We start from the raw sequence: 108,521 nt of genomic DNA on the forward strand, positions 1-108,521 counted from the left end.
CCTTCCCATCCCGAACAGGACAGTGAAACGACTTTGCGCCGATGATAGTGCGGGTTCCCGTGTGAAAGTAGGTCATCGTCAGGCTCTTACAGCCCTCAAAACCCCTCAGCTCCTAGCGGACTGAGGGGTTTTGTCTTTGGGCCAGCGAAAAGCGTATTCGTGCTGCCCGAGTGCAGGTGAAAAGGGCCGCTTTCGCGGCCCTTGCGCTCATCAGCCCTTCAGTGCCGCCGCTACCGTCGTTGCGAGCGGCGTCGTGGCCCTGCCAATGAGCTGGCTGAGCTGGTGGCCGTCGTCGAACAAGGCGCCCTTGGCCGCTGCGGCATCCGAGTCGGCCAGCAGTGCGGCAAAGCCTGCGGGCAGGCCTACCTGCACCAGGGCCGCCTGGTACTCGGCCTCGGGCAGGTCTTTGTAGACAACGGCCTTGCCCGACTGGCGCGCAATTTCTGCGGCCAGGTCGGCCAGCGTGTACGCGCTGTCACCCGCCAACTCATAGACCTTGCCGGCCTGGCCTTCGGTCGCCAGCACCGCCGCTGCCGCGTCTGCATAGTCCGCGCGTGCGGCCGAGGCGATGCGGCCATGGCTCGCCGCGCCCAGCACGGCGCCATGGGCGAGGGCGGCGGGCACGCTGGCCGTGTAGTTCTCGGTGTACCAGCCGTTGCGCAGCACCACCACAGGCAGGCCGGAGGCGCGCAGCAGCGCCTCGGTCTCCACGTGCTCTGCCGCCAGGCCCAGGAGGGAGCTGTCGGCGCGCAGCACGCTGGTGTAGGCCAGCAACTGCACCTGCGCACGTTGTGCGGCGTTGATCACCGCCTTGTGCTGTGCGGTGCGCTGGCCCACTTCGCTCGATGAGATCAGCAGCAGTTTCTGCACGCCCTTGAGGGCCGCATCGAGCGTATCGGGCTGGGTGTAATCGGCCTTGCGCACCTGCACGCCCAGGGCGGCGAGGTCCTGGGCTTTTTCGGGGCTGCGCACGGCCGCGACGATCTGGGCGGCCGGCACGGTCTTGAGCAGGGACTGGATGACGAGGCGGCCGAGCTGGCCGGTGGCTCCGGTGATGGCGATCATGTGAAAAACCTTGGTTGAAAAAGAAAGAGAAGGCAGAATAGCGATGAAGCTAACTTTTCGTAAGTACGTACATAAAGGTAAGTACCCTATGCCTGATCCCACCACGCCCCCTCCCACCCCCACCGGTCTTCAGGAGGGCATTGCCGAGCGGCTGCAGCGCGGCCAGCTGTTCTCCCCCGATTGCCCTTCGCGTGCGGTGCTGCAGCATGTGACCAGCCGCTGGGGCGTGCTGGTGCTGGTGGCGCTGCTGGCCGGTACGCACCGCTTCAGCGACCTGCGCCGCAAGGTGGGCGGGGTCAGCGAAAAGATGCTGGCCCAGACCCTGCAGTGGCTGGAGAGCGATGGTTTCGTGCTGCGCATCTCCCACCCCGTGGTGCCGCCCCATGTCGAGTACAGCCTGACCCCCATGGGTACCGAGGTGGCGCGCCAGGTCGAGGGGCTGGTGGACTGGATCGAGGGCAATCTGCACCGCATCATGGACAAGCACCGTGCGGATGCCGCAGGCGGGAGCGCAACGGCCCAGCCCACCGATATGGGCGCCGGGTGGGTGTTCTCTGCGGCACTGTAGACTGGCCGCAGGGAGGTTGTAGGGAATGGGTGTATCGATTGAACCTGTCGCGCCAGCGCATTTCGAGGGGCTGTGGCGCGCGCTCGACGTGGTGGCGAGAGAGAAGCGCTATCTGGCCTTCACCGAGGCGCCGGCCTGGGAGTCCTCACGGGCTTTCTATGAGCACATCGTTGCCAATGACCTGTGCCAGGTGGTGGCGGTGCTGGACGATGAGGTCGTAGGGTGGTGCGACATCCTGCCTGGTGTAGGGCAGACGCGGGCGCATGTCGGCACGCTGGGCATTGGGCTCGTGCCCGCTGCGCGGCAGCAGGGCATTGGCGCCCGGCTGATGCGAGCCGCCATCGATGGCGCCTGGGCCCGGGGCCTGACCCGCATCGAGCTGAGCGTGCGTGCCGACAACGCCAATGCCCAAGCGCTGTACAAGCGTTTGGGATTTGAGCCGGAGGGCGTCCGCCGCCGCTCGGTGCGTGTGGATGGCCAATACCACGACAGCCTGGCCATGGCACTGCTGCGCGACGAGGGTGCCTGAGCCAGGCCTGATCCCTCAGAGGAGGAGGCATGCAAAGCGATGAAGATCAGATTCGGCAACTGGTAGCCACCTGGATGTCCGCCACCAGCGCTGGCGATGTCGAGACCGTCATGGACCTGATGGCCGACGACGTGGTTTTCCTCACGCCGGGCAGGGCGCCGATGTCCAAGGCGAATTTTCGGGCGGCGGCGGAGGCGCAGGCCGGTGCCTCCGGGCCGAAGATCGACGGCAGGAGCGAGATCCTGGAGGTGCAGGTGGCCGGTGAATGGGCCTTTGCCCGTGCGCATCTCACCGTGGCAGTCACGCCGCCTGGTGGGGCTGCACCCACGGTGCGTACGGGGCCGGTACTCAGCGTGTTCCGCAAGGAGCAGGGGCGCTGGCTGCTGGCACGGGATGCGAACATGCTGGTGGTGCAGAAGATGGACCCTGCCTGAGAGCCGGCGAGCGAGGAGATATTCGACACCATGAAAAGGCTTGCCCGCAACCGGAACCGGCACCGAAGTCGTCGCCAGTTGTTGCGCCGGGCGCTGCGCGCCTGGGGCACCGACCGTGGCTGGAAAGCCATTGCTGCGTTGCAGCTGAGCGCTTCGCCATCGCTTCTGGCACTTGTGCATTCGCTGTGTGCCAGCCCCAGTTGGTGGCGCCGGGCGCTGGGTTTGTATGTGGCGTCGCAACTACAGCGCCCCCGGCCTGCGGGCGATGCCCTGGGTCCGGTCGCCTACGCCATGGAGGCCACGCAGGCCTTGTTGCTGGCGGGCTTGCATGACCCCCACGGCGAGGTGGTTTGCGCGGCAGTCTCCGGTCTTGGTCACCGGCCGCATCCCGAAGCCTTGGCGACATTGGTGGACTTGGCGGGGCATGCCGACAGTGGAACGCGCTGGGATGTTGCCGTGGCGTTCAGCCACTACCATGGGCCGGCCGCCATTGACGCGCTGATGCGCCTGGCCGTGGATGCCGACCCCGAGGTGCGTGACTGGGCCACCTTCGGTCTGGGGACCCAGCAGACCGTCGATACGCCGCAGGTGCGCGAAGTGCTCTGGCGCAACCTCAATGATGACGACGAGGACGTTCGGGGCGAAGCGCTGGTGGGCTTGGCGGCGCGGCGCGATCTGCGGGTGATTGATCACCTGCTGGCACAGCTGGGCTCCGACTGCCGGGTGTACCAGTTGGATTCGGCAGAGCAGTTGGCAAGCCCCGCGCTGTTGCCTGCGCTCCGTGCCCTGGAGGATGGACTGCGCGACAGCGAGCGTGAGGGCTATTGGTTCGGGCGGCTGCGGTCGGCGATAGATGCCTGCTCACGAGCTTCGCCGTCGGATGCACAGGCCGACCGATAGGCTGCAGTGGTTTAGCATGCGCCCATGAAACTGCACGGATACCCGAACGAAGGCGAGCCGCAGGATACCAGTGCATCCGCTGAATTGGCAGAGGTGACTCTGGAGGCTGCGCCCAATGAGTTGCGCGCAATGGCTGCCTTCTTCCTGACTGCTGCGGACGAGATGGACCGAATGGGGGCTGCATATGACCATCTGCATTTGGCGGATGCCATGCCCCAGTTCAGAAACTCGCCGCATTTGACAGTGTTTCGATTGCTGGAGGATATCGGTAGTGCATGAGGCAGCGAAACCGATCCCGGTAAAGTACCTTCACTTGGCACCGGACGATCCCCTACCGGAGGTGCCGAACCCTCTGCCAAGCCGCGTAGTGGTGATCGTGGAAGCCGAGGGATCTGCGCAATGGCAAGCGGCTACCAGCGATTGGCTGGTAGCCTCGGGGTGCCTGTACATGATGGCCTGGGGGCTGGGATGCAGCAGCTGGGATGACTCCGTGGACTGGGCGTTGCTTGGCGCCTTTCGTTTCGAGGACATTCCACCAGAGCGCTTTGTCATGACGTCCTGGCACGAAAACGAAACGCTCGATGATGTCTTTTTCTTCTGCAAGCAATGCGCGCTTCACGATTCGGTGAACTTGGCGCAAACGGTGCTCTTGCACATTGCAAAGCAGCCTGCAGAGCAACGGATCATGGACGTTTACGCGCAGGCCTGATGCCTGCTCGACCATTGTTCGTCGGTGCGCCTGGGCTTCAGACGCTGCCCCGCAAACTGCGCCGCAGCCTGACGATGAGCACCGGTGGCAGCAGCAGGTCCACCGCCAAGATGCCGATCAGCGCAGGGGCGGGCGCGCCGTGCAGCCCCCACGCCACGGCGCGGGCCAGGCCGGCGGCGAACAGCACAGCCAGGGTTGCCACGACGATGGGCTCGTAGCGGCGCAGGTCCTGAAGGCCGATCCACAGGGCGATGCCCATGAGTGAAAAGCTCACGCCGTAGAAGCGGTTCTGGCTGTCCAGCGAGGGGTCGGCGGCCATCTGCGCCGAGATTGGCACGCCCAGCATCAGGTCGGCATGCATGCCCATAGTGAGGTGCAGGGCCGCGACGGCGATGAATGCGATGGACAGAATCCTGAGGGCCAGCTGCAGTGCGCGCATGGAGAACATCCTTGGTGGGTGGTTGGTTGATCGATGGGTGGAGTGGCGGGTGCCAGTGCTCAGCCCGCGGGCGGCAGCCCGATGCCCATGCGGCAGAACGACTGCACGGCGTGGACGAGGCGCTTGCGGTCCGACGGACCCGGGGATTCGCCGGCATCGTCGATGGCGCCATGCACGGCGCTGAACACCATGACCGCCACGAGGTGGGCGTTGTCAGCGGTCCAGGCACCGGCCTGCGCGCCCTGGGCGATCAGCCCCTCTAGATCGCGGACCACGGGGTTGGCCTGGTGCAGCCGGTCGTGAGTGGGACGCATCTGGTGGAAGACCAGATCGTGCAGGGCGCGCTCGTCCAGGTAGGTATTCACTGCCGCGTCGATCCAGCGGTCGAAGCGGGCGATCCAGTCCGAGGGCGGGTGCCCGTCCGCGGCGGTCTGCAAGCGCTCCAGAAAGCGGGCGACAAAGCGCTCTCGCAGGGCTGCGAGCACATCGTCCTTGGTCTTGAAATAAACGTAGTAGGTGCCCTTGGCGACCCCGGCGCCCTTGACGATTTCGTCCACGCTGGTCTCGGTGAAGCCCTTGCCCAGAAACAGGGCCTGCGCCGCATCCATCAGCTCCTCGCGGCGGATTTCGGCGGGCTTGGTACGGGGTTGGCCGGTGGCTGTGGAGCGCATGCTGCGGTAGAGCGGTGCCTGGGGTGGATGGCTTGTAGTTTGACTGACCGTCAGTCAATTATGGGTTGAAAATCAGATGCCCCGCTGTGGCGCCCTTGAGAGGTGGCTGCGGCGGGGCATTCCGGGCATGCTGGGGCGGCCAGGGGCCGCGCACTACCGTCACCGGTACTTCTGCTCCAGCGCATCCCACTCGTGCTTGCGCACCAACCGCTGCCGCTCCGCGAACGGCGCCACCAGGGTGGGGTCCTCGTCGATGCGCTGCGTCTCGCGCAGCACCGTCAGCGCCTTCTGCATGCCTGCCACCGCGCCCTGCAGCGCGGCGTTGGCGTAGAGCACGATGCCGTAGCCCAGGCCGGCCAGTTCGTCGGCGCTGAAGATCGGTGTCTTGCCCCCGATCACCATGTTCATGAGTTGGGGCCGGTCGGCCAGGCGGCGGGGCAGGGCGCGTATCTCTTCGGCCGTAGTCACGGCCTCCACGAACAGGATGTCTGCACCGGCTTCACCGAAGCGCTGGGCGCGCTCCACCGCCGCCTCGAAGCCCTGGGTGGCGCAGGCATCGGTGCGCGCCAGGATGAGGGTGTCGGGATCGCGGCGGGCGTCCACGGCCGCCTTGATCTTGCCCAGCATCTCCTCGGTGCTGATGACCTCCTTGCCGTTGAAGTGCCCGCAGCGCTTGGGGCTGACCTGGTCTTCGAGCTGGATGCAGTCGGCCCCGGCGCGCTCCAGTGTGCGCACCGCATGGTAGGTGTTGAGTGCGTTGCCGAAGCCGGTGTCGGCGTCCACGATCAGCGGCAACTCCACCGCATCGCGGATGCGTGCCGTGTGGTCGGCGATGTCGGCGAGGCCCATGAAGGCCTGGTCGGGCAGGCCGAACCACATGTTGGTGACGCCGGCGCCGGTGACGTAGATCGCTTCGAAGCCCAGGTCTTCGATGACCTTGGCGGACAGGGCGTTGAAAGCGCCGGGCACGAGCACGCCACGGCGGGCTTCGGCCAGGGCTTTGAGGGTTTTGCGGGTAGACATGGATTCGTTGTTTCCTGTGTTCATTTGGGGAAGGAGTCGCCGGGTACGCGGACCCAGCCCTCCATCAGGATGCGGGCGCTGCGGCTCATCAGGGCCTTGGTGACCTGCCACTGGCCGCCGCGCAGTGCAGCCTCGGCCCCTACGCGCAGCGTGCCCGAGGGGTGGCCGAAGCGCACAGCCTGGCGCTCGCCGCCACCCGCTGCCAGATTGACCAGCGTGCCGGGAATGGCCGCGGCCGTACCGATGGCTACGGCCGCCGTACCCATCATGGCGTGGTGCAGCTTGCCCATGGAGAGCGCGCGCACCAGCAAGTCCACCTCAGCGGCCTGCACGGCCTTGCCGCTCGACGCGGTGTAGCTGGCCGGCGGCGCGACAAAGGCCACCTTGGGGGTGTGTTGGCGCTTCGCGGCTTCGGCAATGTCCTGGATCAGTCCCATCCGGACGGCGCCGTGGGCGCGTATCGTTTCGAAGCGTGCCAGTGCCTGCGCGTCGCCGTTGATCGCGTCCTGCAGTTCGGTTCCGGTGTAGCCGATGTCGGCGGCGTTGACGAAGATGGTTGGTATGCCCGCGTTGATCAGCGTGGCGCGCAGCGTTCCCACGCCGGGCACCTCCAGGTCATCGACCACCTGGCCGGTGGGGAACATGGAACCTCCACCGTCACCATCGCCCTCGTCGGCAGGGTCGAGGAACTCCAGCGCCACCTCGGCGGCCGGAAAGGTCACCCCATCGAGCTCGAACTCACCGGTTTCCTGCACCTGGCCGCCCGTGATGGGCACATGCGCCACGATGGTCTTGCCGATATTGGCCTGCCAGATGCGCACCGTGCAGATGCCGTTGGCGGGAACGCGTTCGGCAGGCAGCAGGCCGTTGGCGATCGCAAAAGGGCCGACCGCCGCGGACAGGTTGCCGCAGTTGCCCGACCAGTCGACGAAGGCGCTATCGATGGACACCTGGCCGAACAGGTAATCCACGTCGTGGCCGGGCCGGGCCGACGGCGAAAGGATCACCGCCTTGGACGTGGACGAAGTCGCCCCGCCCATGCCATCGATCTGCTTGCCATACGGGTCCGGGCTGCCGATCACGCGCAGCAGCAGCGCATCGCGTGCGGCGCCGGGCTGCTGGGCTGCAAGCGGCAGGTCCTGCAGGCGAAAGAATACGCCCTTGCTGGTACCTCCGCGCAGGTAGGTGGCGGGTATCCTGATCTGGGGTTGGAATGCCATGGCGTATTGTCCTCAGGCGGCTTGCGCACTTTCGGCCAGAAAATCCTGGGCAAAGCGCTGCAAAACACCGCCCGCTTCGTAGACAGAGACCTCCTCTGCCGTGTCCAGGCGGCAGGTGACCGGCACCTGCTGCACGCTGCCGTCGCGGCGGCGCACCACCAGGGTCAGCGTGGCGCGCGGCGTGCGTTCGCCCACCACATCGTAGGTCTCCGTGCCATCCAGGCCCAGGGTGATGCGGGTGGTGCCGCTCTGGAACTCCAGCGGCAGCACGCCCATGCCGATCAGGTTGGTGCGGTGGATGCGCTCGAAGCCCTCGGCCACCACCGTCTCCACGCCGGCCAGGCGCACGCCTTTGGCGGCCCAGTCGCGCGACGAGCCCTGGCCATAGTCGGCGCCGGCGATGATGATCAGCGGCTGGCGGCGGTCCAGGTAGGTTTCGATGGCCTCCCACATGCGCATGACCTGGCTTTCGGGCTCCACCCGGGCCAGCGAGCCCGCGCGCACGCTGCCATCGTCCTGGCGCACCATCTCGTTCCTGAGCGTGGGGTTGGCGAAGGTGGCACGCATGGCGGTGAGGTGGTCGCCGCGGTGCGTGGCATAGCTGTTGAAGTCTTCCTCGGGCAGGCCCATGCGGTGCAGGTACTCGCCCGCAGCGCTGTCCATCAGGATGGCGTTGGAAGGGGAGAGGTGGTCGGTGGTGATGTTGTCCGGCAGCAGTGCCAGGGGGCGCATGCCGGTGAGCGTGCGCGGGTTGGCCGCCAGTGCGCCCACACCCTCGGTGTCCCAGTAGGGCGGGCGGCGGATGTAGGTGGACGGTGCGCGCCAGTCGTACTGGGGTGTGACGGCCTCGCCATCGTCCACGCGGATCGCGAACATGGGCTCGTACACGGCACGGTACTGTGCGGGCTTCACGGCCGCTCGGACGACCGCGTCGATCTCTTCGTCGCTGGGCCAGATGTCCGCAAGGCGGATCTCCCGTCCGTCCACCACCGCCAGCACATCGTTCTCGATGTCGAAGCGGATGGTGCCGGCGATCGCATAGGCCACGACCAGCGGCGGCGAGGCCAGGAAGGCCTGCTTGGCATAGGGGTGGATGCGCCCGTCGAAATTGCGGTTGCCCGACAGCACGGCCGTGGCGTACAGGTCGCGGTCGATGATCTCCTGCTGGATCACCGGGTCCAGCGCGCCCGACATGCCGTTGCAGGTGGTGCAGGCAAAGGCGACGATGCCGAAGCCGAGCTGTTCGAGGTCGGTGAGCAGCCCGCTTTCCTGCAGGTACAGCTCCACCGCCTTGGAGCCCGGGGCCAGCGAGGACTTGACCCAGGGCTTGCGCACCAGGCCCAGGCGGTTGGCGTTGCGTGCCAGCAGCGCGGCGGCGATCACGTTGCGCGGGTTGGAGGTGTTGGTGCAACTGGTGATGGCGGCAATGATGACCGCGCCATCGGGCAGCAGGCCCTGGGCTTCTTCGGCGCGTGCCTGTTCAAGGCCGGCGGCGCTGGCGATGCCGCGGCTTGCCAGCGCGGAGGTGGGCAGGCGCCGGTGCGGGTTGGAGGGGCCGGCCATGTTGCGCACCACCGTGGACAGGTCAAACGTGAGCACCCGTTCGTACACCGCGCCCTCCAGCGAATCGGCCCAGAAGCCTGCCGTCTTGGCGTAGTTCTCCACCAAGGCCACCTGGCCCGCCTCGCGGCCAGTCAGGCGCAGGTAGTCCAGTGTCTGCTCGTCGATGTGGAACAGCGCCGCCGTGGCGCCGTATTCCGGGCACATGTTGGCAATGGTCGCCCGGTCGCCGATGGTGAGGCTGCGCGCGCCGTCGCCAAAGAACTCCAGGTACGCGCCCACCACCTTCTCATTGCGCAGGAACTCGGTGAGCGCGAGCACGACATCGGTAGCGGTGATGCCCGGCTGGCGCCGGCCCGTGAGCTGCACGCCCACAATGTCGGGCAGGCGCATCCACGAGGCGCGGCCCAGCATCACGTTCTCGGCCTCCAGCCCGCCCACGCCGATGGCGATCACGCCCAGTGCATCCACGTGCGGCGTGTGGCTGTCGGTGCCCACGCAGGTGTCGGGAAAAGCCACGCCATCCTGCACATAGACCACGGGCGACATCTTCTCCAGGTTGATCTGGTGCATGATGCCGTTGCCCGCAGGGATCACGTCCACATTGGCAAAGGCCTTCTTCGTCCACTCGATGAAGTGGAAACGGTCTTCGTTGCGCCGGTCCTCGATGGCGCGGTTCTTGGCGAAGGCCTCGGGGTCGAAGCCGCCGCATTCCACGGCCAGCGAGTGGTCCACGATGAGCTGCACGGGCACCACGGGGTTCACCCGGGCGGGGTCACCGCCTTCCTTGGCGATCGCATCGCGCAGGCCGGCCAGGTCCACCAGGGCCGTCTGGCCCAGGATGTCGTGGCAGACCACACGCACGGGGTACCAGGGAAAGTCGCGGTCGCGCCGGTTGTCGATGATCTGCAGCAGGCATGCATCCAGGATGGCCGGGTCGCAGCGGCGCACCAGGTTCTCGGCATGCACGCGGGCCGTGTACGAGAGGCGGTGCCAGGCGCCGGGGCGCAGGGCCTCGACGGCGGCCTGCGCGTCGAAGTAATCCAGCGCGCTGCCGGGCAGGGGTTTTCTGTAATTCGTGTTGTTCATGGGGCGAGAGAGGAGCGGCGCGGGTCCTGCCGCGCCGGGCGGCGGTGCGGCGCGGACCCTGCCGCGCCGGGGAGACAACGGAGTATCAGCTGCGTGCGTCGATCGGCACGAACTTCAGGTCTTCCGGGCCGGTGTAGTGGGCGCTGGGGCGGATGATCTTGTTGTCCACACGCTGCTCGACCACGTGGGCCGCCCAGCCGCTGGTGCGGGCGATGACGAACAGCGGGGTGAACATGGCGGTGGGCACGCCCATCATGTGGTAGCTCACGGCGCTGAACCAGTCGAGGTTGGGGAACATCTTTTTCACCTCCCACATCACCGACTCCAGCCGTTCGGCAATGTCGTACATCTTGGTGGAGCCGGCCTCATCGGACAGGCGCTTGGCCACGTCCTTGATGACAACATTGCGCGGGTCGCTCACGGTATAGACCGGGTGGCCGAAGCCGATCACGACCTCCTTGGCCTCGACGCGGCGGCGGATATCGGCCTCGGCTTCGTCGGGGTTGTCGTAGCGCTTCTGGACCTCGAAGGCGACCTCGTTGGCGCCGCCATGCTTGGGGCCGCGCAGGGCGCCGATGGCGCCGGCGATGCTGGAATACATGTCGCTGCCCGTACCGGCGATCACGCGCGCCGTGAAGGTGGAGGCATTGAACTCGTGCTCGGCATACAGGTTGAGCGAGGTGTGCATGGCACGCACCCACTGGGCGCTGGGCTTCTCGCCATGCAGCAGGTGCAGGAAGTGGCCGCCGATGGAGTCATCATCGGTCTCCAGCGCGATGCGCTTGCCCTGCGTGCTCCAGTGGTACCAGTACAGCAGCATGGAGCCCAGCGATGCCATCAGCCGGTCGGCAATGTCGCGCGCGCCGGGCAGGTTGTGGTCGTCCTTCTCGGGCAGGACGCAGCCCAGGGCCGACACGCCGGTGCGCATCACGTCCATGGGGTGGGCACCCGCGGGCAGGTGCTCCAGCGCCTCCTTCACACTGGCCGGCAGGCCGCGCAGGGCGCGCAGCTTGGCTTTGTAGGCCTTGAGCTCGGCCTTGGAAGGCAGTTTGCCGTGCACCAGCAGGTGCGCGATCTCTTCGAACTCGCAGACTTCGGCAATGTCCAGGATGTCGTAGCCGCGGTAGTGCAGGTCGTTGCCCGTGCGGCCCACGGTGCACAAGGCGGTGTTGCCGGCGGTCACGCCCGACAGGGCAACGGATTTCTTGGGCCTGAAGCCCGTGGGGGTGGTGGTTTCCATGGTCATGGGGTCTCCTGCTGGGTCACATAGGAATGGGCGATGGCAGTCGGGCGCCCCTGGGCATCGACCGCCACCATCTCGAAAATCCCCTTGAGCGCCTCTTCGCGCGGTGCGCCCAGTGCCTGCGCCAGGCCCGTCACGCACACGGTGAGCGAGCTGCGCCCGAGCCGCGACACCCAGGCGCGCAGCGTGAGCACATGGCCCACGCCCACGGGTGCCAGAAAGCGCACGTCGCTCACGCCGGCCATCACCACGTTGTTGCCTGCCGCGCTGCGGGCCGCGAGAAAGGCCGCTTTGGACATGAGCAGCAGGGCGTTGCCACCGAACAGGGTGCCGTAGTGGTTGGCGTGCTCGGGAAAGACGATTTCCGTGAGCTCGAGGGTGCCGTGGGGGGTTGTCATGCTTCGCAATCTACGCAAAATACGGCCCTGGAAAAAGGGCTGAAATGGTGAAGAATTGCGAAGTGAAGGGGGATGGTTTGCAAATATTGCGAATGCATCGCGCGAAGAGGCTGGCGCCATGAAGAAGACCTTCATGGGCGTGCGCCTGCGCCGCCTGCGCGAGGAGCGCGGCATGACCCAGGTGGCGCTGGCGCGCGCGCTCGACCTGTCGGCCAGCTACCTCAACCAGATCGAGCAGAACCAGCGCCCGCTCACCGTGCCGGTGCTGCTCAAGATCAACGCCGTCTTCGGGGTGGATGTGCAGCGCTTCTCCGACGACGACGAGGCGCGCCTGATCACGGCCCTGCGCGAGGTGCTGGCCGATATGCAGTCCGGGCCGGGTGGGGTCGGTCCGGAGCAGGCGGTGTCGCTGGCCGAGATCCGCGAACTGGCCTCGGGCATGCCCGCCGTGGCGCGCACCCTGCTGGCCCTGCACCAGCGCCACCGCCAAGCGCTGGAGCGGCTCGATGCCCTGGGTGCCCAACTGGGCGACGGCCGCAGCGGTGTGCTGGCCAGTGCCAGCCACCAGCCCATGGCCTACGAGGAAGTGCGCGATTTCTTCTTTGCCCGCCACAACTACTTCGCCGAGCTCGACGATGCGGCCGAGCGGCTGGCGGCCGAGTGGGGCCTGCAGCCCGGCCGCGCCGATGAGGGGCTGGTGCGCCGCCTGCAGGTGGCCCATGGCGTGCATGTGGTGACCGCCCCTGAATTGCCGGGCGGGGCGCAGCGTTGCTACGACCCTGCCAGCAAGGTCCTGCAGCTGGCCCTGGGGCTCGAAGCCGGGCAGCGCGCTTTCCAGATGGCGACGCAACTGGCCTTTCTGGAGATGGGGCACGAACTGCACCGCCTGGCCGACGGGGCCGGGCTGTCGGGCGAGCAGGCGCGGGCGCTCGCGCGCATCGGCCTGGCCAACTACTTCGCGGGGGCCTTGCTGCTGCCGTACACGGCCTTCCTGCAGGCGGCCGAGGCGGTGCGCTACGACATCGACCGCCTGGGCCACCAGTTCGGTGTGGGTTTCGAGACCGTGTGCCACCGCCTGTCCACCCTGCAGCGGCCCAGTGCGCGCGGCGTGCCCTTTTTCTTCATCCGTGTGGACCGGGCGGGCAATATCTCCAAGCGCCAGTCGGCCACGCATTTCCACTTCAGCAAGATCGGCGGCACCTGCCCGCTGTGGAATGTGTACGAGGCCTTCGCCCAGCCCGGGCGCATCGTGCCGCAGTTGGCGCGCATGCCCGACGGGCGGGCCTACCTCTGGGTGGCGCGCACCGTCTCGCACGGTGGTGGGGCTGGGGGCTGGGGGGCGCCCGGCAAGGAGTTCTCGGTGGCGCTGGGCTGCGACCTGCGCCACGCAGCGCAGCTTGTGTACTCGCGCGGCCTGAACCTGGCCGACCCCGAGGCGGCCGTGCCCATCGGCATGGGCTGCAAGGTCTGCGAGCGCGACGCCTGCCCGCAAAGGGCGTTTCCGCCCATGGGCCGGGTGCTGGACGTGGATGAGAATCGCAGCCGGTTCGCACCCTATCCCGTGGCGGTGGGGGGATCGCCGGGGGGGCTGGCAAACCCGCACCCCGGTGTTGCATAAACGGTACGGCAAAAACAGCGACGCTGTTACAAGATGTGGGCCCTTGCATGCCGGATGGAGGGTCCGAATCCCGCTATCCTCATGGGCTGTTGCGGCAGTGCCCTGGCACGCCGTGTGCAACCCTGTCTGGCTTTCGCTGACTCCCTGTTCCTGAATGGCTTCGCTACCCCTCAACGGCTTCTATCGGCATTGGTTGCCCGGCCTGGGCGTGGCCGCGGCCGGCCTGCTGCTGAGCTTTGGCCTGGCGCGGCAACAGGCCGACGCGATCGATGCGGTGGCCAAGGCGCGCCTGACGCAGGAGACACGGCTGTTCACCGATGCGCTGGTCCAGCGCATTGCCACGCACACGGAAATCGTGCATGGCCTGCGCGGGCTGTTTTCGGCCAACCCGGGGCTCACGCGGGCCGAGTTCGATCGGGTGGCCAGTGAACTCGACATCTCCGAGCGCTACCCCGGTGTGCGCAACCTGTCGTTCACACGCCGGGTGACGCTGGAAGAGAAGGCCGACTACGAAGCCCGCGTGCGGGCCGATACCTCGATCAATCCGGCCGGTTACCCCGACTTCGTGATCCGCCCGCCTGGCGATCGCCCCGAGTACTTCGTGGCCGAGTACCTGTGGCCCATGAAGGGCAACGAGGCCGTGCTGGGCCTCGATATCAGTGCCCAGCCCACCAACCTCGCGGCCATGCAGTACAGCCGCGACAGCGGGCACACGGTGGCATCGGCCCCGTTCGATCTGGTGCAGGAGCAGACGCACCGCGCGGCCTTCGTGATCCGGGTGCCGGTGTTTGACCGTTCCGGGGTCACGGACCTCAAACCCCAGGTGTTCGTCGGGGCCGTGGCTGCCACCATCCGCGTCTACGACCTGGTGCGCTTCATGCGGGGCGAGGGCCTGCTCAATGGCATCGCGGTCTCCATCACCGACCAGGGGTCCACCCGTGCCGGCGCCACCGACACCACGGTGCGCGTGCTGCTGCCGCCCACCGCCGAAGCCGTGCCGGACGCCGTGCCGTTCGAGCGCGACATCCTGGTGCACGACCGGCGCTGGCGCCTGAGCTTCAGGCCCACGCAGTCCCTGCTGTCGCTGTCCGAGCGCAGCCTGCCCTGGGCGGCGGGGGGCTCGGGGGCCCTGGTGTCGCTGCTGTTGGCGGCCCTGGTCACGCTGCTGGCGCGCCAGCGCACGCAGGCCCTGGCGCGCGCCCAGGTGTCCGACGAGGCCCGGCGCGAGAGCGAGGACCGCTTTCGCGCGCTGTTCAACCAGGCCGCCGTGGGGGTCGCACAGATCGACACCCGCAGCGGGCGCTTCGTGCGCATCAACCAGAAGTACTGCGACATCCTGGGCTACTCGATGCAGGAGCTGCGCGAGCTCGACTTCCAGGGCGTGAGCCAGCCCGAGGACCTGGCCCTTGACCTGGCCCAGATGGAGCGCCTCAAGTCCGGCGAGATCAGCGAATACCGCATGGAAAAGCGCTACTTCCACAAGAACGGCTCCGAGGTCTGGGTGGACCTGACGGTCTCGCCCATGTGGATGCCGGGCACCTCGCCCGATTTCCACATGGCCGTGGTGCAGGACATCAGTGAGCGCAAGCGCATGGAGAACACCTTGCGCGGCAACGAGGCCCATCTGCGCGGCATCCTGCAGCGCCTGCCCATGGGCCTGTGCCTGGTGCAGAAAGACGGCACCATCTCGTTCCGCAACGAGCGCTTTCTGCAGATCTGCGGCTACACGGCCCAGGAGGTGCCCAACGTGGACGTGTGGTGGGAGAGGAGCTACCCCGATCCCGAGGAGCGCGAGGTGATGCGCCGTGCCTGGAACGAGGAGCGCCAGCGCGCCGACGACAGCAACGGCATCATCGCCGCGGCCGAGTACCACTTCCTGTGCCGCGACGGCGTGGTGCGCCCGGTGGAGGTCTCGGGGGTGCGCATCGGCGACGACCACCTGGTCACGCTGCAGGACCTGAGCCAGCGCAAGGCGGCCGAGGATGAGATCAAGAACCTGGCCTACTACGACCCGCTGACCCAGCTGCCCAACCGCCGCCTGCTGATCGACCGGCTGCAGCAGGCGCTGGCCACCAGTGCGCGCCACCAGAGCCATGGTGCACTGCTGCTGCTGGACCTCGATAACTTCAAGACCCTGAACGAGACCCAGGGCCATGACAAGGGCGACACGCTGCTGATGCAGGTGGCCAACCGCCTGCGCGCCTGCGTGCACGAGGACGACACCGTGGCGCGCCAGGGCGGCGACGAGTTCGTGGTGCTGCTCGAAGACCTGGGCTCCACGCCCGAGGAGGCGGCCGCGCGCTGCGAGGAAGCCGGCCAGCGCATCCTGGCCGTGCTGCGCGAGCCCTATGCGCTTGGCCCCGAGGCGCACCACAGCTCGCTGAGCATGGGTGTCACGCTGTTCAGCGGCGTGCGCGAGACGGTGGACGAACTGCTGCGCCGCGCCGATCTGGCCATGTACCAGGCCAAGTCGGCGGGCCGCGACACGCTGCGCTTCTACGACCCCCAGATGCAGGCGGCGGTGAGCGCGCGCGCTGCCATGGAGCTGGACATGCGCGTGGGCCTGGCCCAGGGCCAGTTCGAGCTGTACTACCAGGCGCAGATCGACCAGGGCCGCATCATCGGCGCCGAGGCCCTGCTGCGCTGGCGCCACCCGCGCGATGGCTTTGTCTCGCCGGCGCAGTTCATTCCGCTCGCCGAGGAGAACGGCCTGATCCTGCCGCTGGGCGAATGGGTGCTGCAGGTCGCCTGCCAGCGCCTGGCGCGCTGGGCCCAGCAGCCCGCCCTGGCCGGCCTGGGCCTGGCGGTGAACGTGAGCCCGCGGCAGTTCCACCAGAGCGGCTTCGTGGCCCAGGTGCTGGCCGCGCTGGCAGGCTCGGGCGCCGATGGCAGCCGCCTCAAGCTGGAGATGACCGAGGGCCTGCTGCTCTCCGACGTAGAGGACACCATTGCCAAGATGGGCCAGCTCAAGGCCTATGGCGTGGGTTTCTCGCTCGACGACTTCGGTACCGGCTACTCCTCGCTGTCCTACCTCAAGCGCCTGCCGCTGGACCAGCTCAAGATCGACCAGAGCTTTGTGCGCGACGTGCTCACCGACCCCAACGACGCGGCCATCGCCCGCACCGTGGTGGCCCTGGGCACCAGCCTGGGCCTGCGCGTGATCGCCGAGGGCGTGGAAACCGAGGCCCAGCGCGAGTTCCTGGCGCGCAACAACTGCCATGCCTGGCAGGGCTATCTGCTGAGCCCGCCCCTGCAGGTGCATGAGTTCGAGGAGCTGGTGCGCCGGCACAACGCCCTGGTCCACTGAATCGGGCTGCCCCAGGCGTGAGCCGGTGCGCGCCCGGCCCGCTCGCCGCGCCAAATGCATGCAAAATTGATAGCTGCCGGGCCTTGAAAGGCCGGCGGCAAGGGCGGTATTTGTTAAATATTGCCGGTGGATGTGCGGGTATTGTCTGGCAGGGCCTGCCGTGACACAGGAGCCGGCAGGCGGCGCGGTATCATCCCGCTTTACATTTGGCCGGTATTTTCCGTCTGGCGCCCGTTCGCCCACCCCTTTCCTGTCCGCCCCCTGACACGTGCGTCTCACCTCCATCAAGCTTTCCGGCTTCAAGTCCTTCGCTGAGCCCACCAACTTCATGCTGCCCGGGCAGCTGGTGGGCGTGGTGGGCCCCAACGGCTGCGGCAAGTCCAACATCATGGATGCGGTGCGCTGGGTGCTGGGCGAGAGCAAGGCCAGCGAGCTGCGTGGCGAGTCCATGCAGGACGTGATCTTCAGCGGCACCACCACGCGCAAGCAGGCCAGCCGCGCCAGCGTGGAGCTGGTGTTCGACAACTCCGACCACCGGGCCGGCGGCCAGTGGGGCCAGTACGGCGAGGTGGCGGTGCGCCGCGTGCTCACGCGCGATGGCACCAGCAGCTACTTTCTGAACAACCAGCCCGTGCGCCGCCGCGACGTGCAGGACGTGTTCCTGGGCACGGGCCTGGGGCCGCGCGCCTACGCCATCATCGGCCAGGGCACCATCAGCCGCATCATCGAGTCGCGGCCCGAAGAGCTGCGCCTGTTCCTCGAAGAGGCGGCCGGTGTCTCCAAGTACAAGGAGCGCCGCCGCGAGACGGAAAACCGCCTGTCGGACACGCGCGAGAACCTCACGCGGGTGGAAGACATCCTGCGCGAGTTGAACGCCAACCTCGAAAAGCTCGAAAAGCAGGCCGAGGTGGCCGCCAAATACAACGCCCTGCATTCCGACGCCACGCTCAAACAGCACCAGCTGTGGTTTCTGAAGCGCGCCGACGCTGAAGCCGACCAGGCCAAGGTGCGCCTCGATGGCCTGCAGGCCGTGAACGACCTCGAATCGCGCATGGCCGATCTGCGCGCGGTCGAGGCCGACCTCGAAACCATCCGCCAGGCCCACTATGCGGCCGGCGACCAGGTCAACCAGGCCCAGGGCAAGCTCTACGAGGCCACGGCCGAGGTGGGCCGCCTGGAGGCCGAGATCCGCTATGTGGTGGAGGGCCGGCTGCGGGTGGAGCAGCGCCTGGTGACGCTGGCCGAGCAGATCGCCCAGTGGTCCGCGCGCAAGGAAGAGGCCGACATCGAATTGGAGAACCTCGCCGGTGCCGGCGTGGACGCCGAGGAGCGTGCCGAGCTGCTGGCCGCCCAGGTCGAAGAGCAGGCCATGCAGCTGCCCGACCTCGAAGAGGCCCTGCGCCAGGCGCAGAGCCGCACGACCGAGCAGCGCGCCAGTGTGGTCCAGGTGCAGCAGCAGATCGGTGTGCTGGCCGCCGAGCAGCGCAGCATCGACGAGCAAAGCCGCCAGTTCGACGCGCGCTACGAACGCCTGCGCACCGACCGCAATGCCTTGGCTGCCCCCGACGAGGCGCGCCTGGCCAACCTGCAGGAACAGCTGGACGAGGCCAAGGAACTGGCAGAGACCACCGAAGCGCGCCTGGCCGAGCTGCAGGAGGCCGTGCCGCAACTGGACGAAGACCGTCGCACGCGCCAGCAGGCCGTGAACAGCGAAAGCGCGCGCCAGGCCGACCTCTCGGCCCGCATGGAAGCGCTCAAGGCCCTGCAGGAAAAGGTCAAGACCGATGGCAAGCTGCGCCCCTGGCTGGCCAAGCACGGCCTCGATGGCCTGCAAGGCCTGTGGAGCCGCATCCACATCGAAACCGGCTGGGAGAACGCGTTGGAAGCCGCGCTGCGCGAGCGCCTGGCCGCATTGGAAGTGGGGCGCCTGGACATGGTGCGCGGCTTCCTGGGCTCAGGCGGTACCGATGCGCCGCCGGCCCGCCTGGCCTTCTACAGCCTGCCCTTGGCAGGTGCACCCGAGGCGGCCTCGCCGCATGCGCGCCTGTCGGACCTGCTGCGCATCCACGATGCCGGTCTGCGCGCCGTGCTGGTCGACTGGCTGCAGGGCTGCTACACCGCCCCCACGCTGGACGAAGCCCTGAACCGCCGTGGCTCGCTGCAGCCGGGCGAGGTGGTGTTCGTGCCCTCGGGCCATGCCGTCAGCGCGCACAGCGTGAGCTTCTATGCCCAGGACTCCGAGCAATCGGGCATGCTGGCGCGCGCGCAGGAGATCGAGCACCTCGAAAAGGAGCTGCGTGCCCAGGCCCTGATCGCCGAGGAGTCGCGCACCGCCCTGGTCCGCGCCGAGGCCGCCTATGCCGACGCTTCGCAGCGCCTGGTGGGCGCGCGCCGCGAGGCCACCGAAGCACAAAGCCGCGCCCATGAGCTGCAGGTCGAGACCTTGCGCCTGACGCAGTTGGCAGAGCAGACCCGTGCGCGCAGTGCCCAGATCGGTGCCGACATCGCCGAGATCGAGGCCCAGTTGTCCGACCTGCAGGAGCGCCGTGTGGCCGCCGAAGCCCGCTTCGAGGAGCTGGACATGCAGTTGGCCGACAGCCAGGAGCGCGAGGCGCAACTGGGCGACCGCGTGATCGAGGCCGAGCGCAAGCTGGCCGCCTGCCGCGAGCAGCAGCGCACGCTGGAGCGCCAGGCGCAGGAGGCCACCTTCTCGCAGCGCAGCCTGGAGGCGCGCCGCGGTGAACTGAACCGCTCGATCGAGACCGCCAACCAGCAGGCGGCTTCGCTCACCGATGAGCAGCAGCGTGCGCGTGACGAGCTGGCCCGCTTGTCGGATGCCGCTGCCCAGGGCGGCCTGCAGGCGGCGCTGGAAGTGAAGATGGAGCGCGAGAAGGCCCTTGGCGCCCAGCGCAGCGAGTACGACGACCTGACCGCCAAGCTGCGCGCCAGCGACGAGCGGCGCATGCAGCTCGAACGTGCGCTCGATCCGCTGCGCGCGCGCATCACCGAATTCCAGCTCAAGGAGCAGGCCGCGCGCCTGGGCCTGGAGCAGTACAGCACCCTGCTGGCCGACGCCCAGGCCGACCTGGAGGCCGTGGCCCAGTCGATTGCCGAGGGCAATGTGCGCGTGTCCGGCCTGCAGGGCGAGATCGACCGCCTGCACCGCGAGATCGCCGCGCTGGGCGCCGTGAACCTGGCGGCGCTGGACGAACTCAAGCTGGCCAGCGAGCGCAAGGTCTTCCTCGATGCGCAGACGGCCGACCTGACCGAGGCCATGAACACGCTGGAAGACGCGATCCGCAAGATCGACGGCGAGACGCGCCAGCTGCTCTCGGGCACCTTCGATACCGTGAATGGCCATTTCGGGCGCATGTTCCCTGAGCTGTTCGGCGGCGGCCAGGCCAAGCTCATCATCACCGGCGACGAAATCCTCGACTCCGGCGTGCAGGTGATGGCCCAGCCCCCGGGCAAGAAGAACCAGACCATCCACCTGCTGTCGGGTGGCGAGAAGGCACTGACCGCCATCGCCCTGGTGTTCGCCATCTTCCAGCTCAACCCCGCGCCGTTCTGCCTGCTGGACGAGGTGGACGCGCCGCTGGACGACGCCAACACCGAGCGCTATGCCAAGCTGGTCTCCAGCATGAGCAAGGGCACGCAGTTCCTGTTCATCAGCCACAACAAGATCGCCATGGAAATGGCCGAGCAGTTGATCGGCGTGACCATGCAGGAGCAGGGCGTCTCGCGCATCGTGGCGGTCGATATGGAATCCGCCTTGTCCATGGCCGATGCATGACATGATGGCACCGACATACTTTCATTGCCCAGGCTGCTGGAACAGGCTGGAACAGGATCTATGAGCACATTGCAAGTGAGTCTGGCCATCATCGGCGGCCTGGTGCTGGCCCTCATCGTGGCCTACAACGCCTGGACATCGCGCCGCAATGCGCCGCGGCGCGCCTCGCCCGAGGAGCCCGAGCACCTGGCCGACCCGGCGCTGCGCCAGGAGCCCGGCTTCGACACGGGCGCCGTGCAACTCACGGCGGCCGAGCTCGACAGCCTGGACCGTGGGACCGACCCCTCCGTGCACACGGTCGACGTGCTCGACGCGCTGCAGATGCCGGTGCCGCCGATGTCGCTGGAGCGCCGCCCGGGCCTGGACCCGTTGATCGACGTGATCGCGCCCCTGCAGCCCGAGCTCATCGTCTCGGGCGATGCCGCGCTGGCCGCCATGCCGCCCACCCGCCGCGCGGGCAGCAAGCCTTTTGCCATCGAGGGCTACAACGAAGCCACGCAGCAGTGGGAGACGCCGTCACCTGGTCAGCGCTACCAGAGCTTCCAGGCGGGTGTGCAACTGGCCAACCGCATGGGGGCGCTCAACGAGATCGAGTTCTCGGAATTCGTGATGAAGGCCCAGGACTTTGCCGATGCGGTGAACGCGGCCCCCGATTTCCCTGACATGCTGCAGGAAGTGGCCCGTGCCCGCGAGCTCGACCAGTTCGCGAGCGACCACGATGCGCAACTGGCCTTCATGCTGCGCGCGCGCCAGGCCGCCTGGAGCCCGGGCTACATCCACCAGAATGCTGCGCGCCTGGGTTTCGTGTCCGGCGCCATGCCGGGCCGACTGGTGCTGCCCACGGGCAACCCGGGCCTGCCGCCACTGCTCACCCTGGGCTATGACACGCAGGCGGCATTGGCCGATGACCCGGACCAGTCTGCCATCCGCGACGTGACCCTGAGCCTGGACGTGCCCCAGGTGCACCGCGGCGAGCAACCCTTCACGCGCCTGCGCGAGGTCGCCACGGCCCTGTGCCAGGCCATGGACGGTGTGCTCTGCGACCAGAACGGCCACCCGCTGCCCGCCATGGCCATGGACCCCATCGCGACCGACCTGGAGCTGCTCTACGACCAGCTCGACGGGCGCGAGCTGTCGGCTGGCTCGGTGCTGGCGCGGCGGCTGTTCAGCTGATGGCCGGAGACTGCGGGCCGAAAGGAGGGTTCATGCGCTGGTGGCACGTGCTGTTTCCCCCGGTGGTCGAAACGCCACAGGGCCTTTTTCGTCCGTCGAACGCCTTGCTCGATACCTGGCTGCCAGCGCTGGGTTGCCTGGTGGTCGCTGCAGTGACGTACCGGCAGTACCTGGCAAGCGGCCGGGTGAACTGGTTCGGCCTGCTCTACCTCGGTCTCTTTCTCGCCCCTGCCATCGCAGGCTGGCGCCAGCGGCGCAGGTTCGGCCCCATGGGCAAGCCGCTGGTGCGCGTCGATGCCTCGGAGGTCCTGCTGAGCCTGCCATTGAATGTGCGGCCTGGCCTCGTCCAGGTGCCACTGGCCGGGCTGCGAAAGCTGGTCATCAAGGGCACACCCGGCAACCGCAGCTACGTGTTCGAGCGCCATGCGGGCGAGCCCACCGAGGTGCGCCCCGGCTTCATGCGCGATGACGCCCGTGTGGTCGACTTCCTGCAGCGCTCCATGCCTGCCAATATTCCTGTGGAGGTGCTGGAGCCTCCCACTTTCCTGGGTGCCATCCGTGGTGACTGATTCTTCCCATGCCCCCGCAGCCGGCGCGCTGCCTCTGCAGCCGGCCGAGGCCGCCGACGCGGTCGACGCGCTGCGCGCGCAATTGAACCTCTGGGCCCACCAGTACTATGTGCTGGACGAGCCCACGGTACCCGACGCCGAGTACGACCGCGTGTTCCGCGAACTGCAGGCGCTGGAAGAGGCCCACCCCGACCTCATGAGCCCCGACTCGCCCACGCAGCGCGTGATCGGCGCGGTGATGGACGGCCTGGCCCCGGTGCGCCACGCCGTGCCCATGCTCAGCATCCACACCGAGACCGACACCGAAGCCACGGGCGCCCAGGCCTTTGACGCCCGCGTGCGGCGCGAGCTGGGCTTGGCCGAGTCCGACCCGGTGATCGAGTACGTGGCCGAGCCCAAGTTCGACGGCCTGGCCATGAGCCTGCGCTACGAGGGCGGCCGCCTGGTGCAGGCCGCCACGCGCGGCGACGGCGAGGTGGGTGAGGACGTGACGCACAACATCCGCCGCATCCGCCAGATCCCTTTGACCCTGCCGGCCGATGTGCCGCCACTGCTCGAAGTGCGCGGCGAGGTCTACATGCGCCGTGCCGATTTCGATGCCCTGAACGAGCGCCAGCGCGAGCAGGGCGGCAAGACCTTCGTGAACCCGCGCAACGCAGCCGCCGGCGCGGTGCGCCAGCTCGATTCCGACATCTCGGCCCAACGTCCGCTGAGCTTCTTCGCCTATGGGCTGGGGGCGATCACGCCGGCCGGGGAGGGCGGGCCGGTGTTCGCCACCCACTACGACATGCTGCAGCGGCTCAAGGCCTGGGGCTTCCCGGTCGCGGCGCAGGTCACGGTGGCCAGGGGGGCGGCAGAACTGGTGGCCTTCCACCAGCAGGTGGGCGCCTCGCGTGACGAACTGCCCTACGACATCGACGGCGTGGTCTACAAGGTCAACCGCCTGGACCTGCAGCGCGACCTGGGCTTCAAGACGCGCGAGCCGCGCTGGGCCGTGGCCCACAAGTACCCTGCGCAGGAGATGGCCACGCGCGTGGAGGGCATTGACATTCAGGTGGGCCGCACCGGCAAGCTCACGCCCGTGGCGCGTCTGGCGCCGGTCTTCGTGGGGGGCGTCACGGTGACCAATGCCACGCTGCACAACCTGTTCGAGATCCGCAAGAAGCAGGTGCGCGTGGGCGACACGGTGATCGTGCGCCGCGCGGGCGATGTGATCCCCGAGGTGGTGGGTGTCATGCCCGGCCAGCGACCGGCCTATGTGCCCAACTTCCGCATGCCCCGGCAGTGCCCTGTGTGCGGCAGCGACGTGGTGCGCGAGCCCGGCGAGGCCAACCACCGGTGCACCGGCGGCCTGTTCTGCGCGGCCCAGCGCAAGGAGGCCATCCTGCACTTTGCCGCACGCCGCGCCATGGACATCGAGGGCCTGGGTGACAAGCTGGTGGACCAGTTGGTCGAGTCCAACGTGATCCGCACCTTGCCCGACCTGTACCGCCTGGGGCTCAGCTCCCTGGTGGCGCTGGAGCGCATGGCCGAGAAATCGGCGCAGAACGTGCTGGCCGCGCTGGAGAAGTCCAAGGAGACCACGCTGGCGCGCTTTCTGTTCGGCCTGGGCATCCGCCATGTGGGCGAATCCACGGCGCGCGATCTGGCCAAGCACTTCGGCACCCTCGATGCGCTGATGGGCGCCACGCAGGAGACGGCCGCCACCGTGGAGCAACTGCTCGAAGTGCCCGATGTGGGCCCCATCGTCGCGCAGAGCGTGCACACCTTCTTCCAGCAGTCGCACAACCGCGAGGTGGTGGAGCAACTGCGTGCCTGCGGCGTGACCTGGCCGGAAGGCGTGCGCACCGAAAAGGCGCCCCAGGTGCTGGCCGGCAAGACCTTTGTGCTCACCGGCACGCTGCCCACGCTGGGCCGCGATGCAGCCAAGGACATGCTCGAAGCTGCGGGCGCCAAGGTCTCGGGTTCGGTGAGCAAGAAGACCAGCTACGTGGTGGCCGGCGAAGAGGCCGGCAGCAAGCTGGCCAAGGCCGAGGAGCTGGGTGTGCCTGTGATCGACGAGGCCGGCATGCTGGCGCTGCTGGCCGGCAGTACGGCGGCCTGAGAACTTGCGCCGGCTTCCTGAGTCTGAGTTTGTTTTCCTTCGGGCCGCCAACGTGTTTCCCCTGTCCCTGATTTTCCCGGCCCCCGAGGGGCTTGCCTGATGCCTCCCCTGCTTTCCTCCCTGGCCGCCCGACTGGCCGCGGGCCTGCGCCGCGCGCTCGCCTATGCACGGGCCTCCCGGCGCCGCACCTGGCTGCTGGCCATCCTGGCCCTGCCCATGGCGCTGGTGCTCTACACCCTGGCGCTGATCCCGTTCACGCCGTCCATCAGCGACATCACCAAGGCCAAGACCGAGCGGCCTGCACAGTTGATCTCTGCCGATGGCAAGGTGCTGTCCGAATACCGCTGGGCCAACCGCGAGTGGGTGGCCCTGAACCGCGTGGCACCGCACGTGGTCAACGCCCTCATTGCCACGGAAGACCACCGCTTCTACGAGCACTGGGGCATGGACTGGCGGCGCACGGCGTCCTCCGTGGTGCACACGCTGCGTGGCGACCCGCAGGGCGGCTCCACCATCACGCAGCAGCTCGCGCGCAACCTGTTCCCCGAGGAGATCGGGCGCTCGCGCACCATCACGCGCAAGCTCAAGGAGGCGATCACCGCGATCAAGATCGAGATGTACTACTCCAAGGACGAGATCCTGGAGACTTATCTCAACACCGTGCCCTTTCTCTACAACGCCTTCGGCATCGAGATGGCGGCGCGCACCTATTTCGACAAGTCGGCGGACAAGCTCAACCTGCTCGAGAGCGCCACGCTGATCGGCATGCTCAAGGGCACGGCCTACTACAACCCCGTGATGAATCCGGAGCGCGCCCAGGCTCGGCGCAACACCGTGCTGGCGCAGATGGTCAAGCGCGACAAGCTCGACAAGGCCCAGTTCGACACCCTGCAAAAGCGCCCCCTGCGCCTGGACTTCGAGCGCCAGACCGAGGCCACGGGCCTGGCACCGCACTTTGCCCAGCAACTGCGCAAGACCCTGATCGCCTGGGCTGACGCCAATGGCTACAGCCTGCATGCCGACGGCCTGATGGTGCACACCACCATCGACTCGCGCCTGCAGGCCATGGCCAACCAGGCCGTGGCCAAGCAGGGCCGGCAGCTGCAGGGCATTGCCGATACGGCATGGGCCCAGCGCAGCGCCTGGAACCCGCAGTCGGACCTGGTGCAGGACTTCGTGCGCGATAGCTCCGAATACCGCACCGCGGTGGAGCAGGGCGCCACGCCCGACGAGGCGCTCAAGACCTTGCTGGCCGACACGGCCTTCATGCGCACCCTGCGCCAGAACAAGACCCGCGTGCAGGCCGGCTTCATGGCCATGGACCCGGTCACCGGCAAGGTGCTGGCCTGGGTGGGCAGCCGCGATTTCGGCCAGGACCCGTTCGACCACGTGCAGCAGGCGCGGCGCCAGCCGGGCTCCACCTTCAAGCCTTTTGTCTACGGTGCGGCCTTCGAGCAGGGGGCGCTGCCCGACGATACGCTGATGGACGAGGCCGTCGAGATCCCCCTGGGCGGCGGCCAGGTCTGGCGTCCCACCGACGGCGGCCCGCCGAGCGACGCGCCCATGACCCTGGCCGATGGCCTGGCCCTGTCCAAGAACACCATCACCGCGCAGCTCATGCACAAGGTCGGCCCGGCCCGTGTGGCCGAACTGGCCCAGGCCATGGGTGTGCGCGAGAGCAAGCTGGAACTCGTGCCCTCGCTGGCCCTGGGCACCAGCCCGGTCACGCTGCGCGAGATGGTCACCGCCTACAGCACCATCGCCAATGCGGGCCGCTATGTGTCGCCGGTGCTCATCACGCGCATCGAAGACCGCCATGGCAAGGTGCTGCAGACCTTCACCCCACCGGCGGCAGAGAAGGTGCTGCCCACCGGTGCCGCACAGACCCTGCGCGCCGCCATGCGCGGTGTGATCGACAAGGGCACGGGCCGCGCCATCCGCTCGCGCTACGGCATCCAGGGCGATGTGGCGGGCAAGACCGGCACCACGCAGGACAACACCGACGGCTGGTTCATCCTCATGCACCCGCGTGTGGTGGCCGGCGCCTGGGTGGGCTTCAACGACGGCCGCGTGACCCTGCGCAGCGACTACTGGGGCCAGGGCGCCCACAGCGCGCTGCCCATGGTGGGCGACTTCGTGCAGCAGGCCTTCCGCTCCCAGGTGCTCGACGGCAAGGACCGTTTCATCGACGAGGAAGACACCAGCGCCATGGGCAATGCCATGGCGGGCATGCGCAACTGGGTGATGGAGCTGTTCGGCCGTGATGCACCGGGCCAGCCTCCCGCCGGGGGCGCTTACCCGTCGCCGCTGCCCCCGGGCACGCTGCCGCCTGTCATCCGCGAGCCGGACCAGCCCGAGGCGCCGGCGCAGCGCGGCCCTGCACCGCCGGCCGAGCAGATGGTGCTGCCGCCGCCACCGCTGCTGCCGCCCATGCCTCCGTCGGTCAGCATTCCCCCGCCCGGCAGCGTGCAGGTGCCGGGGGCTGAAACCCCGCCCTGAGCGCAGTGCGGGTGGCCCGCTTCAGGCAGGCTTCGCGCTCGGCCAGATGATGGCCTGCGCCACGATGACGCGCTCGCCGTTGAAAGTTGCGGCCGGTGAGCCGTACAGTTGGTATCCCAGCGCCAGGGCCTCGCTCACCCGCTTGCAGAAGGCCGCATCGTCAGGGCCGGTCAACAGGCGGTAGGTGGGCAGGTTGTCGGGTGGGATGGTGGTCATGGCGGGATGGCCGGCGGGGGCCGGGCTATTCGATATCTATGCAGTGCAGGCCGAAGGCGCCTTTTTTTCTGTCGGCAAAAAAGGCCTCCAGCGTTTCCTTCACCGTGCGGAAGGCGATCTCGTCCCAGGGAATCTCTGCCTCGGTGAACAGTCGCGCCTCGATGGTCTCATGGCCTGGGTCGAACACCTCGCTCAGCAGCGTGGCCCGGTAGAAAAAATGCACCTGGCCCACCCGCCGCACGTTGAGCAGGCTGAACAGCGGGCCGATCTCGATCTGCGCACCGGCCTCTTCGTCGGTCTCGCGCGCGGCGCCCTGCGCGGTGGTCTCTTCCAGTTCCATGAAGCCTGCGGGCAGCGTCCACTTGCCCCAGCGCGGCTCGATGTTGCGCTTGCACAGCAGCACGCGGCCGTCGGGCAGCGCAGGCACCGTGCCCACCACGTTGAGCGGGTTCTCGTAGTGCACCGTGTTGCAGGCCGGGCACACGGCGCGCTGCTTGGTGTCGCCGTCGTCGGGCAGGCGGTACTCCACGGCGGTGCCACAGGCGCGGCAATGTCGGATCGGGCTGCGGAAGCTGGTCATGCGGTGGGGTCGGTCGTGGAGCAGGCGGCCCCGGTGGCCATCCTCAGCTATGAAAAAGGGAGTGTACCGTTCCCGGCGGTCGCCTGGGCGCGGGCGCGCCTCAGGCCCTGCGGGCGGCTCGCCCAGACCCGCCTTGGTAAGTGCCTGGTAAGGCGGGGCCGGCGAGCATGGCGGCTTTCCATTTCCATCGAGGAACCGTTCATGCGCGTATCTCCCGCTTTTGCCCAGTGTCTGCAGGCTGCCGCCGTCACCGTGGCCGCCCTGGCCAGCCCGCTGCCGACCCTGGCCCAGGGAAAACCGGGGGAGGGCGGCGAGGGGGGCTCGTCCTGGGGGCTGGGTTTGGGTGTGGGCAGCAAGCAGCAGGCCTACCGGGGCATCGACCGCGACACCAAGGCCCTGCCGCTGCTGCAGTACGAGAACCAGTACGTCAAGATCATGGGGCCGGGCGCGGAGCTCAAGCTGCCCGGCCTGCGCATCAGCGACACCCAGCGCCTGTCCTTCGGGCTCATCGGCAAGTACGAGGGCTCGGGCTACGAGGCCAAGGATTCGCCCTACCTGGCCGGCATGGCCGAGCGCGAAGGCGGCTTCTGGCTCGGCGGCAAGCTGCAGTGGGACAATGAGTGGGCCAATGTGTCCGCGCGCTGGACGGCCGATGCCTCGGGCAACAGCAAGGGCCAGCAGTTCAGCCTGGGGCTGGAGCGCAACTTCCGCCTTGGCCAGCAGTTCATGCTGAGCCCGCGCCTCGTGGCCACCTGGCAGGACCGCAAGACCGTGGACTATTACCATGGCGTGCGCGCCGGCGAAGCCCGCGCGGGCCGTGCGGCCTACCTGGGAGAATCGGGCGTGAACACCGAGCTGGGCCTGCGCGGCATGTACCTGTTCGACCGCCACCACTCGGTGATGGTGGATGTGGGCGTCACGCGCCTGCACTCGGGCATCAAGAACAGCCCGCTGGTGGACCGCTCCAGCGAGACCGGGGTCTTTGTGGGCTATATGTACCGTTTTCGATGAACCGCATCCTGTTGGTGGAAGACCATGAACGCCTGGCCGGCCTGATCAGCAAGGGCCTGGCGGCCAGCGGCGTGGCCGTGGACGTGGTGGACCGCGGCGACGCCGCCTGGGCGGCGCTGGAACAGGTGCCCTACCAGGCCATGGTGCTCGACCGGGGCCTGCCCGATGGCGATGGCCTGGCCCTGCTGCAGCGCATGCGCCGCGCGGGCCTGGGGGTGCCCTGCCTGGTGCTGACCGCACGCGACGCGCTGCGCGACCGGGTGGAGGGCCTGGAGGCCGGCGCCGACGACTACCTGCCCAAGCCCTTTGCCATGGACGAGATGGTGGCCCGCGTGCGCGCGCTGCTGCGCCGCCCCGTGGAGCACCGCACGCTGGACCCCGAGGCCGGCGACCTGCGCCTGCGCCCGGCCGAAGGCGTGATGGGCTGCGGCGAGGAGTCCATCACCCTGGCGCCGGCGGAGATGCAGATGATGCTGCTGCTGGTGCGCCGCCACGGCGACACCGTGCGCCGCAGCGCGCTGGAGGCGGCCGGCTGGGGCGCGAACGAGGCGGTGACGCCCAACGCGCTGGACGTGGCGCTGCACCGCCTGCGCCGCAAGCTCTCGGCCATCGGCTCGGTGCAGCGCATCGTCAATGTCCGAGGGCTCGGGTATGCACTTCGCGAAGATGATCCGGCTCAATAGCCTGGGTACCAAGCTCATGCTCGCCTACCTGGCGGGCATGGTGCTGAGCATCGCTCTTCTCGTGGCGGTGGCCGTGGCGGTGCTGCAGGGTACGTTCCTGGCGCGCATGGACCTCGCCGATGCGGCCGAGGAGATGGCGGGGAGGATTCTGTTCGACAGCACGGGCCAGCCGGTGGACCTGCAGGTCGATGACGAGGACCACGACGTAGGCAACCTGGCCTGGGTGTTTGACAGCCTGGGGCGCGAGACAGCCTACCGCGTTCTCGACCACACGGGCAAGGTGGCCTTGCTGTCGCCCGCCGGTGCGCAGTTCTGGCCCCAGGGCGGGGCCGTGGACCGGCTGGAGCCGGGCAGCTTCGACTTCGAGCGCGAAGGTGTTGTCATGCACGGCATGACGGAGCGCCTGGTGCGCGGCGGCACGACCTGGTACTTCCAGATGGCGGCCAGCAACCGGTTCATGACCCTGCTGCACCGCGTGGCCATCCCGCTGGTGGCAGGAGGCATCCTGGCATTCAGCCTGGTGCTGCTGGCCGTCTTCGGGCTGGGGGCCTTCATCGTGCTGCGCTATACCCTCAGGCCGCTGCGCATGGTGTCGGAGTCGGCGGCGGCGATCTCGCCGCGCTCGTTGCACACACGTCTGGCCACCGAGGCCGTGCCGGCAGAGGTCGGGCCGCTGGTGGAGAGCTTCAACCGCGTGCTCGAACGCGTGGAGCAGGGCTACCGCGTGCAGCAGGAGTTCCTGGCCAATGCGGCGCACGAGCTCAAGACCCCACTGGCGCTGATCCGCGCGCAGATCGAGCTGCAGCCCCCCGATGCCGACGGCAGCCGCGATGCGCTGCTGCGCGACGTGGCCTACATGGCGCGCCAGGTGCAGCAACTGCTGCTGCTGGCCGAGGCCAGCGAAGCGCACAACTACCAGATGGGCGAGACGCGGGCGGACGAGGTGGCGCACGAGGCCGCGGCCTACCTGCAGCGCCGCGCCGAGGCGGCCGGCGTCCGATTGACTGTGGCCGCGCCCGAAGGTGGCGTGCGCTGGACGGCCGACCGTGGCGCCCTGTTCACCTTGCTCAAGAACCTGCTGGAAAACGCCATCGAGCATGCGCCCGCGGGAAGCACGGTGGACGTGGAGGTTGCAGCCCACAGCCTGGCCGTGCGCGACCATGGCCCTGGCGTGGCGGCCGACCAATTGTCCCTGCTGTTTGCGCGCTTTTGGCGCGGGCCCCACCGGCGCGACCTGGGGGCGGGGCTGGGCCTGGCCATCTGCCAGGAAATCGCGCTGGCCCATGGCTGGCAGCTCACGGCCGCGCCGGCCGGGCCGGGCCTGCGCCTGTCGTTGGCGCTGCAGCCCGCCAGCTCATAGCACCAGGCTGGTGCGGCGGCTGCCGCGCGCCCCGAAGCACAGCAGGCCCAGGCCGGCCGCCAGCGTGCTGCTGGCCACCTGTGCCGCCACGAAGGGCACCCCGGAAACGCCCGCCATCAGCCCGAAGGCGAAACCATGCAGGGCCCACAGCACGCTGATGTCGGCGATGTAGCGGCTCAGCGCGCGCCCCGGTGGCTCGTGGTGGCGCAGGATGTAGCCCCGCTGCAGGCCGTAGTTGGCCGCGAGCCCGGCGGCAAACCCCAGGCTGGCGGCCAGCCAGGGGTGGCTGCCAGCCTGCAGCAGGGCCACCGTGGCCAGGGCGTGCAGCCCGGTGGCGGCCAGGCCACGGCCCAGCAGCCGGGGGGTGATCGCGGGACGGGGCATTCCGGTGGTGGTAGATAGCACGGTGATGGGCTCCATGGGCGTCACGCCTGGCGAGAAGAGAAAAGGCGGGGCCAGGGCCGGCGCAAGGGCCAGTCCCTGTGCGGGTCCAGTGCGCGCAGGGCCCAGAACTGCGCGCAGCCATAGCCAACCAGCGCCGAGAACAGCACGTCCGAGGGGTAGTGCTCCAGCGTGAGCACGCGGCAGGCCGCAAGGGCTGCCGCCAGTGCCAGCAGGGGCCGGCCCAGGGCAGGTTGCAACTGCCCCGCGACGGCCGCCACGGCGAAGGCCGTGAAGGCATGGCTGGAGGGGAAGGAGGTGAACGGATGCCCTGTGAAGGGCAGGCCGAAGCCGTTGAAGCCCTGCTCGATCAGCAACTGCGGCCGGGCCCGCGCCGCCACGTGCTTGAGCAGCCAGGTGATGCAGGCGCCGGACAGCAGCGTGCACAGCAGCAGCACCCCGGCGCGCACCCCGCGCTCTGCCGCCGAGCGCACCTGCGCCGGCCCGCATGCCAGCACCAGATGCCCGATGAGGTACAGCACCAGGCCCGATGCCGTGGCCAGCTCGGCGTTGGCCAGGCCGCTCAGGCGGTCGAACCCCAGGTCCAGGGCCGGCGTGGTATGGGCGTGCACCAGGTGCACCACGGGGGCATCGATGCGGATGGCCAGCAGGAAAGCCATCGCGGTGCCTATGCGGGAGAGCTTGCGCAGGTGGATCATGGCGGCCAGGGGACGTAGAAGGGGGCGCGCGGAGCGCGCATGCGGCAGCCGGGCCTTGCGCTGCACGGCCCGGCAAATAGGGTGGTGGCGTGTCTGGCGGCCGGATCCGTGCCGCCGCGTGGGGGCGCTGTCTCAGTGCGCCGGTTCTTCGGGGGCGATCAGGCCTTGTGTCTCTGCATGGCTATCGGCGGACAGCGCTGCTGCCGCGCGGTTGCGGCGCTTGAGGTGGGCGTCGCGCACCATGGCGTATTTGTCCAGGGCGGCCTGGTCCAGCAGCTTGGTCATCTCCAGCATGCCTGCGCGCTTGCTCACGATCCTGGTGGCGGTCAGGCTGTTGCGCACGGCCACGTCGCTGATCTGCGGCGTGCCCAGGCTGTCCACGGGCAGGGACAGGGCATCGCGCACATTCGAGGGGCCCAGGACCGGCAGCACCACGAAGGGCCCTGAGCCAATGCCCCAGGTGTCGAGCGTGAGCCCGAAGTCCTCGGAGCGTGCCGGCAGGCCCCAGCCGGTGGCCACGTCCAGCACACCGAGCACCCCGATGGTGGAGTTGACTCCGAAGCGCGCCGCGCTGGCCGCGCCCTCGCGCACCCGGCCCTGCAGCACCAGGTTGGCGGACGACCAGGGCGTCTGCAGGTTGTCGAAGAAGTTGGCAACGCCGGTCTGCACCGCGTCAGGCACCACCTTGCGGTAGGCGGTGGCGGTGGGCTTCAGGACCGCCCGGTCCAGACCATCGTTGAAGGAAAAAACCTTGCGGTTGACCGTCTCGAGCGGGTCGCTCTGCGGGGCGGTGGCGCAGCCTGCAGAAAGGGCGGCCAGGGCCAGTGCAAGCAGGCCAAACAAGGCGCGGCGCGGCGCCAGGGACAGGAAGAGGTCAGACAACAGGTTCGGCATCGCGTGCTCCAGGGGGAGGGGGTGGTCCACCGTGGCAGGCACACCGTCCTGCCACGGGGTGCGATCCTAATTTCGCCTCTCTTACTGGATCCTTAGCGCAGTGCACCCGTCGTCCGGCATGCCATGAGGCAGGCCTGGAGGGAGGCTGAGGCTCAGACCACCTTGAGCTTCAGGCCCGTGAGGCCATCCACGCCACCTTCGAGCGTGTCGCCGCGCACCACGGCACCCACGCCTTCGGGCGTGCCGGTATAGATCAGGTCGCCGGGCTGCAGCTCCCAGGCGGCCGACAGGTGCTCGATGGTCTCGGCGATGTTCCAGATCAGCTGGGCCACGGTGCTGCGCTGCTTGTCGCTGCCGTTGACCTGCAGCCAGATGCCGGCCTTGGTCACGTCGCCGGCCTGGGCCGCGGGCGTGATGGGGCCGATGGGAGCGCTGGCGTCGAAGCCCTTGCCGATGCACCAGGGCCGGCCCTGCTTCTTCATGTCGTTCTGCAGGTCGCGGCGCGTCATGTCCAGGCCCGTGGCGTAGCCGTAGATGTGCGAGAACGCGTCGGCCGCCTTGATGTCCTTGCCGCCCTTGCCGATGGCCACCACCAGCTCGATCTCGTGGTGCAGGTTGGCCGTGAGGCTGGGGTAGGGCAGCTCGCCGGTCTGCCCGGCGTCGACGACGACGATGGCGTCGGCAGGCTTCATGAAGAAGAAGGGCGGCTCACGGCCGGTGAAGCCCATCTCCTTGGCATGCTCTTCGTAGTTGCGGCCCACGCAGTAGATGCGGTGCACGGGAAAGCGGTCGCTGCTGCCCACCACGGGCACGCTGGCCACCGGGGCGGGGGGAAACACATAGCTCATGTTGGCCTTTCGGGGAATGTTGGGGAGGTCGCAGTCATCGTACCTGTTGGCAGTGTGCCACGCTCTGCAGGGGGCTGCCCGCAAGCCCCGCCAAACCGTGCTTTGGCGCCTGCCGATGGCGGCTAAACTCGCGCCTATGGCAAAGAGCTTCGATTTCCACAACACGCCGGGCCACCTGGTGCGCCGCGCGCACCAACGGACCGTGGCGCTTTTCATGGAGGAAACGGCCGGGTTCGACGTGACCCCGGTGCAGTTCGCCATCCTGCACGAGCTGCTGGCCCAGCCCGGCGAAGACCAGGTCACCCTGGCCTCGCGCGTGGCCTTCGATGCCGCCACCTCGGGCTCGGTCATCGGCCGGCTCGAAAAACGCGGCTGGGTGCGGCGCGAGGCCGACACCCGCGACCGGCGCCGCAAGCTGCTGTGGATCACCCCCGAGGGCGAGACCGCCGCACTGCAGATGCGCGATGCCGCCCAGCGTGTGCAGGAGCGCCTGACCGGGCCCCTGAATGCCGAGGAGAGCGCGCTCCTGATGACCCTGCTGACCAAGGTGGTCTACCACCACAAAGACCCCGCCGGCACCTCCGGCGCCTGATCGCTCCCCATGCATGTTTCGCTGCCGGCCGACTGGCTGGTTCCCGACTGGCCTGCGCCGCCCGGTGTGCAGGCGCTGTGCACCACGCGTGCCGGCGGCGTGAGCGCCGCGCCCTACGACCGCCTGAACCTGGGTGCCCATGTCGGTGACGATGCGGCCGCCGTGCAGTCCAACCGCCAGGTGCTGCAGTCCGTGCTGCAGGCCACCACGGCGAACGCACGTGCGGTTTTTTTGAACCAGGTGCATGGCACCGATGCCGTGCGGATCGACCTGGCCACGCCCGACGCCACCACGGCCGATGCCTGCCTGGCCACCGCGCCCGGGGCCGTGTGCACCATCATGGTGGCCGACTGCCTGCCCGTGTTGTTCGCGCACCGCTCGGGCCACGTGGTCGCGGCGGCCCATGCCGGCTGGCGCGGCCTGGCGGGGGCGCAGGGGCAGGGCGTGCTCGAATCCACCGTGAAAGGCCTGGGGGAGCAGGGCGCGCCTGCGGCCGAGGTCATCGCCTGGCTCGGGCCCTGCATCGGGCCCACGGCCTTCGAGGTGGGGGCCGAGGTGCGCGCTGCGTTCTGTGGCCATGACCCGGCCGCCGAGGCCTGCTTCGTGGCCCAGCCCGGCGGCAAGTTCCTGGCCGATCTGGCGGGCCTGGCCCGCCTGCGCCTGGCCGCGCTGGGCATCACGGGCATCTACGGCAACGATGGCACGGCCCCCTGGTGCACCGTGGGCAATGCCTCACGGTTCTTTTCGCACCGGCGCGACACCGCCGTCCTGGGCGGCAGCGGGCGCTTCGCCGCCTGCATCTGGCGCGCTTGAATCCGCATCCGCCTTTGCGGCGCGAAGGGCTGCCTGCTCGGCATCCCAGGCCGCCTGTTCCATCTGCTCGCGCTGCTTGAGGGCCCGCTTGCGGGAGGGCGTGCCCAGGATGTAGACGAGGATGCCCATGGGCAGCAGCCCGTAGAGCACGAAGGTGACGATGGCACCGAGCACCGTGCCCGTGGTGTTGGTGGCCTCGGCCACGGCCATCATGAGGGTGACATACAGCCAGGCAATGACGATCAGGTACATTGTTTGCGTGATCCAACGTGTTACAGGTTGCCAGCCCTTGCCGGGTGGGCAACAATCAAGCCACCGAGATGCCGGAACACCATGACAGGGATAGGAGACGGGATGAGTTCAGAATCGATCTGGGACCAGAGCGCCCAGCAGTTCCAGCAGATTTTCGGTCAAGGTTGGGCACAGGCCGTCCAATCCTTCCAGAAAATGGACCTGGGTGCGCCCGCAGGTGCCGCCGCGGCCACCCCCGTGCAATTGTCGCCCGACAAGCTGCAGGCGCTGCAAAAGCAATACCTGGAAGAGGCACAGGCCTTGTGGGCGCAGAGCCTGCAGGGCAAGGCCGAGGTCAAGGACAAACGCTTTGCCGGTGAAGGCTGGGCCAGCAACCCGGTGGCCGCCTTTTCTGCTGCCGCCTACCTGCTCAACGCCCGCACCCTGATGGGCCTGGCCGATGCGGTGGAAGCCGACGAGAAGACCCGTGCCCGCATCCGCTTCGGCGTGGAGCAGTGGATGGCCGCCATGGCACCCAGCAACTTCCTGGCCTTCAACGCCGAAGCGCAGAAGAAGGCCATCGAGACCAAGGGCGAGAGCATCGCCAAGGGCATGCAGAACCTGCTGCACGACCTGCAGCAAGGCCATGTCTCGATGACCGACGAAAGCCTGTTTGAGGTGGGCCGCAACGTGGCCACCACCGAGGGCGCCGTGGTGTTCGAGAACGAGCTGTTCCAGCTGCTCGAGTACAAGCCCCTCACGGCCAAGGTCTACGAGCGCCCCTTCCTGCTGGTGCCGCCGTGCATCAACAAGTTCTACATCCTGGACCTGCAGCCCGACAACTCGCTGATCCGCTATGCGGTGAGCGAAGGCCACCATACCTTCGTCGTGAGCTGGCGCAACCCCGACGATTCCCTGGGCAAGAAGACCTGGGACAACTATGTCGAGGACGGCGCCATCGCCGCCATCGAGGTGGTGCAGGCCATCACCGGCGCCGGGCAGATCAACGCCCTGGGCTTCTGCGTGGGCGGCACCATCCTCTCCAACGCGCTCACGGTGCTGGCCGCACGCGGCCAGGAGCCCGTGGCCAGCGCCACCTTCCTGACCACGCTGATCGACTTCACCGACACCGGCATCCTGGACGTCTTCATCGACGAGAACTTCGTCAAGTTCCGCGAGATGCAGATGGGCAGCGGCGGCTTGATGAAGGGCCAGGACCTGGCCTCGACTTTCAGCTTCCTGCGCCCCAACGACCTGGTCTGGAACTACGTGGTGGGCAACTACCTCAAGGGCGAGACGCCGCCGCCCTTCGACCTGCTCTACTGGAACAGCGACAGCACCAACCTGCCCGGGCCGTTCTACGCCTGGTACCTGCGCAATTTCTACCTCGAGAACAACCTGGTCAAGCCGGGCAAGCTCACCGTCTGCGGCGAGAAGATGGACCTGGGCCAGCTCACGCTGCCCACCTACATCTACGGCTCGCGCGAGGACCACATCGTGCCGGCCACCGCGGCCTATGCCTCGACCCAGGTGCTGCCGGGCAAGAAGCGCTTCGTGATGGGGGCCTCGGGCCACATCGCGGGCGTGATCAACCCGCCCGCCAAGGGCAAGCGCAGCCACTGGATCCGTGCCGACGGCAAGTTCCCCGGCACGCTCGACCAATGGCTGCAGGGCGCCACCGAGCACCCGGGCAGCTGGTGGACCGACTGGTCCGCCTGGCTCAAGGGCCACGCCGGCAAGCAGATCGCCGCGCCCAAGGCCTATGGCAAGGGCACGAAGTTCAAGGCCATCGAGCCCGCGCCCGGCCGTTACGTCCAGCAAAAGGCCTGATGGCCTTGCCTGAGACAATAGATCCCCAGACATCCACCTCCAGAAAAGAAGGACATTCCATGGAAGACATCGTCATCGTTTCGGCCACCCGCACCGCGGTGGGCAAGTTTGGCGGCGCACTGGCAAAGGTGCCCGCCACCGAGCTGGGCTCGATCGTGATCCGCGAAGCCATCACGCGCGCCGGCCTGTCGGCCGGCCAGGTGGGTGAAGTCATCATGGGCCAGGTGCTGACGGCCGGCGTGGGCCAGAACCCTGCGCGCCAGGCCTCCATGAAGGCCGGCGTGGCCCAGGAAACGCCTGCGCTCACCATCAACGCCGTCTGCGGCTCGGGCCTCAAGGCCGTGATGCTGGCCGCCCAGGCCGTGGCCTGGGGCGACAGCGAGATCGTCGTGGCCGGCGGCCAGGAAAGCATGAGCCTGGCGCCCCACGTGCTGCCGAACTCGCGCGACGGCCAGCGCATGGGCGACTGGAAGATGGTCGACACCATGATCGTGGACGGCCTGTGGGACGTGTACAACCAGTACCACATGGGCATCACGGCCGAGAACGTGGCCAAGCAGTACGGCATCACCCGCGAACAGCAGGACGCCCTGGCCCTGAACAGCCAGCTCAAGGCCGCTGCCGCGCAGGACGCCGGCAAGTTCGCCTACGAGATCGTGGACGTGGCCCTGGCGCAGAAGAAGGGCGACCCCATCTTCTTCAACACCGACGAATACCTCAACCGCAAGACCAACGCCGACGCCCTGGCCGGCCTGCGCCCCGCCTTCGACAAGGCCGGCACGGTCACGGCCGGCAATGCCTCGGGCCTGAACGACGGCGCTGCCGCCGTGGTGGTGATGACCGCCAAGAAGGCCGCCGCCCTGGGCCTCAAGCCCCTGGCGCGCATCGCCTCCTTTGGCACCACCGGCCTGGACCCCGCCACCATGGGCATGGGCCCCGTGTCGGCCACGCGCAAGGCCCTGCAGCGTGCCGGCTGGAACGCCGCCGATGTGGACCTGTTCGAGCTGAACGAAGCCTTTGCCGCGCAGGCCTGCGCGGTGAACAAGGAACTCGAGATCGATCCTGGCAAGGTCAACGTCAACGGCGGTGCCATCGCCATCGGCCACCCCATCGGTGCGTCGGGCTGCCGCATCCTGGTGACCCTGCTGCACGAGATGCAGCGCCGCGACGCCAAGAAGGGCGTGGCCGCACTGTGCATCGGCGGTGGCATGGGCGTGTCCCTGGCGCTGGAGCGCTGATCACCCCCGGCGCAGCACCCAGCGGTGCTGCAGCCAGCCAAAGCCCACCAACTGGTGGGCTTTTTTCATGGCCCGGGCCCGCTCAGCCGGTGAAGCCCGCCAGCTTGAGCGTGTGCGAGCGGCCCAGCCACACTGCGCAGTCGCGGTGGTCGCGCAGGCCATCGCCGGTATTGGGGTGGGCGAACACGTCGAGCGCGCCGTGGTTGAGCGCCAGCCAGCCCATCACGTGGGTGAACCCGGCCGGGCCGAAGGCGAGTTGGTAGCTCCACATCGGGTGCGGGCCCACGGGCCGCTCATGGAAGCGGCCGATCTCCACATGCCCCGCCAGCTCCCGGGCAATCGTTTCGCGCAGCGCCCAGGCTGCGTCCCGGCTCGATGCATCGAAGTAGACATGGGCGTGCCAGTCGCGGATGAGGGCAGGGTCGAGCAGGGGCATGGGCGGCATGTTACGGCCTGGCCTGCCACCGTGCAGGGCTCGCCTGAGAAGCCCCTGTGGCCTCGGTGCGGCGGGCAGTGTCTGGTTTGCGCATCACCTGTGCGCGGTGTGCGGGCCCAGAGGCCCTCCGGGCCTTGGCGCGCCGTGGAGTGCGCGCTACATTGGGCGATTCGGCCGCCGTGGTGCGGCCCCTTGTTTGGCCGAGGCTCCGACACCATGGCACTGACCCGACTTTCCGCTTCCTCGCTGCTGGCCCTGGCCCTGACAGGCGCCGCACATGCGAGCCCGACCGAGTGCGGCTCGGGCGCCCGCTACACCGCTGCGCAGGCCGAGATCGACGCTGCGCTCAAGACCGTGGGCGACGGGCCGCAGCGCAACCGGGCGCGCCTGGAGTCGCAGCTCAAGACCAGCGGGGCCGCGCGCGGCTGGTCGCAGGAGCAGCAGGCCGAGATGCTGCGCCGGGCCTACAGCTCCGCGGGCTACTGGGAGCTGGAAAAGCAAAAGCAGCCCCACGTGTCCACGCTCATGCAGGCGGTGACGGCCAGCTCCGGCCCCGACCCGCGGCTCTCCAAGTGCACGGCCGCCAAGCAGGTGAAGGCCAGCGCCTGGGCCGTGGCCGACATCCACAGCCGCCAGTACGCCTATGTGGCGCGTGAGGTGGGCATCATCAGCCAGGCCGTCCAGACCAAGGCGCGCTGAGGCCGGCTGCATGGTCGCGGTGGATGTCCATTAGGGGCACAGGGCATGGCACCGCAGCTTTCAATCCGTGTCGAGGAAACCGGCCGCACGATGGTGCCGTGCCCGTGCGGCTGCGCCACCCTGCGCGAGCGCCTCGATGGTGTGCTCCATCTGCCGAATGGCGGTGGCTGGTTCCGTGCCCTGTTGCTGCAAGAGCCTGGCGAGGATGGTGCCATCTGGCTGGCCATCGTCACGGGGGGATCGGCAGAGGATCCTCGGGACTGGCTGGTCACGCTGCACGGCAACGTGGAAGGCGCGCGCATCGAGGACCCAGGCGCATCGCCCATTGCAGCGCCACAAGGCTATTCGGGCCGGCTTGTCACGCGAGAGGAGCTGTTGGCCATCGACGGGGCGCCAGCGTTCTACTTTGCCTGCTTCGATGCGCTCATTGAGCAGCATTCGCGCATGCGCGCTTTCCTGGCGGAGTGACAGGCCGGGCCGTTCGTATCCATTGTCCATTGCGCCGTGCGCCACCCGCGACGCATGGAACTGGCGCGGCCAAGGCCAGTGCCCTAGCGCAAGGGCCGCCAAGCCTGCCTGCGCAAGCTTGGACGTGCCTGAAGAGTGGCCGCCTCTGGCGGACACACCGAGGCGCAAAGCGCCTCTGGGGGATTTCAAGGTGTGGCCAGGCGCTGCAGCAGCTCGGCCGTGGGGTAGCCGTCGGCCACCACGCCGATGCTCTGCTGGTACTGGCGCAGCCCGGTGCGCGTGGCCGGGCCCATCACGCCGTCGGGCGTGCCGGCGTTGAAGCCGCGCTGGTTGAGCTGCTCCTGCATCTGCTGCAGCTGGCTGCGCGACAGGGGCGCGAGGTCGCGCGGCCAGGCGGCCACCACGCCGGTGCCGCCCTCGATCTGGCGCGCCAGCAGGCCCACGGCCAGGGCGTAGCTCACCGAGTTGTTGTAGCGCAGGATGGTGCGGAAATTGGGCCCCACCAGGAAGGCCGGGCCGCGCGCGCCAGCCGGCGTGGCGATGGAGGCAGCGTCCAGCGCGGGCAGGGGCTGGCCGTCCATGCCCTGCACGCCCTCGGCGGCCCACTGCGCAGCCGGCTGGCGCACATTCTGCTCGGCGCGCGCGTAGTCGAAGCCCGGCGGCAGCCGCACTTCCACGCCCCAGGGCTGGCCGGCCTGCCAGCCCATGCGCGCGAGGAAGTGGGCGGTGGAGGCGGTCACGTCGGGGATGCTGCCCCAGATGTCGCGGTGGCCATCGCCATCGGCATCCACCGCATAGGCCAGGAAGACCGAGGGCAGGAACTGCGTGTGCCCCATGGCGCCGGCCCAGGAGCCGACCATGCGCTCGTCGCTGATGTCGCCCTGGTCCAGGATGCGCAGGGCTGCCAGCAGTTCGCTGCGCGCCCAGGCGGCGCGCCGGCCCTCGAAGCCGAGCGTGGCCAGCGCATCCACCGCGCGGAAGCTGCCGAAGTTGCTGCCGTAGTTGCTCTCCATGCCCCAGATGGCGGTGATGATGGAGGCCGGCACGCCATAGCGTGTGGCGGCTGCGTCGATGGCCGCCTGGTGTGCGGCCCGCTGGGCCTGGCCCTGGGCGATGCGCTGGGCCGACACGGCGCTGTCCAGGTAGGCCCAGGGCGTGCGGCTGAATTCGGGCTGGGCGCGGTCGAGCTCGATCACGCGCGGTTGCAGCCGGGCATGGCCCAGCGCCTGTTGCACTGTGGCAGGGCGGATGCCGGCGGCCAGGGCTTCGCGCGAAAAGGACTCGACCCATGCGGCAAAGCCGGCCTGCTCGGCGTCCTGGGGTGGCTGCGCTGTCTGCACGACAGGCGTGGGCGCTGGAGCCGGTACCGCAACGGGGCGGGGCACGGGTGCTGAGGCTGTGGGGGGCAGGGGAGCCGGGGGCGTGGCGCATCCCGACAGGGCCAGGGCGCCTGTGAGGGCCAGGATGGTCAAGGCGGGACGGGTTGTCGGAAAAGAAAAATGCGAAACCAAGGGAATTGAAAGCGTTCTGGGCATGCCCCATTGTCCCGTGCCCGGCATACTTGCGCCTTCTGGTGTTTCTGACCGTAGCAATTTCCTTTCATGCATACCTTTCTCTGGCACGACTACGAAACCTTCGGGGCCAATACGCGCCGTGATCGGCCTGCGCAGTTCGCGGCCATACGCACCGATGCCGAGCTCAACGAGGTCGGCGAGCCGCTGAACATCTTCTGCCAACCCGCCAGCGACTACCTGCCCGACCCCGTGTCGTGCCTGATCACCGGTATCACCCCCCAGCGGTGCCTGGAGCAGGGCATGCCCGAGCACGCCTTTGCCGCCCGCATCGAGGCCGAGCTGGCGCGGCCCGGCACCATCGGCGTGGGCTACAACACCATCCGCTTCGACGACGAGATCACGCGCTTCATGTTCTGGCGCAACCTGATCGACCCGTATGCGCGCGAATGGCAGAACCAGTGCGGCCGCTGGGACCTGCTGGACGTGGTGCGCATGACCTACGCGCTGCGCCCCGAGGGCATCACCTGGCCCAAGAAGGAAGACGGCTCGCCGAGCTTCAAGCTCGAAGACCTGTCCAAGGCCAACGGCCTGCTGCACGAGGCCGCGCACGATGCCCTGTCGGACGTGCGTGCCACCATCGCCCTGGCGCGCCTGATCCGCCAGCACAACACCAAGCTGTTCGACTTTGCGCTCGGCCTGCACAAGAAGGACCGCGTGGCGGCCGAGCTGCGCCTGCCGGCCACGGCCATCACGGCCAAGCCCTTTTTGCACGTCTCGGGCATGTTCCCGGTGGAGCGCGGCTGCCTGGCCGTGATGTGGCCGCTGGCCAGCCACCCGACCAACAAGAACGAGCTGATCGCCTGGGACCTGGCGCACGACCCCACGCCGCTGGCCAGCATGGGTGTGGAGGAGATCCGGCTGCGCATGTTCTCGCGTGCGGCCGACCTGCCCGAGGGCGTGACCCGCCTGCCCATCAAGACCATCCACCTGAACAAGTCGCCCATGGTGGTGGGCAACGTCAACACCCTCACGGCCGAACGTGCGCGCCACTGGAAGATGGACCTGGCCCAGGCCGCGCAGCATGCCGAGATCGCGCGCGTGCTGCCCGACATGAGCGCCATCTGGCCCGAGGTGTTCGCACGCCCCGAGGAGCCCCGGCCCGATGTGGACCAGGACCTGTACGGCGGCTTCGTCGGCAACGGCGACCGGCGCCAGCTCACCGACATGCGCGCCATGAGCGGCGAGAAGCTGGCGCGCACGCGCCTGTCGTTCGACGACCCGCGCCTGAAGGAACTGGTCTGGCGCTACCGTGCGCGCAATTTCCCCGACACGCTCACCCCCGAGGAGCATGAGCGCTGGGAGGCGCACCGCGCCGCCTGCCTGTTCGATGGCGCGGGCGGCGCCCGCACGGTGGAGCAGTTGTTCACCGAGATCGACAATCTCTCGGAGACCGCCGACGACGAGCGCACCCAGGACATCCTCGGTGCCCTGTACGATTACGCCGAACAGATAGCGCCCGAGCGCTGAGTTCTTGTCTTCCCAGATTCCGCACAGTAGCAAGCCCGTATTTCCATGAGCAGCAGCAACGACCAGCCCACCCACCAGTTCACCACCCAGATCGTGCATGCCGACCGCCTGGCCGGCACCGAGTACGGTGCGGTGCACCAACCCATCCACACCTCGGTGCAGTACGGCTACGAGAAGGTGGAAGACCTGATCGGGGTGTTCCAGGGCACCTACAAGGGCGGCTTCAACTACGCCCGCCAGGGCACGCCCACCACGGCGGCGCTGGAGGCCAAGGTCACGCAGATGGAGCGCGGCCAGGGCTCCATTGTGTTCTCGACCGGCATGGCGGCCGTCTGCGCCACGTTCCTCACCCTGCTCAAGGCGGGCGACCACCTGCTGGCCAGCAAGTTTGTTTTCGGCAACACCAACAGTGTCTTCGGCACCCTGGCCGACCTGGGCATCGAAGTGACCACGGTCGATGTGACCGATGTGGCCCAGGTGGCCGCAGCCGTGCGCCCCAACACGCGCATGGTGTTCGTGGAGACCATCGCCAACCCCGGCACGCAGATCCCCGACCTCGAAGCCATCGGCACGCTGTGCAAGGAGCGCGGCCTGCTCTATGTGGTGGACAACACCGTGGCCTCGCCCTACCTGTTCCGCCCCGTGACCGTGGGCGCCGGGCTGGTCATCAACTCGCTGACCAAGAGCATCGGCGGCCTGGGCGATGCCCTGGGCGGCGCGGTCACCGACACCGGCCTGTTCGACTGGGGCAACTACCCCAACATCTTCGCCCCCTACCGCAAGGGCGACGCCCGGGGCTGGGGCCTGCAGCAGATCCGCAAGAAGGGCCTGCGCGACATGGGGGGCATGCTCTCGTCCCATGCCGCGCACCAGCTGGCGCTGGGCGCCGAAACCCTGGCCATCCGCATGGACCGCACCAGCGCCACGGCCCTGGCTCTGGCGCAGTGGCTGGAGCAGCACCCCGCGATTGCCCGCGTGCACTACCCCATGCTCGAGTCCCATCCCCAGCACGCCATCGCGCGCAAGCACTTCAAGGCCGGCTCGTGGCTGCTGGCCTTCGAGCTGCGCGATGCCGAGCAATGCCTGGCTTTTTGCAACCGCTTGCAACTGCCGATCAAGGCCACGGGCCTGGCCGACACGCGCACGCTCATCATCCCGGTGGCGCACACCATCTTCTGGGAGGCCGGCCCGGCCGTGCGCGCCAACATGGGCATTGGCGACGGCATGATCCGTCTGTCGCTGGGGCTCGAAGAGTTCGAAGACCTGCAGGCCGACTTCGCGCAGGCACTTGCCTAAAACCCTGGTTCCAACTGGCCTGCGCAAGATTGCGTAAGGCCGGCATGCTAAGGTTTCCTGAAATGCCGGGCAGCATGAAGAACTGCCCCGGCTGCAAGGAGACAAGCCCATGCACCTGGAGCCCACCGCCCTGGCGGCGCCGCGCGACCTGATTCCCCATGCCCATGCGCGCTCGGCCGCCTTCGGCCTGCGCGCGCAGGACACCCTGGACGCCATGCCCCTGGCCAGTGCGGACCTGCGTTGCGCGCTGCAGCGCAACCGGGTGCTCACCGACCACGCGCTGCCGGTGATGGAGACGCTCTACCACCAGATAGCGGGCACCCACAGCATGGTGCTGCTGACCGACCCCGAGGGTGTGATCCTGCACGCCCTGGGCGACGACGATTTCGTGGCCCGGGCCGACCGCGTGGCCCTGCGCCCCGGCGGGGTGTGGACCGAGGAGCGCAAGGGCACCAATGCCATCGGCACCGCACTGGCCCTGGGCCAGGCCGTGCAGGTGCATGCCGGCCAGCACTACCTGCGTGCCAACCAGTTCCTCACCTGCTCGTGCGTGCCCATCCTGGACCCGCAGGGCAGGGCGCTGGGCGCCATCGACGTGAGCGGCGACCACCGCAGCCAGAGCAAGCACACCATGGCGCTGGTGCGCATGTCCGCCCAGATGGTGGAAAACCACCTCTGGAACCAGGTGCACGAGGACGCGGTGCGCCTGCACTTCCATGCCCGGCCCGAGTTCCTGGGCACGCTGGTCGAGGGCCTGGCCGCCTTCACCCCCGACGGGCGCTTTCTCTCGGCCAACCGCAGCGGTCAGTTCCAGCTGGGGCTGTCGCACAGTGCGTTGCAGGCCCATACCTTCGGCTCGCTGTTCGGCGTGGACCTGGGCCAGGTGCTGGACCAGTGCCGCAGGGCGCCCGGTGCACTGCTCACGCTGCGCCTGCCCGGCGGCGTGACCGTGGTGGCCCGGCCCGAGCACCGGCCGCAGGCCGAGCGGCTGTGGATCGCCGCCGACGCCGCCGAACCCGTGCGCGCGCCTGCGCGGCCTGCTGCCAGGCCGGGCGGGCTCTCGGGCCTGCGCTACCTGAACACCGGCGACCCGGCCCTGGCCCAGGCCATCGAGCGCGTCACCAAGCTGCTGGGCCGCGGCATCGCCACGCTGATCCAGGGCGAGACCGGCACCGGCAAGGAGCTGCTGGCCCGCGCCATCCACCATGACGGGCCACGGCGGCAGGCGCCGTTCGTGGCGGTCAACTGCGCGTCCATTCCCGAGTCGCTGATCGAGTCCGAGCTGTTCGGCTACGAGGAGGGCGCCTTCACCGGCGCGCGGCGCAAGGGCAGCCCCGGCAAGATCGTGCAGGCCCATGGCGGCACCTTGTTCCTCGACGAGATCGGCGACATGCCGCTGGCACTGCAGGCGCGCCTGCTGCGCGTGCTGCAGGAGCGCAGCGTGGCCCCCCTGGGCGGCACGCGCCAGATCGAGGTGGATATCCAGCTCGTCTGTGCCACCCACCGCAACCTGCGCGCAATGATGGCAGAGGGCAGCTTCCGCCAGGACCTGTACTACCGCTTGAACGGCCTGGTGGTGCGCCTGCCCGCGCTGCGCGAGCGCAGCGACCTGGCGGCCATCGTGCAGCGCATTCTGCAGTCAGCGGCCGATGCGGGTACGCCGCCGCTGCCGGTGGCGCCCGAGGTGATGGCCCTCTTCGCGCGCTGCGCCTGGCCCGGCAACCTGCGCCAGCTGACCAATGTGCTGCGCACGGCGGCGCTGATGGCCGAGGGCGATACCGCCATCCGGCGCGAGCACCTGCCCGAGGATTTTCTGGAGGAGTGCGAGGCAGCTGCAGCCGTGCCCGCAGCCGCCGATGCACCAGCGCCCGCTGCGCAGCCCCTGCAGGCCATCACCGCTGCCGCCATCGCCCAAGCCCTGGCTGCGCAGGGCGGCAATGTGTCGGCCGTGGCGCGTGCGCTGGGTGTATCGCGCAACACGGTGTACCGGCACCTGCGCGCCCAGGCCGCATGAACTTCAGCTGAACAGCTTCTGCATCTCCGCATAGGGAATCTGCCCCTGCAGCTTGCTGGAGTCGCCCGCCTGCAGGAAATCCGTCGCCAGCGCCGCGGCCTGGCCCCACAAGGCCTGCGGAATGCCGGAGCCCGCGCTGAGCCGCTTCACCCCCAGGGCCTGCAGTTCGGCAGCGTTGGCCAGGCCGCCCCAGGCCATCAGGTTGAGCGGCAGGTTGACACCGGCCACGACGGCCTGGATCTGCGCGGGGCTGGTGAGACCGGGGACGAACAGGCCGTCGACACCAGCGCTCTGGTACAGCCGGCCGCGCGCAATGGCTTCCTCGGCGAAGCGGCCTTCATCGACCAGGCGCGCCAGGACAATGTCCGTGCGCGCATTGACAAACAGGTCCAGCCCGTCCCGGGCCAGCCGCTCCCGGATCGCCTGTACCTTGCGCGCCAGCAGCTCGGGGGGCTTGCGCCCATCTTCAAGGTTGATGCCGGCCACACCTGCGCCGGCCAGGCGCGCGGCCAGGTCCGCCACCTGGGCTGGGTCGTCCGAATAGCCGTCTTCCATGTCCACCGACAGCGGCACCTGCAGCACCCGCACCAGGTTCTTGGCGAAGGCCACCACTACGTCGATGGGCATGGCGTAGCCATCGGCATAGCCCTGCGACCAGGCCACACCGGCACTGGTGGTGGCGATGGCCGTGGCCCCCAGGCTCTCGAAGAGCCGGGCGCTGGCGGCATCCCAGGCGTTGGGCAAGCGCAGCAGGGTGCCATTGGCGTGCAGTGCGCGGAAGGTGGTGGCGGGTGCGGTCATCAGGGTCTCCTCCAGTCAGTCTTTACGCGAGCATACCGCCGTCCACCGTGAGCGCCGTGCCGGTGATGTACTGTGCCTTGGCGCTGGCCAGGAAGGCCACGGCATGGGCGATGTCCTCGCCGCTGCCGTATTTGCCGACGGCAATGGGCTGGCGGATCAGTTCGGACAGCGGCCCCGCGGCCGGGTTCATATCGGTGTCGATGGCGCCCGGCTGCACCAGGTTCACCGTGATGCCCTCGGGCCCGAGTTCGCGCGCCAGGCCTTTGGTGAACGAGGCCAGGGCCGACTTGGACATCGCGTAGATGCTCAAGCCCGGCCACTGCACCTGCTCGGCGAACCAACTGCCGATGTGGATGATGCGCCCGCCCTGGCCCAGGTGGAGGATGGCCGCCTGGCTGGCGATGACCGGCGCACGCACGTTCACGTTCAGGATGGCGTCGATGTCTGCCAGCGCCGCATCCTTCACCGGGCCCATGTGGAAGATGCCGGCGTTGTTGACCAGGATGTCGATGCCGCCGAGGAAGGCCACGGCCTTCTCGACCGAGGCCCGCACAGCCGTGGCGTCTGCGCTGTCGGCCTGGATGGCCGTGCCCCGCCGGCCCAGGGCCTCGATCTCACGCACCACGCCAGCGGCCAGCTCGGCCGACTTCTCGTAGGTGATGGCGACGTCGGCGCCCTCGGCGGCCAGGGTCCTGGCAATCGCGGCGCCGATACCCCGGCTGGCCCCTGTGACGAGGGCGCGTTTGTTGGAAAGCAGCATGGAATTACCTTTCTGTGTTGATCGATACAGAATGATTGCGGCATTGATCTTTGCTGTCAATCGATTTATTGTGTCGATCAACACAAAATTAACGAAAGGTGATTCCCATGCCGGTTCTGGGCCGACCGAGGGCGTTCGACCGCGATGCCGCCTTGCAGGCCGCCGTGGAGGTCTTCTGGCGCCAGGGCTTTCTGGCCACCTCCATGAACGACCTGTGCGCGGCCATGGGCATCCGCTCGCCCAGCCTGTACGCGGCCTTCGGCAGCAAGGAGGCCCTGTACGCCGAGGCCATCGGGCGCTACAGCGCAGCGGCCGACGAGCTGATCTGGAACCACGTTGGTGGCAGTGCCACGGTGCGTGCGGGCATGCAGACCGCGCTGCTGGCGGCTGCCGGGGTCGTGGCGGGCCGCGAGGGCATGCCCTCGGGCTGCATGGTGACGCTGGCCACGGGCGAGGAGTGCCCGGGCGGCTCGCCTGACACCGCCCGGCATGCCCGCGAGGGCTCGCTCGCCAAGCTGCGCGCGGGGCTGGAACGCGCGGTTGCGGCGGGCGAGTTGCCGCAGTCCACGAACATCGACCGGCTGGCCCGCTTCTACCTGGGCGTGGTGCAGGGCATGGCGATCCAGGGGCGTGATGGCGCGGACCTGGCGGATCTGCAGGACATGGCGCGGACCGCCATGGCTGCATGGCCGGAAAAATGAAATCCCCCGGGGTCGCGGCGCGCACCAGGGGGATTCAGGTCAAGCCACCGGGTGGCTTTGCAACGCCTGCAACTCATCCGCGGTGAACGGCCGCGAGCGGATCAGAAAGCGCTTGCCCGTGGGCCGCTCCAGCGAGAACATGCCGCCCCCGCCGGGCACCACGTCCACGGTGATCTGGGTGTGCTCCCACACCGCGAACTGCGGCCGGCTCATGTAGAAGGGCTCGCCGCCGACGTGGCCGAGCAGAACGTCCGAGTCGCCCACCAGGAACTCGCCGCGCGCAAAGCACATGGGTGCGCTGCCGTCGCAGCAGCCGCCCGACTGGTGGAACATCAGCGGGCCGTGCTGGCCGTGGAGCTGGGCGATCAGCGCCAGGGCCTCGGGCGTGGCCAGTACGCGGGCCGGTGGGGCCGGTGGGTCCGTGTCCTGGCCCGGCAAGGCGGCTTCGTGGGCCAGGGTGTCGGCCATGGGCTGCGGGCTCAGAAGAAGCCCAGGGGAGCCTGGGTGTAGCTCACCAGCAGGTTCTTGGTCTGCTGGTAGTGGTCCAGCATCATCTTGTGGTTCTCGCGGCCGATGCCCGACTGCTTGTAGCCGCCGAAGGCCGCGTGCGCAGGGTACTGGTGGTAGCAGTTGGTCCACACGCGCCCGGCCTGGATGCCCCGGCCCATGCGGAAGGCGCGGTTGCCGTCGCGGCTCCAGACTCCGGCGCCCAGGCCGTACAGCGTGTCGTTGGCGATCTCCAGGGCTTCCTCCTCGGTCTTGAAGGTGGTGACCGACAGCACGGGGCCGAAGATCTCTTCCTGGAAGATGCGCATCTTGTTGTGGCCCTTGAACACGGTGGGCTGGATGTAGTAGCCGCCGGCCAGGTCACCAGCGAGGTTGTTGCGCGCGCCGCCGATCAGGCACTGCGCGCCTTCCTGCTTGCCCAGGTCCAGGTAGGAGAGGATCTTTTCAAGCTGCTCCTGCGAGGCCTGCGCACCGATCATGGTGCTCTTGTCGAGTGGGTGGCCCTGCTTGATGGCGGCCACGCGCTTCAAGGCACGCTCCATGAAGCGCTCGTAGATCGACTCCTGGACCAGCGCGCGGCTCGGGCAGGTGCACACCTCGCCCTGGTTGAGCGCGAACATGGCAAAGCCTTCGAGCGCCTTGTCGAAGAAGCCGTCGTCGGCGTCCATCACGTCCTCGAAGAACACGTTGGGGCTCTTGCCGCCCAGCTCCAGCGTCACGGGGATGATGTTCTGGCTGGCGTACTGCATGATCAGCCGGCCCGTGGTGGTTTCGCCCGTGAAGGCGATCTTGGCGATGCGCGGGCTGCTGGCCAGGGGCTTGCCGGCTTCCAGGCCGAAGCCGTTGACCACATTGACCACGCCTGGTGGCAGCAGGTCGGCCACGATCTCCAGCAGCACCAGGATGGAGGCGGGCGTCTGCTCGGCGGGCTTCAAGACCACGCAGTTGCCCGCAGCCAGCGCAGGGGCCAGCTTCCACACCGCCATCAGGATGGGGAAGTTCCAGGGAATGATCTGACCGACCACGCCCAGCGGCTCGTGGAAGTGGTAGGCCATGGTGTCGTGGTCGATCTCGCTGATGCCGCCTTCCTGTGCGCGGATGGCGCCCGCAAAGTAGCGGAAATGGTCGATGGCCAGCGGGATGTCGGCCGCCATGGTCTCGCGCAGGGGCTTGCCGTTGTCGATGGTCTCGGCCACCGCGATGGTCACCAGGTTGGCCTCCATGCGGTCGGCGATCTTGAGCAGGATGTTGGCGCGGTCCGTGGTCGAGGTCTTGCCCCAGGCCGTTTTCGCCTTGTGGGCGGCGTCCAGCGCGGCGTTGATGTCCTTGTCGTTGGAGCGCGGGATGGCGGTGAACACCTGGCCGTTGATGGGCGAGCTGTTCTCGAAATACTGCCCGTCGATGGGGGCCACCCACTGGCCGCCTATGAAGTTGCCGTACTGCTTCTTGTAAGGGTTGGCGATGCCGAGGCTGGCGATTTCTGCCATGTTCATGCTGTGTCTCCTTGGGTGGTTGGGTTGTGCCAGGCGCCGCTCGGCGGGCCTGCACCCGGAGATGGGTGCAATGCCCGTGCCAGCCAGTTCGCGAGGCTGCCGATCCGCTGCAAACCCAGCATCCATGCGGCTTGGGCCCTTTCCGCCGGCAGCGCACGGTGCGTGCGCGGGTTGTGCCACGGAACACCCGTTGTTCAAAAATGGAACAACGGGTGGCACACCGGGGATCGCTGCCTGCGTGCAAAAAGCCACGGCTCGGCATGGCTGTGGCGGTTGCGGGCTGCGGCTTTTGCCACAATGCAGGCATCGCCACCCGGATGCCCATGACCGCCACGCCCCCCCTCATCCCCCCGACCATCGGCAAGTACCGCATCGAGCGCGAGCTCGGGCGCGGCGCCAGCGGCATCGTGTACCTGGGGCTCGACGGGTTCCGTGGCAAGCGCGTGGCCATCAAGCAGATGCACGCGCATCTGCTCTCGCAGCCTGACCAGGCCGAGCGCTACCGCCGCCTGCTGCGCAACGAGGCCGCCATGTCCGGCCGGCTCAAGCACCCGCACATCGTGCGCCTGCTCGACGCCGACGAGGACGCCGCCCAGCCCTACCTGGTGCTCGAATACGTGGACGGCCAGCCCCTGGCGGCCCATGCCCGGGCCGATGCGCTGCTGCCCGTGCCCCAGGTGCTGGACATCGCCTTCAAATGCTGCAACGCGCTCGAATACGCCTACCGCGAAGGCCTGGTGCACCGCGACATCAAGCCCGCCAACCTGATGCTGGCCGCCAATGGCGACGTCAAGCTCACCGACTTTGGGGCCGCGCTGTCGCTGCGCAGCGATGCCACGCAGCTCTCGGGCATGGTGGGTTCGCCCTCCTACATGTCGCCCGAGCAGGTGCGCGAGGAAGACCTCACGCACCACAGCGACATGTTCTCGCTGGCCATCGTGGTGTACGAGCTGCTCACGGGCCGCCGTCCCTTCGACGGCGAGACCGATTTCGCCACGCTCTACAAGATCAGCCACGAAGACCCCACGCCGCCGAGCCTGCTGCGCGTATCGCTGCCCGGGCATGTGGACGCCGTGCTGCTGCGCGCCCTGTCCAAGAAGCCGGCGGACCGTTTTGCCACCTGGGGCGATTTCGCCCAGGCCCTGCTCGACGCCCACCGCGACCTGCCGCGCCAGCGCTCGCAGGACACCGAGGCCGAGCGCTTCGGCCGCCTGCGCGAGCTGCCCTTCTTCGCCGACTTCCACGACGTGGCACTGTGGGAGCTGATGCGCCTGGGCAACTGGCGCCGGCTGGAGCGCGGCACCGTGCTCATGCGCGAAGGCCAGCCCGGCGACTCGTTCTGCATCCTCATCGAAGGCCAGGTGGGCGTGAGCCGCCAGGGCTGGACGCTGAGCACCCTGGGCCCGGGCGTGACCCTGGGCGAGATGACCTACCTGCGCCCCGACAACCGCATCCGCACGGCCACGGCCGTGGCCGAGACCGAGGTGCTGGTGCTCAAGATCCGCAACCCCGCGCTGCGCGAGGCCTCCGAGGACCTGCAGTCGCGCTTCGACAAGGCCTTCATCAAGCTGCTGGTAGGCCGGCTGATCGCGGCCAACGAGCAGATCGCCGAATGGGACATGGTCGCCGGCCAGGTGTTCACGCCGGACGACGAGCAGGGCTGACCGCTTCCAGCGCCTGCAGCACATGCCGCAGCCGCGCGCCAAAGGCCGCGGCCAGCAGCGCACTGAGCAGGGCCACGGCACTCCACCCGCCCCAGGCACCCCAGCCCAGCGCCGGGATGCGGGCGCCCAGCGAATCGAAGGACAGCCAGGCGGCCAGCGGCAGGAACAGCAGCAGCGAGCCCACCGTGTTGGCGGCGCTGGCCCAGCGCACATCGCCCAGGCCGCGCAGCGCAAAGGCGCTGCCCAGGTTGACGGCATCGAGCACCTGGTAGGCGGCCACCAGACCGATCAGTGAGGTGGCCAGTGCCAGCGCAGCCTGGCTACCGGGGCCCGTATCACCCGACGTGCCCGACAGCCAGGCCAGCAGATTGGGGCCGGCCAGGGCCATGGCAGCGCCCACCAGCGCCATCCAGCCCGCCATCAGCCACAGGCTGGTACGCACCAGGGGCCCGACCTGCTGCGGCTGGCAGGCCCCCACGGCGTGGCCTACCAGGGTGGCGCTGCCCGTGGCCAGCCCCAGCGCGGGCCAGAAGGCCAGGCCGGTGAGCGACAGCAGCAGCAGGGTGGCCGCCCCCTCGGCCGGGCCGATGCGCGACATCATGAGCTGGAACACCGCCATCGCCAGCACATCGGCAGCCGCCGCAACACCGATGGGCAGGCCGGTACGCCACAGCTCCACCGTGCGGGCCGCCAGAGCGGTGAAAGACACACTCCACCCCTCGCGCGCCAGCAGGCCCAGCCCCACCGCCACACCGACCAGGTTGGCCAGGGTGGACGCGTGGGCCGAGCCTGCGAGGCCCAGGCCTGCGTCGAAGATCAGCCACTGGTTGAGCGGCACATTGGCCGCGGCTGCTGCAAGGTTGGCCCCCAGCCCGGCCAGTGTGCGGCCCTGGCCCGCGAGGTAGCTCGACACCGCGAACAGCAGCACCACCGACACCCCGCCCGCCATGCGCGGCTGCCAGTACTGCACGGCCTGCGCTGTGGACTCGGCGGGCAGCTGCCACAGCGCAAACAGCCCCGGCCCGGCCCAGGCCAGTGCCAGAAAGCAGGGCAGGGTGAAGGCGGCGGCGAGCAGGGCTGCGGGCAGCCAGGCCCGTGCCGCCTGTGCCTGGCCCGCGCCCACGGCCTGGGCCACGGGCACCTGCACGGCAAAGGCCACCCCGCCCAGGCCCACGAACACCGCCAGGTTCAGAAAGCTCTGCGCGCCCAGCCCGGCCAGGGCCTCGGCCGAGATGCGCGCGGCAAACCAGGTATCGGTCAGCCCGATCACGGCCTGCAGCGAGTAGGTGGCAATCAGCGGCCAGGAGATGGCCAGCAGGGCACGCACGGGGCGGGTGGCATGGGTGGCCATGGCCATCAGCCCGCCATGTACGGATCCCAGAAACCCTCGGCCGGCTCGGCCTGCTCCACGATGTCCAGCACCAGGCCCGACGGGTCGCGTACCTGGAAGCGCACCTGCCCCCAGGGCTCGTGCTGCACGGCGTAGGCGATCTCCACGCCGGCTGCGCGCAGCCGGGCCTCTTCGCGACGTGCATCGTCCACCTGCAGGGTGAGCAGCAGGCCCTGGCCGCTGAAGACCTCGGGGCCGGGCGGGCGCGAGGGGTGGTCGGGCGCCATGAAGGCGATGGACGCCGCGCCGCCCTCGGTGCTGTTGCGCGACAGCAGCACGAACCACGAAGCTTCGAAGACCACCTCGAAACCCAGGTGCTGCACGAAGAAGTCGCGCGAGGCCTGCACGGTGGCGGTGGTGACCAGGGGGTAGGCGCTGGTCAGTTGGGAAAGGGCGGCGGGGGAGGGTGTTGGCATGGAGGGCTCCTGTTGCATCCGTGGTTGCTCGGGTACATACTGTCTGTATGTTCAACAAAATATAGATACATACAGTCTGTATGTCAATAGGAAAATCCATTTCCGCTTCCGCTGCGGGCAACCGCCGCCTGGAGCAGGGCGCCCAGTCGCGCACCAAACTCATTGCAGCGGCGCGCGCGCTGTTCGAGCAAGACGGCTATGCCGCCACCTCCACCGAGGCGCTGCTGGTGGCGACGGGCCTCACGCGCGGCGCGCTGTACCACCACTTCCGCGACAAGAAAGACCTGTTCGTCGCGGTCTGCGAGGCCGTGCATGCCGAACTCAGCGCCGCCATCGACGCAGCGGCCGATGCGCAGGCCTCGCTGCCTGACCAGTTGCTGGCCGGTGCGCTGGCCTGGATCGATGCCGTCTCGCACCCCGGCCCGCGCCAGGTGCTGCTGATCGACGGGCCCTCGGTGCTGGGCGCCCAGGCCTGGGCCGAACTGGATGGGCGCCATGGCTACCAGCAGCTGCACGCCGTGGTGGCCGAGATCCTGGCGCCCGCGGGCCTGCCGGCGCTGGAGGTCGATGCCTGTGCCTCGGCCTTGAATGGCGCCATCAACGAGCTGGCGCGCTGGCTGGCGCGCCACCCGGCAGATGCGCACCCCGGTGCACGCGCGGCGGCCATCGCCGCGCTGCAGCGGGTGTGTGCGAGCGTGTTGCCGGGCGCCTGAGCCGGGCTATCCGCCGGCCTGGGCCCTGAGCCCGGCGATCAGCTCTTGCAGCGGCATGGCCTTGGCGAACAGCCAGCCTTGCGCATGGCGCACGCCGCGCTCGCGCAGGAAGTCGGCCTGGAACTGCGTTTCCACGCCCTCGGCGATCAGGTCCAGCCCCAGTTTGTGCGCCATCTCGATGATGTGCGTGGTGACCGGGCTGATGGCCGCCTGCGCGCCGATGCTGGCGATGAAGATGCGGTCGATCTTGAGCGTGTCGATGTCGATGGATTCGAGCATGGACAGGCTCGAATAGCCGGTGCCGAAGTCGTCCATGGCGATCGACGCGCCGATCTGCCGGCCGGCCTGCAGTGCGGGGCGTGCGGCTTCGGTGTCCACCAGGCCGCGCTCGGTCACCTCCAGCATCAGCGCGCCCGGCGGCAGGTCCTGGGCCTCGAAGCGCTGGCGCAGGTACTGCACCGGCCCGTCGGCCACCAGGTCCTGGGTGGAGAGGTTCAGGCTGATGTGAAAGCCCGGGCAGGCCTTGAGCACCTCGGGCAGGTCTGCGAGCACGCGGTCCATCAGGTAGCGGGTCAGGTGGGCGACCACGCCCGTGCGCTCCGCCTCGGCAATGAACTCGTCCGGCGGCACCAGCGTGCCATTGCTGCGGCGCCAGCGCATGAGGGCCTCGGCACCCGTCCAGCGGCCGGTCTGCAGGTCCACGATGGGCTGGTAGAGCACGAAGAACTCGCGCCGCCGCAGCGCTGCGCGCAGGCGCGACTGTGCCGACAGCTGCCATCGCGTGAGCGCCGCCACGCCCAGCGCCAGGGTGGCGCTGGCCAGCAGGCCCAGCGGGGCCAGCACCAGGGCCTGGCGCGCCAGGCCTTCGTAGGCCATGGCCTTGGGGGCGGCGGCCAGGGCGACGACGTTGTTGTTTGGAGAGCTGCGAAAGACGATGTGGTGGGTGCCGCTCTCCACCTGGTTGTGGCCGGGGGCCTGGTAGTGGTCGAGCCAGGCCTCCTGCAGCGGGCCGCGGGTGCGGATCAGCGCCTTGGGCGTGATGATGGCCAGGCCCAGCGCGACATCGGCATGCAGCACCGGCATGTCGATCACGATGCCGGGGTGGATGATCACCGCATGGCCATTGCGCGCGTAGATGTGAAAGGGCTGCTCGGGGGCAAAGGGCAGCCGCGCCCCGATCCAGCTGGAGATGCCCGACGAGGTCACCATGGGCTTGCCCGCCAGGGGCACCGGAGCGCTGCCCAGCGTAAGCGTGCTGCAGACCAGCGTGCCGTCGACCACCGCGCCCATGCCCTGCAGGTAGAACGAGGTGCCCACCATCTGCTGCATGCGCGCCATGCTGGCCTGACTGCACGGCGGGCTGGGGTCCTTGTCCAGCTCGTCCAGGGCCGCCACCAGTTGCTGGCGCGAGGCGATGCCCCGGCGCAGTACCTCGTCGGCCAGCGAGGTCAGGTAGGCGAGCTGATCGTCCCGCGCCTTGCGCTGCGCCAGGTAGAGCGAGGCCGCCATGGGAATCAACGCCGCCAGCAGGAGGGGGACCGAGGCAACGACGTAGAAGCGTTTCATGGATGCGGCGGTGGGGGCAGGGGCCTTGCGATGAGGGTCGATGCTGGCGTGTTTTGGGGTAGTGGGCAACCGGCCGTACCCTGCCACCGGATGGGTCTCAGTGTCTCGGATCGGCCTCTCCCTCCGATCTGAATGTTACTACTTGTTAATGGGTTGGCCTGCTCCATGCCATCCGAGACTTACCCGCACGCCGGGGTGGGCGCCGCGGTCAGCGCAGCGATCGAGGGCATGCAGAAATCCGCCACATCCGCACAGCCGCCGCAGGCCGTGACCCAGCAGGTTGCCATCCCCAGCGCCTTGGCTGGAGCAATGTCCCGCTCCAGGCTGTCGCCGATGAACAGTACCTCCTGAGGCGGCAAGTCCAGCATGCCCAGCGCTTGCAGGAGCAACCGGGGAGAGGGCTTGATGGACCGCTGGTCCGAAGAGAACACCTGGCATTCCAGCACGGACGCGACCCGCGACCGGCGCAGTTCGGGCTGCCAATGGTGGGAGGGCGCCCAGAGGTTGCTCACCACCCCCAGCCGGTGGGATCGGGCCAGCGTGAGGAGCACCTGGGCTGCCCATTGCGGGACCACGCCCACCTCGTGCCTTGCAATGACAAGTTCCAGAAGCTGTATCTCGTGCCTGGACGGTGTGCTGTGCCTGGCGATCATCTCTCGCAGGGACGGGAAGTCGTCGACAAGAGCAGGGTTGGCGTAGTCGGCAAGAAAGCCCGCCACGGCTGCGCCAACGCCATGCGCAACAGCCTCTGCCGATAGCGCAGTACCGCCCACAGCGCGGTAGGTGGCATGGAAGTCTTCGCCGGGCCCCAGGCGGTCGCCGCCAAACATGAACGTTTCATTCATGTCGAACAACAGGGCCTTGTAACGATGGAGAGGGGAAACCATGAAGGCGATGGTGCCTGATCCGTGCCACGGGTGGCTCGCAAAGGCGGGCTGCACCGGGCTGCGCGCTTTCCCTGGTGCGCCCGCCACAAAACCCCCTCACTGGACAATGCGAATGAGAATGCATATCATTTTAATTGCCTGAGTACGCTACATCCGTCCACCGCAAAAGGCTCCCACCAGGAGCATTGCCATGGACCTGCGCCACGCATCCAGCCTTTCGACCACGCCTGCCGCCCGGGACGCCCTGGCGCCCGAGCCCGCCACGTTGGCGCATTGGGAGCGCACGCTGCAGCGCGCCAATGCGGCGCTGCACATGGACCAGCCCGTGATGGCACTGGCCTACCAGCAGCAGGCCCTGGTGCTGGCGCTGCGCATCGTGCAGGCACCGCCCGCCGGCCGTGAAGACGACTGCATTGCCGCGCTGGTGGTCTCGCACCTGAACCTGGCCGACCTGCAGGCCGAGGCGGGCGCGCTGGAATCTTCGGTGCAACTGCTGTGCAGCGTGCACGCCACGCTGCTGGGCCTGATGGCCGATGGCAGCCAGGGCAGCGCGTTGCAGCAGGCCGCCTGGCGCCACAGTCGCGAAACCCATGCCGCGCTGCTGCGCCATGTGCAGGCGCATGGCACGCATCCCGACACCACCGCCGTGCTGGCCGCTGCTTTCGGCGTGCTGCAGGGCGCCGCCCACTGAGCTGCCCACCATTTCCCCACCCCTGAAAGGAACCCATGCCCTATTCGCTGCCCGCCTTGCCCTATGCCTACGACGCGCTGGAACCCCACATCGATGCCCGCACGATGGAGATCCACCACACCAAGCACCACCAGACCTACATCAACAACCTGAACGCCGCGCTCGAAGGCACGCCCCACGCCGGCCTGCCCATCGATGAGCTGGTGGCGGGGCTCGTGCAACTGCCCGAGAACCTGCAGGGCCCCGTGCGCAACAACGGCGGCGGCCATGCCAACCACACGCTGTTCTGGACCGTGATGTCCCCCACGGGCGGCGGCGAGCCGCAGGGCGCGCTGGCCGAGGCGATCAAGACCGAACTGGGCGGCTTCGATGCCTTCAAGGAAGCCTTCACCAAGGCCGCGCTCACGCGCTTTGGCAGTGGCTGGGCCTGGCTGTCAGTGACCAGCGCCGGCAAGCTGGTGGTGGAAAGCTCGGGCAACCAGGACAGCCCGCTCATGGCCGGCCTGCTCTCGGGCAACACCCCCATCCTGGGCCTGGACGTGTGGGAACACGCCTACTACCTGCAGTACCAAAACCGACGCCCCGAGTACATCGCGGCGTTCTATAACGTGGTGGATTGGGCCGAGGTGGCCCGCCGCTACGCTGCCGCGCGCGGCTGAATCAGCCTGCCTCGCTCGATCTCTTTCGGAGCCGACACCATGCCCGTTCACCCGCCGTCCCCCGACAACGCCGCGCTGCCTGCCGGCCATGCCCCCGCTGCCCGCCAGCCCCTGCATTGGCGCCAGTGGCTGGGCCTGGCCATCGTGCTGACCGGCGGTGTGGTCGGCACGCTGCAGATCTGGCAGTGGATTGCACAGCAGCCGGTGGTGCTGTCGGCGCTGCTGGGCGGCAGTGTGGCGGCGCTGGCCACCGCGCTGGGCACGCTGCCGGTGATGCTCTCGCAGCGCATCTCCGAGCGCACGCAGGACACCATGTTCGGCTTTGGCGCGGGCGTGATGCTGGCGGCCTGCTCGTTCTCGCTCATCATCCCGGGCATCAATGCCTCGCGCGCCGCCGGGGCCGGGGCCTGGGAGGCGGGCGGCACCATGGGCGCGGCCATCCTGCTCGGGGCCCTGGTGCTGCTGCTCATGGAGCGCCTGCTGCCGCACGAGCACTTCATCAAGGGCGTGGAGGGCGGGCAGGCTTCGCGCACGCTGCGCCGCACCTGGCTGTTCGTGTTTGCCATCGCGTTGCACAACCTGCCCGAGGGCCTGGCCATCGGCGTGGGCTATGCGAGCGGCGACACCATGCGCGCAGGCGCCCTGGCCACGGGCATCGCCATCCAGGACGTGCCCGAGGGCCTGGTGGTGGCCGTGGCCTTGCTGGCCGCGGGCTACAAGCGCTGGCTGGCCGTGGGCCTGGGCATGGCCTCGGGCCTGGTCGAGCCGCTGGGTGCCGTGCTGGGCGCGGCCGTGGTGAGCTATTCGGCGGCCTTGCTGCCCTGGGGCCTGGGCTTTGCGGCCGGCGCCATGCTGTTCGTGATCAGCCACGAGATCATCCCCGAATCGCACCGCAAGGGGCACGAATCCTGGGCCACCGGCGGGCTGATGCTGGGCTTTGTGATCATGATGGTGCTGGACACGGCGCTGGGCTGATTGCGCGCCTGGCCTCACCGCAGGCCACGGCAGTGCAAGCTGCCGTGGCCTTTGTGCATTCAGGGCAGGGCCTCGTAGGCTGCCTTGAGCGCCGGGCCCAGGGCCTGCAGCGGGGTCGGGGTCGTGTTGCCGGCGTTGCGGCCTTCCACCGTGCGCACCCGCCCCTCGTTGAGCGCGCGGGCCATTTCGGCCAGCAAATCGGCCAGGTCGGGCGCAATGCCGGCCTGGGCCATGCCCTGGGCGGCGGATTCGTAGGGGAGCTGCTGGTAGGCCAGTGCGGGCTGGCCGATCACCCCGCCCACCAAGGTGGCGAGCTGGTTGTGGCTCAGGTCCCCGGGCCCCAGCAGCTCGCGCACGCGGTGGCCGGTCCAGCCGCGCTGGTCCAGGGCCGCGGTGGCGGCATCGGCGATATCGCGCGTGGCGATCATGGGGATGGGCAGGTCGGGCGCAAAGGCATCGGCCAGGCTGCCGCCGTACTTCACGCCGGGCAGCAGGTTGAACAGGCCCTCGAAGAACATGGCTGGGCGCAGCTTGAGCACATGGCTGTGCTGCAAGGCGGCCAGGCGCTGTTCCTGCTCGTGCAGGCTGACCAGCACGCCCGTGCCCGTGGGCTGCTCGGCCCCCAGGCTGCTCAGCGCCACCACATGCGGCACGCGCGCCGCCTGCAGCGCCGACACGATGGCCTGGCCCTGGGTGCGCTGCAGCGCCATGAAGCCCGGGGCCGTGGGGTCGAAGGGCATCATGGCGTAGACCGCGTCGGCGCCGCCGAAGGCGCGTTCGAGGTAGGCCGCATCGGCGCAATTGCCCACATGCAGCTGCGCGCCTTGTTGCCTGAGGGATTCGAGGCGCTCGGCAGAGCGGCCCATGGCGCGCACGCGGTGGCCCAGCGCGAGGAGGTTGCGGGCAATCACGCTGCCCGTGTGGCCGGTGGCACCCATCACTGCGATTTCAGACATCTGGAACTCCAAGAGGTTGGTGGAACAAGAAAACAGGCGTCCAGTGTCTCGGCGCAAGGCCGGCATGCCAATGATGATTCGAAGGTGTTTTTTGATTATTCGTCCAGACCGTATTAGGATGCGCGCATGGACATCCAGGTTGAAGCCGCCTCTGCCTCCTCCGATCCGCTGGGCCGGGCCTTGCACCTCCTGCGCATGACGGGGGTGATCTACTCCTATTCCTACTTGCACCCGCCCCTGGGCATTGCGCTGCCGCCACTGCCAGGTTGCTTCATGTTCCATGCCGTCACGGCGGGTGAATGCTGGCTGCGCGTGCCGGGGGCCGAGCCCGTGCTGCTGCGCGCGGGCGATTTCGCGCTGGTGCCGCGTGGCGAGGGGCATGACCTGCTGTCCACCGCCACTTCGCGCGCCGATGATTTCTTCGACCTGCCGCGTGTGCAGTTGGGCGGGCGCTTCGAGATCCTGCGCCATGGCGAGGGCAGCGCGCCGGTCTCCATGGTCTGCGGCGCCGTGCGTTTTGACGACGTGCTGGCCCGCCGCCTGGTGCATGCGCTGCCGCGCCAGATCGTGCTGGGCGGGCAGTCGCTGGGCCCATCGAACTGGCTCGCGCCCATCCTGGCCCTGCTGCAGGAAGAGGTGCAGCACCTGCGCCCCGGCGGCGAGGCTGTGGCCACACGCCTGGCCGATGTGCTGGTGCTGCAGGCCATCCGCACCTGGCTGCAGAACGACCCGGGTGCCCGCACCGGCTGGCTGGGCGCCCTGCAGGACGCCCAGCTCGGCCCGGCCCTGGTGCTCATGCACGAGCAGCCCGGCACGCCCTGGACCCTGGCCTCGCTGGCCAGCGCCGTGGCCATGTCGCGCTCGGCCTTTGCCGCGCGCTTCGCGGCATCGGTGGGCATGCCAGTGATGCAGTACCTGACCCTGTGGCGCATGGCCCTGGCCCAGTCGCGCCTGCAGGAAGGCCAGGTGCGCCTGGCCGAACTGGCCGACAGCCTGGGCTACCAGTCGGAGGCAGCATTCAGCCGGGCCTACAAGCGCTGGTCGGGGCGCTCGCCGGGGAGTGAGCGGAGGGTGGAGCCTGCAGCAGCCCTGGCTTAGCCAAAGAACCAATAGCAGACCGCAATGGCCGCGATGACCCCGGCCAGCTCCGCCAGCAGCGCACACGCCACCGCATGCCGTGCCCGCTGGATGCCCACCGCCCCAAAGTACACCGCCAGCACATAGAAGGTGGTCTCGGTGCTGCCCTGGATGATGGCGGCCGCGCGCGCGGCAAAGCTGTCCACACCCTGGGTCTGCATGGTCTCGATCAGCATGGCGCGGGCGGCGCTGCCCGAGAAGGGTTTCACAAGGGCGGTGGGCAAGGCGTCCACGAAGCGCGTGTCGGCACCCATGACTTCCACGCACCAGCGGATGGCGTCGAGCACATAGCCCAGCGCGCCCGAGGCGCGGAACACGCCCACGGCGCAGAGCATGGCCACCAGGTAGGGCAGCAGGCCCTTGGCCACGTCGAAGCCCTCGCGCGCGCCTTCGATGAAGGCTTCGTACACAGCCACCTTGCGCAGCGCGCCCAGCACCACGAACAGCACGATCAGCGAGAACAGCACGAGGTTGCCCAGCAGCGAGGACAGGCTGGCCAGGGCCGCCGCGCTCAGCGTGGCCAGCAGCGCCATGAAGCCGCCCAGCACCAGCGCCACGGGCAGCAGGTAGGCCAGCACCACGGGGTGCCACAGCGGCAGCCTCTGCACTACGGCCACGGCCAGCAGGCCCACCAGGGTGGAGGCGGACGTGGCCAGCAGGATGGGCAAAAAGACCAGGGTCGGGTCTGGCGCGCCCTGCTGCATGCGGTACATGAAGATGGTGACGGGCAGCAGCGTGAGCGAGGACGCATTGAGCACCAGGAACAGGATCTGCGCGTTGGTGGCGGTGTCGGGCCGGGGGTTGAGCTCCTGCAGCGAGCGCATGGCTTTCAGGCCCATGGGCGTGGCCGCGTTGTCCAGCCCCAGGGCGTTGGCGGCAAAGTTCAGCGTGATGAGGCCCAGCGAGGGGTGGCCGCGCGGCACCTCGGGCATGAGCTTGGCGAACAGCGGTGCCAGCCAGCGGGCCAGGGCGTCGACGATGCCGGCCTTCTCTGCTATGCGCAGAAAGCCCAGCCACAGCGTGAGCGTGCCGAACAGCAGCACCATGACCTCGACCGAGAGCTTGGCCATGGCGAACAGCGCCTCGACCATGCTGCCGAAGATCTGCGCATTGCCCGCCAGCAGCCATTGGGCCAGGGCAGCCATGGCGCCAACGACGAAAAAACCCAGCCACAGGGTATTGAGCATCCGGTCCCCAGGAGATCGTGAACAGGTTCCAAGGTTACCGTGGGCAAGAGGCCATCGGCCGGGGTGGTGTGGGCGATTTGCACGGGTTCCCTCGGGCCGCACGATCTGGTAGCGTGCGTGGCCATGGCGCTCCCCACCACCGAACCCTTCATCGCTGCCGCAGAGGCCCACCTGGGGGTGGCCTTGCCGGGCTGGTTGCGGGCACGGCTGCTGCTGGCCAATGGCGGCAACCTGGAGGCCGAAGGGGAGTACTGGGAGTTGTTTTCGGTGCTGGATACGACCGATCGCAGGCGCATCACCCGCTCCGCCACCAACATCCCCGGTGAAACGGCCGCTGCGCGGGAGTGGGTGGGGTTTCCGCCCCAGGCGATTGCCATTGCCAGCAATGGCGGCGGCGACTACCTGATCCTCATGCCTGATGGGCAGACGCCTCCCCAACTGTGCGAGGCGCCTTTCATCTGGCTGCATGGCGTGGACGAGCCACCCGTGCAGATCGCCATTCCTGCCCCCTGACGGCACCAGGCCTTGGCGACAGTGGTAATCTATAGGGTTCGGCTGGAGACGGCGCTGCTGCGTTTTTGCAACGCTTGCATGCCTGGATTTCCGGCCTGACAGGGCGCCCGCTGGGGCGCCCGACCAATCAAAACTCACCGAGGAAGAGGTCCGACATGGGCGCGCAGTGGAAAGCAAAAGGCAAGGCACAGGTGGCAGACGCCAAGGGCAAGCTGTTTGGCAAGCTGGTCAAGGAAATCACGGTCGCCGCGCGCGGCGGTGCCGACCCGGCCAGCAATGCACGCCTGCGCCTGGTGGTGGAGCAGGCCCGCAAGGTCTCCATGCCCAAGGACACGCTGGAGCGCGCCATCAAGAAGGGCTCGGGCACCGGCGCCGACGCCGTCAACTACGAACGCGTGATCTATGAAGGCTTCGCACCCCACCAGGTGGCGGTGATGGTCGAATGCCTGACCGACAACGTGAACCGCACCGCGCCCGAGATGCGCGTGCTGTTCCGCAAGGGCCAACTGGGCACGTCGGGCTCGGTGGCCTGGGACTTCAACCACGTGGGCATCATCGAAGCCGAGCCCGCCAATGGCGATGCCGACCCCGAACTGGCCGCCATCGAGGCCGGCGCGCAGGACTTCGAGGCCGGCGAGGAAGAGGGCAACACCACCTTCTGGACCGAGCCGACCGACCTGGACCTGGTGAGCCGCGCGCTGCCCACCCATGGCTTCACCGTGCTGTCGGCCAAGCTGGGCTACAAGCCCAAGAACCCGGTGAACCCGGCCAACCTGTCGGCCGAGCAGCTCGAAGAGGTGGAGAGCTTCCTGGCCGCCATCGATGGCAACGACGACGTGCAGAACGTGTACGTGAGCCTGGCCGGCTGAATAGACCCCCAAGGCCGCGTCGCGGCCGGGCACTGCCTGGCCGTCATCGCAGCCTTTTCATTCCATCCATGACCGCAGACCACTACGCCGCCCTCGGGCTGGCGGCCAACGCAACGCTCGCCGACATCAAGAAGGCCTACCGCCAGAAGGCGGCCTTCTACCACCCGGACCGCAACGCCGCGCCCGATGCGGCGCAGCGCTTCCAGGCCGTGCAGAAGGCCTACGACGTGCTGTCCGACGACACGGCCCGCCAGGCCTACGACGACAACCGCCGGCGCAACCTGCTGGACGACCCGCTGCAGACGGCCCAGGAAATCTGGCGCACCTATACCCAAGGCATTCTTCCTTCGTGAAACTCTCTCCCTATTTCCATGACCTGCGCTCGGCCTACCAGGCCGAACTCGATGACCTGACCCAGGATTCCGAAGGCAAGGACGTGCTGCGCAAGCGGCTGGCCGAGAAGCGCAAGGAGATCGCCTTCCTCGTGCAGATGATGGAGCTGGCGCCCGAAATGGTGGCCGTGGTGTTCCACCAGGGCTTCCGCTTCGCGCGCCCCATGGCGCTGGAGCAACTGCTGGGCCGCGGCGTGGACGACCTGCCCGGCTGGAGCAGCCTGTCTGCCGACGGTGCCGTGGTGCTGGAGCCCTGGGCGGCCAGCCTGGCCAAGGCCGTGCTCGCAGAGCCTGGTGGCGAGCGCTTTCTGGCCGTTGCCGCGGGGCTCGAATTCATGCAGGCGCATTCGCGCCTGGCGCCCGTGGCATCGCATGCAGAAGCCGAAGAGGACGATGGCGACGAAGATGCACCCGAGCACGACGACGACTACGATGCCTTGAGTGCCGACGACGCGGCCGATCCGCACAACGCGCGTTCGCGCGAAGAAGCCAGCGACAACTGGCTGTCCGACGTAGGCTTTGACCGCAAGGACTGACCATGAGCAGCAACAACCACCTGGCCCTCATCACCAAGACCACGGCCCTGATCGCGGCCGGTGACATCGTGGGCGCCGAATCGGCTTTGTCCGAGCTGGCCGACACCGATGGCGACAATGCCCTGCTGGTCGTGCTCGACCAGCTCGCGCCCAAGGACATCCTGGCCGTGATGCGCGAGTACGACGACTCCAAGGCCTCGGTGGTCAACATGCTGGTCACGCCCGAGCAGTTCGCGCGCGCCATGGTGCTGGAAAAGCAGTACAAGGACCTCACCCACACGCACCTGCGCAACATGGTCAATGCCGTGGTGTTTCGCGACGATGCGGACCCGGTGGAGTTCCTCACCGCCATTGGCGACCTGGAAGGTGGCAGCGAAGCCATGGCCAACTACTTCGCCGAGAAGTGGAGCCGTGTGGAGGCCTTTGCCCGCACCGGCAGCTTCGATGCGGTGGAGGACTACGGCCCCACGTTGACCGATGACGAGCTGCTGGCCTCGGGCTATGTGCAGCCGCGCGTGGACCTGGACGAGGTGGCCGACCGCGACTGGATGCAGATGGCCTGGTTGCTGCGCTACGAGTGCCGCGACCTGTTCATCGAAACCCTGCTGGTGTTGCGCGCCAAGGCCCGTGCCTTTGACCTGGGCCTGGAAGAGGACGACGGCGTGCCGGCCGAGGAGGACGACGGCAAGTTCGAGACCAGCGAGACGGACCGGGGCAAGGCCACGCCGGTAGCCCGGGACTCGGACGAAGAGTCGGCGATCTAGATGACAACCCCCTGTGGCGCTTCGCGCCTTCCCCCTTCTCTCGAATTGCTGCGCAATTCGGGAAGGGGGACGCCGCCGGCGCGGCGGGGCGGCCCTTGCGCGGCGGCCCTGGCCTCGTCCGCGCCAGTTTCACGGGCTGTCTCCGGTCCGTGGCGCAGTGGAAAACAGAAATGACTGCATCCGACAAGCCTTTTGCTGCCGACCCACCGGCTGCCAACGCCCTGCAACTGCATGACGCGCGCCCCTTCTTCGAGAAGGCGCTGGCCCATGGTGTGGCGCACGGCATCATTGATGCTGCAAAGCTGGCCACGATGAACACCGACGCCCCCAAGGGCATGGTGCAGATCGCGCGCTATTTCGGCAGCGAATTTTTGCGGCCCGAGCTGGAGAGGGCCCGCGACCGCATGGTCAACCTGATCAGCCTGTACCTGCTGGAGAGCACGGGCGGTGACCTGCACGAGGCGGCCATTTCGCTGCGCGACAACTCCTTTCTGTCGCGCTCCAAGGGTGGCTCGGACATGCTCAAGCGCCTGATCGCCATGCCCGAGAGCAGCAACTTCGGCATGGGCGGGTATGCCGATGCCGAGACACCGCTCTTGGCCGTGTGGTCGCTGCGCAGCCATGCGGAGTACCAGGCCGAGCTGGCGCGGCGCACGCAGATTGCCGCGGCCATCGAGGCTGCGCGCTGGCTGGCCGAGGCATACGACCTGGACGAGGACGCCCTGGAAGAAGTGGGCGCCGATGCCGAGGCCGTCATCCGCGCGGGCCTGCTGCTGCAGGCCCTGGCGCCCAAGGCGGCCGACTGGCCCAACGCCGTGGTCTTCGAGAAGATCGTGGCGGCCCACCGCAAGAAGCAGACGGCGGCGGGTGCGCTCAAGGTGTCTCTGCCTTCCGGTCTGCCTGCCGGCCTGAAGGCGGCGGTGGAGGCCCAGCGCGCCACGGTGCTGGCCGACCTGCCCAGGTTGCTCGATGCCGCCACGCCGCTGCGCAACCTGCTGCGGCCCACCAGCGGCTTCCGAGCGCGCTACTTCCTGCTCGACGACCCGCTGGCCGAGGTGGACGACTACCACCGCAGCCTGGCCGACCTGGACGAAGACGGCGCCGACGACCCGCAGCCCGCCAGCAAGACCTGGGCGAAGGCCGTGCAGGGCAATGAGGACGAGCCCAGCCTGCTGACCCTGTTCCTGTGCCTGGCCACAGGCACGCCCAAGAAAACGGTGCTGACCGAAAAGACCGCCGCCAGCCTGGTGCGCAAGCTGCGCAAGAGCGGCTGGCAGCCCGCGCTGGCCACGGACTTCATCCGCGCCCACGCGGCCGGCGTGCGCCAGGCCGACTATGTGGAGCTGTGGAACAGTTTCGTGCAGGAGTCGCAGGCCACGCTGCAAAGCGACATGGACTACCAGATGCACGACGCCCTGGCGCTGCTGCGCCGGGAGTGCCACGTGGCCGCTTGAGGGTCTGGGGGGGCAGGTTTTCGCGCTGACCCTGGCGTACCGGACGGTCTTGGAACAGGTTCTCGCATTGCGGTCCATTTCACGAGGGGGTTTGCATGGCATCGGTCTGTGGTGATTGCGGCAAAGTGCACGGTGAGATATCGCGCTATTTCATGTGGCGCATACCCCAGCTAGGGATGGATGCTGCCGCGAAGCTGGTAGCCGAGGGCGACTACATGTGCCGTGTCGGCAACACGCGGTACTTCATCAGCTGCGAGCTGGCGCTGGCGTTCACCGACGGCGATGAAAAGCCGCTGGGCTTCATTGGCTGGGTCGAAGTGTCGGCTGCGGCCTATGCGGCGTACCAGCACTACCGGGCTGCGGAAGAAACGCTGCCCCCCATGGAGGCATGGATGGACGGACGGCTTGCGAACCCCATTCCGGGTGTGGACGATTCGCTGGGGACGGCGGTGCGCTTCGAAGTCGTCTGTGGTGACCCCACGCCTTACATCACCTGGGTGCAGCCTGGCACCGCACTCGCGGCTCGGGTGCAGGAGGGGGCCACCGTGGCGTTCTGGCACAAGGCCGCGGGTTTGGCCTAGGGTCTTGAGCTCAGGCACTGCGCCGCAGCGAGACGGTCATCCAGGGCTCCCAACCCTGGCTGCCGTCAGCCTGCAGTGACCAGGTGCCCGACATTTCGGTTTCGTCGCCATTGAACGCGCCGCGAAAGCGCACCTCCTCGCCGTCGAAGGCCACGGCCTTGCCATCCACCACCGCGCGCAGGGTGTCCTCCTTGCCGGTGTCGTCGAATGAACGCAGGGTGTAGTGCCCACCCTTGCCTTCCGAATCGTCGGCACCGATGACCTCGATGCCCTGGGAGCGACCTTCTGGCATGGCTGCGTCCCAGCGGTGCAGCAGGAAATGGCGGCCCGGCAGCCATTCGTAGATGTCTGTAGCGGTGTAGGGCGCCGACGTGGCGACCACCGTGCCGGTGGTGTGCCAGGTGCCCACGAAAGGGGCGAGGGCTTGGAGGGCGGGGGGAATCGGATCGATGGGCATGCGCAGACGTCCTTTCGCAGGCCTGTAGACCTGCTTGTAGCATCTTGCCCTCGCCTGGCCGGGCTGCTGTAAGCAAGCGTTGTGGGCTCGGGAAATGCTCAGCCAGCGAACAGTTCGCCCAGCATGCGCTCCGGGTCCAGGAGAAAGTCGCGTGTCACGCGGTAGTGCTCGGTGTCCCGGTAGGTGATGGGCGCGATGCCCTCCTTGCCGCAGTGGAAGATGGTCGCGTCAGGGTACGCCATGAGAATAGGCGAGTGCGTGGCGATGATGAACTGCGATTTCTCCTCCACCAGGTCGCGCATGCGCGCCAGCGTGGCCAGTTGGCGCTGGGGTGACAGCGCGGCCTCGGGCTCATCGAGGATGTACAGGCCCTGGCCGCCAAAGCGCTCCATCATCAGGGCCATGAAGGACTCGCCATGCGACTGCTCGTGCAGCGAGCGGCTGCCGTATGCGCCGATGATCGGGGGACCACCCATGGGGTCTTCGTCCAGCTTCTCGATCTCTGTGGCCACGTTGAAGAAGCTCTCGGCGCGCAGGAAGTAGCCATCGCGAGGCCGGCGAATGCCCTTGGCGATGCGCAGGTGCTTGTGCAGGTCGGAATGCGAGGACCGCGTGCCGAAGCTGAAGTTCTTCGATCCGCCCTCGGCGTTGAAGCCCAGCGCGACCGCGATGGCTTCGAGCAGCGTGGATTTGCCCGAGCCGTTCTCGCCGACGAAGAAGTTCACCCGGGGATGCAGGTCCAGCTGCTCCAGGTGGCGCACCACGGGCAGTGAGAACGGGTACCGGTCGAAGGATTCGACCTGGTCGCGCAGCAGGGTGATGCGGCTGACGAACTGGGATGCGATCATGGCGGTGGGCTCGAACGGGCAGGGGAGCAGCCGGGCCCTGCACCACCACGCACGCACGGTCGGACGGCATGGTGCAGCGTGTCAGCCACGGGTCAAGCGCAGAGCGTAGCATTGCGCTGGCGCAGTCTGTACACTGTTTCTTCTGCCTGCCAGCACGCCCATCCCGCCCACCCCCGTTCAGTGCACAGCCCCACGCTCGTCATCCTCTCGTCCATTCTTGCCGCGCTGGTGACCTCGGTGCTGCTGGTGATGTGGCATTTCAACCGGGGCATCCCGGGGCTCAGGCTATGGATGCTGTCCTTCCTGTGCGCCTTCGTGTTCAGTGCCAGCCTGCTGCTGCGCGAGCGCCTGCCCGAGGTGGTGTCGGTGGTCATCTCGCAAGGGGCGGTGTCGCTTGCCGCCTACCTGTGCCTTCTGGGCAGCCGCGCCTACATGGGGCGCAGGGCGCTGCCCCACACCTATGCGGGGCTGGCCATTGGGGCACTGGTGCTCGGGGCCATCTACTTCACCGTGGTGCAGCCGCACCTGGGCATGCGCTTCGTGCTGGCCGGGCTGGGGGCAGGCGTGTTCTTTCTGCTCACGGCGCGCACCATGGCCCAGGGCGATGTGCGCCTGGTGCCGGCGCGCTACCTGTTTGCCGTGGCCGCGCTGGCCCATGGCCTGTTCCTGCTGCTGCGGCCCCTGCTGTTCCGGCTGGGGACGGGCTTGGGCGAGGGGCCGCTCGATGCGACCCTGGTGGCCCGGCTGTCGTAGTTCGTGGTGCTCGAATCGGTGCTGGCGCTGGTGCTCTTCGCGTTTGGTACGCTGATGCTGGCCAATGAATACATCGCCAGCGAACTGCGCCACCTGGCCGAGGTGGACCCGCTCACCAATGTGTTCAACCGCCGGGCCTTCCTGACCCTGCTGGACAAGGCCATGAGCAATGCCCAGCGCACGGGCGGCGGCGGTCTGCCGGTGCTGGTGATGGACCTGGACCATTTCAAGAAGGTCAACGACACCTGGGGCCACCAGTGCGGTGACGAGGTGCTGCGCCATTTCGTGATGTTGGCCAACCGCTGCCTGCGCCGCGAGGATGTGCTGGGCCGCCTGGGCGGCGAGGAGTTCGCCATCGCCCTGCCCAATGCGGACCATGAGGGCGCCCGCGTCGTCGCCGAACGCCTGTGCGCCCTGGTGGCGGCGCAACCGGTCCCCACGCAGCGCAGTGCGATACCGATCACCGTGAGCATCGGGGTCACGCTGAGCATGCCGGGTGAAAAGCCCGAATCGGTGCTGCAGCGTGCCGACGAGGCCATGTACCTGGCCAAGAAGCGTGGGCGCAACCGGGTGGAGGTGGTGCAGGCACCGGAACGGGGCAAGGCAGCCGTCGAGGCCGTGCCGGCCCTGTGATCTGCGGGGGGCCGTGTGGGGCCCCTGTCACAGGCGTGTGCGCGCAGTGGTGTAGAGTCGCGTCACCGTTACATTCCATTCCTTGCAGGTACCGCTTTCCTGTCCTCTGTCTGTTCGCTCCGCTCGGTACAAGCGGCCGGCGGGCACATGGAGCAGCGCATGGCGTTCACGTATCTGTTGGAAGCAAAATCACTGGCCTGGCTGTGGCTGGCGGCCAGTGTTCTCTCTGAGATCGCCGGTACCGTGGCGCTCAGGCAATCGGATGGCTTTTCCCGCGTGGTGCCCGCAGTGGTCGCCGGGGCCTGCTATGTGCTGGCGGTCTGGTGGATGTCACTGGCCATGAAGCACATCGGCATGGGGGTCACCTATGCGGTATGGGCCGGCAGCGGCTTGGGGCTGACGGCGCTGCTGGGGGCGGCGCTGTTCGATGAGCCACTCTCGGGCCTGCGGCTTGCCGGGCTGGCCCTGGTGGTGGCCGGGGTGGTCACGCTCAGCCTGGCGGCACCATCACCACCTGCGCGCTGATCACTCGGCCAGAAACCCCACGTTGCCCGGCCTGCCGGGCAGGTCCAGCGTGGCCACGGGGGCCGGGCTGCTCGCAATGCGCTTGCCGCGCCGGTACACGGCCAGGCGCGCGGAGCGCAGGCGGATCGCCTCCACCGGGTTGCGCGCATGCAGCAGCACGAAATCGGCATGGCAGCCGGCCGCCAGGCCATAGCCTTCAAGGCCCAGCAGCCTTGCGGGGTTGGTCGTGATGGCCTCGAAGCACTGGCGCATGGCGGCCTGGCTGGTCATCTGTGCTACGTGCAGGCCCATGTGGGCGGCCTCCAGCATGTCGGCGCTGCCGCCGCCGTACCAGGGGTCCATCACGCAGTCGTGGCCAAAGGCCACGGTGAGGCCGGCGGCCATGAGTTCGGGCACGCGCGTCATGCCGCGGCGCTTGGGGTAGGTGTCGTGGCGGCCCTGCAGCGTGATGTTGATCAGCGGGTTGGCCACCACGCCCAGCTGCGCCTCGGCCATCAGCGGGATGAGCTTGCTCACGTAGTAGTTGTCCATGCTGTGCATCGACGTGAGGTGCGAACCCGCCACGCGGCCGTGCAGGCCCAGGCGGTGCGTCTCGTGTGCCAGTGTCTCCACGTGGCGCGAGAGCGGGTCGTCCGACTCATCGCAGTGCATGTCCACGCGCTTGCCGCGCTCGGCCGCCAGCTCGCACAGGATCCTTACGCTCTCTGCCCCCTGGGCCATGGTGCGCTCGAAGTGCGGGATGCCGCCGACCACGTCCACACCCAGGTCCAGGGCGCGCGTGAGGTTGTCGAGCCCGCCTGGCGAGCGCAGCACGCCGTCCTGCGGAAAGGCCACCAACTGCAGGTCCAGGTAGGGCGCCACGCGCTGCTTCACGTCGAGCAGGGCGCGCACGGGCAGCAGGCTGGCGTCGCTGGTATCCACATGCGAGCGGATGGCCAGCAGGCCTTGGGCCACGGCCCAGTCGCAGTAGCGCAGGGCACGCTGCACGATGGCCTCGTGCGTGAGCTGGGGCTTGAGCTCGCCCCACAGCGCAATGCCTTCGAGCAGGGTGCCGCTCTGGTTCACGCGCGGCTGGCCATAGCTGAGCGTGGAGTCCATGTGGAAATGCGCATCCACGAAAGGCGGGCTCAGCAGCAGGCCGCCCGCGTCCACCGTCTCGTGTGCAGGGGCTTGCAAGCCCTCGGCCACTTCGGCGATGCACCCGTCCTGCACGGCCACGGACATGTGGGTGCGGCCGTCGGGCAGGGTGGCGTTGTGGATCAGCAGGTCGAGCATGGTGGTGCAGGTGCAGGGCGTTGTTCGTGTTCGGCGCGGGTGGGGGTATTTTGTCGCGGATTCGTGTCTGGATCCCGTTCCTGGCGGCTCAGCGCCCGGGGTGTGCGGTGTAGCGGTACACCCCGGGCCGATGGCCGGCGTCGATGGCAATGCTGCGCAGCTTTTCTTCGTGCCCCGAGCTGGCCCGCGCCGTGATGCGGATGCCGTTGCGCGTGGCGTGGCAGGCAATGCGGGTCAGCGCGATCTCCGCATGGTCGTTGTTGAGTTCGCGGATGCTTTGGGTGTGCACGGCCTGCAGGGCGCCGTCGTCGCCGCGCTGCATCCATTGCAGGTACAGGAACGATTGGGCGTGCTGCGTGCCGTGCACGATGCGGTAGACACCCTCGTTCTTGCGCACAGGCCACTGGCCACAGACCTGCACCCAGTCCACTGCTTCGGCCGTGGCAAAGCGCTCGTAGGGCACATCCATGCCCAGGGCATGGGCCGGCGCGCCAGAGGCGAGTGCCAGGGCTGCAAGCCATGGGGCGGTTCTCATCATCGCTCGCCCTTGCGATACGGCTTCATCAGCGCCTGCGGATACGCCGCCTTGCGTGCCACCAGCACCAGGGCCAGGATGGACAGCAGGTAGGGCAGCATCAGGTAGACCTGATAAGGCAGCCAGGCGTCGCCCGCCTGCTGCAGGCGCAGCTGCAGCGCGTCGAAGAAGGCGAAGAGCAGGGCGCCCAGCAGCGCCTTGCCAGGCCGCCACGAGGCAAACACCACCAGCGCCACGCAGATCCAGCCGCGCCCGTTGACCATGTTGAAGAAAAAGGCGTTGAAGGCCGACAGCGTGAGGAAGGAGCCCGCCACCCCCATCAGCGCCGAACCCGCCACGATGGCTCCGGTGCGCGTGGCCGCGACCGACAGGCCCTGGCCCTCGGCGGCCTGCGGGTTCTCGCCCACCATGCGCACGGCCAGACCCAGCGGGGTGCGCATCAGCACCCAGGCCAGCAGCGGCACCAGGGCCAGCGCCAGCAGCGTGAGCGGGGTCTGTGCCGAGAGGATGGGCAGGCCCAGCCACTCCATGGGTGCAAACGGCTCGATGGTGGGCGGCGTGTTCACTTTGGGAAAACTCACGCGGTAGCCGTAGTAGCTCAGCGCCGTGGCCAGGAGCGTGATGCCCAGGCCCGAGACATGCTGCGACAGCGCCAGCCCCACGGTGAGCCAGGCATGCAAGAGGCCGAACACGGCGCCCGTGAGCGCCGCCACCAGCACCCCGGTCCACAGGCCGAAGCCCGCATACACCGTGAGCCAGCCCGTGAAGGCGCCCGCGACCATGATGCCTTCGATGCCCAGGTTGAGCACGCCGGCACGTTCGCACAAGAGCACCCCGAGCGTGCCCAGGATCAGGGGCGTGGCCACGCGCAAGGTGGCGATCCAGAAGGCCGGGTTGGCCAGGATGTCGAGGAACTCGGTCATTTCCACTTCACCCGGTACTGTGTGAGGAGCGTCGCCACCAGCACGGCAATGAGCGAGGTGGCCACGATCACGTCGGCAATGTAGGTGGGCACGCCCACGGCGCGGCTCATGCTGTCGGCCCCCACCAGCACACCGGCCACGAAGGTGCCCGCGGCGATCACGCCCAGTGGGTGCAGCCCGGCCAGCATGGCGATGACGATGCCGCTGTAGCCATAGCCGGGCGACATGTCCAGCGTGACATAGCCCGTGCGGCCCGCCACCTCGATGGCACCGGCCAGCCCGGCCAGTCCGCCCGAGAGCAGGGCCACCAGCACCACGGTGCGCGTGATGGGCACGCTGGCAAAGGCGGCAGCGCGCGCATTGGCACCCGCTGCGCGGATGTCGAAGCCCGGCACCGTGCGCCGCAGAATGGCCCACAGGGCCAGGGCCAGCGCAATGGCCCACAGCAGTCCGGTGTGCAGGCGCGTCTGGGGTACGAGCTTGGAGAGTTCGAGGTCACCCTGCAGCGCCACGCTCTGCGGCCAACCCATGGAGAGCGGGTCTTTCATGGGGCCGTCGAGCAGGGCCGAGACCAGCAGCAGCGTGATGAAGTTGAGCAGCAACGTGGTCACCACCTCGTCCACCCCCAGGCGCGACTTCATGAGCGCCGGGCCCAGCAGCAGCAGGGCGCCGGCCAGCGCCGCCGCCAGCACCATCAGCGGGAACAGCATGTACGGCGACCATTCCAGCCCCGTACCGCCATGCAGGCCGCCCACGGCCACGGCGGCCAGCGCGCCGGCATAGAGCTGCCCCTCGGCCCCGATGTTGAACAGCCGCGCGCGAAAGGCCACGGCCGCGGCCAGCCCCGTCAGGATCAGCGGCGTGGCGCGCGTGAGCGTCTCGGTCAGCGCAAAGACCGAGCCGAAGGCGCCCTGCAGCAGCAGCCCATAGGTGCGGCCCACGGGCGCGCCGGCCCACAGCACCAGCAGGCCGCTGATGGCGAGGGTGAAGACCACGGCGCCCACCGGCGCTGCCACGTAGGCGGCGGGGGAGATGTGGTTGCGTTTTTCGAGGCGCATGGGGGTTTATGGGGTGGCAGCGGTGCTGGGGGTTGACATTAATATGGCTGGATGAGGTGCCCGGTCGGCACTGCCGGGCTTTCCATTCACCATGAAACACCTGCTGCTGTGTGCCGCGTTCTGGCTGTGTGCCGGTTTGGCCTGTGCCAACGGAGCGCCCAGACCAGGCGAGGCTGAAGCATCCGCACCGGTACTGGCGCATGCCATGCCGGTGGCATCGCAGGGGATATCCTCTGTCAACGCAGATGAGAACGCGCCGGGATACAGCGCATACGCCGTGTACATGGAGCAGCAAAGGCGCCTGGGGATCCGCATCGCTTGGGGCCTGGCGCTCGCCTTTGCTGTATTCGCCGGGCTGACACTGCGCAGCCGCCAGCCACGCCTGGTGCGGTTCAGCCGCATGGCGCTGTGGACGCCATGCTTTCTGCTTGCGGGTGCCTGGTTCTTTCCCGCGGCGTTGCTGGTCGCGACGGTGTTCGCCCCGGCCATTGCGGTGGCCTGGTGGAAGAGGGCGCTGTCTTGGTGGGAGCTGGGCATTGGGTCGGCACTGTACCTGCCGACGGTGTTGATCGGTTGGGCGGTGCTCCTTGCCATGGCGGGAGTCTTCTGACATGGGCTGCCATCCATGAGGCAACTGCTCGCGGGGGCCGTGCTCTGGCTGTGGTTTGGCCTGGGTTGTGCGACCGAGGCGCCTCGGCCTGGTGAGCGTGCTGCGCCTTTCATGGAGCTTGCCCCTGCCAGACCAGCCGCCTCGTACGAACTTCCCTTGCCCAACGAGGCGGAATACACCGCCCAGCTCAACGCGCACCTGCAGGCGGCCCACGAAGATCGGGAGCGGCGCCGGGAGCGGGCGCGGTGGATTTCCGCGGGATGCGTGTCGGGCCTGTTGATCAGCTTTACCGTGTTGGCCGGGTGGGCGCTGCGCAGCCGCCAGCCCCGCGCGGTGCGGCTCAGCCGCCTGGCGCTGTGGACGCCCTGCCTGTTGCTGGCCTGCGCCTGGTTCTTTCCCTGGTCGCTGTTCGCAGCGGCTGCGTTGGCCCCGGTTTTCGCGCTGGTGTGGTGGAGAAGGGCGCTGCCCTGGTGGGAGCTGGGCTTGGCGACGGCACTGTACCTGCCGGCCCTGGTGTTTACCTGGCTGGTCTTCAGGACCTTGGCCCGCATGGGCGCCGGGTAGGCGGGCCCGCGGGTCGAGTGCTGCATCGGTGCCTGCGTTGTCACGCGGTGCCCTCCCCACCCTGGACCGCCCCGGCCATCGCCAGTCCAATGGCTTCGCGGCTCCAGGCCTCGGCCGGCTGGGCGGGGGTGAGATGCCCCTCGTGCATCACCGCCACGCGGTCGCCCAGGGCCAGCACCTCGTCGAGGTCGTCCGAGATCAGCAGCACGGCTGCGCCGCCATCGCGCGCGGCTATGAGCTGTTGCTGCACGAACGTAACTGCGCCGATGTCCAGGCCCCAGGTGGGCTGGTGCGCCACGATGAGCCGGGGGGCGGGGGCATCGCCAGGCGGCAGCAGGGCGCGGCCCAGGATGAGTTTCTGCATGTTGCCGCCCGAGAGCGCGCGGGCCGGCGTGTCCGCCCCGCCGCCGCGCACGTCGAAGGTGGTGGCCACGCGCTGCGCATGCTGGCGCGCGGCGGCGCGCTTGACCCAGAAGGCCTTGAACCAAGGGTGGGCGAACCAGTGGCTGCGCAGGCGCTCGGACACGGCGTTCTCCCACACCGGCAGATCGCCCACCACGCCCACGGCATGGCGGTCTTCGGGGATGCGGGCCACGCCCTGGTTCACCACCCAGGCGGGGCGGGCCAGCAGGGGCGCACCCAGCAGCGTGACCTGGCCGGCCGTGGCGGTGCGCACGCCGCACAGCAGATCGGCCAGCGCCACCTGGCCATTGCCCGAGACCCCGGCAATGGCAACGATTTCGCCCGCGTTCAGCGTGAGCGATACGCCCTGCAGCCGGTCACGCCCGGTGGCGGCGGTGGACACTTCGGCCAGCGTGCACACCGGCGCGCCCACATGCTTCGCGGGGCGGCGTTCGCTCGCCTCGATGGCATGGCCCACCATCCACTGGGCCAACTGGCCCTGCGTAGTGCCCTGGGCGGGCGCCTCGGCCACCAGCCTGCCCTGGCGCAGCACGGCCACGCGGTGCGAGACGCGCAGCACCTCGGCCAGCTTGTGGCTGATGAAGATGATGGACAGGCCCTGGGCCACCATCTGCGACAGGGTGGCGAACAGGGCCTCGCTCTCCTGCGGGGTGAGCACGGCGGTGGGCTCGTCCAGGATCAGGATGCGGGCGCCACGGTACAAGGCCTTGAGGATCTCGACCCGCTGGCGCTCGCCCACCGAGAGGCTGCCTACCAGCGCATCAGGCTGCACCGGCAGGCCGAAACGGGCCGACACAGCCAACAGTTTTTCGCGCGCGGCACTGCGGCGCGAGAAGGGCTGCCACAGCGGCTCGCTGCCCAGGAGGACGTTGTCCAGCACCGTGAGGTTGTCGGCCAGCGTGAAGTGCTGGTGCACCATGCCGATGCCGGCGGCCAGCGCCGCGCGCGGCTGGCCGGGCGGCAGGGGCTGGCCGAAGACTTCGATGTGGCCCTCGTCGGCCACGTAGTGGCCGAACAGGATGGACATCAGCGTGGACTTGCCCGCGCCGTTCTCGCCCAGCAGTGCCAGCACCTCGCCGCGCGCCAGCGTGAGGCCGATGCCATCGTTGGCCATCAGCTGGCCAAAGCGCTTGGTGATGCCGGTGAGGCGCAAGACGGTATCGGAGGTCATGGCGCCTCCTGATCAACCAGGATGATGAGGGGAAAACCTGTTTCGCCGCCGGGCTGCCCCAAGGCGAAACGCGCCCCCTTGGGGGGCAGCGACCACACGCAGTGAGGGAGCGTGGGGGCCTTGGTCATTTCCATGCTGCGAGAAATGCCTGCAGCACCTTGGCCGAGTTGGCGGCCGCCAGGTGCATGAAGGTGTCCATCTCGTTGGCGCCATCGCCGCCGCCCGCCAGATCGCTCAGCGAGCGGAAGGCGATGTAGGGCACGCCATTGCTGTGCGCCACCATGGCCGTGGCGGCGGTCTCCATGTCGAGCACATTCGCCTCGAAGGTCTTGAACGCGTACTCGCGGAAGGCCTTGTTGTCCACGAAAGCCTGGCCCGAGACGCCGTTGCCGCCCACCACCATGCGCGGGCGCTCTTTCAGGCAGTGGCTGGCGTGGCAGTGTTCCAGCGGCACGGTGGCCAGGCCGTTGGCCACGGCCAGCATGCGCGGGTCGGCCTCGAACCAGAACTTTTGCGTGATTTTCGGGTTGGCGGCCGAGCGCACCTCCACCGGGCGCGGGTGCATCATGCCGTAGGCGGGCAGGGTGAGTTCGGCCTGCATCCAGCCCGGGGCGGTGTACTTGCCGGGCTGGTCTTCGCGCGCCATCAGCCATTCCAGGTACTGTCCCCAGCGCGCGGGCACCGTCACGTCGCCGATGTGCAGGCCCGGGTTCACGCCGCCGGCGATGCCGGAAAAGACGATGTGGCTCACGTGGAAGCGGTCCAGCACCAGCTGCGTGTTCATGGCCGCATTGGTCATGCTGATGCCCGAGAGGAAGACCACCACGGGCTTGCCCTGCAAGGTGCCGGTGGTGAACTCCACGCCGTTGATGCTGTGTTTCACGGGCTGCTGCACCTGGGGCAGCAGCACGGTGAGCTCGGGTGCAAAGGCCGAGATCACGGCGATGCGGGGCGTGCTATCAAGGCGCGTGCCCTGCACTGAGGGGCTGGATGCGCAGCCTGCCAGGGCACCGGCCAGGGCCAGCGTGCCGAGCAGTTGGGCGATGCGGCGGGGGAGCAATGCGGTGAAGTTCATGGTCAACAGGGTAAGCGATGGACAGTACCAATGAAAAGGGCCACCGCAGTGAGTGGCCCTTGGAACTCTGCGCGCAGGCGCTGCAGACAGCTGACGCTTACTTGGCCGTGGACTTGGGCTGGCTGTCGTCCACCTTCACGATGAACTTGCCGGCCAGGATGTCGGCCTCCTTGGCCTTGACCTTGGCCACGATGTCGGCCGGTACCTTCTTCTCGAAGGTGCCCAGGGGTGCGAGTTCCGAGCCCTTGTGCTTCATCATCGAATACGGGCCGTAGTCTTCGGGCGTGAACTTGCCGTCCTTGACCAGCTTGAGCGCGCGGTCGATGCTGGGCTCCATGTGCCACAGGGCGGACGCGACCACCGTGTCGGGGTACTTGTCCTGGGTGTTGATCACGTTGCCGATGGCGAGCTTGCCCTTTTCCTTGGCGGCATCGCTCACTCCGAAGCGCTCGGCGTAGAGCACGTCGGCGCCCTTGTCGATCATGGCGAAGGTGGCTTCCTTGGCCTTCGGTGGGTCGAACCAGCTGTTGATGAAGCTCACGGTGAACTCCACCTTGGGGTTCACCTCCTTGGCGCCGGCCATGAAGGCGTGCATCAGGCGGTTCACCTCGGGGATGGGGAAGCCGCCGACCATGCCGATCTTGTTGGTCTTGGTCATGCCGCCGGCCACCATGCCCGACAGGTAGGCCGGCTCCTGGATGTAGTTGTCGAACACGCTGAAGTTGGGTGCCTGCGGCTTGCCCGAGGAGCCCAGCAGGAACGAGGTCTTGGGGAAGTCCTTGGCCACCTTGCGCGCGGCGGCTTCCACCGCGAAGGCCTCGCCCACGATGAGCTGGTTGCCGCCGGTGGCGTACTCGCGCATCACGCGCTCGTAGTCGGCGTTGCTCACGTTCTCGCTGGACTTGTACTCGATCTCGCCGCGCGCCTCGGCCGCCTTGAGCGCCTTGTGGATGCGGCTGACCCATTGCTGCTCATAGGGCACCGTGTAGATCGCCGCCACCTTGGTCTTGGCCTGCGCGAGGGCTGCACCGGGCGCCAGCCCGATCATGGCCGACAGCGCCAGGGAGGTGGAGAACAGGTGGCCGGTGAAGATGCGGCGAGAGGTCATGGAGTGGGTCCTTCTTCGGATGGAGGATGGGCGATCGAATCTGGGCGTTGTCTCAAGCAAATAGCACGCCAATGGGCGGCTGGTGTCGCGTGCCAGCAGATGCCCTGCCGTGATGCAGGCGCAGGCGCCGCCACGGAGTCTGCCAGAAGAAAGTCACCAGATGGTAAGAAATCGCACTGCTTTGGGGCAAAAAAATGCCGCCCCCGGGGCCGGGTCCCTGGGGCGGCGTCGTTGCAGTGCGATCCGCGGCTGCTTGCTTACTTGGTGCCGAAGATGCGGTCGCCGGCATCGCCCAGGCCCGGCAGGATGTAGCCGTGGTCGTTGAGCTCGCGGTCGATGGCGGCGGTGAAGATCGGCACATCGGGGTGGGCCTTCTGCAGCGTGGCCACGCCCTCGGGGGCGGCCAGCAGGCAGACGAACTTGATGGAACGCGGGTTGAGCTTCTTGAGCCGGTCCACGCAGGCGGCGGCCGAGTTGCCCGTGGCCAGCATGGGGTCGACCACGATGATGTCGCGCTCCTCCATCTCGGAGGGCATCTTGAAGTAGTACTCCACCGGCTGCAGCGTGGCCGGGTCGCGGTACAGGCCGATGTGGCCCACGCGGGCGCCTGGCACCACGGTGAGCATGCCATCAAGGAAGCCGTTGCCCGCGCGCAGGATGGAGACCAGCACCAGCTTCTTGCCGTCGATCACCTGGCCGGTCATGGTCTCCAGCGGGGTTTCGATCTCGATGTCCTGCAGCGGCATGTCGCGCGTGACCTCGTAGGCCATGAGCGTGCTCAGCTCGCCCAGCAGGCGGCGAAAGCTGTTGGTGCTCGCGTCCTTGCGGCGCATCAGCGTGAGCTTGTGCTGGACGAGGGGGTGGGTGATGACGGTGACGTTGTTGGTAGCGGTGCTCATGGCGCGGCCTTTGTTATGTGGAGGTGAATGAATGGCGGTGGCCGTATTTTGACGTCCCTTTGGGCCTCCGGGCGTGGAAACTGGCAAGGCCATATGCCAGGGACCCCGTGGAACCGGCTTCGCCGGGCCACCGGGGTCGCCCCCTTGAGGGGGAGGCGACGCAGTCGCTTCGGGGGCGAGGGCAACGCAAAGCCAAGTCCCTCGCGCGCCGCGCGCCCCGCTTTGGGTGGTCTGCGTCGTTGCAAATGCTCGCCATAGCACCGGCTATGGCTGCGCTTTGCGCCTAGCAGCCCATCCCAAATCAGGGCACGCGCCATCGCGAAGACTTGGCTTTGCCTTGCCCCTAATCCGCCAGAAAGCGCGCGTACCTTGACATGTCCACATTCCCGCCACTGATCAAGATGCCGACCTTGGCGCCATGCACGTCCACGTTGCCATGGCGGGCACCCGCAAACGCCAGGGCGCCCGTGGGCTCCACCACCAGCTTCATGCGCTCGGCAAAGAAGCGCAGGGCCTCGACCAGTTGCTCGTCGGTGGCGGTCACGATGTCCTCGGCCAGGCGCTGGATGATGGGAAAGGTGATCTGTCCCAGCGAGCGGGCCTGTGCGCCGTCGGCAATCGTGTGCGGCGTGGGGATCTGCACCAGTTGTCCGCTGCGCAGCGATTGCTGGCCGTCGTTGCCGGCCTCGGGCTCCACGCCCACAACGCGGCAGCTCGGCGCCAGGGCCTCGGTCGCCAGCAGGCTGCCGGCCAGCAGGCCGCCGCCGCCCACGCAGACGAACAGGTAGTCCAGGTCGGGCACCTCCTCCAGGAACTCCTTGGCCGCCGTGCCCTCGCCGGCAATCACATGCGGGTGGTCGAAGGGCGGCACCAGGGTCATGCCGCGCTCCTGGGCCAGCCGGTGGCTGATGGCCTCTCGGTCTTCGGTGTAGCGGTTGTAGGTGACCACCTGGGCCCCGTACTCGCGCGTGGCCGCCATCTTGGTGGCGGGGGCGTCCTCGGGCATCACGATCAGGGCGGGCATGTCCAGCAGCCGGGCCGACAGTGCGATGGCCTGCGCATGGTTGCCGGCCGAAAACGCCAGCACGCCGCGTTCGCGCTGTTCGTCGCTGAACTGCGACAGGGTGTTGTAGGCCCCGCGGAACTTGAACGAGCCCGTGCGCTGCTGGTTTTCGCACTTGAAGAACACCTGGGTGCCCAGCAGCGTGTCAGCCATGTGGGAGCGCAGCACGTGCGTGCGGTGGGCCACGCCAGCGAGCCGCTGTGCGGCAGAAACAACATCCGCGTAGGTGGGCGGGGGAAGGCTGGCGTTGCTCATAGTGGAATCTTTCAGGTCTGAAGGGGCTCAACTATTCCATCCATCATAAAACTGCCTGACTTTTGGTCACAGAGGGCGTGCAAGGCCCAAAAACAGGGCGTTTGCCGCTATGAATATTGATGCCTGGGCCGCTGGTGCGTGGATATACTGCCCCTTTTCCCGACTTTCCCCAAGAGCCCACCATGTCCATTTCCCGCCGCATTGCCACCCTGGGCCTCGGCCTGGCCGCCTCGTTCGGTGTCTCCCTGGCCGCCCATGCCCAGGCCCGCGAACTCACCGTGGCCTCCAGCGCGACCTATGCGCCCTTCGCGTTCGAGAACAAGGACAAGCAGATCGTTGGCTTCGACATCGACATCATCAACGCCATCGCCAAGCACCAGAACCTCAAGATCAAGGTCGTGAACACGCCCTGGAGCGGCATCTTCGCGGCCCTGAACAATGGCGACGTGGACCTGGTGATCTCCGGCGTGACCATCAACGACAAGCGCCGCCAGAGCTACGACTTCTCGGCCCCGTACTTCGCGGCCCACCAGCTCATCGCCGTGCCCAAGAACAGCACCGTGGCCTCGCTCAAGGACCTGGCCGGCAAGAAGATCGCCGTGGTGAACGCCTCCACGGCCGACGACGTGGCCTCGCGCGAATTCGGCAAGACCAATGCCAACATCCGCCGCTTCGAGAGCACGCCGCTCATCATCTCCGAGCTGGCCGGCGGCGGTGTGGATGCCGCCATCGGCGACAACGGCGTGATCGCCTACCGCGTGAGCCAGAATGCGGCGCTCAAGACGGTGGAAGACCCGTCCTTCCCCGAAGAAGGCTTCGGCATTGTGGTGAAGAAGGGCGACAAGGCCCTGCAGGACAAGCTCAACGCCGGCCTGGCCGCGGTACGTGCCGATGGCAGCTATGGCGAGATCTACAAGAAGTGGTTTGCCAAGGAATACAAGGCCCGTTGAGGCCTGGTTGGGTTTGAGTCACTTGCAGCGGCCGCCATGCGGCCGCTTTTTTTGTTTTCTGACGTGTGGGCGCGTGAGCGGCCGTGAGTGAAAGAGGGGAGAAAACCCATGGATCAACCCGAATTGTGGTTTGGCTGGTTCCGGCCGGACATCCTCGTGGAGTACCGCGAGCTGTTCTTCAAAGGCGCGTGGATGACGCTGTGCATGACGGTCATCTGCGTCACGCTGGGCGGCTCCTGGGGCCTGGTGCTGGCCCTGGCGCGGCTGGCGCAGGCGCGCCATGCGCCGTGGAACTGGGTGTGCCGCTTTCTGCTGCGCTGGCCGTCCACCGTGTATGTGAGCTTTTTCCGCGGCACGCCGCTGTTCGTGCAGATTTTGCTCATGCACTTTGCGGTGATGCCGCTGTTCATCCACCCAGTCTCGGGCCTGCTGGTCGATGGCGACCTGGCGCGCACGCTCAAGCAGGAGCATGGCGCGCTGATCTCGGGCATCGCGGCGCTCACGCTGAATTCGGCAGCCTATATCTCCGAGGTGTTCCGTGCGGGTATCCAGTCGATTGCGCGTGGGCAGTCCGATGCCGGGCGTTCGCTGGGCTTCACACCGCTGCAGGTGCTGCGCTACGTGGTGCTGCCCCAGGCCTTCCGGCGCATGCTGCCACCGCTGGGCAACAACATGATCGCACTGCTCAAGGACACGTCCCTGGTCTCGGCCATCGGCCTGGCCGAGATGGCCTATGCCGCGCGCACGGTGGCGGGCGCCTATGCGCGCTACTGGGAGCCTTACCTGGCCATCTCGCTGGCCTACTGGTGCATGACACTGGCGCTGACCACGGTGCTGCGCCGGCTGGAGTACCGGCTGGCGCGCAGCGACCGGAGTTAACCCAACTCTGAAAACCGCTGCAGCGGGGTGAGGGCAGGGAAGTCCCCCGCGCGCTTTTGCTTCATCGCCGTGACCGACTCGCGCACATGGCGGTTGCTCCAGATGGTGCCCTGCAGCCAGCCCATCTGGCGCAGGCTGTCTTCCACCGAGTGGTCGCGCGCATAGTTCACGGCCTGCTTGGTGCCCCAGATCGCCACGGGCGGCTTGCTGGCGATCTCCTGGGCGCATTCGAGCGCCGCGGCCACCATGGCCTCCTGGGTGTCGAAGACTTCGTTGACCAGGCCATAGGCCAGGGCCTTCTGGGCGGGCATGCGCCGGCCGGTGTAGGCCAGTTCCTTGACCACGCCCAGTGGCACGAGCTTGGGCAGGCGCTGCAGCGTGCCCACGTCGGCCACCATGCCGATGTTGATCTCCTGGATGCAGAAGAAGGCGTCGGCCGTGGCGTAGCGGATGCAGGCCGCCGTCACCATGTCCACCGCGCCGCCGATGCAGCCGCCGTGGATGGCCATGATTACCGGAATGCGCAGCTCCTCCAGCCGCGTGAAGGTGTGCTGCATGTCGGTCAGCAGGTCGAAGATGGCGGCCCGGCCTTCGGGGCTCTGGTCGTCCATGGTGATGGCGCCGCCAAAGGTCTCCAGTGCCATGCCTGCGCTGAAGTGCTTGCCCGTGCTGCTGATGACCAGGGCGCGTGCCTCCCCGCTGCGGTGCAGGTGCACCAGCACCTCGTCCAGCTCGCGCCAGAAGGTGGGGTGCATGGTGTTCATGGCTTCGGGCCGGTTCAGCACCAGGTGGGCCACATGGCCCGTGGTGGTCAGGGAAAAGCAGGTGAGGGTGGGAGCAGTGTTCATGGGCGAACACTGTAGGCCCCGGGCCCGCGCCGTCAAGGTCGCGTGTGCGACTGCGGGCGGGCGGCTGCGGGTTTGCCCGCATCTGCCGCGTGGCAGATGGGGCGGGGGGCGATCAGCCGTCAGTGGTTTCCGTGGCGTCTGCCAGCTCGGGCACAGGCAGGCGGCTGGCCAGGATCTTGTCGATGGTCTTGCCGTCCATGTCCACCACCTCAAGCTTCCAGCCTTCCCACTCCACGGTGTCTGTCACCTTGGGCAGGCGGCCGGTCAGCAGCATGATCATGCCGCTCAGCGTGTGGTAGCGGCCGCGCTCTTCCTCGGGCACGGCGTCCAGGTTCAAGCGGTCCTTGAGCTCGGGCACGGGGATGTGGCCGTCCAGCAGCCAGCTGCCGTCCTCGCGCTGCAGTGCCCACGAGGTCTCGGGGTCGCGCGGTTGGAATTCGCCGGTGATGGCCTCGATCAGGTCCTGCAGCGTGACGATGCCCTGCACCTCGCCGTACTCGTCGATCACGAAGGCCATGTGCACATCCGACAGGCGGAAGTTGTCGAGCAGTTCCATGCCGGTGATGGTTTCGGGCACGTACAGCGCCGTCTGCAGTGGCTGCTCGGCCAGGCTGTGCGCCTTGTCGCGGATGGTGCGCGACAGCCACTGGCGTGCGTTGAGCACGCCGCGGATGTTGTCCATGCCGCCACGCACCACGGGGAAGCGCGCGTGGTCCGACTCCTCGATGCGCTTCAAGTTCTCCTCGAAGCTCAGGTCCAGGTCCAGGCAGACCACGTCGCCGCGCGGCACCATGAGCGAGCCGATCTGGCGGTCGTCCAGGCGGAACACGTTGCGCACCATGGTGTGCTCGTGCGATTCGATCACGCCGGCCGTCGTGCCCTCCACCAGCATGGCGTGGATCTCTTCCTCGGTCACCGGGCTGCCGCTGGTTTCCTTCACGCCCAACAGGCGCAGCAGCGTGCGCGTGGAGGTGGACAGCAGCAGCACAAAGGGCTTGGTCGCCAGCGCCAGAAAGTTGATCGGGCGCGACACCAGGCGGGCAAAGGTTTCCGGGTAGGACTGGCCGATGCGCTTGGGCACGAGTTCGCCCACCACGATGGAGAAGTAGGTGATCAGCACCACCACCAGGCCCGTGGCGGCATAGTTGCCATAGGGTGCCGGTACGCCCAGCGCGGCCAGCCAAGCGGCGAGGGGGGCGGCCAGGGCCGCCTCACCGACGATACCGTTGAGCACGCCGATCGACGTGATGCCGATCTGGATGGTGGAGAGAAAGCGGGTGGGGTCTTCGCCCAGCTTCACAGCGGCGGCGGCGCCGCTATCGCCCTCATCAATCAGCTTTTGCAGCCGGGCCTTCCGTGCCGTGACCAGTGCGATCTCCGACATGGCGAACACGCCGTTCAAGAGGATGAGGGCGAACAGTATTGCGATTTCCATAGACAGGGAACAGGCAGTTCCCTTGAAGTTGAGAAGCTGCCCATTGTACGGGTGTGGTTATTGCCGGAGGGGCGAACGGATATTGGGCCCCGTATCTGGGCACTTGCAAGGACCGTGCTCAGTCCCCGCCTCCACCGCCGCAGCCACCACCTCCGCAACTGCCGCCGTCGCTCCCACCACCGTCGCTGCTGTCGCTGGAACTGCTCGATGAGGAGGAACTGTCTGCCCCCCCAAAGTCGCCCGAGCTGCCGCTGTGGCTGCCATCGGAGAAGCTGGTGCCGCAGTAGGTGCCGCTGCCATCGCCGCCTGCAGCGTTTTTGGCGAGGATGCTGCTGCAGTCGGGCACGTAGGTGAAGCCGCCGGCAATCGCCATCTTGGCGTCCAGCGCGAACAGCAGGGGCAGGCGGCTGGGGGCCTTGGGGTTGATGGCTTCTTCCTTGCAGGCCCAGAACCAGGCGCGGCGCAGGCCATCGTTGTTCCTGGCCTTGGCGCCCAGGGCCTCGGCAGGGGTGTGGTGCAAGAAGAAGCCCAGTGCGTTGTGGCACCAGGTCTTGTAGGCCTGCGTGTGCAGGATGAACTCGTGCCACAGCGTATCCACCGCCTTGGACGGCATGGCCACGAACTGCTTGCGGCTGCGCATGCAGGCCATGAAAAACTGGCGCAGCCCGCGCTCCACCAGCTCGCAATCCTTCTGCGACAGGTGGGGGTAGGTCTCGCGCAGCTTGCGCTTGAGGTAGGCGGGCAGCTTGGCCTCGCGGATGTAGCGCTCGCGCACCGAGCGCGTCCACTGCACCACCATGGCGGTCACCACCACCGTGCACACCAGGTAGACGCCCCAGCGCCAGTTGGGGTGCAGCAGCCCCGCAAAGGCCGCAATGAAGGCCAACACCCAGACGGCGACGGCCAGTTGCACCACGTTGCTGCCGTAGCGCACCAGCAGGTTGTCGATCTTGCCCATCGGTTTCCCCCTTTGTTATGTGTCTGTTTTCCGGGGTTGTACCTCTTTTTGGGGCAGTGGATGTGACTATTTTTTGACGCTGCTCAGCGCTTCCTTCCGCCGAACACGCTGCCGAGCACGCCGCGCAGGATCTCCTTGCCCAGCGTGGTGCCCATGGTGCGCACGGCCGACTTGGCCATGGTCTGGGCCAGGCCGTCGCGCTTGCCGCCGCGCGGGCCGGTGGAGCCAAAGAGCACGTCGTTCAGGCCGCCCAGCAGGCCGCCGCCTTCCTCGGCAGGGGCGGCCACGGTGCCACCCTTGCCGGCCGGAGCCTGCGCGCTGCCTGCATCGGCGGTGCGGCCCTTGAGCTTTTCGTAGGCCGACTCGCGGTCCACCATTTTCTCGTACACGCCGGCCACGAGCGAGCTGGCCATCAGCGCCTGGCGCTGCGGCGGCGTGATGGGGCCGAGCTGGCTGCCCGGCGGCAGGATGAACACGCGCTCGGTCACGCTGGGGCGGCCCTTGGCGTCGAGAAAGCTCACCAGCGCCTCGCCCACGGCCAGCTCGGTGATGGCGGTTTCGATGTCGAGGCCCGGCTTTTGCCGCATGGTGGTCGCCGTGGCCTTCACGGCCTTCTGGTCGCGCGGCGTGAAGGCGCGCAGCGCATGCTGCACGCGGTTGCCCAGCTGGGCCAGCACGCTGTCGGGAATATCGAGCGGGTTCTGCGTCACGAAATACACGCCCACGCCCTTGGAGCGCACCAGGCGCACCACCAGCTCAATGCGCTCGACCAGCACCTTGGGCGCCTCGTTGAACAAGAGGTGGGCCTCGTCGAAGAAGAACACCAGCTTGGGCTGCTCGGGGTCGCCGATCTCGGGCAGTTGCTCGAACAGCTCAGACAGCATCCACAACAGGAAGGTGGCATACAGGCGCGGCGCGTTCATGAGCTTGTCGGCCGCCAGGATGTTCACCACGCCGTGGCCGTCCACGGTCTGCATGAAGTCCTGGATGTTGAGCATGGGCTCGCCGAAGAACTGCGTGCCGCCCTGCTGCTCGATCTGCAGCAGCCCGCGCTGGATGGCGCCCACGCTGGCCGCGCTGACATTGCCGTATTCGGTCGTGAATTCCTTGCTGTTGTCGCCCACATACTGCAGCATGGCGCGCAGGTCCTTGAGGTCCAGCAGCAACAGGCCGTTGTCGTCGGCGATCTTGAACACCAGGTTGAGCACGCCCAGTTGCGTCTCGTTGAGGTTGAGCATGCGCCCCAGCAGCAGCGGGCCCATGTCCGACACCGTGGCGCGCACCGGGTGGCCCTGCTCGCCGAACACATCCCACAGCGTGGTGGGGCAGGCCAGCGGGGCGGGCAGGTCCAGGCCGCGTTCCTTGAGCGTGGCGGCCAGTTTCTCACCGATCTTGCCGGGCTGGCTGGCGCCCGTGAGGTCGCCCTTGACGTCGGCCATGAACACCGGCACGCCAATGCGCGAGAAATTCTCGGCCAGGGTCTGCAGCGTCACGGTCTTGCCGGTGCCCGTGGCCCCGGTGATGAGCCCGTGCCGGTTGGCCAGCCCTGGAAGCAGGTGGCATTCGGTCGTGTCGTGCTTGGCAATCAGGAGTGGTTCGGCCATGGTCGGATTCCGCATCGTTGTGGGTACTGATTCGATAGCATAGAGGACAAAAGAGAGGGGGGTTCCGTGATGGTGATCTGCGAGCACAAATGGGGAGCGGTTTTTCACGCTGTGCGACGAAGGTGGGTGGGCCTGCTGGTGACAGGCGTCTGCGGCTTTGCCGCCGGTGGCGTTGCGGCTGGCACGCTTGGACACGAGGGGCCACACCTGAACAGCATTGCCTACGTCGTGTCAAAGCCTGAGATCGTCTTTGCCGCGGGCGGGGGCGTCTTCCGGTCGACAGATGGCGGGGCCTCCTGGCTGGGATTGAAGGTGCCTCTGGGGATTGAGCGGGTGATGACCGACCCGCACGAGCCCGGGCGAGTCATTGCCTTGCACAATGGTCGATCTCCTGGGCCAGGGGATTATCTGGAATCCCTCGATGGGGGCGAGACATGGTCGTACAAGCGCATTGCGCCAAGGTCGCGAGATGTCGAAGGGCAATCCTCACCTCTGTTGGTCATGCACCCGTCACGGCCCAGTGTGTGGGTCGCCTATGGAATGGGCAGGCCGTGGGTGACGCTGAACGCGGGGGAGTCCTGGAAGGCTGGCCCCGAACTGATCCCCGCGCGGACCAGGGTGGGCCTTGCTGCCACGCGGGAGGCGTTCTATGTGCATTCATCGACGCAGATTTGGCGCTCGGAGGACGGCAAGGACTGGCAGTCGACAGGATTTCCAGAAGGCCAGGAGCTGTGGGCCATAGAGACCCTGTCGGGAGACCGCGTGGCGGTTGCATCCAGCCAGGGCTGGTGGCTGAGGTCCGCCGCCGGCGTCTGGGGGCCTGGGCCCTCATCCCCCAAGGGCTATTCCGTAAACTGGCTGGCCACCGATCAGGCAGGTCCCCACCCGGGTGCCATGGGTCGCGATTGCAGGCCCGTGCAGTCACCTGCCGACGCTGCGTACCTGGTCGCGAACTGTTCGGTTGGCAGTTCATTTTCGGTTCCGTCCAGTACCCGGTTTCAGAGCTTTGATTCCGGTGCGAGTTGGTCGCGTATCGGCGGGGAGGGGCTGCCCGAAGGTTGGTATCCAAGCGTGATCGCCCCGCACCCGCTCGATTCCGGGACCCTGCTCATGGCCTGGGCATCGGGCCGTATTTTCCGCTCGCACGACCATGGTGCGACGTGGGTGGCTGCCGATGCGGGAGTGCGCATTCCGCGTTCCGTGGAGTACATGGACCACGGGTCCATCGCTGCGATTCCGGTGCTGGAGTACCCGCGCGAGACCCGTCTCAACCAAGCGGTGATTGCCGACGATCTGGCGGCCGTTCGGCAACTTGCGGCGGCTGGCGCCGATCTGAACGAGCGCGGGCCTGCGGGGCTTTCGGCGGTGGAATGGGCGCTCATGCTCGGGGCACATGTCGACAGGCCCAGGCGAGGGGACACGATGTACTGGGTGCTGCGCGGACTGGGCGCTGCCGTGCCTTCTCAGGCGCATGTCAGCGCCAAACCTGTATGGCGTGCCGTGGAGCATGGCAAATTCGGCAGCGTTTTAGAAGAGCTGCTGAGATCCGGTTGGCGGCTGACCGCGAAGCTTGGGGGCGAGCAGGAAACCTTGTTGGGTGATCACGCGCACCACCGATGCCGTGGTGTCTGGGAGGGGGCGATTCCCAAGCCCTGTGCCTCGACGCTCGCGGGGCGGCCTCTGGATGCCTGGGTCGATTTGCATCTGTCCCGTGTTCCTCCTGGGGAAAGTGCACAACTGGTGTTGGATCTGGCGGCCTTGGGTCAGATGCCCTTGGCCCAGCGGGTGGCGTCCGTGGATGCCGGGCGCTACCGCGCTGGCAGCGACGTCGTGCGGCTGCTGCAGGAACTCCCCATCCAGGCATCTTCGCTGCGCCGCCAGATTCTTGTTGCTTACCGAGGGCGCTATGGCGATGTGGGCACGGGGGGCGCACTGTATCGGGGACTGAAAGAGGAATACCGAACCGGAGACTGGGTGCCTGACGTGCTGCGGCATGATCGCAGCACCATCGATCCAGAGAGTGCCGAGATCCTCGTTCATGCGTTGCTTGGGTCGCTGAACCGGCCCGACTGGGTGCAGGCGATGTGGGCCGGCAAGGCGGGGCCCCGGCTCACCCGCGATGGCCGGCAGGCAGTTCTGGTTTCGGTGGTGCTCAGTTGTGATGAAGCTTTGGTGGCTGCGGCTGCAAAGGCGGGATTGCCATTGGCCAGCGCCCGCTTCGACGCAGGTGAAAGCCCGATGAGGGCCGCGCTCGGCAAATGCACTGAGTGGGATCCAGCCTGGCTGGACCCTCACCTGTACCAACTGCACCGGGCGGGGCTGCGCTTGCGTGCGTATGAGTTGTGGGATCTTTCGCCAGATGAGGCTGCGGCCCTGCGCCGGTTCCCAGGACGGGCCGACTACAGGATCCTGGGCGCCTGCGCGGCGGCAAAGTCTGACGAACGGATCGCACCGGCTGACGAACCCGGTGCCGCATGGGCTCCCCTGGGCCTGTCGTTGCCAGATGGTCCCCGTCGCTCGGACGCGTCGCTTCGGTGCCTCCCAGTGGGCGCCGGCGCGGGGGTGGGGCTGCAACTGGCACCGCCGCAACCAAGCGGGCATGTCCTGGTCCAGGATGTTGTCACCGGCTACCCCGCGGACCTGTCTGGTATCCGCTCAGGCGACATGATCGTTGCAGTGGACGGCATCTCCACCCGAGGGATGCCGTGGCGCCAGATACCCCTGCGTCTCCAGGGTAAAGCCGGCTCCAGGGTGGCTGTGACAGTAGTGCGGGAGGACGGCCGGCGGGCGACCCACCGCCTGTTTCGACAAACCCTCCCCGACAAGCCGCCGATGGCCATCTCCGAAAAGTAAAATCCCCCCAACAGACTCCATATCCATACAAAAAGGACTTCCCGTGGCAGGACACAGTAAATGGGCGAACATCCAGCACCGCAAGGGGCGGCAGGATGAGAAACGCGGCAAGATCTGGACCCGCATCATTCGCGAAATCACCGTGGCGGCGCGTGCCGGTGGCGGCGACCTGTCGGCCAACCCGCGCCTGCGCCTGGCGGTGGACAAGGCCAAGGCCGCCAACATGCCGGCCGACCGTATCAAGTACAACATCGACAAGGCCACGGGCAATGCAGAAGGCCTGACCTACGAAGAAATCCGTTACGAGGGCTATGGCATCGGCGGTGCGGCGGTCATGATCGACACCATGACGGACAATCGCGTGCGCACGGTGGCCGAAGTGCGCCACGCGTTCAGCAAGCATGGCGGCAACATGGGCACCGAAGGCTCGGTGGTGTTCCAGTTCAAGCACTGTGGCCAACTGATCTATGCCCCGGGCACCAGCGAGGACAAGGTCATGGAAGTGGCGCTCGAAGCCGGCGCCGAAGACGTGGTGACCGATGAGGATGGCGCCATCGAGGTGCTCACGGCCCCGGCCGACTTCGAGGTCGTGAAGAACGCCCTGGAGGCTGCGGGCCTGGTGCCCGAGGTGTCCGGTGTCACCATGCGCGCCGAAAACACCATCGAGCTGGAGGGCGAGGACGCCGCCCGGATGCAAAAGCTGCTCGATATCCTGGAAGACCTGGACGATGTCCAGGAGGTCTACCACAACGCCGCGCTCTGAAGCGTGGCCCCCCGATGGAAGAAATCACAACACTGTCTCTGTAACAGGCGTCTTGACCCGTTGGAGACAGGTTCTAATAGGCCGGTATGAAGGTTCTTGTAATTGGTGGCGGCGGCCGTGAACACGCAATGGCCTGGAAGCTCAGCCAGTCGCCCAAGGTCACGAAGGTGTACGTGGCGCCGGGCAACGGCGGAACGGCCCTGAACTCCAAACTGGAGAATGTCGCCATCACCGACGTGCGCGAACTGCGCAAGTGGGCGCTGGCCGAGAAGATCGCCCTGTCGGTGGTGGGCCCCGAGGCGCCGCTGGCTGCCGGTGTGGTTGATGAATTCCGTGCGCACGGCCTGCGCGTGTTCGGTCCGACCCAGGCCGCTGCCCAGCTCGAAAGCTCCAAGGCCTTCTCCAAGGCCTTCATGCGCCGCCATGGCATCCCCACGGCAGACTACGACACCTTCACCGACCCGGCAGCAGCCCACGCCTTTGTGGACCGCCTGGGTGCGCCCATCGTCATCAAGGCCGACGGCCTGGCGGCCGGCAAGGGTGTGGTCGTGGCCATGACGCTCAAGGAAGCCCACGATGCCGTGGACTTCATGCTGGTCGACAACAAGTACGGCGTGGCCCACAACGAAGGTGGCGCCCGCGTGGTGATCGAGGCCTTCCTCGAAGGCGAGGAAGCCTCCTTCATCGTGCTGTGCGATGGCAAGAACGTGCTGGCACTGGCCACCAGCCAGGACCACAAGCGCCTGAAGGACGGCGACGAAGGCCCCAACACCGGCGGCATGGGCGCGTATTCGCCCGCGCCCGTGGTCACGGCCGACGTGCACGCCCGCGCCATGCGCGAGATCATCCTGCCCACCATCCGCGGCATGGAAAAGGACGGCATCCCCTACACCGGCTTCCTGTACGCCGGCCTGATGATCGACGCCAAGGGCCACCCCAAGACGCTCGAATTCAACTGCCGCATGGGCGATCCCGAGACCCAGCCCATCCTGATGCGCCTCAAGAGCGACCTGGCCGACGTGCTGGGCGCCGGCGTGGACGGCAAGCTCGACCAGATCGAACTGCAATGGGACCGCCGCACCGCGCTGGGCGTGGTCATGGCCGCCCACGGCTACCCCGAGAACCCGCGCAAGGGCGATCCCATCACCGGCCTGCCGGCCGATGCGGACGACGCCGTGGTCTTCCATGCGGGCACGGCCCTGAAGGACGGCGTGGTCAGCGTCACGGGCGGCCGCGTGTTGTGCGTGACCGTGCTGGCCGACAGCGTCAAGCAGGCGCAGCAGCGCGCCTACGACGTGGCGCGCAACATCCAGTTCGACGGCGCGCAGTACCGCCGCGACATCGGCTTCAGGGCCATCAAAGCCTGATGGCCTTGGCCCCATCGCTTAACGCCGCCGACACGGTGGCGCGTGTGCGCAGCTACCTGCAGGGGCTGCAGTTGCGCATCACCGACGCCCTGGAGGCCGTGGAAGGCGAGGGCGGGGCCCGCTTCCTGGCCGATGCCTGGCGCAAGGAGCCCGGCGAGACGCTGCAAGGCGATGGTGTGACGCGCATCCTGGAAGGTGGGCGTGTGTTCGAGCGCGCAGGTTGTGGCTTCTCGCACGTGCGCGGGCCGCAACTGCCGCCATCGGCCACGCAGCACCGGCCCGAGCTGGCGGGGGCGCCCTTCGAGGCCATGGGCGTGTCGCTGGTCTTCCACCCGAAGAACCCCTATGTGCCCACGGTGCACATGAACGTGCGCATGATTGCCGCGGGCCACCCCGGCCAGGCGCCGACCTGCTGGTTCGGCGGTGGCATGGACCTCACGCCGTACTACGCCTTCGAGGAGGATGCGGTGCACTTCCACCGCAGCTGCCGCGATGCGCTGGCGCCGTTCGGCGACGACAAGTACCCCCGCTTCAAGCAGTGGTGCGATGAGTATTTCTTCCTCAAGCACCGCAATGAGCAGCGCGGCGTGGGCGGGGTGTTCTTCGATGACTTCTCGGAGCTGGGTTTCGAGCAGAGCCTGGCCATGACGCAGGCGGTGGGCGATGCCTTCCTCTCGGCCTACCTGCCCATCGTCGAGCAGCGCCAGGGTGCGCCCTATGGCGAGCGCGAGCGCGACTTCCAGCTCTACCGCCGTGGCCGCTATGTGGAGTTCAACCTGGTCTGGGACCGGGGCACGCATTTCGGGCTGCAGTCGGGTGGGCGCACCGAGTCCATCCTCTTGTCCATGCCGCCCCTGGTGTCCTGGTCGTACCAGCGCCAGCACGGGGCGGGCTCGGCCGAGGCCGCGCTCACCGAGCGCTTCCTGGTGCGGCGCGACTGGCTTGCCGGCATCGCCTGAAACGGCCATTGTTTCCAAAAAGCTATAATTTCAATAGCTGCCCGCGCTCTGGACGCCAGCAGCAGAGGTTGCAAACACCTCCCGTTGCCTGAGCGCCACCGCGCAACACCTGAGGCCCAGCCCACTGGCTGCACGCCGCGTTGCGCGCTATATTGATTCCATCCCTTATAAATCACCGCCTGATGACCACATCCACCAAATCGGAAACCGCCGCCAAGAAAGACGTCACCAAACTCCAGCGCGCCATCGTCGATGGCCTGGAAGACGTCAAGGCGCAAGACATCCAGGTCTTCAACACCGAGCATCTCTCGCCGCTGTTTGAACGGGTCATCGTGGCATCGGGCACTTCCAACCGCCAGACCAAGGCGCTGGCTGCCAGCGTGCGCGATGCGGTGAAGGACGCCGGTTTCGCCAAGCCACGCATCGAAGGCGAGGACAACGGCGAGTGGATCATCGTGGACTGCGGCGCCGCAGTGGCGCACATCATGCAGCCCGCCATCCGCCAGTACTACCGCCTGGAAGAACTGTGGGGCGAAGTGCCCGTGCGCATGAAGCTCGGCGCCGCCAAGCCGGCAGTGGCTGCTTCCGCTGCGGCCGAGAAGAAAAAGAAGCCGGTCGGCAAGACGGCGAAGCCTGCCGAGGCCGCTGCGGCCCCGGCCGCGAAGAAGGCTGCGCCGGCCAAGAAGGCCGCAGCCAAGGCACCCGCCAAGCCTGCCGCTGGTGCTGCTGCCAAGAAGCCGGCCGCCAAGAAGGCGCCGATCAAGACCATCGTGGTCAAGCCCTCGACCCCGCGCAAGCCGGCCGCCAAGGCTGCTGGCAAGACGGCGGTGGCCAAGCCCGCTGCGGCCAAGAAGGCGCCTGCCAAGAAGGCCCCGGGCCGCAGCAAGTAAGCAGGCCAGTGCAGGGCGCACGAGCGCCCCTGGCTTTTTTGAACCACTGCCATTGCCATGAAGCTGTTGATCGTGGCCGTGGGCCAGCGCGTGCCCGACTGGGCGCAGACCGCCTACGACGACTATGCCAAGCGCTTTCCGCCCGAGCTCAAGGTCGAGCTCAAGGCGGTGAAGACCGAGCCGCGCGGCTCCAAGACCCTGGAGACGCTGTACGCCGCCGAGCGCGAGCGCATCGAAGCCGCCATTCCGCGCGGCACCCGCGTGGTGGCGCTCGACGAGCGCGGCACCAACCTCACCACCAAGGCCCTGGCCGAAAGGCTCAAGGGCTGGCAATTGGGCGGGGACGATGTGGCCCTCATCATCGGCGGCCCCGACGGGCTGGACCCGGCGTTTCGCCAGGCCGCGCACGAGCGCATCCGCCTGTCCGATCTGACCCTGCCGCACGCCATGGTGCGGGTGCTGCTCATCGAGCAGCTGTACCGCGCCTGGTCGGTGAACGCAGGCCACCCTTACCACCGCGAATAGTGCCTGATTGGCGCCCGATGGCGTAGCAAACGGTAAGAGGCGCGTGGGATCGTGTGCCGGTTCTTGGTTATGCTCCATGCACCATGCCGGACTTCATCTACCTCGCCTCCCAAAGCCCCCGCCGCCGCCAGTTGCTCGACCAGTTGGGTGTGCGCCATGAGCTGCTCGTACCCAATGTGGACGGCGACACGGGCGAGGATGCCGAGGCCATCGAAGAGGTGCTCCCCGGCGAGGTGCCCACGGCCTATGTGCAGCGCGTGACCGGGCTCAAGCTCGACGCCGCCATGGCGCGCCGCGCGCGCCGGGGGCTGCCCGAGGCACCCATCCTGTGCTCCGACACCACGGTGGCCCTGGGCCGTGCCATCTATGGCAAGCCCGACGATGCCGCGCACGCCGCGCGCATGCTGAGCGAGCTCGCGGGGCGCACACACCGCGTGCTCACCGCCGTGGCGCTGCAGATGGGGACGCGCCGCGTGGCGGCCCTGTCGGTGTCGCGGGTGACGTTTGCGGCACTCACGCCGCAGCAGGTCGATGACTACGTGGCCACTGGCGAACCCCTGGGCAAGGCCGGCGCCTATGGCGTGCAAGGCAGGGCGGCAGCCTTCATTCCTCAGCTGAGCGGCAGTTATTCGGGCATCATGGGCCTGCCAATGTACGAAACCGCGCAATTGCTGCGCGCTGCCGGCTTTGCCGTTTGAAGAACAACAAAAAGCGTTGACGACCATGCAACAAGACATCCTCATCAACTGGTCGCCCCAGGAGACACGCGTCGCCATCGTCGAGCACGGTGCCGTGCAGGAGCTGCACATCGAGCGCACGCTGGAGCGTGGGCTGGTGGGCAACGTTTACCTGGGCAAGGTTTCGCGCGTGCTGCCAGGCATGCAATCGGCCTTCATCGACATCGGTCTGGAGCGCGCCGCTTTTTTGCACGTGGCCGACGTCTGGCAGCGCCAGCCCGACGGCGAGCCACCCGCGTTCGCGCGCAAGGGCGAGCCGCCGGTGCCCATCGAAAAGCAGGTGTTCGAGGGCCAGTCGCTCATGGTGCAGGTCATCAAGGACCCGATTGGCACCAAGGGCGCGCGCCTGTCCACACAGATCAGCATCGCGGGGCGCCTGCTGGTGTTCCTGCCGCAGGACGACCATGTGGGCGTGTCGCAGAAAATCCCTTCGGCCGAGCGCGATGCCCTGCGCGCCCGCCTGCAGGCCCTGGTGGGCGACAAGGCCTCGGGCGGTGGCGGCGGCTTCATCCTGCGCACCAATGGCGAGGACTCGACCGACGCCGAGCTGGCCGAAGACATCGCCTACCTGCGCAAGACCTGGGCGCGCATCAAGGAGGCCTCGCTCAAGCTGCCGCCCATGTCGTTGCTGCACCAGGACCTCGACCTGCTGCAGCGCGTGCTGCGCGACCTGGTGGGTGACCATACGCAGACCATCCGCCTTGACTCGCTGGAGCAGTTCCAGCGCCTGCGCGCCTTCGGGCAGGAATTCATGCCCGCCGCCGCGCCCAAGCTGCAGCACTACAAGGGCGAGCGGCCGATCTTCGACCTGTACTCCATCGACGAAGAGGTGGCCAAGGCCCTGGGCCGCCGCGTGGACCTCAAGTCGGGCGGCTACCTCATCGTGGACCAGACCGAGGCGCTCACCACCATCGATGTGAACACCGGCGGCTATGTGGGCGCGCGCAACTTCGACGACACCATCTTCAAGACCAACCTGGAGGCTGCCCAGGCCATCGCCCGCCAGCTGCGCCTGCGCAACCTGGGGGGCATCATCATCGTGGACTTCATCGACATGGTGCAGGTGGGCCACCAGGAGGCCGTGCTCAGCGAGTTTCGAAAGCAACTCGGGCGCGACCGCGTGAAGACCATGGCCGGCGGCTTCTCGCAGCTGGGCCTGGTGGAGATGACGCGCAAGCGCACCCGGGAATCCCTGGCCCACATGCTGTGCGAGCCCTGCGAGGCCTGCCAGGGCAAGGGCAGCGTGAAGACCGCACGCAGCGTGTGCTACGACATCCTGCGCGAGATCCTGCGCGAGGCGCGCCAGTTCAACCCGCGCGAGTTCCGCGTGGTCGCCTCGGCGCGCGTGGTGGAGCTGTTCCTCGACGAGGAAAGCCAGCACCTGGCAGGCCTGTCGGACTTCATCCGCAAGCCCATCTCGCTGCAGGCCGAGAGCGCCATGGGGCAGGAGCAGTACGACATCGTGCTGCTGTGAGCGCAGGGGGGCGCGGACCAGCATCCGCTCCTGTTCCTTCGCTGCTGAACGGTCTTGCCAGGGACTCGCGGGCCGGGTGGCCCGTGAACCATCACAACAATCAGGGAGTCGTCGTCATGCCAGTGTTGCGCATCGGAATCTTGGTGCTTGTTCTTGGGTTGGTCGCATGCAGGCACCGCGTGCCGCAGACGGTCTCCCGCATGCCCCCTGCGCCCGCAACGCCGACGTCCCCCGCCGCGGCCCCGAAACCCTCGGTGCAAAGCCAGCTCGAAGCGCTGCGGCGCATGCATGCCGACGGATTGATCACCCAGCAGGAGTACGACAGCAAGCGCAAGAAAGCCCTGGAAGGACTTTGACCGTCTGCTATATCTCCTCGACGATCTTCTTTCGCTTGTCTTCGTACTCTTCCGGGGTGATGAGCTTGCTGTCGAGCAGGTTCTTCAATTGGCGCAGGCGCGCCTCTGCCGATGAAGGCGTGGTGTTGGCGCTGACCGCAGGGGCTTGCATGCGGGCGGCCACCGGTTGCGTGCCCGCAGGGGCTGCCACGAACGCCGGAAGCTCAGGCAGTTTGCCCTGGATACTGGGCCGGGTGACCATGGCAGAGAGCGAGGCGACCGTCTGGCGCCCCCAGGCTTCTGCGGCAGACGCAGAGCTTGTGTCTCCAGCGAAGTACACATTGAGCCTGAAATAGTCGCCCTGGTGGTGCTTGGTGTAGAACACCCGCAGCATCGAGCTGGGGAGCACGTACCCATTGTCTTGGGCCCAGCGCACGAGCTCCTTGTGGGTGGAGCTGGCGGCATCGAAAGTGCCTGCGGCCTGGTTGGCAACGACAAAGCACTCGGGCATGTTCACGGTCTGCTTGAGCGTGCTTTTGACAATGAAGGACGTCTCTTCCTTGCACGGATCATCTCTCCACCGCGTGACGTAGTAAAAACTGCGTGCGGGCGCTCTGAAGACGACGATGGCTGAGAGAGTCTTGTCGCGGATCTGAACAGCGGCAAACCGGTGCCGCGGTGGGGAATCTGAATTGGTCTGGATTCGACCGTTCTCCTCCGTCTTGGCGGCCAGGATCCATTCGCCTGCGGGGAGCTGCATCGACAATTTGCCGATGGTCAGCGTGTGGTCGGCAATCGGCTGCCCCACCACTGCATCCTTGAATTCGATGGCGTGTGCTGTGGAAAACTGAGCAGCCAGTACGATGGCAGCACCGAAGGCAAGACGGGGGTTTTTCATGCGGGCAAGTCTACCGCCAGACCCTGCGATGGCCTTTGCCGATCTTCAAGGAGACAACGATGTGGGTCTGCATTCACCCGGAGTACCGCCCATGGCCCTGATCGAACAACGCCTCGCGCAACTCGGGCTTCGCCTGCCGGCGCCGATCCAGCCCCCGCCGGGCGTCACCCTGCCGTTTGCCTTCGTGCAGATCCAGGGCACGCGGGTGCTGTTCTCCGGCCATGGGCCGTTGAACGACGATGGCTCGGTGGTTGGGCCGCTGGGCAAGCTGGGCCAGGACCTGAGCGTCGAGCAGGGCTATGCGCAGGCGCAGAGGGTGGCGCTGTCGGTGCTGGGGAGCCTGAAGCGGGCCATCGGCGATCTGGACCGGATAGCGGCCTGGACACGCGTCTTCGGCATGGTGAACTGCACGCCCGACTTCACGGCGCAGCCCGCGGTCATCAACGGCTTTTCACACCTCATCCTGGAGCTGTATGGCCAGGAGCGGGGCATGCACACGCGCAGTGCAGTGGGCATGGCGGCGTTGCCCTTCAACATCCCGGTCGAGATCGAAGGGGAGGTGCTGCTGCATGGCTGATGGACGTGGATCAGGGTGCGCCATCTGCCGCAATCCACATCCATGACCGAGCGCCTGTTCCTGCGCCTCGATGGGGACGCTTCGCACGGTCCCGAGACGACGGTACCGGCCCATACGCTGCGCTCCTTTGCCGCTGGCGAGCGGCTGGCGGGGCATGTCGCGCAGATCCTGGTGTACCGGGAGACCTTTTCCGATGGCGCCGAGGTGACCGAACGCGTGCTGCCCGACGGTGCCGTGGGTCTGGCGATCCACTTCGCTGACGGTACGCCAGGCGAGCACCAGGGCGGTGTGGCCATGGGGGCCGCGACGGCCCCCGTGCAGCTGCGCTGGCGCCGCAGCCGTGTGCACAGCTTCTCGGTGGCGCTGCGCCCGGGCGCGGCGTCGGCCTTGCTCGGGGTGCCGGCCGGGGAATTGCAGGGCATGGCGGTACCGCTGGAGGCGCTGTGGGGCCGGGCCTTCACGCAGTTGCGCGAGCGCATGGCCGAACAGCCGGACGACGCAGCGCGGGTGAGCGTGCTGCGGGCGGCGCTGGAGCAGCGCCTTGCGCGCGCCGCGCGGGCCGCCGACCCCTGCGCCGTGCAGGCCGCAGCATTGCTGAGCGCCTCGGCGGGCCGGATGAAGCCACGGGAGGCCGCTGGCGCAGTGGGCCTGGGCGAGCGGCGCCTGCAGCAGATTTTCCGTGCCGAGATTGGAATGGCGCCCAAGGCCTGGAGCCGGATCGCGCGCCTGCACGCCTGCCTGCGCGCCTTGCGCAGCAGGGAGCCGGTGCCGTCCTGGGCTGCACTGGCAGTGGATGGCGGCTTCTACGACCAGGCCCACCTGGCCAACGAGTTCCGCGCGCTCTGCGGGATGTCGCCCACCGAATTCCTGGCACGTCGCGTCCCCGCTTCGCATTCTTCCAAGACCTGACCGTCAATGGGCAGTACTGTCGCGTCTGGATCGACAAAGGACAGACCCATGGAACCCCAATTTGCAAATTCCCTGGCCGGCAAGGTCGCCCTCGTGGCCGGCGCCACCCGGGGCGCAGGCCGCGGCATTGCCGTGCAGCTCGGTGCCGCCGGAGCCACCGTCTACGTGACCGGCCGCAGCTCGGGCGCGCAACGTTCGGAGATGGACCGGCCCGAGACCATCGAGGAAACGGCCGCGCTCGTGGACCAGGCCGGCGGCAAAGGCATTCCCATGCGGGTGGACCACCTGGTGCCGGACGAGGTGCGCGCGCTGGTGGCTCGCATCGAACGCGAGCAGGGCGCATTGCACCTCTTGGTCAACGACATTTTCGGTGCCACCCACATCGAATGGAACAAGGCGGTGTGGGAGTCCGACCTCGACTATGGCCTGCACACGCTGCGCCTGGCGGTGGACACGCATGCCATCACCAGCCATTTCGCTATTCCGCTGTTGCTGAAAGCGCCGGGCGGCCTGGTGGTGGAGATCAACGACGGCACGGCCGAATACAACGGCACGCGCTACCGCAATTCCTTCTTCTACGACATTGCCAAGGCCGCGGTGCTGCGCATGGGCTTTGCGCTCGGGCACGAACTGGCGCCGCATGGCGCCACTGCGCTGTCGCTCACGCCGGGATGGCTGCGCTCGGAGGTCATGCTGGAGACCTTCGGTGTCACCGAGGCCACTTGGCGCGATGCGATCAGCCGGGTACCGGGCTTTGCGGTGGCCGAGAGCCCGGCCTATGTCGGGCGGGCCGTGGTGGCCCTGGCCCGGGACCCGCAGGTGGCGCGCTGGAAGGGGCAGTCGCTGTCCAGCGGACAACTGGCACGTGTCTATGGCTTCACAGATCTGGACGGCAGCCAGCCCGATGCCTGGGGCCATATCCTGGCAGAAGAAGCTGCGGGCGGGCCCGTGGATGTGGCGGGTTACCGTTGAGGCGCGGGCATTGCCTGCAAATCAGTTATCCATTGCGCTGCGCGCCACCCGCGACGCCTGAAACTGGCGCGACCCAAACCAGTGCCCCCGCGCAAGGGCCGCCCCGCCGCGCTGGGGGCGTCCCCCTCCCGACTCGCGCAGCGAGTCGAGAGAGGGGGAAGGCGCGAAGCGACTCAGGGGGTGCTTCATTTCAAAGCTTGCGCAGCCGCTCCAGCGCGGCGCGCAGCGTGTCGTCCTTTTTCGCAAAGCAAAAGCGCACCACGCGCTGATCGAAGCCGTCGCCATAGAAGGCCGACAGCGGGATCGCGGCCACGCCGATCTCGCGCGTGAGCCACTGGCAGAAGTCCGACTCATTGAGGTCGCTCACGGCCGAGATGTCCACGCACTGGAAGTAGCTGCCCGTGCTGGGCAACAGCTTCAGGCGCGAGCCGGCCAGGCCCTCGCGGAACAGGTCGCGCTTGGCCTGGTAGAAGGCGGGCAACTGCAGGTAGGGTGCGGGGTCCTTGAGGTAGGAGGCCAGGCCGTGCTGCACGGGGGTGTTCACGGTGAACACGTTGAACTGGTGCACCTTGCGGAACTCGGCGGTCAGCGCGGCGGGTGCGGCCACGGTGCCCACCTTCCAACCCGTGACGTGGAAGGTCTTGCCGAAGCTCGAGACGATGAAGGCGCGCGCCGCCAGGCCGGCAAAGCGCGCCGCGCTCTGGTGCTGGCCGCCGTCGAACACCATGTGCTCGTAGACCTCGTCACTGATGAGCAGGATGTCGGTAGGCGCCAGCAGGTCCTGCAGGGCCTGCATGTCCTCGGCGCTCCAGACGGTGGCGCTGGGGTTGTGCGGGCTGTTGATCAGGATGGCTCGGGTGTGCGGCGTGATGGCAGCGCTGATCTTGCCGAAGTCGGGGCGGAAGCTGCCGGGCGTGAGCGGCACGCGAACCGCGCGGCCGCCGGCCAGCTCGATGTTGGGCACATAGCTGTCGTAGCAGGGGTCGAGCACGATGACCTCGTCGCCCGGGTGCACCACGGCCAGGATGGCGGTGATGATGGCCTGTGTGGCGCCTGCCGTGATGGTGATCTCGCTCGCCGGGTCGTAGCGGCGGCCATGCAGGGCCTCGATCTTGGCCGACACGGCTTCGCGCAGTGCGGGCACACCGGTCATGGGCGGGTACTGGTTGTGGCCGGCCTGCATGGCGGCGGTGACGGCATCGACCAACGCGGGGTCGCAGGCAAAGTCCGGAAAGCCCTGGCCCAGGTTCACGGCGTTGTGCTCGGCCGCCAGGGCCGACATCACGGTGAAGATGGTGGTGCCCACCTGGGGCAGTTTGCTGGCAAGCGCTGGGGTGCGTGCGGTGGCGGTTGCGGAGGTCATGGAATGCTCGAAGAAGGAAGAGGGCGGGGAGGCCGGCGATCGCGCCAGCGGCTCACAATTCGTAGTCGTTGACATGGCCGCTCATGGCGCGGGCAATCAGCTCGCGGCTCAGGCGGTCGCTCAGCAGCTCTGCAAACTTGTACACGAAGTTGCGCAGGTAGGCGCCGCGCTTGAAGGCCACGCGCGCCACGCTCTGGCCGAACAGGTGGCCCACGGGGCGCACCACCAGGTCGCCCACGGGGTCGTCGCGCATGGCCATCTCGGCCACGATGCCGATCCCCAGGCCCAGACGCACATAGGTCTTGATCACGTCCGAGTCGATGGCCTCCAGGGCGATGCGCGGCTGCAGGCGGCGCGCAGCGAAGGCATGGTCGATTTTGCCGCGCCCGGTGAACGAGGGGTGGTAGGTGATGAGCGCCTCGTGCGCGATGTCGTCCAGGCCGATGCGCTCCTTCTGCGCCAGCGCATGGCCGGGCGGCAGCACCAGCACGTGTTCCCACTCGTAGCAGGGCAGGGTCACGAGCTCGGGGTAGTCGGCCAGCGATTCGGTGGCCATGCCGATCTCGGCCACCTCGTCGATGATCATGCGCGCCACCTGGTCGGGCGTGGCCTGGTGCAGGCTGATGTTGACCTTGGGGTAGGCCTCGCGCAGGCGCGCCACGGGCACGGGCAGCACGTAGCGGGCCTGGGTGTGGGTGGTGGCAATGCTCAGCGTGCCGTTGTCCTGGGCGCTGAACTGCTCGCCGATGCGCTTCAAGTTGCCCACCTCGCGCATGATGACCTCGATGCTCTTGAGCACATGCTGGCCCGGCTCGGTGATGCGCTTGAGGCGCTTGCCGTGGCGCGCGAAGATGTCCACGCCCAGTTCTTCCTCCAGCTCGATGATGGCCTTGGAGACGCCCGGCTGCGAGGTGTGCAGGGCCTTGGCGGCTTCGGTCAGGTTCAGGTTGCGCCGGGCAGCCTCCTGGACAAAGCGGAATTGGTGCAGATTCATATCCGATATCGCCTAAAGAGTTGCATCATTATGCTGCAAGCATCTAAGGAATCGGGGTGCACCCGAAGAAAAATCAGGCGGCAGGCCGTTCGCAGGCGATCTCGGCCATCAGGGCCGTCATGCGCGGGTCTTCGCCCACCGCCGCCTGCACGGTGAAGCGCACCGAAGGGTGGCGGGCGCGCAGCTGCTGCACCAGCACCGGCAGGTCTTCGCGCGCATGCTTGCCGGTGCCCAGGAACATGGGCACCACGGTGACCTCGCGGGCGCCCTGGTCGACCAGCTGGGCCACGGCGTCGGGCAGGGTGGGCGGGCACAGCTCTAGGTAGGCGCAGGCCACGGGCCGGTCGGGGTGCTGCTGCGCGATGCGGGCGGCCACCGCCTCCATGGGGGCGCGCCACAGCGGGTCGCGCGAGCCGTGGGCGAACAGGACGATGGCGTGGTCGGGCATGGCCTGGGCTACCGTCTCAGCACCAGCCAGCCAAAGGCGCCCAGCGACAGCAGTGAATAGATGATTCCGGGTGCCGCCGCCGTGAGCCAGGGCGACCAGTTCTGCAGGTTGCCCGCGTAGCCGAAGACGTTGTTGAGCAAAAAGAAGCTGATGCCGGCCATGACGCCGCCGAACACATAGCCCGCAATGCCGCCCGAGCGGAAGTGCAGGTAGGCGAAGGGCAGGGCGAGCACCACCATCACCAGGCAGGACAGGGGGTAGAACACCTTGCGCCAGAATTCGATCTCGTAGCGCTGGGCCGACTGGCCATTGCTGTCCAGATGGCGGATGTACTGGAACAGGTCCACCGTGGCCATGCGGTCGGGCTTGAGCAGCGAGGCGGCCACCATGTCGGCGCTGATGCGCGTGGGCCATTGCAGCGTGGGGGCGTTCAGCCGGTCCACGCGGGCCTGGTCTTCGCCGCGCTGCAGAAAGCTGCTGCGCTGCACGTCGGTGAGGTCCCAGGCGCCGCCGTCGCCAAAGCGCCCCGAGGCGGCGCGGGTCTGCGAGGCCAGCAGGCCCTTGGCGTCGAACTCGAAGATGCGGATGTCGAGCATGCCGCCATCGGGCGTGAGGGCGCGCACGTTCACCGCATAGGAGTGGTCGTCCTGGCGCTCCTTGAGCCAGGCGCCCGTGGCGCCCGAGGTCAGCCGGCCCAGGTGGCGCACCTTGATCAGCTGCGCCGCCTTGTCGCTCAGGGGGGCGATGTAGTCGCCCACGGCGAAGGTCAGCACCACGAATGCCCCGCCCAATGTGAGCAGGGTGCGCATGGCGCGCCAGGGGCCCATGCCGCTGGTGCGCATGATGGTGAACTCGGAACTCTGCGCCAGGCGCGCCATCACGAAGATGGTGCCGATCAGCACCGTGATGGGCAGCAGCTCGTACAGGTGGCTCGGGATGCTCAGCAGCACGAACAGCATGGCGTGCGAGAGCTGGTAGCCCTGGGGGCCGGTGCGGCCCACCCAGCGCAGCTCATCGACCAGGTCGAAGAAGAAGAACAGGGCCAGGAAGCCGATGGTGACGTAGGCCACCGCGAAGAAGGCCTCGCGGTGGATCAGGCGGCGTATGGTTTTCATGCGGGGCTCCGGCGCTGCCACAGGCGGCGCAGGCTCCAGTTGTTGTGGCGTGCGGTGAGCACCAGCAGCGAGAAGGCCAGGGTGCCGCCGTGCAGCATGAGCATGAAGCTGCCGAGGCCCAGGCGCCCGGCACCGACCCAGCTGGTGCCCAGGGTCATGAGGTTGTAGTAGACGATGAAGGCGAACAGGGCGAACACCAGGCTGGTGCTGCGCCCGGCGCGCGGGTTGACGGTGGCCACGGCCAGGCCCAGCACCACGAAGTTGAGCGCCGCCAGCGCCAGGCCGACGCGCCAGCCCAGCTCGGCCCGGTAGGCGGGCAGGGGCTGCATCAGCAGCTCGTGGGTGGCGCGCGTCTTGACCGAGAGCTCTTCGGCCGAGCCGGTGGGGGCTGAGCCGATGCGCGTGGTGTACTCCTCGAACTCGCTGATCTTCAGGCCCGGCTTGTCGTGCTCGGTCTCCAGGCGCTGGCCCTGGACCAGGGTGGCGATGCGCTCGCCGTCCTTGGTCTCCAGGCGCGCGCTGCGCGCGGAGGTGACGGTCTCCTTCTTGGCCACATTGGTGGCGATGAAGATGTTGTTGCCCGCCAGGTTATCGGGGCTGTCCTTGTCGATGAAGAACACGCGGCTGCCGTTGGCCGACTCCTGGAACTCACCGGGGGCGATGCGGTCGATGTCGCTGCGCTGCTCGTAGCGGGTCTTGAGCTCCTGGATCTGCGTGTTGGCCCAGGGCCACACCAGCAGCGAGAGCACGGCGATCACCAGCATGGAGGGCCAGGCGAAGCGCAGCAGCGGGCGCAGCAGGCTGGTGAGGCCGCGACCGCTGGCGAACCAGATCACCATCTCGCTGTCGCGGTACATGCGCGAGAGCGTGCTGACCACGGCGACGAACAGGCTCAGCGTCAAAATGGTGGACAGCTGGCCCAGCACGGTGAAGCCCATGACCAGCATCACGTCGGACGGGCTCACGCTGCCGCGCGAGGCCTGGCCCAGGGTACGGATGAGCATCATGGTCATCACCACGGTGACCAGCACCACCAGCGTGGCCCCGAAGCTGCGCGCCAGCTCCTTGCGGATGGATGAATCGAATAACATTGGCTCTAAGGAAAAAACCGATTATGAACTTTGATCTGAAGACCCTTGAGTTGCCGGCAGCTGCCACCGAGAAATGCGACCTGCTGGTCGTGTTGGTTCCGGAGGGCTTCAAGCCCGGGCGCGATGCCCTGTCCACGCTGGCGGCCCTGGCGCTCAAGCAGGGGGATTTTTCTGCCAAGCCCGGCAAGAGCCTGCCGCTGTACCAGGTGCCCGCCGTGGCCGCGCGCCGCGTGCTGCTGCTGGGCGTGGGCGATGGCTCGGCCCGCTCCGTGCGCCAGGCCCTGGGCGCCACCGGTGCGGCGCTCAAGGCGCCCCAGACCAAGCGCGTGGTGCTGTGCTTTGCTGGCAGCGCCCAGGCCGATGCGGTGTGCGCCGCGGTGCAGGCCGTGGCCGATGCGAGCTATGTCTACACCACCACCAAGCCCAAGGCCGAGGCACGCAGCCTGGCCCGCGTGGTCGTGGGCGTGCCCGACCCGTCCGAGGTGCGCGTGGCCTTCTACCAGGGCGTGGCCCTGGTCGAGGGCGTGGAGTTCGCCCGCGAATGGGGCAACCGCCCGGCCAACCATGCCACGCCCACCATGCTGGCCAATGCCGCCAAGACCCTGGCCAAGCAGCCGCGCATCCAGTGCAAGGTGATGGGCCCGTCCGAGGTCGAGCGCCTGGGCATGGGCTCCTTCATGGCGGTGGCCAAGGGCTCGGAAGAGCCGTTGCGCTTCATCGAGCTGCGCTACAGCGGCGGCGCCAAGGACCAGGCCCCCGTGGTGCTGGTGGGCAAGGGCATCACCTTCGATACGGGCGGCATCTCAATCAAGCCAGCGGCCGAGATGGACGAGATGAAGTTCGACATGTGCGGTGCCGCCAGCGTGCTGGGCGTGTTCCGCGCGCTGGCCGAGCTGCAGCCTGCGATCAACGTGGTGGGCCTGATCCCCGCCTGCGAGAACATGCCCGATGGCCGCTCGGTCAAGCCGGGCGATGTGGTCACGAGCATGAGCGGCCAGACCATCGAGGTGCTCAACACCGATGCCGAGGGCCGGCTGATCCTGTGCGACGCGCTGACCTATGCCGCGCGCTTCAAGCCCGCGGCGGTGGTGGACATCGCCACGCTCACGGGCGCCTGCGTGATCGCGCTGGGCGGCGTGCGCAGCGGCCTGTTCTCCAACAACGACAGCCTGGCGCAGGCGCTGCAGGCGGCAGGCGAGTCGGCGCAGGACCCGTGCTGGCGCATGCCCCTGGATGACGACTATGCCGACGGCCTCAAGAGCAACTTTGCCGACATGGGCAATGTGGCCGGCCGTGCCGGTGGCGCCATCACGGCGGCCAAGTTTTTGCAGAAGTTCGTGGGCGACATGCCCTGGGCGCACCTGGACATCGCCGGTACTGCCTGGAAGGGCGGGGCAGCCAAGGGCTCCACGGGCCGCCCTGTGGGCCTGCTGGTGCAGTACCTGCTGGACCGGGAGAGCGATGCCGCGTCGGCTGCCAAGCCCACCGCCAAGCGCGCCCGCGCCAAGGCCGCCTGAGGCACGATGACC

108 protein-coding genes (1 of these 108 running past the window's edge) are annotated in these 108,521 nt (G+C 68.0%); 60 read left to right on the forward strand and 48 right to left on the reverse strand.

Going from position 1 to position 108,521, the window contains the following annotated elements:
- Positions 1–210: 210 nt before the first annotated feature.
- Positions 211–1,065, reverse strand: coding sequence for an SDR family oxidoreductase (locus HNP48_RS04470; RefSeq protein WP_184855686.1), 855 nt, complete (start codon positions 1,063–1,065; stop codon positions 211–213).
- 88 nt (positions 1,066–1,153) lie between these two features.
- Here HNP48_RS04470 and HNP48_RS04475 point away from each other — a divergent pair, with 88 nt between their 5' ends.
- The 6 genes from HNP48_RS04475 to HNP48_RS04500 all read left to right on the forward strand — a co-directional run bounded on the left by HNP48_RS04475 (position 1,154) and on the right by HNP48_RS04500 (position 4,205).
- Positions 1,154–1,633: a helix-turn-helix domain-containing protein gene (locus tag HNP48_RS04475; protein WP_184855687.1), complete on the forward strand. Its 480-nt coding sequence runs from the start codon at positions 1,154–1,156 to the stop codon at positions 1,631–1,633.
- A gap of 25 nt (positions 1,634–1,658) precedes the next feature.
- Positions 1,659–2,162, forward strand: a complete 504-nt coding sequence (locus HNP48_RS04480) for a GNAT family N-acetyltransferase (RefSeq protein ID WP_184855688.1) — start codon at positions 1,659–1,661, stop codon at positions 2,160–2,162.
- 29 nt (positions 2,163–2,191) lie between these two features.
- Positions 2,192–2,596 carry an SgcJ/EcaC family oxidoreductase gene (locus tag HNP48_RS04485; RefSeq protein WP_184855689.1) on the forward strand — a complete coding sequence of 135 codons (405 nt, stop codon included), beginning with the start codon at positions 2,192–2,194 and terminating at the stop codon, positions 2,594–2,596.
- A gap of 30 nt (positions 2,597–2,626) precedes the next feature.
- Complete coding sequence (locus tag HNP48_RS04490; RefSeq protein ID WP_184855690.1) at positions 2,627–3,496, forward strand: HEAT repeat domain-containing protein; 870 nt, start codon at positions 2,627–2,629, stop codon at positions 3,494–3,496.
- A gap of 24 nt (positions 3,497–3,520) precedes the next feature.
- Positions 3,521–3,775 (forward strand): hypothetical protein, encoded by a 255-nt coding sequence (locus HNP48_RS04495; protein ID WP_184855691.1) that lies wholly within the window; start codon positions 3,521–3,523, stop codon positions 3,773–3,775.
- Between the two features lie 88 nt (positions 3,776–3,863).
- Positions 3,864–4,205 carry a hypothetical protein gene (locus HNP48_RS04500; protein WP_184855692.1) on the forward strand — a complete coding sequence of 114 codons (342 nt, stop codon included), beginning with the start codon at positions 3,864–3,866 and terminating at the stop codon, positions 4,203–4,205.
- A gap of 37 nt (positions 4,206–4,242) precedes the next feature.
- On the opposite strand, the gene HNP48_RS04505 is transcribed toward HNP48_RS04500, so the two are convergent.
- The 7 genes from HNP48_RS04505 to HNP48_RS04535 all read right to left on the reverse strand — a co-directional run bounded on the left by HNP48_RS04505 (position 4,243) and on the right by HNP48_RS04535 (position 11,848).
- A complete protein-coding gene (locus tag HNP48_RS04505; RefSeq protein ID WP_184855693.1) occupies positions 4,243–4,644 on the reverse strand; it encodes a DUF4345 domain-containing protein in 402 nt (133 codons plus the stop codon).
- A 59-nt stretch (positions 4,645–4,703) separates the two neighbouring features.
- Positions 4,704–5,315 carry a TetR/AcrR family transcriptional regulator gene (locus HNP48_RS04510; RefSeq protein WP_184855694.1) on the reverse strand — a complete coding sequence of 204 codons (612 nt, stop codon included), beginning with the start codon at positions 5,313–5,315 and terminating at the stop codon, positions 4,704–4,706.
- A 159-nt stretch (positions 5,316–5,474) separates the two neighbouring features.
- Positions 5,475–6,338: an oxaloacetate decarboxylase gene (locus HNP48_RS04515; protein ID WP_184855695.1), complete on the reverse strand. Its 864-nt coding sequence runs from the start codon at positions 6,336–6,338 to the stop codon at positions 5,475–5,477.
- A 20-nt stretch (positions 6,339–6,358) separates the two neighbouring features.
- Positions 6,359–7,558, reverse strand: coding sequence for a 2-methylaconitate cis-trans isomerase PrpF (gene prpF / locus HNP48_RS04520; protein ID WP_184855696.1), 1,200 nt, complete (start codon positions 7,556–7,558; stop codon positions 6,359–6,361).
- A gap of 12 nt (positions 7,559–7,570) precedes the next feature.
- A complete protein-coding gene (gene acnD / locus HNP48_RS04525; RefSeq protein ID WP_184855697.1) occupies positions 7,571–10,207 on the reverse strand; it encodes a Fe/S-dependent 2-methylisocitrate dehydratase AcnD in 2,637 nt (878 codons plus the stop codon).
- An 85-nt stretch (positions 10,208–10,292) separates the two neighbouring features.
- Positions 10,293–11,453 carry a 2-methylcitrate synthase gene (gene prpC, locus HNP48_RS04530; RefSeq protein WP_184855698.1) on the reverse strand — a complete coding sequence of 387 codons (1,161 nt, stop codon included), beginning with the start codon at positions 11,451–11,453 and terminating at the stop codon, positions 10,293–10,295.
- Positions 11,450–11,848 (reverse strand): acyl-CoA thioesterase, encoded by a 399-nt coding sequence (locus HNP48_RS04535; RefSeq protein ID WP_184855699.1) that lies wholly within the window; start codon positions 11,846–11,848, stop codon positions 11,450–11,452. The genes prpC and HNP48_RS04535 overlap by 4 nt, the downstream gene beginning before the upstream one ends.
- 118 nt (positions 11,849–11,966) lie before the next feature.
- Here HNP48_RS04535 and HNP48_RS04540 point away from each other — a divergent pair, with 118 nt between their 5' ends.
- The 7 genes from HNP48_RS04540 (at position 11,967) to HNP48_RS04570 (ending at position 26,911) form a co-directional block, all read left to right on the forward strand.
- Complete coding sequence (locus HNP48_RS04540) at positions 11,967–13,466, forward strand: short-chain fatty acyl-CoA regulator family protein (RefSeq protein ID WP_184855700.1); 1,500 nt, start codon at positions 11,967–11,969, stop codon at positions 13,464–13,466.
- Between the two features lie 154 nt (positions 13,467–13,620).
- Positions 13,621–16,773, forward strand: coding sequence for an EAL domain-containing protein (locus HNP48_RS04545; protein ID WP_184855701.1), 3,153 nt, complete (start codon positions 13,621–13,623; stop codon positions 16,771–16,773).
- A 268-nt stretch (positions 16,774–17,041) separates the two neighbouring features.
- Positions 17,042–20,566, forward strand: a complete 3,525-nt coding sequence (smc, locus tag HNP48_RS04550; RefSeq protein WP_184855702.1) for a chromosome segregation protein SMC — start codon at positions 17,042–17,044, stop codon at positions 20,564–20,566.
- Between the two features lie 60 nt (positions 20,567–20,626).
- Positions 20,627–21,739 carry a cell division protein ZipA C-terminal FtsZ-binding domain-containing protein gene (locus HNP48_RS04555; protein WP_184855703.1) on the forward strand — a complete coding sequence of 371 codons (1,113 nt, stop codon included), beginning with the start codon at positions 20,627–20,629 and terminating at the stop codon, positions 21,737–21,739.
- Positions 21,740–21,771: 32 nt separating this feature from the next.
- Entirely contained in the window at positions 21,772–22,308 is a 537-nt protein-coding gene (locus tag HNP48_RS04560) for a hypothetical protein (RefSeq protein ID WP_184855704.1), read from the forward strand.
- A complete protein-coding gene (ligA, locus tag HNP48_RS04565; RefSeq protein WP_409362533.1) occupies positions 22,301–24,412 on the forward strand; it encodes an NAD-dependent DNA ligase LigA in 2,112 nt (703 codons plus the stop codon). The genes HNP48_RS04560 and ligA overlap by 8 nt, the downstream gene beginning before the upstream one ends.
- Before the next feature lie 99 nt (positions 24,413–24,511).
- Positions 24,512–26,911, forward strand: coding sequence for a penicillin-binding protein 1A (locus HNP48_RS04570; protein ID WP_184855705.1), 2,400 nt, complete (start codon positions 24,512–24,514; stop codon positions 26,909–26,911).
- A 21-nt stretch (positions 26,912–26,932) separates the two neighbouring features.
- Here the strand turns inward: HNP48_RS04570 and HNP48_RS04575 are convergent, their stop codons facing one another.
- A complete protein-coding gene (locus tag HNP48_RS04575; protein ID WP_184855706.1) occupies positions 26,933–27,127 on the reverse strand; it encodes a DUF1737 domain-containing protein in 195 nt (64 codons plus the stop codon).
- A gap of 25 nt (positions 27,128–27,152) precedes the next feature.
- Positions 27,153–27,707, reverse strand: a complete 555-nt coding sequence (locus tag HNP48_RS04580) for an NUDIX hydrolase (protein ID WP_184855707.1) — start codon at positions 27,705–27,707, stop codon at positions 27,153–27,155.
- Positions 27,708–27,908: 201 nt separating this feature from the next.
- On the opposite strand from HNP48_RS04580, the gene HNP48_RS04585 reads away from it, so the two are divergent.
- Genes HNP48_RS04585 through HNP48_RS04595 form a run of 3 tightly spaced genes read left to right on the forward strand, consistent with a single transcriptional unit; the run spans position 27,909 to position 30,761 of the window.
- A complete protein-coding gene (locus tag HNP48_RS04585) occupies positions 27,909–28,718 on the forward strand; it encodes a MipA/OmpV family protein (RefSeq protein WP_184855708.1) in 810 nt (269 codons plus the stop codon).
- Positions 28,715–29,401 (forward strand): response regulator transcription factor, encoded by a 687-nt coding sequence (locus HNP48_RS04590; protein ID WP_184855709.1) that lies wholly within the window; start codon positions 28,715–28,717, stop codon positions 29,399–29,401. Before HNP48_RS04585 ends, HNP48_RS04590 begins: the two co-directional genes overlap by 4 nt.
- Positions 29,385–30,761: a HAMP domain-containing sensor histidine kinase gene (locus HNP48_RS04595; RefSeq protein ID WP_260420092.1), complete on the forward strand. Its 1,377-nt coding sequence runs from the start codon at positions 29,385–29,387 to the stop codon at positions 30,759–30,761. The genes HNP48_RS04590 and HNP48_RS04595 overlap by 17 nt, the downstream gene beginning before the upstream one ends.
- Here HNP48_RS04595 and HNP48_RS04600 read toward each other — a convergent pair.
- The 4 genes from HNP48_RS04600 to HNP48_RS04615 all read right to left on the reverse strand — a co-directional run bounded on the left by HNP48_RS04600 (position 30,756) and on the right by HNP48_RS04615 (position 33,603).
- Complete coding sequence (locus HNP48_RS04600) at positions 30,756–31,145, reverse strand: GtrA family protein (RefSeq protein WP_221480096.1); 390 nt, start codon at positions 31,143–31,145, stop codon at positions 30,756–30,758. The genes HNP48_RS04595 and HNP48_RS04600 overlap by 6 nt on opposite strands.
- 41 nt (positions 31,146–31,186) lie before the next feature.
- The gene (locus tag HNP48_RS04605; protein WP_184855712.1) at positions 31,187–31,861 is read right to left on the reverse strand and encodes a phosphatase PAP2 family protein; all 675 of its coding nucleotides are present in this window, start codon (positions 31,859–31,861) and stop codon (positions 31,187–31,189) included.
- Positions 31,862–31,993: 132 nt separating this feature from the next.
- Positions 31,994–32,755, reverse strand: coding sequence for a VacJ family lipoprotein (locus HNP48_RS04610; protein WP_184855713.1), 762 nt, complete (start codon positions 32,753–32,755; stop codon positions 31,994–31,996).
- A 152-nt stretch (positions 32,756–32,907) separates the two neighbouring features.
- On the reverse strand, positions 32,908–33,603 hold the full coding sequence (locus HNP48_RS04615; RefSeq protein WP_184855714.1) for a fumarylacetoacetate hydrolase family protein: 696 nt from the start codon (positions 33,601–33,603) through the stop codon (positions 32,908–32,910).
- Positions 33,604–33,739: 136 nt separating this feature from the next.
- On the opposite strand from HNP48_RS04615, the gene HNP48_RS04620 reads away from it, so the two are divergent.
- The gene (locus tag HNP48_RS04620; protein ID WP_184855715.1) at positions 33,740–34,195 is read left to right on the forward strand and encodes a MarR family winged helix-turn-helix transcriptional regulator; all 456 of its coding nucleotides are present in this window, start codon (positions 33,740–33,742) and stop codon (positions 34,193–34,195) included.
- Positions 34,196–34,204: 9 nt separating this feature from the next.
- Positions 34,205–35,008, forward strand: coding sequence for a peptidoglycan editing factor PgeF (gene pgeF, locus HNP48_RS04625; protein WP_184855716.1), 804 nt, complete (start codon positions 34,205–34,207; stop codon positions 35,006–35,008).
- Here pgeF and HNP48_RS04630 read toward each other — a convergent pair.
- Positions 34,928–35,260, reverse strand: coding sequence for a hypothetical protein (locus HNP48_RS04630; RefSeq protein ID WP_184855717.1), 333 nt, complete (start codon positions 35,258–35,260; stop codon positions 34,928–34,930). The genes pgeF and HNP48_RS04630 overlap by 81 nt on opposite strands.
- Before the next feature lie 102 nt (positions 35,261–35,362).
- Between HNP48_RS04630 and HNP48_RS04635 the strand changes: the two genes are divergently transcribed.
- On the forward strand, positions 35,363–37,069 hold the full coding sequence (locus tag HNP48_RS04635; RefSeq protein WP_184855718.1) for an alpha/beta hydrolase: 1,707 nt from the start codon (positions 35,363–35,365) through the stop codon (positions 37,067–37,069).
- Positions 37,070–37,128: 59 nt separating this feature from the next.
- A complete protein-coding gene (locus tag HNP48_RS04640) occupies positions 37,129–38,307 on the forward strand; it encodes an acetyl-CoA C-acetyltransferase (protein WP_184855719.1) in 1,179 nt (392 codons plus the stop codon).
- A gap of 82 nt (positions 38,308–38,389) precedes the next feature.
- Here the strand turns inward: HNP48_RS04640 and HNP48_RS04645 are convergent, their stop codons facing one another.
- Positions 38,390–38,743: a DOPA 4,5-dioxygenase family protein gene (locus HNP48_RS04645; protein ID WP_184855720.1), complete on the reverse strand. Its 354-nt coding sequence runs from the start codon at positions 38,741–38,743 to the stop codon at positions 38,390–38,392.
- A 216-nt stretch (positions 38,744–38,959) separates the two neighbouring features.
- Here HNP48_RS04645 and HNP48_RS04650 point away from each other — a divergent pair, with 216 nt between their 5' ends.
- Both HNP48_RS04650 and HNP48_RS04655 read left to right on the forward strand, forming a co-directional pair.
- Entirely contained in the window at positions 38,960–39,442 is a 483-nt protein-coding gene (locus tag HNP48_RS04650) for a hypothetical protein (protein WP_184855721.1), read from the forward strand.
- Positions 39,443–39,487: 45 nt separating this feature from the next.
- A complete protein-coding gene (locus tag HNP48_RS04655; RefSeq protein ID WP_184855722.1) occupies positions 39,488–39,910 on the forward strand; it encodes a hypothetical protein in 423 nt (140 codons plus the stop codon).
- Between the two features lie 185 nt (positions 39,911–40,095).
- On the opposite strand, the gene HNP48_RS04660 is transcribed toward HNP48_RS04655, so the two are convergent.
- A complete protein-coding gene (locus HNP48_RS04660) occupies positions 40,096–41,445 on the reverse strand; it encodes a lytic murein transglycosylase (RefSeq protein WP_184855723.1) in 1,350 nt (449 codons plus the stop codon).
- A gap of 66 nt (positions 41,446–41,511) precedes the next feature.
- Between HNP48_RS04660 and sbcB the strand changes: the two genes are divergently transcribed.
- From sbcB to HNP48_RS04675, 3 genes are all read left to right on the forward strand, one after another.
- Positions 41,512–42,951, forward strand: coding sequence for an exodeoxyribonuclease I (gene sbcB / locus HNP48_RS04665; protein WP_184855724.1), 1,440 nt, complete (start codon positions 41,512–41,514; stop codon positions 42,949–42,951).
- Positions 42,952–42,996: 45 nt separating this feature from the next.
- Complete coding sequence (locus tag HNP48_RS04670; protein ID WP_184855725.1) at positions 42,997–44,247, forward strand: cystathionine gamma-synthase family protein; 1,251 nt, start codon at positions 42,997–42,999, stop codon at positions 44,245–44,247.
- A gap of 109 nt (positions 44,248–44,356) precedes the next feature.
- On the forward strand, positions 44,357–46,261 hold the full coding sequence (locus HNP48_RS04675) for a sigma-54-dependent Fis family transcriptional regulator (RefSeq protein ID WP_184855726.1): 1,905 nt from the start codon (positions 44,357–44,359) through the stop codon (positions 46,259–46,261).
- 3 nt (positions 46,262–46,264) lie between these two features.
- Here the strand turns inward: HNP48_RS04675 and HNP48_RS04680 are convergent, their stop codons facing one another.
- Both HNP48_RS04680 and HNP48_RS04685 read right to left on the reverse strand, forming a co-directional pair.
- Complete coding sequence (locus HNP48_RS04680) at positions 46,265–47,062, reverse strand: isocitrate lyase/phosphoenolpyruvate mutase family protein (protein WP_184855727.1); 798 nt, start codon at positions 47,060–47,062, stop codon at positions 46,265–46,267.
- Positions 47,063–47,084: 22 nt separating this feature from the next.
- Positions 47,085–47,822: an SDR family NAD(P)-dependent oxidoreductase gene (locus HNP48_RS04685; RefSeq protein ID WP_184855728.1), complete on the reverse strand. Its 738-nt coding sequence runs from the start codon at positions 47,820–47,822 to the stop codon at positions 47,085–47,087.
- A 107-nt stretch (positions 47,823–47,929) separates the two neighbouring features.
- Between HNP48_RS04685 and HNP48_RS04690 the strand changes: the two genes are divergently transcribed.
- Positions 47,930–48,523 (forward strand): TetR/AcrR family transcriptional regulator, encoded by a 594-nt coding sequence (locus HNP48_RS04690; RefSeq protein WP_184855729.1) that lies wholly within the window; start codon positions 47,930–47,932, stop codon positions 48,521–48,523.
- A 39-nt stretch (positions 48,524–48,562) separates the two neighbouring features.
- Here the strand turns inward: HNP48_RS04690 and HNP48_RS04695 are convergent, their stop codons facing one another.
- Together HNP48_RS04695 and adh are read right to left on the reverse strand one after the other, a co-directional pair.
- A complete protein-coding gene (locus HNP48_RS04695) occupies positions 48,563–48,991 on the reverse strand; it encodes a DUF779 domain-containing protein (protein WP_184855730.1) in 429 nt (142 codons plus the stop codon).
- A gap of 11 nt (positions 48,992–49,002) precedes the next feature.
- Complete coding sequence (gene adh, locus HNP48_RS04700) at positions 49,003–50,523, reverse strand: aldehyde dehydrogenase (protein ID WP_184855731.1); 1,521 nt, start codon at positions 50,521–50,523, stop codon at positions 49,003–49,005.
- 323 nt (positions 50,524–50,846) lie between these two features.
- Here adh and HNP48_RS04705 point away from each other — a divergent pair, with 323 nt between their 5' ends.
- Positions 50,847–52,187 (forward strand): protein kinase domain-containing protein, encoded by a 1,341-nt coding sequence (locus HNP48_RS04705; protein ID WP_184855732.1) that lies wholly within the window; start codon positions 50,847–50,849, stop codon positions 52,185–52,187.
- On the opposite strand, the gene HNP48_RS04710 is transcribed toward HNP48_RS04705, so the two are convergent.
- Complete coding sequence (locus HNP48_RS04710) at positions 52,162–53,544, reverse strand: MATE family efflux transporter (protein WP_184855733.1); 1,383 nt, start codon at positions 53,542–53,544, stop codon at positions 52,162–52,164. The genes HNP48_RS04705 and HNP48_RS04710 overlap by 26 nt on opposite strands.
- On the reverse strand, positions 53,544–53,993 hold the full coding sequence (locus tag HNP48_RS04715; RefSeq protein WP_184855735.1) for a VOC family protein: 450 nt from the start codon (positions 53,991–53,993) through the stop codon (positions 53,544–53,546). The genes HNP48_RS04710 and HNP48_RS04715 overlap by 1 nt, the downstream gene beginning before the upstream one ends.
- An 80-nt stretch (positions 53,994–54,073) precedes the next feature.
- On the opposite strand from HNP48_RS04715, the gene HNP48_RS04720 reads away from it, so the two are divergent.
- Positions 54,074–54,706: a TetR/AcrR family transcriptional regulator gene (locus HNP48_RS04720; RefSeq protein WP_184855736.1), complete on the forward strand. Its 633-nt coding sequence runs from the start codon at positions 54,074–54,076 to the stop codon at positions 54,704–54,706.
- Positions 54,707–54,712: 6 nt separating this feature from the next.
- Here HNP48_RS04720 and HNP48_RS04725 read toward each other — a convergent pair whose 3' ends face one another.
- Together HNP48_RS04725 and HNP48_RS04730 are read right to left on the reverse strand one after the other, a co-directional pair.
- On the reverse strand, positions 54,713–56,272 hold the full coding sequence (locus HNP48_RS04725; protein ID WP_184855737.1) for an EAL domain-containing protein: 1,560 nt from the start codon (positions 56,270–56,272) through the stop codon (positions 54,713–54,715).
- A 179-nt stretch (positions 56,273–56,451) separates the two neighbouring features.
- Positions 56,452–57,159, reverse strand: coding sequence for an HAD family hydrolase (locus HNP48_RS04730; RefSeq protein ID WP_221480097.1), 708 nt, complete (start codon positions 57,157–57,159; stop codon positions 56,452–56,454).
- Positions 57,160–57,349: 190 nt separating this feature from the next.
- On the opposite strand from HNP48_RS04730, the gene HNP48_RS04735 reads away from it, so the two are divergent.
- The 3 genes from HNP48_RS04735 to HNP48_RS04745 are packed head-to-tail and all read left to right on the forward strand — an operon-like array spanning position 57,350 to position 59,484.
- Positions 57,350–57,850, forward strand: coding sequence for a hypothetical protein (locus HNP48_RS04735; protein ID WP_184855738.1), 501 nt, complete (start codon positions 57,350–57,352; stop codon positions 57,848–57,850).
- Between the two features lie 35 nt (positions 57,851–57,885).
- Positions 57,886–58,509 carry a superoxide dismutase gene (locus tag HNP48_RS04740; protein ID WP_184855739.1) on the forward strand — a complete coding sequence of 208 codons (624 nt, stop codon included), beginning with the start codon at positions 57,886–57,888 and terminating at the stop codon, positions 58,507–58,509.
- Positions 58,510–58,548: 39 nt separating this feature from the next.
- Complete coding sequence (locus tag HNP48_RS04745; protein WP_260420093.1) at positions 58,549–59,484, forward strand: ZIP family metal transporter; 936 nt, start codon at positions 58,549–58,551, stop codon at positions 59,482–59,484.
- A 59-nt stretch (positions 59,485–59,543) separates the two neighbouring features.
- Here HNP48_RS04745 and HNP48_RS04750 read toward each other — a convergent pair whose 3' ends face one another.
- Positions 59,544–60,440 (reverse strand): NmrA family NAD(P)-binding protein, encoded by an 897-nt coding sequence (locus tag HNP48_RS04750; protein ID WP_184855740.1) that lies wholly within the window; start codon positions 60,438–60,440, stop codon positions 59,544–59,546.
- 126 nt (positions 60,441–60,566) lie between these two features.
- Here HNP48_RS04750 and HNP48_RS04755 point away from each other — a divergent pair, with 126 nt between their 5' ends.
- The gene (locus tag HNP48_RS04755; RefSeq protein WP_184855742.1) at positions 60,567–61,538 is read left to right on the forward strand and encodes an AraC family transcriptional regulator; all 972 of its coding nucleotides are present in this window, start codon (positions 60,567–60,569) and stop codon (positions 61,536–61,538) included.
- Here the strand turns inward: HNP48_RS04755 and HNP48_RS04760 are convergent.
- On the reverse strand, positions 61,535–62,764 hold the full coding sequence (locus HNP48_RS04760; RefSeq protein ID WP_184855743.1) for a nucleoside recognition domain-containing protein: 1,230 nt from the start codon (positions 62,762–62,764) through the stop codon (positions 61,535–61,537). The two genes, HNP48_RS04755 and HNP48_RS04760, sit on opposite strands and share 4 nt — an antisense overlap.
- 123 nt (positions 62,765–62,887) lie before the next feature.
- On the opposite strand from HNP48_RS04760, the gene HNP48_RS04765 reads away from it, so the two are divergent.
- The 7 genes from HNP48_RS04765 (at position 62,888) to HNP48_RS04795 (ending at position 67,873) form a co-directional block, all read left to right on the forward strand.
- Positions 62,888–63,277, forward strand: coding sequence for an SMI1/KNR4 family protein (locus HNP48_RS04765; protein ID WP_184855744.1), 390 nt, complete (start codon positions 62,888–62,890; stop codon positions 63,275–63,277).
- 155 nt (positions 63,278–63,432) lie between these two features.
- Positions 63,433–64,146, forward strand: a complete 714-nt coding sequence (locus HNP48_RS04770; protein ID WP_184855745.1) for a YebC/PmpR family DNA-binding transcriptional regulator — start codon at positions 63,433–63,435, stop codon at positions 64,144–64,146.
- 68 nt (positions 64,147–64,214) lie between these two features.
- Positions 64,215–64,499: a DnaJ domain-containing protein gene (locus HNP48_RS04775; protein WP_184855746.1), complete on the forward strand. Its 285-nt coding sequence runs from the start codon at positions 64,215–64,217 to the stop codon at positions 64,497–64,499.
- Positions 64,496–65,074 (forward strand): hypothetical protein, encoded by a 579-nt coding sequence (locus HNP48_RS04780; protein ID WP_184855748.1) that lies wholly within the window; start codon positions 64,496–64,498, stop codon positions 65,072–65,074. The genes HNP48_RS04775 and HNP48_RS04780 overlap by 4 nt, the downstream gene beginning before the upstream one ends.
- A gap of 2 nt (positions 65,075–65,076) precedes the next feature.
- On the forward strand, positions 65,077–65,838 hold the full coding sequence (locus HNP48_RS04785) for a hypothetical protein (RefSeq protein WP_184855749.1): 762 nt from the start codon (positions 65,077–65,079) through the stop codon (positions 65,836–65,838).
- A gap of 170 nt (positions 65,839–66,008) precedes the next feature.
- Complete coding sequence (locus HNP48_RS04790; protein WP_184855751.1) at positions 66,009–67,292, forward strand: hypothetical protein; 1,284 nt, start codon at positions 66,009–66,011, stop codon at positions 67,290–67,292.
- A 95-nt stretch (positions 67,293–67,387) separates the two neighbouring features.
- On the forward strand, positions 67,388–67,873 hold the full coding sequence (locus HNP48_RS04795; protein ID WP_184855752.1) for a DUF2199 domain-containing protein: 486 nt from the start codon (positions 67,388–67,390) through the stop codon (positions 67,871–67,873).
- 10 nt (positions 67,874–67,883) lie between these two features.
- Here the strand turns inward: HNP48_RS04795 and HNP48_RS04800 are convergent, their stop codons facing one another.
- Both HNP48_RS04800 and HNP48_RS04805 read right to left on the reverse strand, forming a co-directional pair.
- The gene (locus HNP48_RS04800; RefSeq protein WP_184855753.1) at positions 67,884–68,330 is read right to left on the reverse strand and encodes a hypothetical protein; all 447 of its coding nucleotides are present in this window, start codon (positions 68,328–68,330) and stop codon (positions 67,884–67,886) included.
- Positions 68,331–68,428: 98 nt separating this feature from the next.
- Positions 68,429–69,178 (reverse strand): AAA family ATPase, encoded by a 750-nt coding sequence (locus tag HNP48_RS04805; RefSeq protein WP_184855754.1) that lies wholly within the window; start codon positions 69,176–69,178, stop codon positions 68,429–68,431.
- A gap of 180 nt (positions 69,179–69,358) precedes the next feature.
- On the opposite strand from HNP48_RS04805, the gene HNP48_RS35280 reads away from it, so the two are divergent.
- From HNP48_RS35280 to HNP48_RS04815, 3 genes are all read left to right on the forward strand, one after another.
- Positions 69,359–69,931, forward strand: coding sequence for a hypothetical protein (locus HNP48_RS35280; RefSeq protein WP_260420094.1), 573 nt, complete (start codon positions 69,359–69,361; stop codon positions 69,929–69,931).
- Between the two features lie 3 nt (positions 69,932–69,934).
- Complete coding sequence (locus tag HNP48_RS35285) at positions 69,935–70,564, forward strand: GGDEF domain-containing protein (RefSeq protein ID WP_311773802.1); 630 nt, start codon at positions 69,935–69,937, stop codon at positions 70,562–70,564.
- A 159-nt stretch (positions 70,565–70,723) separates the two neighbouring features.
- Entirely contained in the window at positions 70,724–71,089 is a 366-nt protein-coding gene (locus tag HNP48_RS04815) for a multidrug efflux SMR transporter (RefSeq protein WP_184855755.1), read from the forward strand.
- On the opposite strand, the gene HNP48_RS04820 is transcribed toward HNP48_RS04815, so the two are convergent.
- From HNP48_RS04820 to HNP48_RS04835, 4 genes are all read right to left on the reverse strand, one after another.
- Positions 71,090–72,364: an amidohydrolase family protein gene (locus HNP48_RS04820; RefSeq protein ID WP_184855756.1), complete on the reverse strand. Its 1,275-nt coding sequence runs from the start codon at positions 72,362–72,364 to the stop codon at positions 71,090–71,092. It abuts the gene before it with no gap.
- Positions 72,365–72,452: 88 nt separating this feature from the next.
- Positions 72,453–72,899, reverse strand: coding sequence for a hypothetical protein (locus HNP48_RS04825; RefSeq protein ID WP_184855757.1), 447 nt, complete (start codon positions 72,897–72,899; stop codon positions 72,453–72,455).
- Positions 72,899–73,822, reverse strand: coding sequence for an ABC transporter permease (locus HNP48_RS04830; RefSeq protein WP_184855758.1), 924 nt, complete (start codon positions 73,820–73,822; stop codon positions 72,899–72,901). The genes HNP48_RS04825 and HNP48_RS04830 overlap by 1 nt, the downstream gene beginning before the upstream one ends.
- The gene (locus tag HNP48_RS04835; RefSeq protein ID WP_184855759.1) at positions 73,819–74,880 is read right to left on the reverse strand and encodes an ABC transporter permease; all 1,062 of its coding nucleotides are present in this window, start codon (positions 74,878–74,880) and stop codon (positions 73,819–73,821) included. Before HNP48_RS04835 ends, HNP48_RS04830 begins: the two co-directional genes overlap by 4 nt.
- A 91-nt stretch (positions 74,881–74,971) precedes the next feature.
- On the opposite strand from HNP48_RS04835, the gene HNP48_RS04840 reads away from it, so the two are divergent.
- Both HNP48_RS04840 and HNP48_RS04845 read left to right on the forward strand, forming a co-directional pair.
- Positions 74,972–75,490 (forward strand): hypothetical protein, encoded by a 519-nt coding sequence (locus HNP48_RS04840; RefSeq protein ID WP_184855760.1) that lies wholly within the window; start codon positions 74,972–74,974, stop codon positions 75,488–75,490.
- A 15-nt stretch (positions 75,491–75,505) separates the two neighbouring features.
- Positions 75,506–76,054: a hypothetical protein gene (locus HNP48_RS04845; protein WP_221480098.1), complete on the forward strand. Its 549-nt coding sequence runs from the start codon at positions 75,506–75,508 to the stop codon at positions 76,052–76,054.
- 40 nt (positions 76,055–76,094) lie between these two features.
- On the opposite strand, the gene HNP48_RS04850 is transcribed toward HNP48_RS04845, so the two are convergent.
- From HNP48_RS04850 to HNP48_RS04870, 5 genes are all read right to left on the reverse strand, one after another.
- Positions 76,095–77,648: an ABC transporter ATP-binding protein gene (locus HNP48_RS04850; RefSeq protein WP_184855762.1), complete on the reverse strand. Its 1,554-nt coding sequence runs from the start codon at positions 77,646–77,648 to the stop codon at positions 76,095–76,097.
- Between the two features lie 124 nt (positions 77,649–77,772).
- On the reverse strand, positions 77,773–78,723 hold the full coding sequence (locus HNP48_RS04855; RefSeq protein WP_184855763.1) for a 5'-methylthioadenosine/S-adenosylhomocysteine nucleosidase: 951 nt from the start codon (positions 78,721–78,723) through the stop codon (positions 77,773–77,775).
- 97 nt (positions 78,724–78,820) lie between these two features.
- On the reverse strand, positions 78,821–79,831 hold the full coding sequence (locus HNP48_RS04860) for a BMP family protein (RefSeq protein WP_184855764.1): 1,011 nt from the start codon (positions 79,829–79,831) through the stop codon (positions 78,821–78,823).
- A 257-nt stretch (positions 79,832–80,088) separates the two neighbouring features.
- Entirely contained in the window at positions 80,089–80,730 is a 642-nt protein-coding gene (gene upp / locus HNP48_RS04865) for a uracil phosphoribosyltransferase (protein WP_184855765.1), read from the reverse strand.
- A gap of 343 nt (positions 80,731–81,073) precedes the next feature.
- Positions 81,074–82,048, reverse strand: a complete 975-nt coding sequence (locus HNP48_RS04870) for a threo-3-hydroxy-L-aspartate ammonia-lyase (protein WP_184855766.1) — start codon at positions 82,046–82,048, stop codon at positions 81,074–81,076.
- A gap of 182 nt (positions 82,049–82,230) precedes the next feature.
- Between HNP48_RS04870 and HNP48_RS04875 the strand changes: the two genes are divergently transcribed.
- The gene (locus HNP48_RS04875) at positions 82,231–82,998 is read left to right on the forward strand and encodes a basic amino acid ABC transporter substrate-binding protein (protein WP_184855767.1); all 768 of its coding nucleotides are present in this window, start codon (positions 82,231–82,233) and stop codon (positions 82,996–82,998) included.
- A 108-nt stretch (positions 82,999–83,106) separates the two neighbouring features.
- Positions 83,107–83,877, forward strand: a complete 771-nt coding sequence (locus HNP48_RS04880; protein ID WP_184855768.1) for an amino acid ABC transporter permease — start codon at positions 83,107–83,109, stop codon at positions 83,875–83,877.
- Here the strand turns inward: HNP48_RS04880 and HNP48_RS04885 are convergent.
- The 4 genes from HNP48_RS04885 to HNP48_RS04900 all read right to left on the reverse strand — a co-directional run bounded on the left by HNP48_RS04885 (position 83,874) and on the right by HNP48_RS04900 (position 88,722).
- Positions 83,874–84,725, reverse strand: a complete 852-nt coding sequence (locus HNP48_RS04885; RefSeq protein ID WP_184855769.1) for an enoyl-CoA hydratase-related protein — start codon at positions 84,723–84,725, stop codon at positions 83,874–83,876. The two genes, HNP48_RS04880 and HNP48_RS04885, sit on opposite strands and share 4 nt — an antisense overlap.
- 112 nt (positions 84,726–84,837) lie before the next feature.
- On the reverse strand, positions 84,838–86,160 hold the full coding sequence (locus HNP48_RS04890; protein WP_184855770.1) for a hemolysin family protein: 1,323 nt from the start codon (positions 86,158–86,160) through the stop codon (positions 84,838–84,840).
- 118 nt (positions 86,161–86,278) lie between these two features.
- Positions 86,279–87,118, reverse strand: coding sequence for a hypothetical protein (locus HNP48_RS04895; RefSeq protein ID WP_184855771.1), 840 nt, complete (start codon positions 87,116–87,118; stop codon positions 86,279–86,281).
- Positions 87,119–87,201: 83 nt separating this feature from the next.
- Positions 87,202–88,722, reverse strand: a complete 1,521-nt coding sequence (locus HNP48_RS04900; protein WP_184855772.1) for a helicase HerA-like domain-containing protein — start codon at positions 88,720–88,722, stop codon at positions 87,202–87,204.
- Positions 88,723–88,791: 69 nt separating this feature from the next.
- Here HNP48_RS04900 and HNP48_RS04905 point away from each other — a divergent pair, with 69 nt between their 5' ends.
- From HNP48_RS04905 to HNP48_RS35645, 9 genes are all read left to right on the forward strand, one after another.
- Complete coding sequence (locus tag HNP48_RS04905) at positions 88,792–91,575, forward strand: PDZ domain-containing protein (RefSeq protein ID WP_260420144.1); 2,784 nt, start codon at positions 88,792–88,794, stop codon at positions 91,573–91,575.
- A gap of 43 nt (positions 91,576–91,618) precedes the next feature.
- Positions 91,619–92,338 carry a YebC/PmpR family DNA-binding transcriptional regulator gene (locus HNP48_RS04910; protein ID WP_184855774.1) on the forward strand — a complete coding sequence of 240 codons (720 nt, stop codon included), beginning with the start codon at positions 91,619–91,621 and terminating at the stop codon, positions 92,336–92,338.
- 86 nt (positions 92,339–92,424) lie between these two features.
- Positions 92,425–93,705 (forward strand): phosphoribosylamine--glycine ligase, encoded by a 1,281-nt coding sequence (gene purD / locus HNP48_RS04915; RefSeq protein WP_184855775.1) that lies wholly within the window; start codon positions 92,425–92,427, stop codon positions 93,703–93,705.
- A complete protein-coding gene (gene hemF, locus HNP48_RS04920; protein WP_184855776.1) occupies positions 93,705–94,664 on the forward strand; it encodes an oxygen-dependent coproporphyrinogen oxidase in 960 nt (319 codons plus the stop codon). The genes purD and hemF overlap by 1 nt, the downstream gene beginning before the upstream one ends.
- A 182-nt stretch (positions 94,665–94,846) precedes the next feature.
- Positions 94,847–95,554, forward strand: coding sequence for a ribosome silencing factor (rsfS, locus tag HNP48_RS04925; protein ID WP_184855777.1), 708 nt, complete (start codon positions 94,847–94,849; stop codon positions 95,552–95,554).
- A 57-nt stretch (positions 95,555–95,611) separates the two neighbouring features.
- Complete coding sequence (rlmH, locus tag HNP48_RS04930; RefSeq protein ID WP_184855778.1) at positions 95,612–96,079, forward strand: 23S rRNA (pseudouridine(1915)-N(3))-methyltransferase RlmH; 468 nt, start codon at positions 95,612–95,614, stop codon at positions 96,077–96,079.
- Positions 96,080–96,162: 83 nt separating this feature from the next.
- Positions 96,163–96,777: a nucleoside triphosphate pyrophosphatase gene (locus tag HNP48_RS04935; protein ID WP_184855779.1), complete on the forward strand. Its 615-nt coding sequence runs from the start codon at positions 96,163–96,165 to the stop codon at positions 96,775–96,777.
- Positions 96,778–96,802: 25 nt separating this feature from the next.
- The gene (gene rng, locus HNP48_RS04940) at positions 96,803–98,290 is read left to right on the forward strand and encodes a ribonuclease G (protein WP_184855780.1); all 1,488 of its coding nucleotides are present in this window, start codon (positions 96,803–96,805) and stop codon (positions 98,288–98,290) included.
- A gap of 83 nt (positions 98,291–98,373) precedes the next feature.
- The gene (locus HNP48_RS35645; RefSeq protein ID WP_184855781.1) at positions 98,374–98,646 is read left to right on the forward strand and encodes an SHOCT domain-containing protein; all 273 of its coding nucleotides are present in this window, start codon (positions 98,374–98,376) and stop codon (positions 98,644–98,646) included.
- 7 nt (positions 98,647–98,653) lie between these two features.
- Here HNP48_RS35645 and HNP48_RS04950 read toward each other — a convergent pair whose 3' ends face one another.
- Positions 98,654–99,523 carry an SHOCT domain-containing protein gene (locus tag HNP48_RS04950; RefSeq protein WP_184855782.1) on the reverse strand — a complete coding sequence of 290 codons (870 nt, stop codon included), beginning with the start codon at positions 99,521–99,523 and terminating at the stop codon, positions 98,654–98,656.
- Positions 99,524–99,614: 91 nt separating this feature from the next.
- Between HNP48_RS04950 and HNP48_RS04955 the strand changes: the two genes are divergently transcribed.
- The 3 genes from HNP48_RS04955 to HNP48_RS04965 are packed head-to-tail and all read left to right on the forward strand — an operon-like array spanning position 99,615 to position 101,981.
- On the forward strand, positions 99,615–100,100 hold the full coding sequence (locus HNP48_RS04955) for a RidA family protein (protein WP_184855783.1): 486 nt from the start codon (positions 99,615–99,617) through the stop codon (positions 100,098–100,100).
- Positions 100,101–100,142: 42 nt separating this feature from the next.
- Positions 100,143–101,009: an AraC family transcriptional regulator gene (locus HNP48_RS04960; protein WP_184855784.1), complete on the forward strand. Its 867-nt coding sequence runs from the start codon at positions 100,143–100,145 to the stop codon at positions 101,007–101,009.
- A 48-nt stretch (positions 101,010–101,057) separates the two neighbouring features.
- Positions 101,058–101,981 (forward strand): SDR family oxidoreductase, encoded by a 924-nt coding sequence (locus tag HNP48_RS04965; RefSeq protein WP_184855785.1) that lies wholly within the window; start codon positions 101,058–101,060, stop codon positions 101,979–101,981.
- 190 nt (positions 101,982–102,171) lie between these two features.
- Here the strand turns inward: HNP48_RS04965 and HNP48_RS04970 are convergent, their stop codons facing one another.
- The 5 genes from HNP48_RS04970 to lptF form a co-directional block, all read right to left on the reverse strand.
- On the reverse strand, positions 102,172–103,344 hold the full coding sequence (locus tag HNP48_RS04970; protein ID WP_184855786.1) for a pyridoxal phosphate-dependent aminotransferase: 1,173 nt from the start codon (positions 103,342–103,344) through the stop codon (positions 102,172–102,174).
- A 52-nt stretch (positions 103,345–103,396) separates the two neighbouring features.
- Positions 103,397–104,338 carry a CysB family HTH-type transcriptional regulator gene (locus tag HNP48_RS04975; protein WP_184855787.1) on the reverse strand — a complete coding sequence of 314 codons (942 nt, stop codon included), beginning with the start codon at positions 104,336–104,338 and terminating at the stop codon, positions 103,397–103,399.
- A gap of 73 nt (positions 104,339–104,411) precedes the next feature.
- Positions 104,412–104,786, reverse strand: a complete 375-nt coding sequence (locus HNP48_RS04980) for a sirohydrochlorin chelatase (protein WP_184855788.1) — start codon at positions 104,784–104,786, stop codon at positions 104,412–104,414.
- A gap of 8 nt (positions 104,787–104,794) precedes the next feature.
- Positions 104,795–105,901, reverse strand: a complete 1,107-nt coding sequence (lptG, locus tag HNP48_RS04985; RefSeq protein ID WP_184855789.1) for an LPS export ABC transporter permease LptG — start codon at positions 105,899–105,901, stop codon at positions 104,795–104,797.
- Positions 105,898–106,992 (reverse strand): LPS export ABC transporter permease LptF, encoded by a 1,095-nt coding sequence (gene lptF, locus HNP48_RS04990; RefSeq protein WP_184855790.1) that lies wholly within the window; start codon positions 106,990–106,992, stop codon positions 105,898–105,900. Before lptF ends, lptG begins: the two co-directional genes overlap by 4 nt.
- A gap of 23 nt (positions 106,993–107,015) precedes the next feature.
- Between lptF and HNP48_RS04995 the strand changes: the two genes are divergently transcribed.
- Both HNP48_RS04995 and HNP48_RS05000 read left to right on the forward strand, forming a co-directional pair.
- On the forward strand, positions 107,016–108,509 hold the full coding sequence (locus HNP48_RS04995) for a leucyl aminopeptidase (RefSeq protein ID WP_184855791.1): 1,494 nt from the start codon (positions 107,016–107,018) through the stop codon (positions 108,507–108,509).
- 6 nt (positions 108,510–108,515) lie between these two features.
- Positions 108,516–108,521: the 5' portion of a DNA polymerase III subunit chi gene (locus HNP48_RS05000; RefSeq protein ID WP_184855792.1), read on the forward strand. It continues 429 nt past the right edge of the window; 6 of the gene's 435 nt are visible here — the first part of the coding sequence; its start codon is at positions 108,516–108,518; its stop codon lies off the right edge, out of view.

The organism is Acidovorax soli (assembly GCF_014207955.1).
GTDB classification, from domain to species: domain Bacteria; phylum Pseudomonadota; class Gammaproteobacteria; order Burkholderiales; family Burkholderiaceae_C; genus Acidovorax; species Acidovorax soli_A.

What these genes read in the sequence shown, in the direction of transcription:
- HNP48_RS04470 (WP_184855686.1), bottom strand. Translation starts at nt 1,065, where the DNA reads ATGATCGCCATCACCGGAGCCACCGGCCAGCTCGGCCGCCTCGTCATC.
- HNP48_RS04475 (WP_184855687.1), top strand. Translation starts at nt 1,154, where the DNA reads ATGCCTGATCCCACCACGCCCCCTCCCACCCCCACCGGTCTTCAGGAG.
- HNP48_RS04480 (WP_184855688.1), top strand. Translation starts at nt 1,659, where the DNA reads ATGGGTGTATCGATTGAACCTGTCGCGCCAGCGCATTTCGAGGGGCTG.
- HNP48_RS04485 (WP_184855689.1), top strand. Translation starts at nt 2,192, where the DNA reads ATGCAAAGCGATGAAGATCAGATTCGGCAACTGGTAGCCACCTGGATG.
- HNP48_RS04490 (WP_184855690.1), top strand. Translation starts at nt 2,627, where the DNA reads ATGAAAAGGCTTGCCCGCAACCGGAACCGGCACCGAAGTCGTCGCCAG.
- HNP48_RS04495 (WP_184855691.1), top strand. Translation starts at nt 3,521, where the DNA reads ATGAAACTGCACGGATACCCGAACGAAGGCGAGCCGCAGGATACCAGT.
- HNP48_RS04505 (WP_184855693.1), bottom strand. Translation starts at nt 4,644, where the DNA reads ATGCGCGCACTGCAGCTGGCCCTCAGGATTCTGTCCATCGCATTCATC.
- HNP48_RS04510 (WP_184855694.1), bottom strand. Translation starts at nt 5,315, where the DNA reads ATGCGCTCCACAGCCACCGGCCAACCCCGTACCAAGCCCGCCGAAATC.
- HNP48_RS04515 (WP_184855695.1), bottom strand. Translation starts at nt 6,338, where the DNA reads ATGTCTACCCGCAAAACCCTCAAAGCCCTGGCCGAAGCCCGCCGTGGC.
- prpF (WP_184855696.1), bottom strand. Translation starts at nt 7,558, where the DNA reads ATGGCATTCCAACCCCAGATCAGGATACCCGCCACCTACCTGCGCGGA.
- acnD (WP_184855697.1), bottom strand. Translation starts at nt 10,207, where the DNA reads ATGAACAACACGAATTACAGAAAACCCCTGCCCGGCAGCGCGCTGGAT.
- prpC (WP_184855698.1), bottom strand. Translation starts at nt 11,453, where the DNA reads ATGACCATGGAAACCACCACCCCCACGGGCTTCAGGCCCAAGAAATCC.
- HNP48_RS04535 (WP_184855699.1), bottom strand. Translation starts at nt 11,848, where the DNA reads ATGACAACCCCCCACGGCACCCTCGAGCTCACGGAAATCGTCTTTCCC.
- HNP48_RS04540 (WP_184855700.1), top strand. Translation starts at nt 11,967, where the DNA reads ATGAAGAAGACCTTCATGGGCGTGCGCCTGCGCCGCCTGCGCGAGGAG.
- HNP48_RS04545 (WP_184855701.1), top strand. Translation starts at nt 13,621, where the DNA reads ATGGCTTCGCTACCCCTCAACGGCTTCTATCGGCATTGGTTGCCCGGC.
- HNP48_RS04555 (WP_184855703.1), top strand. Translation starts at nt 20,627, where the DNA reads ATGAGCACATTGCAAGTGAGTCTGGCCATCATCGGCGGCCTGGTGCTG.
- HNP48_RS04560 (WP_184855704.1), top strand. Translation starts at nt 21,772, where the DNA reads ATGCGCTGGTGGCACGTGCTGTTTCCCCCGGTGGTCGAAACGCCACAG.
- HNP48_RS04570 (WP_184855705.1), top strand. Translation starts at nt 24,512, where the DNA reads ATGCCTCCCCTGCTTTCCTCCCTGGCCGCCCGACTGGCCGCGGGCCTG.
- HNP48_RS04575 (WP_184855706.1), bottom strand. Translation starts at nt 27,127, where the DNA reads ATGACCACCATCCCACCCGACAACCTGCCCACCTACCGCCTGTTGACC.
- HNP48_RS04580 (WP_184855707.1), bottom strand. Translation starts at nt 27,707, where the DNA reads ATGACCAGCTTCCGCAGCCCGATCCGACATTGCCGCGCCTGTGGCACC.
- HNP48_RS04585 (WP_184855708.1), top strand. Translation starts at nt 27,909, where the DNA reads ATGCGCGTATCTCCCGCTTTTGCCCAGTGTCTGCAGGCTGCCGCCGTC.
- HNP48_RS04590 (WP_184855709.1), top strand. Translation starts at nt 28,715, where the DNA reads ATGAACCGCATCCTGTTGGTGGAAGACCATGAACGCCTGGCCGGCCTG.
- HNP48_RS04595 (WP_260420092.1), top strand. Translation starts at nt 29,385, where the DNA reads ATGATCCGGCTCAATAGCCTGGGTACCAAGCTCATGCTCGCCTACCTG.
- HNP48_RS04600 (WP_221480096.1), bottom strand. Translation starts at nt 31,145, where the DNA reads ATGCCCCGTCCCGCGATCACCCCCCGGCTGCTGGGCCGTGGCCTGGCC.
- HNP48_RS04605 (WP_184855712.1), bottom strand. Translation starts at nt 31,861, where the DNA reads ATGATCCACCTGCGCAAGCTCTCCCGCATAGGCACCGCGATGGCTTTC.
- HNP48_RS04610 (WP_184855713.1), bottom strand. Translation starts at nt 32,755, where the DNA reads ATGCCGAACCTGTTGTCTGACCTCTTCCTGTCCCTGGCGCCGCGCCGC.
- HNP48_RS04615 (WP_184855714.1), bottom strand. Translation starts at nt 33,603, where the DNA reads ATGAGCTATGTGTTTCCCCCCGCCCCGGTGGCCAGCGTGCCCGTGGTG.
- HNP48_RS04620 (WP_184855715.1), top strand. Translation starts at nt 33,740, where the DNA reads ATGGCAAAGAGCTTCGATTTCCACAACACGCCGGGCCACCTGGTGCGC.
- pgeF (WP_184855716.1), top strand. Translation starts at nt 34,205, where the DNA reads ATGCATGTTTCGCTGCCGGCCGACTGGCTGGTTCCCGACTGGCCTGCG.
- HNP48_RS04630 (WP_184855717.1), bottom strand. Translation starts at nt 35,260, where the DNA reads ATGTACCTGATCGTCATTGCCTGGCTGTATGTCACCCTCATGATGGCC.
- HNP48_RS04635 (WP_184855718.1), top strand. Translation starts at nt 35,363, where the DNA reads ATGAGTTCAGAATCGATCTGGGACCAGAGCGCCCAGCAGTTCCAGCAG.
- HNP48_RS04640 (WP_184855719.1), top strand. Translation starts at nt 37,129, where the DNA reads ATGGAAGACATCGTCATCGTTTCGGCCACCCGCACCGCGGTGGGCAAG.
- HNP48_RS04645 (WP_184855720.1), bottom strand. Translation starts at nt 38,743, where the DNA reads ATGCCCCTGCTCGACCCTGCCCTCATCCGCGACTGGCACGCCCATGTC.
- HNP48_RS04650 (WP_184855721.1), top strand. Translation starts at nt 38,960, where the DNA reads ATGGCACTGACCCGACTTTCCGCTTCCTCGCTGCTGGCCCTGGCCCTG.
- HNP48_RS04655 (WP_184855722.1), top strand. Translation starts at nt 39,488, where the DNA reads ATGGCACCGCAGCTTTCAATCCGTGTCGAGGAAACCGGCCGCACGATG.
- HNP48_RS04660 (WP_184855723.1), bottom strand. Translation starts at nt 41,445, where the DNA reads ATGCCCAGAACGCTTTCAATTCCCTTGGTTTCGCATTTTTCTTTTCCG.
- sbcB (WP_184855724.1), top strand. Translation starts at nt 41,512, where the DNA reads ATGCATACCTTTCTCTGGCACGACTACGAAACCTTCGGGGCCAATACG.
- HNP48_RS04670 (WP_184855725.1), top strand. Translation starts at nt 42,997, where the DNA reads ATGAGCAGCAGCAACGACCAGCCCACCCACCAGTTCACCACCCAGATC.
- HNP48_RS04675 (WP_184855726.1), top strand. Translation starts at nt 44,357, where the DNA reads ATGCACCTGGAGCCCACCGCCCTGGCGGCGCCGCGCGACCTGATTCCC.
- HNP48_RS04680 (WP_184855727.1), bottom strand. Translation starts at nt 47,062, where the DNA reads ATGACCGCACCCGCCACCACCTTCCGCGCACTGCACGCCAATGGCACC.
- HNP48_RS04685 (WP_184855728.1), bottom strand. Translation starts at nt 47,822, where the DNA reads ATGCTGCTTTCCAACAAACGCGCCCTCGTCACAGGGGCCAGCCGGGGT.
- HNP48_RS04690 (WP_184855729.1), top strand. Translation starts at nt 47,930, where the DNA reads ATGCCGGTTCTGGGCCGACCGAGGGCGTTCGACCGCGATGCCGCCTTG.
- HNP48_RS04695 (WP_184855730.1), bottom strand. Translation starts at nt 48,991, where the DNA reads ATGGCCGACACCCTGGCCCACGAAGCCGCCTTGCCGGGCCAGGACACG.
- adh (WP_184855731.1), bottom strand. Translation starts at nt 50,523, where the DNA reads ATGAACATGGCAGAAATCGCCAGCCTCGGCATCGCCAACCCTTACAAG.
- HNP48_RS04705 (WP_184855732.1), top strand. Translation starts at nt 50,847, where the DNA reads ATGACCGCCACGCCCCCCCTCATCCCCCCGACCATCGGCAAGTACCGC.
- HNP48_RS04710 (WP_184855733.1), bottom strand. Translation starts at nt 53,544, where the DNA reads ATGGCCATGGCCACCCATGCCACCCGCCCCGTGCGTGCCCTGCTGGCC.
- HNP48_RS04715 (WP_184855735.1), bottom strand. Translation starts at nt 53,993, where the DNA reads ATGCCAACACCCTCCCCCGCCGCCCTTTCCCAACTGACCAGCGCCTAC.
- HNP48_RS04720 (WP_184855736.1), top strand. Translation starts at nt 54,074, where the DNA reads ATGTCAATAGGAAAATCCATTTCCGCTTCCGCTGCGGGCAACCGCCGC.
- HNP48_RS04725 (WP_184855737.1), bottom strand. Translation starts at nt 56,272, where the DNA reads ATGAAACGCTTCTACGTCGTTGCCTCGGTCCCCCTCCTGCTGGCGGCG.
- HNP48_RS04730 (WP_221480097.1), bottom strand. Translation starts at nt 57,159, where the DNA reads ATGGTTTCCCCTCTCCATCGTTACAAGGCCCTGTTGTTCGACATGAAT.
- HNP48_RS04735 (WP_184855738.1), top strand. Translation starts at nt 57,350, where the DNA reads ATGGACCTGCGCCACGCATCCAGCCTTTCGACCACGCCTGCCGCCCGG.
- HNP48_RS04740 (WP_184855739.1), top strand. Translation starts at nt 57,886, where the DNA reads ATGCCCTATTCGCTGCCCGCCTTGCCCTATGCCTACGACGCGCTGGAA.
- HNP48_RS04745 (WP_260420093.1), top strand. Translation starts at nt 58,549, where the DNA reads ATGCCCGTTCACCCGCCGTCCCCCGACAACGCCGCGCTGCCTGCCGGC.
- HNP48_RS04750 (WP_184855740.1), bottom strand. Translation starts at nt 60,440, where the DNA reads ATGTCTGAAATCGCAGTGATGGGTGCCACCGGCCACACGGGCAGCGTG.
- HNP48_RS04755 (WP_184855742.1), top strand. Translation starts at nt 60,567, where the DNA reads ATGGACATCCAGGTTGAAGCCGCCTCTGCCTCCTCCGATCCGCTGGGC.
- HNP48_RS04760 (WP_184855743.1), bottom strand. Translation starts at nt 62,764, where the DNA reads ATGCTCAATACCCTGTGGCTGGGTTTTTTCGTCGTTGGCGCCATGGCT.
- HNP48_RS04765 (WP_184855744.1), top strand. Translation starts at nt 62,888, where the DNA reads ATGGCGCTCCCCACCACCGAACCCTTCATCGCTGCCGCAGAGGCCCAC.
- HNP48_RS04770 (WP_184855745.1), top strand. Translation starts at nt 63,433, where the DNA reads ATGGGCGCGCAGTGGAAAGCAAAAGGCAAGGCACAGGTGGCAGACGCC.
- HNP48_RS04775 (WP_184855746.1), top strand. Translation starts at nt 64,215, where the DNA reads ATGACCGCAGACCACTACGCCGCCCTCGGGCTGGCGGCCAACGCAACG.
- HNP48_RS04785 (WP_184855749.1), top strand. Translation starts at nt 65,077, where the DNA reads ATGAGCAGCAACAACCACCTGGCCCTCATCACCAAGACCACGGCCCTG.
- HNP48_RS04790 (WP_184855751.1), top strand. Translation starts at nt 66,009, where the DNA reads ATGACTGCATCCGACAAGCCTTTTGCTGCCGACCCACCGGCTGCCAAC.
- HNP48_RS04795 (WP_184855752.1), top strand. Translation starts at nt 67,388, where the DNA reads ATGGCATCGGTCTGTGGTGATTGCGGCAAAGTGCACGGTGAGATATCG.
- HNP48_RS04800 (WP_184855753.1), bottom strand. Translation starts at nt 68,330, where the DNA reads ATGCCCATCGATCCGATTCCCCCCGCCCTCCAAGCCCTCGCCCCTTTC.
- HNP48_RS04805 (WP_184855754.1), bottom strand. Translation starts at nt 69,178, where the DNA reads ATGATCGCATCCCAGTTCGTCAGCCGCATCACCCTGCTGCGCGACCAG.
- HNP48_RS04815 (WP_184855755.1), top strand. Translation starts at nt 70,724, where the DNA reads ATGGCGTTCACGTATCTGTTGGAAGCAAAATCACTGGCCTGGCTGTGG.
- HNP48_RS04820 (WP_184855756.1), bottom strand. Translation starts at nt 72,364, where the DNA reads ATGCTCGACCTGCTGATCCACAACGCCACCCTGCCCGACGGCCGCACC.
- HNP48_RS04825 (WP_184855757.1), bottom strand. Translation starts at nt 72,899, where the DNA reads ATGAGAACCGCCCCATGGCTTGCAGCCCTGGCACTCGCCTCTGGCGCG.
- HNP48_RS04830 (WP_184855758.1), bottom strand. Translation starts at nt 73,822, where the DNA reads ATGACCGAGTTCCTCGACATCCTGGCCAACCCGGCCTTCTGGATCGCC.
- HNP48_RS04835 (WP_184855759.1), bottom strand. Translation starts at nt 74,880, where the DNA reads ATGCGCCTCGAAAAACGCAACCACATCTCCCCCGCCGCCTACGTGGCA.
- HNP48_RS04840 (WP_184855760.1), top strand. Translation starts at nt 74,972, where the DNA reads ATGAAACACCTGCTGCTGTGTGCCGCGTTCTGGCTGTGTGCCGGTTTG.
- HNP48_RS04845 (WP_221480098.1), top strand. Translation starts at nt 75,506, where the DNA reads ATGAGGCAACTGCTCGCGGGGGCCGTGCTCTGGCTGTGGTTTGGCCTG.
- HNP48_RS04850 (WP_184855762.1), bottom strand. Translation starts at nt 77,648, where the DNA reads ATGACCTCCGATACCGTCTTGCGCCTCACCGGCATCACCAAGCGCTTT.
- HNP48_RS04855 (WP_184855763.1), bottom strand. Translation starts at nt 78,723, where the DNA reads ATGAACTTCACCGCATTGCTCCCCCGCCGCATCGCCCAACTGCTCGGC.
- HNP48_RS04860 (WP_184855764.1), bottom strand. Translation starts at nt 79,831, where the DNA reads ATGACCTCTCGCCGCATCTTCACCGGCCACCTGTTCTCCACCTCCCTG.
- upp (WP_184855765.1), bottom strand. Translation starts at nt 80,730, where the DNA reads ATGAGCACCGCTACCAACAACGTCACCGTCATCACCCACCCCCTCGTC.
- HNP48_RS04870 (WP_184855766.1), bottom strand. Translation starts at nt 82,048, where the DNA reads ATGAGCAACGCCAGCCTTCCCCCGCCCACCTACGCGGATGTTGTTTCT.
- HNP48_RS04875 (WP_184855767.1), top strand. Translation starts at nt 82,231, where the DNA reads ATGTCCATTTCCCGCCGCATTGCCACCCTGGGCCTCGGCCTGGCCGCC.
- HNP48_RS04880 (WP_184855768.1), top strand. Translation starts at nt 83,107, where the DNA reads ATGGATCAACCCGAATTGTGGTTTGGCTGGTTCCGGCCGGACATCCTC.
- HNP48_RS04885 (WP_184855769.1), bottom strand. Translation starts at nt 84,725, where the DNA reads ATGAACACTGCTCCCACCCTCACCTGCTTTTCCCTGACCACCACGGGC.
- HNP48_RS04890 (WP_184855770.1), bottom strand. Translation starts at nt 86,160, where the DNA reads ATGGAAATCGCAATACTGTTCGCCCTCATCCTCTTGAACGGCGTGTTC.
- HNP48_RS04895 (WP_184855771.1), bottom strand. Translation starts at nt 87,118, where the DNA reads ATGGGCAAGATCGACAACCTGCTGGTGCGCTACGGCAGCAACGTGGTG.
- HNP48_RS04900 (WP_184855772.1), bottom strand. Translation starts at nt 88,722, where the DNA reads ATGGCCGAACCACTCCTGATTGCCAAGCACGACACGACCGAATGCCAC.
- HNP48_RS04905 (WP_260420144.1), top strand. Translation starts at nt 88,792, where the DNA reads ATGGTGATCTGCGAGCACAAATGGGGAGCGGTTTTTCACGCTGTGCGA.
- purD (WP_184855775.1), top strand. Translation starts at nt 92,425, where the DNA reads ATGAAGGTTCTTGTAATTGGTGGCGGCGGCCGTGAACACGCAATGGCC.
- hemF (WP_184855776.1), top strand. Translation starts at nt 93,705, where the DNA reads ATGGCCTTGGCCCCATCGCTTAACGCCGCCGACACGGTGGCGCGTGTG.
- rsfS (WP_184855777.1), top strand. Translation starts at nt 94,847, where the DNA reads ATGACCACATCCACCAAATCGGAAACCGCCGCCAAGAAAGACGTCACC.
- rlmH (WP_184855778.1), top strand. Translation starts at nt 95,612, where the DNA reads ATGAAGCTGTTGATCGTGGCCGTGGGCCAGCGCGTGCCCGACTGGGCG.
- HNP48_RS04935 (WP_184855779.1), top strand. Translation starts at nt 96,163, where the DNA reads ATGCCGGACTTCATCTACCTCGCCTCCCAAAGCCCCCGCCGCCGCCAG.
- rng (WP_184855780.1), top strand. Translation starts at nt 96,803, where the DNA reads ATGCAACAAGACATCCTCATCAACTGGTCGCCCCAGGAGACACGCGTC.
- HNP48_RS04950 (WP_184855782.1), bottom strand. Translation starts at nt 99,523, where the DNA reads ATGAAAAACCCCCGTCTTGCCTTCGGTGCTGCCATCGTACTGGCTGCT.
- HNP48_RS04955 (WP_184855783.1), top strand. Translation starts at nt 99,615, where the DNA reads ATGGCCCTGATCGAACAACGCCTCGCGCAACTCGGGCTTCGCCTGCCG.
- HNP48_RS04960 (WP_184855784.1), top strand. Translation starts at nt 100,143, where the DNA reads ATGACCGAGCGCCTGTTCCTGCGCCTCGATGGGGACGCTTCGCACGGT.
- HNP48_RS04965 (WP_184855785.1), top strand. Translation starts at nt 101,058, where the DNA reads ATGGAACCCCAATTTGCAAATTCCCTGGCCGGCAAGGTCGCCCTCGTG.
- HNP48_RS04970 (WP_184855786.1), bottom strand. Translation starts at nt 103,344, where the DNA reads ATGACCTCCGCAACCGCCACCGCACGCACCCCAGCGCTTGCCAGCAAA.
- HNP48_RS04975 (WP_184855787.1), bottom strand. Translation starts at nt 104,338, where the DNA reads ATGAATCTGCACCAATTCCGCTTTGTCCAGGAGGCTGCCCGGCGCAAC.
- HNP48_RS04980 (WP_184855788.1), bottom strand. Translation starts at nt 104,786, where the DNA reads ATGCCCGACCACGCCATCGTCCTGTTCGCCCACGGCTCGCGCGACCCG.
- lptG (WP_184855789.1), bottom strand. Translation starts at nt 105,901, where the DNA reads ATGAAAACCATACGCCGCCTGATCCACCGCGAGGCCTTCTTCGCGGTG.
- lptF (WP_184855790.1), bottom strand. Translation starts at nt 106,992, where the DNA reads ATGTTATTCGATTCATCCATCCGCAAGGAGCTGGCGCGCAGCTTCGGG.
- HNP48_RS04995 (WP_184855791.1), top strand. Translation starts at nt 107,016, where the DNA reads ATGAACTTTGATCTGAAGACCCTTGAGTTGCCGGCAGCTGCCACCGAG.